The sequence below is a fragment of the Achromobacter sp. HZ01 genome (genome assembly GCF_003267925.1).
Classification (GTDB): Bacteria; Pseudomonadota; Gammaproteobacteria; order Burkholderiales; family Burkholderiaceae_B; genus Achromobacter; species Achromobacter pulmonis_A.
The window spans coordinates 1-110,734 of record NZ_LWKV01000006.1 but is presented as its reverse complement, the minus strand read 5'-3'; the positions used below and the strand labels follow the sequence as shown (position 1 = coordinate 110,734).

The following is a 110,734-nucleotide window of genomic DNA, read 5'->3' as shown; positions in this document are numbered from 1 at the left end:
AAGGGGACGGATCTTCATGACTCTATCTCCTGAAGTCTTGATCATCAAAAAGTGAATGCCGGCGCACTGCAGCGACATGGCGAGGCGGCGTGCGCCGTACAGCCCGTGATGGGTGCGGAAAAAAATTATGGGCGCCGCCAAGCCGCTTCAAGAGCGGAAAATGATTCAAAATGAAACTTAACGAATCAAAATGCCATTTCCCCGTCCCAGGCGGTACACGACCTTTCGACGCAGCTCGCGTCCGTCCGGCAGCAGCGCAACGGGACAAGGCGCGGAACGTCCGCCATCGGCATCCAGCGTGCGGTCGTCGCCGTCCATTTGACTCCACAGGCCACCCTTGCGAGGCCGGAACAGCCAGCGGACGTAGCCGCGGCGAGCGGCAAGGTCGAGCAGGGCCTGCTGGTCCGGAGCCTCGACGACGACCGCCCCGTTCGCCTCGCGCGCGTCGGAATAATCCGCGAACGCCCTACGGCAGGCGAGCGCTTCGGACACCGGCGCATTGAGGCGCCACCATCCGGGACTCGCCACACGCTCCACATCCCAGGCGCCGAGTCTCCATGCCGCCTCCAGCATTGCGCGGTCGATGACGGCATAGTCGCGCCAGCGCAGGTTGATCTGCAGCGCAGAACCCGCGACGGAGTGCAAAGCGCCGGCCGCCCTTTCATCACGGTGGAATCCGTGCCAGTGCAGGACCAGGATGATCGGCGTGTCCGATTTCTGTGTAGCGGTCGCGCTGACGGCGTACAGCGGAAGCCTCAGCGCAGCTATGTGCGAAGTGATGGTCTCGAGGATATCCATTCGCTGACTCCAACGACTTGCAGCCCTTTCTCACAGGCCAAAGCGACAATATCGTTTCGCCGAATTTATCGCAGGTGCTTTGCCCGGGCAACGTCAGTTGGGGTACAAGTAGCGCCAACCCCGCGCTTTCGCCCGGGCCACAAGCCATGAAGAACCGCTTTATGACGCAGCCCCGCTCTCTTGCCGGCCAACCGCGGCGTTTCCAGACGCCCGACTTCGAGGCGCTGATCGAAGCCGCAGGCGATCTCATCTACACCCTGGACTTCGAAGGACGCTTCACCTACATGAACCGGGCGTTCGAACAGGTGCTGGGCTATGAGCCCTGCGCCCTGCTGGGCCGTCACTTTACGGAGATCCTGACCGAGGAGTCCGCAAAAGTGGCGACGCGCCATTACCAGCAAGGCCTGCTCGGCCAGGAACGGACGCCCTTCTTCGAAGTGGAGGCGCGCCGGCCCGACGGCGGCGTCGTGCACTTGGAAGTGCGCGCCGGCGCGCTGATCCGCGATGGCGAGATGGTGGGCAGGCAGGGCATCGCCCGGGACATCAATGCGATCAAGGCGCTGCAGACGCTGGTGACGGAGAAGTCGCAGCGCGTGACGCTGCTGGAAGAGCGCACGCGCATCGCGATGGCGATGTACGCGCGCATCGCCGAACTCGTCTACGCCGACCCCGGCGCTGGGTCGGCGGGCGGCGAGATGCTGCAGGAAGTGCAGCATGCGTTCGACCGGCTCGCCGCCCAGAAGCACGGCCTTTCCGTGGCCGACCTGCGCATCCTGGGACTGCTGGCGCAAGGGCATTCGAACGGCGAGATCGCGGACATCATCTGCCGCAGCCCGCATACGGTCAAGGACAGCGTCAAGAAGATCATGCAGCGGCTGAACGCAAGGCGGCGTGCCGAGGCGGTCGCCTGCGCCATCAAGCTCGGCCTGATCGCGCCGCCCTCCTGAACGGCGCGGAACTTGTGATTCCCGCTTTCGGGGGGGCAATACCCCTCCTTGGAGGTCTGCCCCCGACAGCCGGCGGCGGGAATAATCGGCTTGTGCGCCCTCGACGGCGCGCCAGCGAAAACAACACGAGACAACGGAGACACGCATGCTCTACGCACCAGGGCAGCCTTGGCGCCTGCGCCGCGCGGCGGGCGCGGCCTTGTTGATTGCCGGCCTGACGGCCTGCGCCGCACGTCAGGAATCCCGCGCGCCGGCGGGCGCGCTGCCGCCGCAAGCGGCGGTCGAGGTGGACCGGACGCAGTTTTATCCGGAAGCCCGTCTGCGCGCATGGCAGGAAGACCTGGACCGTCGCGGGCTGCGCGACACGGGCTCGCCCGCGCATGAGGCCTACGTCGACGCGCTGTACGAACGCCTGCGCGAGGCCGGCGTGGCGGATCTGTACTTCGAACCGGTGGCCATGACCCGGTGGGCGGCGCGGCGCTGGTCGCTGGAGCTGGCCGACGGCGCCGACCGGATTCCGACGGCTGGCTATATCCCCTACTCCGGCAGCACCGGCGCGCAGGGGCTGGTGGCGCCGATACGCTATCTGCCGGTCGGCCGGCGACCGGACCGCAGCGTGGCGGGCAGCATCGTGGTGGTGGAACTGCCCAGGCCGTCGCTGACCAGCGATTTCTTCCATGCCATGGCGCTGTACAAACACGATCCCGACAACACGCTGCCACCGGGCGCGCCCTATGCGCGTCCTTACCAGATAATCGACGCGCTGGTGCAGACACTGGAAGCGCTGCAGGCCGCGGGCGCCGCCGGCGTGGTCGCGGTCCTGGACGAACCCGCCGATATCGCCGCGGGCCTGTACGCCCCGTACGACCGCCAACTGCGCAAACTGCCAGGCGTTTACGTGGACCGGGCGGCCGGCGCCCGCCTGAAGGCGCTGGCGCGCGCCGGCGCCCGGCTGCGCCTGGTGCTGGATGCCGATACCGAGGCTGTCGTCACGCGCAACCTGATCGGCATCATTCCCGGCGCCAGCAGCGAGCTGACCGTCATCAACAGCCATACCGACGGCACCAACGGCATCGAGGACAACGGTCCCAACGCCATCGTCGACATCGCCCAGTACCTGGCGCGCCTGCCACGCGAGGCGCTGCCGCGCAGCATCATGATCATGCTCTCCAGCGGCCATTTCGCCGGCGGCGTGGGCATACAGGACTTTCTGGCGCGGCATCGCCAGGACGGCCTGCGCGGCCGCATCGCCAGCATCGTCACGATAGAACACCTGGGCGCCACGGAATGGCTGCCCGGACCCGACGGCCGCCTGGCGCCGACGGGCCGCGACGAGCCCGCCGCGATCTTCCTGCCGCGCGTCCCGGCATTGGTGCGCGCCGCGTCGGCCATGCTGCGCAATGCACAGGCTGCGCCCGCGTTCGTCATGCCTCCGCTCAATCCGGACGGCGACGGCGGCCCCAACACGGCCACGTGGCCGGGCGAGGGCCAGTATTTCTGGGGTGGAGCCCGCCTGCCCACGCTCAACTACATCACTGGGCCGGACTACCTGCTGAATTACGACGTCACCACTGCCGACAAGGTGGACTACGGCCGCATGCGACGGGAGACGGCCGCGATCACGCAAATGCTGCTGGACCTCTCGCGCGAGCCCTACGAGGCGCTGCGCGCCGAACAGCCGCCCCCTCCCTGAAAGCGCGGCCCCGCCGCGTCCGCCCTCCTTTGCTAAGCCGGCGCCGGCCCGGATGCCGCCGGCCCAGGCGCGCCTGCGCGCCGCCTCACGATATGGAGCTCTAGATGACCCGGAATCCCCCGCCCGCGCTCGCCGGCCTGATGATGCGCCAGCCTCTGCTCGTCTCCCAATTGCTACGCCACGCCGCCCGCCACTTCGGCACGGTCGAAATCGTGTCGCGCCGCGTCGAGGGAGACGTGCACCGCTACACCTACGCCGACTGCCATCGGCGCAGCCAGCGCCTGGCCCGCGCGCTCGCGGCGCTGGAGGTGCGCCCGGGCCAGCGTGTGGCCACCCTGGCCTGGAACGGCTACCGGCATCTGGAGCTCTATTACGCCGTGTCCGGCGCCGGTTCCGTGATCCATACCGTCAACCCCAGGCTGCACGCCGACCAGGTGGCCTACCTGCTCAACCACGCGGACGACCAGTACGTGTTCTTCGACGTGGGCTTTCTGCCGCTCCTAGAATCGGTGGCGGCGCGATGCCCCGGCGTGCGGGGCTATGTCGCCCTTTGCAGCCGGGAATACATGCCTTCGTCCGCCGCCCTGCCGGGGCTGCTGTGCTACGAGGACCTGCTGGCGGCCCAGCCCGAAAGCTACGACTGGCCCGAACTGAACGAGGAATCGGCCTGCGGACTGTGCTACACGTCCGGCACCACGGGCCAGCCCAAGGGCGTGCTGTACTCGCACCGGTCCACGGTACTGCACGCCTATGCGGTCGCGCTGCCCGACGCGCTCAACCTTTCTTCGCGCACGGCGGTGCTGCCTGCAGTGCCCATGTTTCACGTCAATGCCTGGGGCATTCCCTATGCCGCCCCGCTCGCCGGCTGCAAGCTGGTGCTGCCCGGTCCCGCGCTGGACGGCGCCTCGCTGCATGCGCTGATAAAGGACGAAGGCGTAACGTCGGCGGCCGGCGTGCCGACCGTGTGGCTGGGGCTGCTGGGCCATGCGGAACGCAACGGCCTGAGCCTGTCGGGCCTGCGCCACGCGGTCATCGGCGGCGCCGCCTGCCCGCCTGCGCTGTTGCGCAGCCTGCGCGACGGCTACGGCGTCGAAGTGCTGCACGCGTGGGGCATGACGGAACTGTCGCCGCTGGGCACGACCGCCGTGCTGCAGCGCCGGCACCTCGCGCTGTCGGAGGACGAACGGCTGGCCGTTCTGGGCAAGCAGGGGCACACCGTCTTCGGCGTGGACATGAAGATCGTGGACGGCGGCGGCGGCGAACTGCCCTGGGACGGCAAGAGCCGGGGCGAGCTGCTGGTGCGAGGTCCGTGGGTGATGGAGCGCTACTTCGGCGACGACGACAGCGCCGCCGCGACCGGGGCGGACTGGTTCGCCACCGGCGACGTAGCCACGATCGACGCCGACGGCTACATGCAGATCGTCGATCGCAGCAAGGACGTGATCAAGTCCGGAGGGGAGTGGATCAGCTCGGTCGAGATCGAGCACGCCGCCATGGAACACCCTGGCGTGCAGCAGGCCGCATGCATCGCCATCGCGCATCCCAAATGGGACGAACGTCCCCTGCTTCTGGTGGTGCCGCGCGAAGGCGCCGACGTCGGCAAGCAGGAACTGCTGCGCTTCATCGAAGGGCGCATCGCCCAGTGGTGGATGCCCGATGACGTGCTGTTCCTGCCCTCTCTGCCGCTGGGCGCGACAGGCAAGGTGCTCAAGAAGCAGTTGCGCGAACAGTACGGCGGCTACCGGCCCGCGGCGGCCTGATGCCGGCCGCCAGCAAAACGGGCGCCAGGCCATGAAACGGCGCGTCCTGAGAATCGCGGCGCTCGCCTTCGCAGCCGCCGGCGCGGCCAGCCATGCGGAACCCGGGCTGGCCTTGTACGGCGTCGTGGACGCGGGCCTGAACCTGATCGACAACGGATCGGCGAGGTCCGCCTCCATGAAGTCCGGCATCATCAGCGGATCGCAGTTCGGCCTGCGCGGCACGGAACATCTGGGCGGTTCGCTACGCGCGGTGTTCCAGCTCGAGGCCAGCTTCGAATCCAATTCCGGCGCCTACAAGCCCTACTTCGGCGATCCGTCGAGCGCCACTGCGCAAGCGCCCAATGGCGCACCCGGCAAGGGATTCAACCGCCGCGCGTTCGTCGGCCTGGAAGGCCGCTACGGCATGCTGCAACTGGGCCGCGACTACACGCCGCTGTACTGGGCGGTGCTGGATAGCGACCCGCTGAAGCTCGGGTCCTACGGCAACATGCAGCAGATCGTGCTTTTGTCCGGCACGGGCTCGGACCGGTTCGGGCGCGCCAGCAACGCCGTCTTCTACACCTCGCCCCGCGTCGCCGGACTGCGGGGCCGGCTGATGGCGAGCCTGGGCCCCGCTGCCGCGCGCAGCGCGTCGGACGGCCCGCCCCGCAGCGCGAGCCGCATGATCGGCGCATCCGTGGACTACACGCAGGATGGGCTGACGCTCAACGGCGCCTATCAGCTGCTGCGCCTGCCCGAGATCGCGGGCTCGCCGGCCGCCTACACCGGCGCCACGGGACTGCGCCGCGACATGCTGGTCGGGCTCAAGTACGCCAGCGGCGACTACACCGTGGCGGGTGGCTACTTCCGGGTGCGCCATCCGGGGCGCCGCGGCGACGGCAGCGACATCTGGGCAGGCGCGTCCTTGCGGTTGGGAGCGGGCGTGCTGGCGTTCAACGTCCAGCGCATGCGGCAGGACGTGCCAGGAAGAAGCCGGCCTGGCGAGGCCACAGTGCTGGGCCTGAGCTATATCCACGCGCTTTCGCGGCGCTTTTCCCTGTACGCGTCCTACGGCATGGTCAACAACGGCGCAAACGCCGCCTTCTCGCTGCTGTCGAGCGATACCGCGGTCGCGCCGGCGGCGCGCGGCGATGACATCCGGGCGCTCGGGGTTGGCATGCGCTACGTGTTCTGAGCCGGACCGCGGTCTTGCCCGCCATATGCTTCAAGCCTAAAATACCGTCACGTCATCGACGGCAAGGCGCCGCCCGGCAGTTCCACGGCGCGCCGCTCTCCTTCTGCCGCAAGACCGCCAGCCAGAGGGCCGTCCGCACAGGCCGGCCCCATCGTCCCGCCGCGTGGCCGCAAGGCCTGCGCGGGTTTCTGCACGTTCTTGACCACGAGGAAAACCATGGCCTTCGATTCTCGTCCGGCGCCTGCGCGCGCCAATTTTCCCGGCGGCGACGCCTACGCCGCGGAAGTATTCGAGCGCTCCCGCCGCGCCGCCGCGGACCGCGGTCTGCACTACCACCCCGACATCCCCTACGACGACGCCACAGGCTGCCGCCTGGATCTCTACGCGCCGGCGCGCGCGCCGGCAGACCTGCCCTGCCTGATCTTCGTGCACGGCGGCGCGTTTTCGCTGGGCTGCAAGGAATGGATGGGATTCATGGCGCCGGCCGTGACGGCGACGCCGGCCTTGTTCATCTCGGTGTCGTACCGGCTGGCGCCCGGCCATGTCTATCCTGCCGCGGTGCGCGATGTCGCCGCCGCCGTGGACTGGGCCTGGCGCAATGTCGGCGCATACGGCGGCGATCCCGCGCGCCTGTTCCTGGGCGGCCACTCGGCGGGCGGCCACCTGGCCAGCCTGGTGGCGCTGGACCGCCGCTGGCTGGATGAACGCGGCCTGCCCGCGCGCGTCATCAGGGGCGCGCTGCCGATCAGCGGCCTGTACGATCTGGACTACGACGGCGGCGACGCGGTGGGCGCCGCGGCGCTCGCCATACGCCGGCGCTTCATACCGGACGACTCCCACGTGCCGGCGGCCAGTCCGATGCATCATGTCGGACCGCAGGCGCCGCCGTTCTATCTCGGAGCGGGCGAACACGACCTGGGCAGGCTCGCGGCCGAGGCGCTGGCCATGCGGGACCTGCTGAGCCAGGCCGGCGTGCCGGCGGCGGCGGAGATCTACCCGGATCACGATCACTACGCCGCCAGCAGCCGCTGCGTGGACGACGGGCACCCGTGGATCACCCGGGCGCGCGCCTTCCTGCGCAGCGGCAGTCCGATATAACGGCGCGCCCGCTCAGGCCGGCGCCGCGCCCTCCTGGCGACCGATCATCTGCGCGGCCGCCGAACAGAGGACCTGTCGCACCAGGTCGGCCTGCCGACGCGCGCCGGCCTTGCCCAGCACCTGGTTCAACTGGTAGCGCGCGGTGCCCACCGTAATGCCGCGGCCGCGCGCGTATTCCTCGACCGTCCAGCCCGCCACCAACGCGCTCGCGAGCCTCGCCTCGGCCTCGGTGAGGCCGAACAGCGCGCGCAGGGCCGCCACGGGGAAGCGGGCGCCAGCCTGCGACTCTTGCACCAGCGACACCAGCACCAGGGCGCCGCCGTGCGGCTGAGAGGCTTGCAGCCGCTGCAGCGCCAGCTGCGTGCGGCCCTGTCCGTTTTCCAGGGTCAGGAATACCGGCTCGGCCTCCAGCGACGCCTGCGCCAGCGCGTGCGCGAACCGGGACTGACCAGCGGCGTCGGCGCAGATCCGGCCGCTGCGCAATCGCAGGCCCGCGCGGCCGTCCAGCCCTTCCCGGGCGCGGCGGTTCGACCAGACGAGTCCGCCAGACTCGTCGCACAACGCCAGCGCGCAGGGCCAGGCTTCCAGGTAGCGGTCGACCAGCGCGGACACGCTGCGGTCGAGCCCCACGGATTGCGCCAGCGTAGCCGCCTGCAGCAGATGCGGCGTGAGCTTGCGCAGCCGCTCCAGGCGGCGCGGAGAAAAACCGCCGTCATCGCGCGGATCCTGGTGCACCGCGATGGCCACCCAGCGCGTGCCGCCCATGGGCGCCATGGCCCCCATGAAGCGCCCCAGGCCGGCGCGGCGCAACTGCAGATGGAGTCGGTCGCGTAACGGCGCCTCTTCCGGCAGAAAGAGTTCTCCGTCGGTGGCCATGCGGCCCGGCCGTCGCGCGACCCGCTGCAGGCGCCAGGCTTCCAGTCGGGGATTGCGGGCGTCGGACACCTCCGCCCGATAGGCCTCCATGTCGATGCGCGTGTCGTACGCCGCCCAATAGGGAACGGCGCGCGCGCCCTCCAGATCCAGGCACTGCAGCACAGCTGAATGCGCGCCGACATCGCTGCACAGGCGGTCCAGCACGCCGGCCCAGCGGCTCGGGTCCGTGCAACAGGCATACAGGTCCAGCAGGAAAGAATCAGATGCTGCGCCGAGAGCCATGAAGACACCCACACTATCTGAACGAAAAGCGCTCATCGTCCGGCAAGCCCGCCGGCGCGGCAACTGGGGTTTGCCATGAAACGGGTCCGGCATCTCCCATTTGAGAGATGACGGCCGCGCGGGGGAAATCCCATACTGCCTCGCGTGCTCATCCGGCGCACTGCTGCCGCGCCGGATTCCGCGCCGCTCGAGGAGGAGCGGGCGGCGCGGAAAGCACGCCCACTCACCGCCCTTCGCAGGCAGAACAGGAACCGCCATGAAAGACAACACGGACACGCCGATAGTCGCCGCATTCGCGATGACGCACACGCCGGGGCTGGGCAACCAGACCGGACTTGCGCAGCCGGAAACGCTGCGCCGCCTCCTGGACGGCTTCGACGTGGTGCGCCGCCAGATCGAAACCGCCCGGCCCGACGTAATCGTCGCCTTCGTCAACGACCATTTCGACATGTATACGCTGCATGCCATGCCGGGCATGGCCATCGCGCTCGGCGACACGCACTGGGGGCCGACCGAGGCGACGCAGGACTGGATCGGCATGCCGCGCGCGCCCCGCCCCGGCCACGCGGCGCTGGCCGGGGACATCTACCGCAGCGTCATGGAAGACGGCTTCGAGCTGTTCCGCAGCGAGTCGGCCGAACTCGTGCACAACGTGCTGATGCCGGCCAAGTACCTGTGGCCCAGCGCCAGCATTCCAGTCGTGCCGATCTTCCTCAACTGCTTCGCGCCGCCGCTGCCGACGTGGCGCCGCGCGTACGAACTGGGCGTCAGCGTGCGCAAAGTCCTGGACCGGCGGCCCGAGCGCATCGCGCTCATGGCCAGCGGCGGCCTGTCGCACTGGCCGCCCATCACCATCGACGAGGACGCGGCGGACGATCCGCTGATGCAGCGCGTGCAGCGCTGGCAGATCCTCGGCGCGGCCGCGCTGCGCGAGGACCCGGAGCTGCCACTGGCCATCCTGCGGCGCGAAGCCGAAATGGCCGCGTCCGGCCGCTACTTGGTCAATGCCGAATGGGACCACCGCATCCTGCAGAAACTGGCCGCCGGCGACCGCGAGTTCATGTTGTCGCTCACCCACGAGACGGTCAGGGCCCAGGCGGGTCCGGGCGGCGCGGAAATGCTGATGTGGACCGCGCTCATGGGCGCGATGCGCGACGCGCCGGCCGACATCGTCGCCTACGAAGCCGTGCCCGAGTGGATGGGCGGCGTCGGTGTGCTGAGCTACGCGCGCAGCCTGGGCCGCGCCTGAACGCGGCCGCGAGCCATGCGCAAAGAACCAGGGGAGTGGACACCATGAACATGCAAGCCATCATCAGCGGCGGCGGGATCGGCGGACTGGCCGCGGCGGCGGCGCTTGCCCGGCGCGGCTGGGACGTGACCGTCTATGAAAGCAGGCCCGAGCTGCGCGTCTCGGGCTCAGGCATCTATCTGTGGTCGAACGGGCTGGCGGTGCTATCGGAGATAGGCGCCTATGAACGCGCCATGCGCAATGCCTTCCTGCCCGAGGGCATCGAACAGCGCGACCATGCCGGGCAGGTACTGGTTCCCGCGCTGCTGCCCCCGGGATTGCGGGTGGTCGCGATCGCGCGCAGCGAGCTGCACGCAGGCCTGGAGGCGGCCGCGCGCGCCGCCGGCGCTCGCATCGTCACAGGCGCGGAGGTCGTCGACGCCGGCACCGACGGCACCCTGACATTCGCCAACGGCGATCGCGCGAAAGCCGATCTCGCCATCGGCTGCGACGGCGTCTGGTCGCCCGTGCGCCGCGCCCTGGGCCTTGAACAGGTGCACCAGCGGGCCGAGGAAGGCGCGCTGCGGACCATCGTGCAGGCGACCCAGGAGGAACTGCCCGCCGCCGCGCGCGGCAAGTGCATCGAAATCTGGAACGGTACGCGGCGCCTGCTGATCACCCCCATCAACGCCCGCGAAATCTACCTGGCGCTGACCTGCCGCGAGGACGACGATTCGGCGCGAGATACGCGCGTGCTGCCATGCTGGCGGGAAGCCTTTCCTGAATGGGCGTTCCTGCTCGACCGGATCGCGCATGGCAGCGTGCTCTGGAACGTCTACACCGTGGTGCGCTGCAAGCGCTGGTCCGCAGGCCATGCCTGCGTGCTCGGCGACGCCGCCCATGCCCAGCCGCCCAACCTGGGCCAGGGCGGCGGCATGGCCATGCAGAACGGCCTGGCGCTGGCCGCCTACATGGAGCGGGTGAGGGACCGGCGGGACATACCCGAGGCGCTGGGCGCATGGGAAGCCGCGACACGTCCGCTGACCGAGGAATGCCAGCGCTGGTCCTGTCTCTGGGGCGAACTCGCCAACATACCCGACGAGGTGCGTCCGCGCATCGTGCGGGGCGTGTTCAGCGAGCCCTGGGTGTTGTCCAAAGTGACGGTCGCGTCCGCGTCCGCTCCCATCCGCGCCACGGACTGGCGACCGGCCGCCGCCCGCTGAAACCCGCTCCCGCGTCGGGCCCTGCCTATTCCAGCCCGGGCGGCGCCATGTACGCCGTCCGGGCACAAGGGGAATTCCATGAACATCCGCAATGCAATGCCGGCTGTCGCGGCGCCGCTGGTCCTGGCTGCCCTCGGTCTGGCCGGAAACGCGGCCGCCACCGAGAACGGCATACCCACCACGGTCAACGGCTTCTATGACTTCGGCGCCGGCATGTCGCCGCCGCCGACGCCGTTCGGGACGATCTCGCTGCGTTCCTCGTACAACCATGCCACCGTTCGGAAGAACCAGTATGGCGAGACGCTGGACGACGACTTTTCTCTCAGCGTCTTCACCGTGAGCGCGGCCTATCTGCGCATGACCCGCGCCACGCTGCTGGGGGCAAGCTACGGCTTCGGCATCGTGCAGCCGTTCTTCAGGATGGACGCGGCCTTCGACGTGCCGACGGCCGCTGGGCCGCTGCGGCTGCGCGGCGAAACGTTCCGGATCGCCGACACCCTGCTGCTGCCTCTGATCCTGCAATGGAACCCGTCGCCCAACCTGCATCTGAATGCGCAGTTCCAGGTGCTGGCTCCCACGGGGGACTATGACAAGCGGCGGCTCGTGAACCCGGGACTGAATCACTGGGCGTTCTCTCCCATCTTCAATTTCACCTACATCACCGACGGCGGCTTCGAGGTGTCCTCGAGCTTTGAGGTCGACATCAGCACGCGCAACCACGCCACCGGCTACCGCAATGGCATCGAATACCGCCACGAGTTCGCGCTGGGCCAGCACGTGGGACCGTGGACCCTGGGAGTGGGCGGCTACTACAGCCGCCAGTTCACCGACGACGACGCGCCCGGCCTGCAAGGCGGCAACCGTTCCCGGGTGATCGCCCTGGGGCCGGCCGTCCATTTCTACAAACCGGGCCTGCCGCCCGTCTGGCTGCACGTCTACAAGGAATTCGGCGCGCGCAACCGCGCCGAAGGCTACACGGCCGCGCTGCGCCTCGCGGCCAGCTTCTGACCAACCAGGCGGCGCGGCCAGAACAGTATTGTCGTCACATCACCCGCACGCCCAGCGATTCGATCAACTGTCCCGCCTGTTCGGCAGAAATCACCGCCCCCTTCAGCGAGCCGGTCAGGTCGTACACCGTGATGCCGCCGAGCTCGGCCGCCCGCAGATCCGCGCCCTGGAACCTCGCCCCTTTCAGGCTGGCGCCGCGCAGGCTGCCGCCGTTGAACACCGCGTCGCGGAAATCGCAGCCGCCCAGGTCGGCGTCAGAGAAATCCAGCTGGTCCAGCACCTGCTTTCTGAACGACATGCCGCGCAGTTGGGCGCCCACCAGGCGGCAGCTGCGCAGGCTCAGGCCCAGGGCGTGGACTTCGGAGAAACCGGCCCCGTTCAGTTTCGAATCGGAAATCGTCGCCGACGATAGCCGGGAACGCGCCCACTTGGTCATGTGGAGATCGCAGGCCGTGAAGCTGGCGTCCGTCAGGTCCGCCAGCTCGAAGTCGCCCAGGCCGATCCTGCACCGCTCCCATATCGTTTCGCTCAAGGTCGCGCGCGCCAGCCGGGCCTCGGCCAGCGAGCAGGCCGTAAAGCGGATGTTCCGGAGATCCAGCGAACCCAGGTCCTGCCCGTCGAAGGAGCAGCGATCGAACCGGGTGACGGGTTGGGGTTGCGCGAGAAGCCGGACCAGATCCGCACGCGTGAGGGTACTGTCGCTGACGATGTTCATTTATCGGTGTCCATGCAAAAAACGGGCACGCCCGGATGATATGATAAATCCATATATATGGATTGTTTATGAACATACGACGAGCAAAGCAACCCGCCGCCGTGCGGGTCCAGATTCTCGAAGCCGCAAGACAGGTCCTGGCCGATGAGGGCGCGGGCGCGCTCACCTTCGACAGCGTGCTTGCAAGGACCGACCTGTCCAAAGGCGGCATCCAGTACCACTTCCGCACCAAGCAGGCCTTGATGGACGGCCTGTTCGATCACCTCATGCAGGAGTTTTCCGACAATTTGCATGAGGCGCTGGCGGCCGAGCCGGCCGGCGCGGATCAACGCATCCGCACCTACATCCGGGTCGTGAGCCTGGCCGCCGAATCGGCGCTGGCGGCGCGCGAAGCCATGGCCCTGTTGATGGCCGATCCGAAGTACCAGGCCATACACACCGCATTGGTGGACGACTTCTGCCGCCCCGACGAAGTCGCGGCCGACCTGTCATTGACCTGCCGGTTCGCGGTCGAGGGACTCTGGCAGGCGCAGGTGCTGTTGCGCGCGCCGCAGCCGGAAACGGTCGCCAGCGTGCGGGACTGCCTGCTGGGGCTGCTGGACCGGACCGCGAAGCCGGCCATCGTCCCGGGCGGCAAGCGCGCCCTGCCCCGTAGAAAGGAGAAGCCCGATGGCCATTGAACTGGAAAAGCAGGTTCGAGCCGCCGCGATCGCGTCGATACAGCGGTACTTCGATGAACACATGGAAGAGCCCATCGGCAATATCGCGGCGGCCGCGCTGCTGGGATTCTTCCTGGAGGAAATCGGGCCGGTCGTATACAACCAGGCCGTCGCCGACGCGCAGGAGCGGCTGCAGCTGCGCGTCTCCGAACTGGACCTGGAGGTTCGCGAGGACGAGTTCGGCTATTGGCGCAAGCATGCGGCCGGGCAAAGAAACCGGCGCACGTGACGCGGCTCGGCCCCGGGCCGCCGGCAGGGATCCACGCGTCGGGCACGGCGCTTGCCGAACTGCTCCGGCACCAAGAACCGGGAGCCGTCCATGGACCCTGCCTCTATCCCTGACCCGTCCGGGCGCCACATGCGCCGCGCCGGCGGCCTGCTGGGTTTTGCGATGGGCGGCTTTTTCGACGGCATCCTGTTGCACCAGATTCTGCAGTGGCACCACCTGCTGTCGGCCATCCAGACCGGCATTCTGGGAGATCTGCGCATGCAGGTGGCGGTGGACGGCCTGTTCCATGCGCTCATGTACATCCTGGCCGCGGCGGGCCTGTGGACGCTGTACCGGGCGCGCGCCGCCGCGCCGGCGGGCTCGACGCGGCCGTTGTGGCCGGCGTTCTGGATGGGGTTCGGCGCCTGGCATATCGTCGACGCGCTGTTCTCGCACTGGATCACCGGCATCCACCGCATCCGCATGGATGCGGACGTGCCGTTGTTCTGGGACCTGGCATGGCTGGCGGTCTTCGGGCTGCTGCCGTTTTTCCTCGGCTGGCGCGGGCGCTCGGCTGGCGGCGGTCCGCCGATGCCGCGACGCAATATCGCCGCCGGCCTGCTGGTCCTGGCGCTGGGCGGCGCGACGTTGGCCAACCTGTTTCCGCTGCGCGGCGATACCGGCACGACGGTGGTGGCGATGCGTCCCGACGCGCCCGCCGGGGAGCTGCTGCGCGCGCTGGACGGCACCGATGCCCGCATCATCTGGACCGATCGCGCCGGCGGCGTCTGGGTGGTGCAGAATCTGTCATGGCAGGACGGGCTTGCGCTCTACGGATCGGGCGCGCTCTATGTCAGCGGCACGACCTCGCCGGCGGGCTGCGCGGCCTGGATGCAATCGGCGCGATAACCGGGAGAACAGAATGACACCAGCCATGCAGGCGGAAATCGAAGCGCGCCGGGCCGCAATCGCCCGCGGCCTGGGGGTTCGCCCGGACTGCGATATCGACGAAGAGCTGGAACGCAGAATTGTTTTTCTCGCCGACTATCTGCTTGCCGCGCGCATGGACGCCTACGTGATCGGCATCAGCGGAGGCGTGGATTCCCTGGTCGCGGGGCGTATCGCGCAACTTGCGGTATCGCGGCTGCGCTCCTCGGGCCACGTCTGCGCGCTGGTGGCGGCGCGCCTGCCCTACGGGACGCAGAGCGACGAGCAGGACGCGCGGCGCGCGATGGATTTCGTGGCGCCGGACAAGCGCATGACGCTCAATATCCAGCCCGCCGTGGACGCGCAACGCGTTGCGCTGGAGGCGGCCGGCATCGACTATGCGGACGCGCATGCCGAGGACTTCATCGCCGGCAACATCAAGGCGCGCCAGCGCATGATCGCGCTCTACGCGATCGCCGGCGCCCATAAGGGCCTGGTGGTGGGCACCGATAACGCCGCGGAAGCGCTGACGGGCTTTTTCACCAAGCATGGCGACGGCGCGGCCGACGTCATGCCGCTCAGCGGACTGACCAAGCGTTGCGTTCGGGAAATCGGCGCGGCGCTGGGCGCGCCGCCGGACCTCGTCGCCAAGGTTCCGACCGCGGACCTGGAGACGCTGCGTCCGCAGCATCCTGATGAAGCGGCGCTGGGCTTTACTTATCGAGAGATCGACGATTTCCTCGAAGGCCGGCCCGTGCCCCCGGAAGTCGCCCAGCGCCTGGTCTCCCGCTACGACGCCACGGAACACAAGCGCCGTCCGGCCGCGACGCCGCCGTACCTGCGCCATTAGGCCAGGGGGCCGCTTATTCCTGCGCCGGCGGGCGGCTTTCGTAGTAGCGGGACAACTGGCCGATTTCCTCGGGGGTCAGGCGCTGCGCGAAGGCGCGCATGGCGCCCACGTCGTCGTTCTGCCGCTGGCCGGAGCGAAACGCATTCATCTGGTCCACGAAGTACGGCGCGGGCTGCCCCGCCAGCCGGGGCAGCAGCGCGCCCTCGCCGCGGCCTTGCAGGCCATGGCAATTGGCGCAGGCCGGCAGCGCGCGCGGACCGTCGCCCACCGTGTCCAGGCGGATGGCGGCCTCGTGCCCGCCCGTGTCCTTGCCGGCCGCCGGGGCGCCGGGCGGCAGGCCGCCGTAATAGCGCGCCAGATGCGCGATTTCTTCATCCGACAGCCCCTTGGCGATCCCGCTCATGACCGGATGCTGGCGGCTGCCGTCGCGGAAGTCCCACAACTGCTTGGCGAGGTAGTCCTGGGTCAGTCCCGCCAGATTGGGAAAGGCCCCGCCCAGCGGCGTGACGCCCGCCTGCCCGTGGCAGGCCACGCAGGCCTGCACTCCCGCCTTGCCCGCCTGCGCCAGTTGCTTGCCGGCGTCGACGTCGGCGCGCTGCAATGCGGCTTCCCAGGCGGGACGATAGGCCGCGAAGTCCATGGCGCTGCGGCCCGGGACCGGCGCGGCCGGGCGGGGTTGCGCCACCTCGGGCAAGGCCGCGCCCGGCGCCGCAGCGGGAGCTGCGGCTGCGCGCGGCGCCGCAGCGGGCGCGGCGGGCTGCGCGACGATGGACGGCGCGATCGGGCCGTCGCCGCCCTTGCCATACATCTGATAGAAGGCCGCGGCCAGCGTGATCAGCGGCGCGGCCGCGATCAGGCCCAAGGCCACATAGCTGCGTAAAGGCATGCCCATGATGTCACCCCGGCTGCGTCGCTCACGTCACCAGGGGGCCTGGCGACTTCAGGTAATCGGACTTGATCTTTTCCACGATCCAATAGGCCGTGGCGCCGACCGTGCCCGTGGGGTTGTAGCCGGAGTTCTGCGGAAACAGCGCCGCGCCCGTCACGAACACGTTGGGCACGTCCCATACCTGGCCGTAACGGTTCACCACGCTGGTGCGGGGATCGGCGCCCATGGCCGCCCCGCCGGTGAGATGCGTGGACTGGTACGCCGCGGCCGTGAAGGGCCGCTTGCGCGGTCCCGGCTCGGTGCGCTGCACGCCTTTCATGGCGCGGCCGATTTCGTCGCCCCGTTCGGTCAGGAAGGCCGACATGCGGATATCGTTGTCGGGCAGGTCGTAGGTGATGCGCAGCAGCGGCAGGCCCCAGGCGTCCTTGTAGGTAGGGTCCAGGCTCAGGTAGCCGCCGCGCGTGGGTTGCGCCGCGCCGGTGATGGTGATCGAGGCCGAGTGGTTGTAGTAGCGCCGCAGCGCCTGTTTCCAGGCGCTGCCCCAGGCGGCCGTGCCCTTGGGCACCGGGTGATAGCCTATCGGCGCGCCGCTGACCACCTGGATCTGCAGATAGCCGCCGCCCACGAATCCCAGCGGCCCATGATCGAAATTGTCGGCACTGAAGTCGTCCATGGTCACCGCCACCGCGCCCGCGCCCATGAAGGGATTGATATTGAAGGATTCGTCGAAGAAGAGATTGACGCCCGATGTGGTCTGGTGCGTGTAGTTGCGCCCCACCACGCCGGTGTTGCGTACCGGGTCGTAAGGCTCGCCGATGCCGGAAAGCAGCAGCAGGCGCACGTTGTTGATGCCGAACGCGCACAGCACCACCGCCTCGGCCGGCTGGAACACCTCGGCGCCCGCGCCGTCCACGTAGGTCACGCCGCGCGCCCGCCTGCGGTCCGCGGTCAGCTCCACCCGCAGCACGTGGGCGCCGGTGCGCAGCTCGAAGTTCTCCAGCTTCAGCGCCACCGGCAGCACGCAGACCTGCGGCGAGGCCTTGGCGTAGTGCTCGCAGCCGAAGTTGGAACAGAATCCGCAGTACACGCAGGCGCTCATCTGCAGCCCCTCGCTGTTCACGTAGGGCCGCGTACACAGCGCGGACGGCTGCACATAAGGGTGGTAGCCCAGGCCGCGCGCCGCCTCGCCGAACAGGGCCGGCGCGTACGGCACTTTCATGGGGGGATTGGGATAGGGACGCGAGCGCCACGGCTCGAAGGGATTGCCGCCCTCTTGCTTGCGGCCCTTGATGTTGCCCGCCTGGCCCGAGGCGCCTATCAGGTAGTCGAAGCGGTCGAAGTACGGTTCCAGCTCTTCGTAGCTCAGCGGCCAGTCCTGGCAGGTCAGGTCCTCGTCGAAGATGCCGGCGCCGTAGCGCTCGGTGTAGTGGCTGCGCATGTTGAAGTCGGTCGGATCGAAGCGGTAGTACGCCCCCGACCAATGATTGCCCGCGCCGCCCAGGTGCGTTCCGGGATAGGCGAACTGCCAGCGCCGCATGGGCAGGGCGATCTGCCCGCCGTGGTTGCGGAAGGTGAACGTTTCGCTGGCGGTGTTCTGGTGCAGCGCATGCCTGCGCGTGTACTTGAGCTCGTCGTGGACGTTGGGCCCCTGGAAATCCGGCGACGGCCAGCGCGGCTCGCCGCGCTCCAGCACCACCACCCGCTGGCCGGCCGCGGCCAGCTCCTTGCCGATGATGGAGCCAGTCCAGCCGGCCCCGATGATGGCCACGTCCACCGCCGGCATGGTCTTAGCCATGGCCGCCTCCCGGTTTGTGTGGGGTTTCGCCGGCCGGCGCGGCATGGTGCCCGCGGGCCTGCGCAATGGAAACCGGCGTGCCGCGCCAGGCCACGCCATGCCGCTCGATGTCGTTGGAGAAACTTGCGTACGCGCCCGGAAAACCCACCAGCTTCCAGCCGATCATGTTCCTGTTGCCGCCATAAAGCGGGTCGCTGAAGAAGCCCTCCGTCGTGCCTTCCAGCAAAGCCTGGAAGAACACCTGCGCCGGCAGCGGATCGAAATCGAGTTCGCCTTTCTGCATGGCCGCGAGCCAGGCGTCCTGCCGCTCGGCGCCGAGCTCGTCGTAGCCCTTGCCCTCCTTTTTGCGCACCGCGGCGTCGAACGCGGCGAGGCCGCGGCGGTACATCTCGGCGGGCGTGAAGGAAAGCTGATAGCCCTGCTCCGGCGTGCCTTCCTGGAACGGCCCCTGCCGGTACAAATGATCGCCCGCGCCCCACGCGCCGGCCAATTGGCCGTCCAGGAATACGGTTACGCCCGCCTCCTTGGCGCCCGGGCCCAGGTCGTCGGCCGGAATCAGGCGGGCGGCGATGGCGTCCATGAGCGCTGCTTCCTGCGCGTTGAAAAACCGCAGGGGCGCCGGCTGCGCGGCGTCGGCCGCCTGCGCGGGCTGCGCCGCCTGCGCGACGGTCTGCGCCCCCGACACGGCCAGCGCGCCGGGCACCCCCAGCGCAAGCGCCTTCAGGACGCTGCGGCGTCCCGGCGCGGCGGGATTGTCGTCGGCGGCTACGCCGGCGGAAGGAACGACAGGCTGATCACCGTTCATACCGTGCTCCTGCTTGGACTCGCGACGGCTACAGCAAGCGTCGGGCCCGGCACGGCATTTGCACTGGCAACACGCAATACCCGCGCAGGAGATCCCATGTCAGCCAGATCCGCCACCTTATTCGCGACAGCCATGCTCGTGCTGGGAGGATCGGCCGCGCTGGCCGCCCCCGCGGGCCCCCCGCCGAAGGAACGGCCGCCCTCCTCCGCCGACGGCGATACCGGCAAGCGCCAGCGCGGCGAAGGGAAAACCGAGCAGGAACGGAAAAAATTACCTCCCGCGCAATCCTCCGAGCAATCCACGCGCGGGCGCGACCGCGCCGAGCAAGGCGGCACGGACGCGCGCGGCAGCCAGGGTTCCTCCGGCGCGACCACGGGTTCGACCGGCCAGGGCGGCTCGCCCGGCTCCGGCGCATCCTCGGGCTCGGGCGGCACGGCGGACCAGCGTTGAGCGCCGCCAGCCGCCGGCCGGGTACGTCGATTGCTATCGGCGTGCGCGTCGCCCTCTCAGTCAGGGCAACCAACAAAAAAGGGGCATTGCATGCGTCCGATCAGAAAAGCCGTATTCCCTGTTGCGGGGCTGGGCACCCGTTTTCTACCCGCCACCAAAGCCATGCCGAAAGAGATGCTGCCCATCGTGGACCGGCCTCTCATCCAGTACGCGGTCGAAGAAGCGATCGCGTCCGGCATCAATGAACTGATCTTCGTCACCGGCCGCAACAAGCGCGCCATCGAGGACCATTTCGACCGCGTGCCCGAACTGGAACGCGACCTGGAACTGAAAAACAAGAATGCCTTGCTCCAAAGCGTGCGCAACGTCGTCCCCGACAGCGTCAAATGCGTCTATACACGCCAGCCCGCCGCCCTGGGCCTGGGCCACGCCGTGCTCTGCGCGGCGTCGCTGGTGGGCGCGGAGCCGTTCGCGGTGCTGCTGGCCGACGACATGATCGACGCCGACGCCCCCGTCATCGGCGAAATGACGAAGGTGGCGCGGGAATACGGCGGCAGCGTCGTGGCGGTCCAGCAGATCCCCAAGGCCAATTCGGCCCAGTACGGAATCGTGTCCGGCAGCCCGAAAGCGCAGGGCGTGATGCGGCTGAGCGGCATCGTCGAAAAACCCAGGCCCGAAGACGCCCCGACCGACCTGGCGGTGGTCGGGCGCTACATTCTCGAGCCCGAGATCTTCGGCATTCTCGAAGCCACGCAGGCCGGCGTCGGCGGCGAGATCCAGCTCACGGACGCCATCGCCGCGCTGCTGCGGTCGCGCAAGGTCTTCGGCTACGAATACGAGGGTACGCGCTACGACTGCGGCAGCAAGGAGGGCTTTTATCGGGCCACCATGGAGATCGGGCGCAAGTACCACGGGCTGGGCTGACGCCGCGGACGGCGGCCGGGTGGAAGAGCAGGCCCAAGCGAGGCTACGTCTTGAACATGTCCATCATCTGGCGCAATACGAGCCTGGCATCTCCCAGCAGGGCGAAGTCCAGCGGGTAGTCCTTGTCGAAGCGCGTTCCGCAAGATTTTGGGCGCATAGTCCAGTAGACTCTCTAGCAGACTCGGAAAATACACACTGGCTTGCCCGACAATGGCGGCGAATCCCGCACCACGCAAATCTCCCCGCAAAAAACCCTCCCCCGCACGCCAGCCTGGCGTTGCACGGGCAAACGCCCGGCGCGACGGCGATGAGACGCGCGAGCGCATGCTGGACGCAGCGGAAGCACTGTTTGCCGCCCATGGCTTCCACGGGACGTCCATGCGCGATGTGGCCGTGGCCATGGGCTGCGGGATTGCGCTGGTGACCTACCACTTCGGCACCAAGGACGTGCTGTTCAGCACAGTCATCAAGCGGCGCGCGGCCTATATGGCGCAAGAACGCATCCAGGCCCTGGACGCGGCCCGGGCCCGAGCCGCGGCCCGGGGCAAGCCGGTGCCCGTGGAAGACATCGTCTCGGGCTATGTGTGGCCGTTCGTGGAGCGCAGCGCGGCGGGCGGCAAGGGCTGGAAGAACTATTCGCTGTTCATCGCACGGCACGCGAACTCGCCGGAGTTCGCCCAAGTCATCGACCAGCACTACGACCCGGTCGCGCGGCAGTACCTGGACGAGCTGGAGCGCACCTTCCCCACCATGCCGCAGAAGGACCTTTACTACGCGTTCAGCCTCATGGTGGGCGGCATGGTCTCCATCGTCGCGGAACCGGGCCGCGTGGAGAACCTGTCGGCCGGCCTGATCAAGGCCAGCGACGTAGAGGCCGCGTTCAAGAGAATGCTGCCTTTCTTCAGCGCGGGGTTCAAGGCGCTGGTTCCACCTTCGCCCTGACCGGCCTCGACGGTCGCTTGAGGCCGGGCTACGCCAGGCCGGCCGCCCGTTGCGCGCAACGGATGACGGCCGCGTAGTCCGCGTCCGCATCTCCATGCGCCGCCGCCGACTGCAGGGACTGCAACGTCATCGCGGTCTGCGGCAGCGCCACCTGCAGGCGCTCGGCCTCGGCCAGGATCAACTTTACGTCCTTGGCCATCTGGGACACGGTGAAGGTGGGGCTGTAGTCCCGCGTCACCAATTGGGCGGACTTCGCCTTGAGAATGGGAGACGCCACCGCGCTGTGGGTCAGCACTTCCCACATGTCTTCCCAGCGCAGGCCGCCCTTGGCGCCCAGGGCGAGCGACTCGGCCAGCATGGCGCTGGTCTGCGCGATCATCAGGTTGACCACCAGCTTCATGAGCCGCGCCTCTTCGGCCTCTCCCAGCCAGTATTGGCCCGGGCCGAACAGCTTGAAGAGCGGCAGCATGCGCTCGTAGGCGTCCCGCGGGCCCGACACCAGCAGCGTCAACTGCGCAGCCTCGGCCATGACGTTGTTGCCGGACACGGCGGCGCGCAAATAGACGATCTGGCTTTCGCGCAGCAGCCCGGCCACGCGGGCGGACATCTCGGGCGAGACCGTGCTGGTGTCGATGTATAGGGCTCCCGGCCGGGCATGGCGCGCCACGTCCTGCGCCACCTGCCACAAGGCGCCGTCATGCGGCAGCGATGACAGCAGCACCTCGGCCCCCGCCATCGCCGCCGCCCCCTGCGCCGCCGTCATGCCCAGCGCGACGGCCGCTTGCAGTCGGCTGGCGTCCAGGTCCTCGACGCTCAGGGCATGGCCCGCCGCCGCCAGATGTTTGCCCATCGGCAGGCCCATTTTGCCGGCCCCGATCAGATGAATCCTCATGGCGCGCGTCTCCCTCACTCGGCTTCGATGCCCAGCTCGGGCAGCACCTTGCGGAAGCGCGCGACGTCGGCTTCCAGGGCCTTGGCGAACTGCTCCGGCGTCATCAGCACCAGTTGGGCCTGGCTCAGCTTGAGGTAGTCCTGGAACACGGGCAGTCTGGCCGCTTCGGAAAATTGCTTGTACAGGGCCTGCGCCTGCTCGGGCGGCATGCCGCGCGGGGCCAGCACGCCGGACCATGCCGGCACGTCCACGTCCTCGTAGCCCAGTTCGCGGAAGGTGGGAACCCCGGGGAAGTTGGGGTCCGGCGCTTCCGACGAGATCGCCAGGGCGCGCGCGCGCCCATCCTTGATCAGGGGCAGCGCCGTGGACGCGCCCATGAAGACCATGTTCACGTGACCGCCCAGGAAGTCGGATACGGGCGATTTGTACGGCACATGCAACAGCTTCAGATCGGCCGCGCGGGCGAACAGCGCGCCGATCACATGGGTAGTGTTGCCTATGCCGAACGAGCCGTAGCTGATCTGGTTGGGCCGCGCCTTGGCCGCGGCGATCAGGTCCTGGACGGTCTTGTAAGGCGAGTCCGCCTGAACCAGCAGGACGAAGCCGGACGACTTGCTCACGATGGTGATGGGCGTGAAGTCCTTGACCGGGTCGTACGGCAGGTTCTTGTACAGGCCCGCGTTGGTGGCATGGCCGGCCGTGGTGAACAGCAGGGTCGCGCCGTCCGGCGCGGCGCGGGCCACTTCGGTGGTGGCGATGCGTCCGCCGGCGCCGGCCTTGTTCTCGACGATCACGCTCTTGCCGCTGACCTTGGCCATGCCTTCGGCCAGCGCGCGGGCCGACGAATCGAATGGATTACCCGCGCCCACCGGCACGATGATCCGGGTGAGATTGGACTCGGCGTGCGCCGCTGCGGGCAGTATCGCTGCGGCCAGCGCCGCCAGCGCGAACATGCGGGAAATGATTTTCAACATGGTGGGTCTCCTCTCATCGATCACGGATTTATTTCAGGACGCGGGCAATCCAGTCGGCCATGGCGTTCGTCGCCAGGCTCATGTTGCCGATGCTGCAATGCTGTTCGCCGCCCTCTTCGGCCGAGAAAATGCGCAGTTCGCGCTCGGGCGCGTTCACGCACTCGTCGTAGGTCCGGGTGGCGTCGGCCACGGGAATCTGGCGGTCGTCGGCGCCGTGGGTGATGTAGACGGGCACGCGGACCCGGTCCAGCACGCCTTCCAATGTGAAGCGGTCGGTGATAGCCAGGCAGTCCTCGATGCGCTGCTGTCCCAGCACCCACTTCACGTGTTCGAAGTAGTGCGGCACCGACTTCTGCGCCGAGTACGTGCCCTCGATACGGGCACGAAAGCGCTTGCCCCAGTCGTAATTCGCACCCCAGGCCACGCAGCATGCGAAGCGCGGCTCGAACGCGGCGGCGCGCGGAGCGTGGTAGCCGCCCAGGCTCAAGGCCATCATGCCGATGCGGCGCTTGTCCACGTCGGGCCGGGTTTCCAGGAAGTCGACGCAGGCGCCGGCGGGCAGCTCGGCCTCCGGCGCGTTGTACAGCCTGTTCTTGCGCAGCGCCTCGCCCACCCCGGGGTTGTCGACCAGCAGGATGGACACGCCGCGCTGCGCCAGCATGGCGGGCAGGCCGCACAGATACAGGTACTCTTTTACGCCGTCCAGGCCGTTGAAATGCACGATGCACGGCGCCGGCGACCGGTCGCTTCCCACCGAGACCATCAGGGCGGGAAGGAAGGAATCGCCGTAGGGCACCTTGACTTTCTCGCACGTGACGCCTGCGCACTCGATGTACTTGGCGAACGTGCGCAGCAGTTCGTCGTAGGCCGCCAGGCGCGGGGCGTAGTCATGGGCGGGGATGCGTTCGCCCGTGATGTACATGACGCAGGCGCGACGGTACTTTTCTCCCGCCGACAGCAGGTTGCCCGCCGCTTCGTCTGCGGCCGCCGCGCGCGCCAGCTTCGCGCCGCCATCGGCCCAGGCCTGGAAGAAGTCGTTGGCGTGCTGCTGATCGTCATCGACGTGCCGCAATGCGCGGCAGGCGCGATCGACCTCGTCCATGTTCGCGCCCGCATCGAGCGCCATGGAGAGCGCCAGATTCCACGAGTAAACCTTGAAGTATTCGAGCATTGGAAAGTCCTTATGAATGAATCGCGGACGGCGCATGGGCCGCCTCTTCCAGCCCGATGCGCTCGGCGGCCATTTCGGCCAGCATCAGCGTGGGCAGGTTGGTGTTGGCGCTGGGGATGCGGGGCATGACCGAGGCATCGGCGACGTAAAGATTGCCAATCCCGTGCACGCGGAAGTTCGAATCCACGACCGCCATCGGGTCCGTCTCCCTTCCCATGGCGCAAGTGCCGACGGGATGCCCCATCGGAGAGATGGACGACAGGATCTCGGCGTCCGCGATCCGGCGTCCGCCGCCGGCATAAGCCACCGGCGCGCCGCTGCCGAATGCCCTGCTGAAGATCATGCGCCGCAACGGCCCGGGCGCGCTGGCCGCCGCTTGCGCCGCCAGCGACAACGCGCGGCCGGCCAGCCCCGGACGGTTGAACTGCTTCACGGCCAGGGCCCCGGGCAGCAGGAATGCTTCGTGGTAGTGCGCGGCGACTTCGGGCGCGCGCAGCAAACGTTCGGCCCGGCGCGCGGCCTGCACCAGGCGCGGAGGATCGGCCGGATCGGACAGAAAACGGAAGTTCACGTCGGGCTGCGCAAGCGGATCGGCGCTCTTGAGCCGGACGAATCCGCGCGACCGCGGCCCGTACAGCGCGCTGCCCACCAACGCGAAACCGGGCCCGAACGCCGCGCCGCTGACCCGCCCGATCACGAAGTTGAAAAGGTCGCCGCCGTCCACGCCCGGCATGCCGGACGACGCGCGCAGCCCGGCGACGGCGAAGCGCCTGACGTCCGCCGCCATGCGCTTGCCCCTGGGCAGGCTCAGCGCGAAGAACAAGTATGGGTGGTTCTGCAGATTGCGCCCGACGCCCGGACGATCCAGCGCCACCGGCACGCCCAGGCGCTCCAGCTCGGCCGCCGGTCCAATCCCCGAGCGCAACAGGATCGCCGGCGCATGGATGCCTCCCGCAGCCACGATCACCTTGCGCGCCGTCAGTTCCAACGGCTGGCCGCCATGCCGCGCATCCACGCCGGTCACCTGCCCCTGGCTCAGGCGCAACCTGGCCACCTGCGTGTCCGGCATGATCTTCAGGTTGGGCCGGGCGCGTACCGCCTCGGACAGATAGCAGCCGGCCACACCGACCCGCTCCTCCCGATCGATGGCGTTCGGCATGGCGAAGAAGCCGTCGCCCGGCTGCGCATTGATGTCGGAGACGAAGGGCAAGCCCTCGCCTTGCGCGGCCTGCGCCATGGCGCGGGCGAACGCCGGCCACTTCGTCATGGGAGTACGCTCGATGGCGTGCGGGCCGCATTGCGGGCCCGGACGGTCGCGGTCGTTTTCAATACGGCGGAAATAAGGCAGCACCGCGTCCCAGGAAAAATCACCCGCGCCGGCCCGCGCCCAGTGCGCGTAGTCCGAAGGCACGCCGCGCAGCGCGAACATGCCGTTGATGCTGGAGCCGCCGCCCAGCACGCGGGCCTGCGGGTAGGGCGCGGCGGGTCCGTCCTGCGTGTTCGCCGCGTTCAGGCCGGCCCAGAAGTAATCCGGATTGAGCGTGGCGGTCGGAAACGGGTCTCGAATATCGTCCGGAACCCGCCCCGGCGCGACATCGGGCCCGGCCTCGACCAGCAGCACTCGATGCCGGGGGTTTTCCGACAAGCGCGCGGCCAGGACCGCCCCCGCCGAACCGCCTCCGACGATCAGGAAGTCGTAGTCCATATCTGCGCTCGCCATGGTTTTCAGGCCGGGGGAAAGCCCGTCTTCTGCGGCCACAGGTTGACGAAGGGCAGCACCGACGCCGTCGCATACAGACCGGCCTTGGTGAACGGTTCTTCGGCCATCCAGCGCTCGGCCGCGGCCCGGTCCTCGAAGTCGATCACGAGCAGGCTGCCCAGCATGGTCTGGCCATCGTCTTTGGTCAGGGGGCCGGCAAACGCGATCCGGTCGGCCACCGCCGCCAGATAGGTCTTGTGTTCGGGACGCACGCGCTGGCGCAGTTCGGCGGAGCCGGGGCGGTCGATCAAGTGGAATGCGAAGATCAAGAAGCTCTCCTGGTTTGGGTGGATGTCCGCGGCGGCGCGTTCACGCGGCCGGCGCCGGATTCAGCACAAAGCGGAAATCCAGCGTGTAGAACGGCACTTCGCTACGCGAACCGTCCGGCGCCGGGCCGGGCGGGTGTTCGATCCAGTCCGCGATGAGCGAGGACCGCACGCCGAAGACGGCATCCGAGTCCAGGTAACGGTCGCCATTGCGGAACACATGGGTGATCAGCCGTTCGTAGCCGGGCGCGGTGATCATGAAATGCAGGTGCGCCGGCCGCCACGGGTGGCGTCCCAGCGCCTCCAGCAACCTGCCCACCGGGCCGTCGTGCGGGATCGGATAGGCCTCGGCGCGGATGGTCTTGAAGTGAAATCCCCCCTGCTCGTCCGCCTGCAACGTGGCGCGGGCGCGCTGCGGCGCGCCGTCTCCGTACTGCACGTCGTAAAAGCCGGCCTCGTCGGCCTGCCAGACTTGCAACTCGGCGTTCGGCACCGGACGGCCATCCAGGCCCACGACCGTGCCGCGCACGTAACAGGGCTCGCCAGGCGCGCCATTGGCCACGTCGCCGCCAAGCTCGACGCGCGGGGAATCCTCGACATGGAAAGGACCGAACACGGTCGCCTCGGTGCAGCCCTTGGGCTTCTTGTTGTTCAGCGCGGTCACCAGCATGGACAGGCCCAGCGTGTCCGACAACAGGATGAACTCCTGACGCGTCCCGTTGGTGATATGGCCGACTTCGGTCAGAAAGCGGATACCCTCGAACCATTCGTCTTCGGTCAGCGCCACGTCGCGGGCGAAGGCATGCAGGTGCTGCACGAGGCCGGTCATGATTTCGCGCAGCCGCGGGTTGGCCGCGTCGGCGTGCATGCCGATGACTGCCCGCGTGATGTTGTCTTCGTCGAGATTTCTCACTCTCGTCTCCGTTGAGTCCTGGCGTCAATTTTGTACACTTGACCAAATTAACGCAATCGAATTGCCGTAAATGCGTTTTCCGCTCACCGGAAAAATCAGGGTTTCCCCTAGGGCACGCATCAGCAACGCCGCCATACGAGCGGCGACTTGGAGACGCTAATGGATCGTTGGACTGAAATGGAACTGCTGGTGCAGGCCTCCGAACGTGGCAGCCTGTCGCGCGCCGCGGAATCGTTGAACATGTCGAACGCGGCGGCAAGCCGGCACCTGGCGTCGCTGGAGGCCAGAATCGGCGCCCGGCTGATGCGGCGCGGCACGCGCGGTCTCTGCCTGACGGAGGCCGGCGAACGCTTCTACCAAAGCTGCAAGAGCGTGCTGGCCGACATCAAGGACGCCGAGGCGGCGGCCAGCGCCACGGTGCTCAACCCCACGGGCACTTTGCGCGTCACGGCCTCGCTATCGTTTTCGGTGCAGCACATCGCGCCGCTGCTCAAGGAGTACACCGCCCGCTATCCGAACGTGCGGGTGGTCGTCGAAGTGTCCAACCGGTACCACGACCTGATCGACAACAACATCGACGTCGCGATCCGCACCCGCGAGTTCGAACGCGATTCCAGCGTCACCATCCGGCGTCTGGCGGCCACGCGCCGCATTCTTGCGGCGTCGCCCGGGTACCTCGACGCCCACGGCGCGCCCGGAACTATCGAGGATCTGGCGAGCCGCCCGCTCCTGCTCTACACCTATGCCAACAGCCCTAACGAGCTCAACTTTCGCCGGGGCGAGGAAACGCGCAGCCTGCGCGTGCAAGGCCTGCTTGAATCGAACGACGGCCAGGTGCTGCGCGCCGCGGCGCTCAGCGGCATGGGCATCCTGGTGCAACCCAAGTACATCCTCTACGAGGACCTGGTGGCGGGGCGGCTTGTCTCGGTGCTGGACGATTGGGATCTGCCGCAGCTGGCCGTCAACATCGCGTTCCAGAGCCGGCGGCACATGTCAGCCAAGGTGCGGACCTTTATCGACTTCCTGGTCGCCCACTTCGAGCGCATGGACTACCAGCGCAAGTGGACGGCGTTCGACCACGGCGCGGGGACCCGCCGACCGATCCTGCCCGAATCTATCTGCGGCAAGCTCCAGTAAACCTGCCTGACCCCCAAGCCCGATGAACCATTGCCTGCAGCCAGCTATTTCCGTATCGCCTGCAGCACGTCCGGCGACGCCCTGTCCACCGGGTTCACATGCAGCATCGGCGCGCGATACGTCAGCTTGTCCAGCACACCGTCCAGCTTGGGCATTTTGAAGCTTGCGGCGCTTGGCGCCTGGCGGAAATCATCCAGACTGGCGCGCAGTCGCTCGACCGTGATCGATTGCATCGGGCATCTGACCTGCCCCCCTCCCGACTCGCACATTTCCTCGATCAGAACCGTTTGACCGTCTATCGGAATGAAGCCATCGGTCAGCACCACCTCGCCTGCTCTCAATCTGATCGAGGCGATCGGCTCAAACGTCAGGTCCACATCCACGCCCGCCACCGAATCCCGCTCGGCCGCGCCAGCGGCGACAGCGCGTTTCGCACCGAGCTGCCAGCGGAATTCGCGAGCGGCTTCATCGCAGCCTCCGCCCAGCCGCAACACCACCTGGCAGCCTTCGCCCAGGCCATCGTCGGTTGCGTTCCTGGGCTGAGGCCACGGGCCCGTCTTCTTGAAGACGTCATCATGGCGGTGCCGCATCGTCGAAATACCGATCGGCCTCGGTATCGCCGTTGTATTCGACTGCTGTTTCAAGCGCAGTATCGTCATGTCGGGCACGTGGTAAGTGATCCGGTCCAGCCGGTAGTCACCCGGCCAGACGGGCATGACCTGGTAGATGAGCCTGCCATGCGCGGTCTGGAACACGGGCCCAATATCACGGATGTCAATCTTGTGCTCGCCATGGCCAACGGTGATCGCCACGCCGCGATCGGTCCTGTGGTTCCAGCGCGTCAACATGCTTTGCTGGCGCAGGAATTTCTCGCGCGTGGTCCGATCGTCGAAATCCCGCTTTGGGCCGGCATCCAGGTTCAGGGTCGGGATCACCAGCAAGGCCATGCCTTCCTGCACCGATGCGGCCAAGCCGCTGTCACGGCTTTCTCGCTCCCGCGCGATCACAGCCTCATACTCGGCGGCCAGCTCCGCGTCGGACAAAGTCTCATACTTGGTGGTCGGCTCCGCGTCGGATAAAGGCTGCGCAAAAGCAAGGGTGGGCACCAGCAATCCAATAAGGCCAAGGCGGACGTGAACTGGCAAAAGCGGCATCGTTTCTTGTTCCTGTTCCGGGTCGAGCGATGGTCCTGCGGTTCGTGCAACACGTGCGACGCTACGCCAAGGGCCCGCTCAATATACGCTCATAGTGACGAAGGTCTTCCTGCGAAAAGCAGCAGAACACGACCTCCTGTATGGACGAATCCCGTGCCAGGCTATCACGGACGCTCTGGACGGCGATCTCCGACGCCGGCTCGATGGGATAGCCGTATACGCCGGTGCTGATGCAGGGAAACGCGATCGAAGCGATGGCGCGTGCCTGCGCCAGTTCGATGCAGCGGCGATAGCAGCTGGCCAGCAATGCCGGTTCCCCGCCATCTCCGCCTCGCCATACCGGGCCGACCGTGTGAATGATGCATCGCGCGGGAAGGCGATAGGCTTGGGTGACCTTCGCATCGCCGGTCTTGCAACCGCCGAGCTTTCTGCACTCCTCCAGCAAATCCGGCCCCGCGGCGCGATGTATCGCGCCATCGACCCCGCCGCCGCCGAGCAATGAAGTGTTGGCGGCGTTGACGATGGCTTCCACGTGGAGCTTCGTAATATCCGCCAGGATGGCACGCAGGCTTGTGCTCATGTGCTTGCTCCTGATCCGATACGCGGGGCCTGGACCGCGGGGCCCTTCAGCTCGATTTGATTCCCGTCGGGATCGAGGCAATAGATCGAAAGCCCGTCTCCTTCCGCGCCGTATCGCATCACCGCCTTGTCCGCGGCGATTCCGAAAGCGTGCAGATGCGCCAGGATGGCGGTTTCGTCGAACGGATCGACCCGCAGGCAGAAGTGGTCGACATTGCGTCCTTCTTTCCCCGGGGCGGCGCCGCCGGCGGCGCCCAGGGGGCCTTGCGCGTCGACCAGATCGATCATGGACCCGCCGGCGCCCAGATGGATCATGGCGTATTTATCGTTCCTCTTCTTGATGGAACAGCCCAGCACCTTCGTATAGAAGTCCACACTGCGCGCCAGGTCCCGAACCCTGAGAACGACGTGGTCCAGGCGCTTGATCTGAAATACCGGCATGATTGTTCTCCTGGGGCAACGCACCCCAGGAATGAAAATACCATCCGGGACAGATGACCGGCGCAAGCGACGCTACGGGGCTTCCTGCGACAAGGCCTTTTCCTCGGCCGTCATGATTTCCAGAACGGCCGGGCGTCCCGTGTCGGCCACTCTCGCCGCCTCCCTGAGCGTTTCGATCAGAGTGGCCGGGTCTTCGATGCGCGCCGTCCAGGCGCCCAGGCCCCGCGCGATCATTTCGTAGTCGCCTGACAGGTAGCGGGTGCGGTGCGTCTCGCTCGAAAGCGGCATGTGCTTGTCATAACCGCCCATGCAGCCGTTGTTCATGAGCAGCGTCACCGTGCCGATCCGGTTGCGCACGGCCGTTTCCAGGTCCATGGCGCATTCGCCGAAGGCGGCGTCGCCCAGCAGGTGCGCCACCAGCGCGTCGGGCCGCGCCATCTTGGCCCCGAGCGCAAGCGGCAGGCTGTAGCCCAGGTGGGTCGAGCGCCCCCAGCCCATGTATTCTCCCGGCCGGCGGCTGCGGTAGAACGGACTCAGCTGGTCGCGCGGGCTGCCCGCGTCGTGGGTGATGATGACGTCGCGCTCGGCCCACGCGATCTGAAGGTCGTGCACCACGCGGTACGGATTGATCGGCGTCGAGTCCGAGGTCAGCTTGTCATGCCAGTTCCGCAGCCATGCCTGCCGGACGGCCTCGAGCTCGGCGCCTATCCTGGCCGTCCGGTCCGTGTCCGGCCGCACGCCGAACTCGGTCTTGAGCATGTCTATCATCTGGCGCAATACGAGCCTGGCATCTCCGAGCAGGGCGCAGTCCAGCGGATAGTCTTTGTTCAGGTCGGACTCGTCGATCGCCAGCTGGATGGCCCGCCTTCCCGCCGGCAGTGGCGCCGCGAAAACCGATTTGGTCAGGCTCGCGCCGATGCCAAAAAGCAGGTCCGCGTGGCGCAGCGCATGCGTGACCGTCGCCGGCCAGGCCATGCCGCCGCTGCCCAGCGCCAGGGGATGAGTCTCCGGAAAGCCGCTTTTGCCGGACAGCGTCGTCATCGTGGGAATCGACAGCAGTTCGGCCAGTTCCACGAGTTCGGGCGTGGCCTGCGATTGCAGCACGCCGGCGCCCGCATGCAGCACCGGCCGTTCGGCGGCCAGCAGCTGGCGGCAGGCCTCGCGCACCAGATTCGGGTCGCACAGCGTGCGTACGGCCCGGACCGGCGCATGCCGCGACGCCGACGCGCCGATGGGCTGTTCCATCACGTCCATGGGCAACTCCAGCGCCACCGGGCCGCGCCGGCCGTTGCGCAGGCCGGTATAGGCGCGCCGCAGCATTTCGCCCACGCGGTCCGGACGGTTGACGCGCGCCACCCACTTGGTGATGTTCTGGTAGTGCTTGACCGTTTCGAAATTGGGGCGCACGTCCGTGCGCGCCTCGTTCACCCCGCCCGGCAGCATCAGCACCGGCGATGAGTCGGAATAGGCCTGAGCCATCGCGCCGAAGGCGTTTTCGCATCCCGGCCCGTACTGCACCGCGCACACCCCCACCCGCTCGCCCAGGCTGGCCCGGGCGTATCCGTCAGCCATGCCGACCACGGCGCGCTCGGTCCGCGCGACGACCGGGCGTATGCCCGCCGCGGCGGCGGCGTCGATGAGCGAATTGATCGGAAAGCAGAACAGCAGTTCGGTGTTTTCCGCCTTCAGTATGCGGGCCACCTCATCGACTGCCTTGCGGTCGGAAGGAGGACGGGTATCGGTCGTCTGGGATGCCGCTGCGGGCAGGGAAGCGTTCATGTTGTCTCTGTCTCTTGTTGAAATGCCCGGCAGTAGTCCAGGAATCGGAATGCCAGGATGGAAAGCGGCTGAGAGCTCGAATACAGCGCCCCAACCTCGACGATGACCTCCGGATGGAAAGGCCGAATAACGACGTTCGCGTCGCGCACCGCCCCCAGGGTGAAGGCATCGACTACGAAAGCCCCGGCGCCGGCCTCCACCAGCGCCATGGCGGCGAGCATGGTGCCCGCCTCCACGCGCACCCGCGGCCGCACCCCATGGGCGTCCAGGATGCGCGTGATCCGGTCGTGCACCCGCGTGATGCGATCGTTGAAGCGCTTGCGCGGCACATTGATGAAATCGACCCCCTGCAAGTCGGCCGGCCCTATCGTGTCCAGCGCCGCCAGCGGATGGCCGGCCGGCAGCAGGCACACCGCCGGGGTGCGCGCGATCGGCAACGACTCGATGTCCGGATGGTCCACCGGCAGCGTCGCGAAACCGATTTCGGCGCTGCCGCGCGATACCGCATACACCACGTCGTAATGCCGCTGCACGTCGAACATCACCGTAATGTCCGGATACTCGCGCATGAACGCCGTGACCAGTTTGGGCAAGGCGCCCTGCTGCAGCGAGTTCATGACGCAGATCTTCAAGGTGCCGCTGCCGATCTGCGCGATGCGCTGCGCTGCGAGCTGGATGTCCTTCAATCCGATGAACGAACGCATGGCCTCGACGTGCAGCGCCCGGGCTTCGGCCGTCGGCACCATCACGCCCTGGCGCCGGTCGAACAACTGGAATCCGACCTCCCGCTCAAGGCGGGCGAGCAGCCGGCTCACGGCCGACTGCGTCACGTACATGGACTCGGCCGCGCGCGTGACCGTGCCCAGGTCGACTACCGCCAGAAACGCTTCGATCTGCCTGAGATTCATTTTGTCTTTCTCCTCCTGTAGGTAGAGAAAGCTCTATCAGAGGCTCAGGCCTTATACAAGTTGAAATGCACGGCGGGATGGTGCTGCACCGCATCAAGCAGGCCCACTTCCCATCCCAGGTAGGCGCGCATCGCGGCCTCGCGGTCCTTGGCCTCGAACGGCTTCACGAACGCGTCGTCGGGTTCATGCAAGGGACGGCCCTCGCCCTCTTCCAGCGGCAGGCCCTCCATCCGCCAACGCTTCATGCCGCCCTGCAGCACATGGACGTCCCGGTCGGTCTGGCCGGCCACGTCGGCATAGCCGAGCTCCGCCAGCACCCCGTCCGGCGATACCAGCAGCAGCGGGCGGCCCGGCGGCAGCGGCCGCAAGGCATCGGCCAGCCTGGAGCGGGTCAGCCAGCGCGCGCCCGGCAGATGCCCGGCCCGGTAATCCCGGTAGCTGCCCAGGTCGATGATCTCGTATTCACCCAGGCCGCGCGCCGCCTCGGCGGGTGTCAGCCAGCGAGGCTGGACGCCGTCCAGCCCCACGACGATCTGCGCCTGCGGACCGCTGATCAGGCCTGCGGCGTCCACCGTGTCGGCGCGCAGGGTGAGCACATCGTCGTGCCCCATCTGGCGCAGCCAGGACGCCGTCATCACGTCGCGCACGCCGTGGGGGTCGTACAGCACGATGCGGGCGTTGCGCACCGCCACATAGGTGTCGGTTGCCTGCACCAGCTGGCCGCCGGGCGCATGGACCGCCTGCGGCAGATGCCCGGTCTCGAATTCTTCCTGCGACCGCACGTCGAACAGGTAGACGGACCGCTGGCCGCCGTCGCGCTGACGCTGGTAGGCAGCCGCGTCGATCTCGCCGATGCGAAAGCGCTCGCGTATGGCCGCGGCCCGCCGGCGCGCCACGTCCAGCGTTCCGGCGCCCGGCTCCGGCGCACGGCGCGACGATTGCGTCTCGACCTGATGGCCGGCCAGCGACCAGCCCATCGTGCCGTTGCGCAGGGCGTAAACCGGATTGGGCACGCCCGCGTTGATCAGCGACTGCGCGCCGATGATGCTGCGCGTGCGGCCGGCGCAATTGACCACCAGCGTCGTCTCCGTGTCCTGCGCCAGTTCCGCGTAGCGCAGCACCAGCTCCGCGCCCGGCGTGCTCACCGAACCCGGTATGGTGGCGCGCCGGTGCTCGGCGGGCGTGCGGCTGTCCATGATCACCACCCGGCGCCCGGCCGCCAGCATGGCGCGCAGCTCGTCGGCCGAAATCGACGGCGTGCCGCAGCCATGCTCGACATACTCGCCGAACGCCTTGCTGGCCGTGTTGAAGCCGGTGAACAGCGGCAGCCCCAATTCGCCCCAGGCCGGCGAGCCGCCTTCGAGCAACACCGCGCCCGTATAGCCGAGCTCGCGCAGCCGTCGCTGCGCGCGCCGGTCCAGCTCGTCGCCGCCGCCGGCCACGACGATGGGCACGTCGCGGCGGGGGAACAACCTGGGCGCGCGCAGTTCCAGCTGCGACAGCGGAAGATTCACCGCGTGGAACAAATGCGGCGACACCGAATGCGCCCCCTCCTCTCTCGGATCGATCACGGCGCACTCCGCGCCACTCTCCAGGCACTGCTTCAGCCACGCAGCGCTGACGGATTCCTCAACCATTCCATTCCCCTTGCCCACTTGTCTCGTTGACGGCCGGCGGTCAGTCGATCGACGCGCCGGCCCGCTTCACCAGATCCGCCCAGAACGCCACCTGTTCGCGCACGAAGGGATCGAACTTCCCCTCCGACTTCGGATCGGCCGGCTGGTATCCCGCCTGCTCCAGTTGCTCGCGGATGCGGGCGGAGGCCAGGGTGCGGACCGACGCCTGCTCCAGCACCTGCACCGCGTCCTTGGGCGTGCTGGACGGAACCACCAGCCCGAACCACACCTCGGTGCGTTCGAAGCCGGGCAGTCCCTGCTCGGCCAGCGGCTGCGCATCGGGCAGGCTGGAAGGCGCCTTGAGCGACGTGCAACCCAGCACCCGCAGCCGCCCCGCCTTGATCTGGGCCAGGGCCGAAGGCAGCGACGCCATCGAAAAATCGACCTCGCCCGAGACCACCGCCATCACGGATTCCGCCGGGCCGCGGTAAGGGATGTGCTCCGTGGCGAGCTTGGCCTCGCTGCTGAACATCACGCCGGCCAGATGCTGGGTCGTGCCGTTGCCGGGCGAACTGAACATCAGCGATTTGCCGCCGCGCGACTTCAGGTCCTTCACCGTCTTTACCGGGCTGGCGGCGGGAACCACCAGCACGTTCGGCGTGGAAGCGAACTTCACCACCGACTCGAAGTCGCGCAGCGGGTCATAGGGCAGATTCTTGTAGAGCGCGCGGTTGATCGCCATGGTGGCGGTCGATCCCAGTCCGAGCGTGTAGCCGTCGGGCCGGGCCTGGGCCACCGCCGCCATGCCTATGCTGCCCCCCGCGCCCGGCTTGTTGTCCACGATGATGCTCTGCCCGAGCTGCTGGCCGAGCTCCGGGGCCAGAATCCGCACCAGGATGTCGTTGGCCGAGCCCGGCGTGTACGCCACGATGTAGGTGAGCGCCTTCGCGGGGAAACGACGCTGGGCTAGCAAGATCCCCGGCAGGCCGGCGCAGCCTAATGCAATCGCGGATTTACCACAGAGACTCAAGAGTTCACGTCGTTTCATTTTTTGTCCCCTTCCAGCGGTTTTTATTGTCAGGTCGGCTTCACGTTCGGATTCGGCGGGAAGATCTGCCGTTTTCCGGTGCTGGGATCGAACTGCTCCCGGTCCACCTGGTCTTCCAGCGGGCGCTCGTAAAAGCGCAGTTGCCATACCGGCTCGTCGCCCACGCCCTGCACGTGGATGCTGTGAATGTCCTCGCCCATCAGGGCGACGCCCACGCCCGGCCCCACCATGATGGATTCCTTTTGCCGGAACCCGCCGGAACCGTCGACTTCATACAGCCGGTTTTCTTCGGCGCCCACCATGCCGGCCAGCACCGCCCAGTTCTTGTGGTTATGCGGAGGGCTGGATTTTCCGGGCAGCGCCAGCGACAGATACAAGGCGCGGCCGCTGCCGTTTTCCTCGTTCAGGCGGTAGGCGACAAAATCCTTGAACGTGCCGCGCTTGGCGGGCTTGAACTCCGTGGTCACGAAGACGTCGCTTTCCTTGGCCAGCGAAATCAATTCGTTCTTGATTGCCTCCAGCGCCTGGCGCGTCTGTCCATGTTCCTTTTCTATGGCGTTGACGCGGGCCATGGTTTCTGCGACCAGTTTGCGGCGGCGCGCCACCAATTCGGGCGTGGGTTCACGCATGGTTGTCTCCTTTGGGAGCAGTGAAAAATCAATGCATTACGAAAACTCCATGGATTGAAGATTGATATTGCACAGGTATTCTGTCAATTTCCGATTTGCTTAAGCACTATTCCGGTAAGTCATACTATTCAAAACAATTCAGACGGGCCATGCGCAATTGAAAGCGGGATTCGATGCGGCCTCGGGCACGGCGCTTGCCGGACTGATCCGGCCAAAAGAACCTGGAGCGATCCATGGACACTGCCCATACCCCGAACGCATCCGCGCGCCGCATGCGCCGCGCCGGCGGTCTGCTGGCGCTGGCGCTGGGCGGCGCGGCCCTGGCCAATCTGTTCACCCTGCGCGATGACGCCGGCGCGACGGCTGCGGCGATGCTGCCCGATGCGCCGGCCGGCGGCCCGCTGCGCGCGCTGGACGGCACCGACGCCCGCATCATCTGGACGGACCGCGCCGGCGGCGTCTGGGTCGTGCAGAATCTGTCGTGGCGAGAAGGTCCGGTCCTCAGCGGATCGGGCGCGTGGGAACGGCCTCGCCTGCGGACAGCGAGGCCTGAGCGCCAGCCCTGACTGTGTTCTCCGTCCACCCTCCCCCCAGCGCCTTGTACAGGTCGATGAGATTGGTCAGCCGCGTCAGGCGCGTGCGCACCAGGACCTGCTGGGCGCCGTACAGGGTGCGGTGGATTTCGAGCAGGGCCAGATAGTCGTCCTGGCCCTCCCTGAAACGTTGCTCGGCCAGTGCGTAGGCGTCGCGGCTGGCGGCCACCGACAGCTGTTCCGAGCGGATCTGCTCGTCCAGCGTGCGCTTGCCCGCAAGCGCGTCGGCTACTTCCCGGAAGGCCGCCTGGATGGCTTTTTCGTAGTTGGCGATCTCGATGCGCTTCTGCACGTGCGCCACGTCGAGGTTGGCCAGCAGCGCGCCGCCGCGGAAGATGGGCAGCGTGATGCGCGGCAGGAAGCTCCAGGCGCGCGTGCCCGAATCGAACAGGCCGTCCAGTGTGGCGCTGGCCGTGCCAGCCGAACCGGTCAGGCTGATGGCCGGCAGGAAAGCGGCGCGCGCCGCGCCGATATTGGCGTTGGCGCCGCGCAGCATCTGCTCGGCGGCGCGGATGTCGGGCCGGCGCGTCAGCAGCGCCGACGGCAGCCCGGCCGGCAGGTCGGTGGGCACGATGCCGTCGGGCAGCGCGGCGGCCTCGTCCAGCTGGCGCGACAGCTCGGGCGTCAGGGGCTGGCCCAGCAGCAGCACCAGGGCGTTGCGGTCACGGGCGGCCTGGCGGGTGTAGGCGGCGTGGTTGGCCTCGGCGTTGCGCAGGGCGATCTCCGCCATGCGCAGGTCGAGCCGGGTGGAGTTGCCGGCCTCCACCAGTTGCGCGGTCAGGTCGAAGGAGCGCTGCTGCGTGGCCAGGGTATCGTTGGTCAGGCGCAGCAGTTCCTGGTCGGCGCGCAGCGTGAGGTAGGCGCTGGCGACTTCGGACACCAGGCTCATCTGGGTGGCGATGCGCGTTTCGTCCAGCGCCAGGTAGGTGGCCAGGGCCTGGTCGCTGAGGCTGCGGATACGGCCCCACAGGTCGATTTCCCAGGCGGCCGTGACGCCGGCCACGTCGTAGCGCCGGGACACGTAGGCGGAATCGGTGGCGCTGAGTCCGGCCGGCACGCGCTCCGAAGCGCCGCTGGCGGCGGCGTCCACGCCGGGCAGCATTTCGGCGCGCTGGATGCGGTAGAGGGCCTGCGCCGCCTCGACGTTGAGGGCCGCGCGCCGCAGGTCGCGGTTGTTGTCCAGCGAGATCTCGATCAGCCGGTGCAGCAGCGGGTCGCGGAAGAAATCGCGCCAGCCCATGTCGGCGACGGCCGCATCGAAGGGCTGTCCGGCCTCGGGCGCGGGATGCGCGGGGTCCGACGGATAGGCCGTGCCAATGGGCGCGGCCGGGCGTTCGTAGCGCGGCGCGAGGGTGCAGCCGGCCAGCGCCGCCGCCAGCGTCAGCGAGGCCAGCATGCGGGCCGGGCGCAAAGGGGCGAAAGTCGTGTTCATGGTTCGTATGTCCTGGTGACCGTTATGCATGCTGGCTTGCGGCGGCGGCGCGGCGCGCTTCGCGGCGCAGCGCCAGCTTGCGCACGACGACGTAGAACACCGGCGTGAGCAGCAGGCCGAACAGCGTCACGCCCAGCATGCCGGCGAATACCGCGATGCCCATGGCGTGGCGCATTTCGGCGCCGGCGCCGCTGGCCAGCACCAGCGGCACCACGCCGGCGATGAAGGCCAGCGAGGTCATCAGGATGGGACGCAGGCGCAGCCGCGCGGCTTCCAGCACCGCGGCCAGCGGGTCGGCGCCCGCTTCTTCCTGCGTGCGCGCGAACTCCACGATCAGGATGGCGTTCTTGGCGGCCAGGCCCACCAGCACCACGAAGCCGATCTGGGTGAAGATGTTGTTGTCTGCGCCCGAGATCCACACGCCGCCGATGGCCGACAGCAGCGCCATCGGCGCGATCAGCAGCACGGCGAAAGGCAGCGACCAGCTGTTGTACTGGGCCGCCAGGATCAGGAAGGCCAGCAGCACCGCCAGCGGGAAGATGTACAGCGCCGAATTGCCGGCCTGCTTCTCCTGGTAGACCAGGTCGGTCCACTCGTAGATCATCCCTTCGGGCAGGGTCTCGCGCACGATGCGTTCGATCGCGTCGGTGGCCTGGCCCGAGGAGTAGCCCGGCGCCGGCCCGCCGCTGATGTCGGCCGACGGAAAGCCGTTGTAGCGAATGACGCGGTCCGGCCCGGAGCCGCGCGTCAGCGTCACGAAGGCGCTGAGCGGGATCATGTCGCCGGCGGCGTTGCGCACCTTGAGCAGGCCGATGTCGTCGGCCTGCATCCGGAACGGCGCGTCGGCCTGCGCCATGACGCGGTAGGTCCGCCCGAAACGGTTGAAGTCGTTGACGTAGAGCGAACCCAGGTTGATCTGCAGGGTTTCGAACACGTCGGTCAGCGATACGCCCAGGGACTTGGCCTTGACCCGGTCGATGTCCACCTGCAGCTGCGGCGCGTTGGTCTGGAAGCTGGCCAGCATGTTGGCAAGCTCGGGCGTCTGCATGGCCTTGGCCATGATCTCGCCCTGCGCCTTCACCAGCGCCTCGAAGCCCAGGCCGGCGCGGTCCTCGATCTGCAGCTTGAAGCCGCCCATCGCGCCCAGTCCCGGCACCGGCGGCGGCGGGAAGATGCCGACGAAGCCGTCGGGGATCTGGCTGAACTTGCCCATCAGCTTGCCGGCGATGGCATTGGCCGACAGCGACGCGTCCGTGCGCTCGTCGAAGGGCTTGAGCATGGCGAACATCAGCGCGGAGTTGGGCACGTTGACCGGGCCGTTGACCGACAGGCCCGGGAACGCCACCACGCTTTCCACGCCGGGCTCGGCCAGCGCGATCTCCGACATCTGCCTGACCACGGCCTCGGTGCGGTCCAGCGAGGCGCCGCTGGGCAACTGGGCGATGCCGACCAGGAAGTACTTGTCCTGGGCCGGCACGAAGCCGTTGGGCACCTGGTGAAAGCCCAGCCAGGTCAGGCCGACGAAGCCGCCGTACAGCATCAGCACGATGGCGCTGCCGCGCACCGCCCGGCGCACGGCGCCGACGTAGCCGTTGGACGCGCGGTCGAAAAAGCGGTTGAAGCGCCGGAAAAAGCCGCCCAGCAGCCGGTCCATGACGCGCGTGAGCGCGTCGGACCGGGCCGCCTCGTGGTGCGGCTTGAGCAGGATGGCGGCCAGCGCCGGCGACAGCGTCAGCGAATTGATGGCCGACAGGATGGTGGAAATGGCGATGGTCAGCGCGAACTGGCGGTAGAACTCGCCTTGCAGCCCCGACAGGAAGGCCGAGGGAATGAACACCGCCGCCAGCACCGAGGTGATGGCGATGATCGGGCCGGTGACCTCGTCCATGGCCTTGATCGCGGCCTGCCTGGGCGGCTCGCCCAGGGCCATGTGACGCTCCACGTTCTCGACCACCACGATGGCGTCGTCCACCACGATGCCTATGGACAGCACCAGGCCGAACAGCGACAGCGTGTTCAGCGAGAAGCCGAAGAGGTGCATCAGCGCGAAGGTGCCCACCAGCGACACCGGCACCGCCACCAGCGGAATGATGGACGCGCGCCAGGTCTGCAGGAACAGCACCACCACCACCACGACCAGGACGATGGCTTCCAGCAGCGTGATGGCCACCGATTGCAGCGAGGCCCGCACGAACACCGTGGGGTCGTAGGCGATGCGGTATTCCACGTCCTGCGGAAAGCCCTGCTGCAGCTCCTGCATCTTGGCGCGCACCGCGTTGGAGACGTCGATGGCGTTGGCGCCGGGACTCTGGATGATCTGCAATGCCGGGGCCGATTCGCCGTTGAGCAGGCTGCGCAGCGTGTAGGCGTCGGCGCCCAGCGATACGCGGGCCACGTCGCGCAGGCGGGTGACCTGGCCGTCGGCGCCGGTCTTGACCACGATGTCGCCGAACTGTTCGGCGCTGGCCAGCCGGCCCAGCGTGTTGACGGTGACCTGGAAGGCGGACGAGGTGTCGGGCTGCTGCCCCACCGAACCGGCCGCCACCTGCACGTTCTGTTCGCGCAGCGCCGCGACCACGTCGCTGGCGGTCAGCCCGCGCGTGGCGACGCGCGACGGGTCCAGCCAGACGCGCATGGAATATTCCCCGGCGCCCCAGACCAGCACGTCGTTCACGCCGGGCAGGCGCGCCAGTTCGTCGCGCACCTGGCGGATGGCGAAGTTCGACAGATAGAGCGAGTCGTAGCGCTTTTCCGGCGAGACCAGGTGCACCACCATCAGCACGTCGGGCGAGGTCTTTTGCGTCACCACGCCGATGCGCTGCACTTCCTCCGGCAGGCGCGGCAAGGCGCGCGAGACCCGGTTCTGCACCTGGATCTGCGCCATGTCGGGGTCGGTGCCCTGCTTGAACGCGATGGTCAGCACCATCTGGCCGTCGGTCGCCATCTGCGAGTTCATGTACAGCATGCCCTCGACCCCGTTGATCACCTGCTCCAGCGGGGCGGCGACGGTGTCGGCGATCACCTGCGGATTGGCGCCGGGATAGCTGGCCGTGACCTGCACCGTGGGCGGCGTGACCGCCGGGTATTCGCTCAGCGGCAATTGCCAGAAGGCGATGGCGCCGGCCAGCAGCATGAGCAGCGACAGGACGATGGCGAAGATCGGCCTTGCGATGAAGAAGTGGGGAAACTTCATGGACGCGCCTCCGCGACGGCGACCGTCTGCATCGGCACCAGGCGCGGCGTGACGGTCATGCCGGGACGCACCAGTCCTTTGATGATGATTTTTTCGCCTGCCTGCAAGCCGGTCTCGATGACGCGCAGACCGTCCACCACGCGGCCCAACTCGACCGCGCGGTACTGCGCCTGGTTGTTCTCGCCCACGACGAGCACGTAGTTCTTGCCCTGGTCGGTGCCCACGGCCAGATCGTCGACCAGGATGGCCGGCCGCTCCTCGCCGGTGGCCAGCCGCGCACGCGCGAACAGGCCCGGCGCCAGCTGGCCGTCCGGGTTCGGCACCACGGCGCGCGCGCGTATCGTGCCGGTGCCGCGGTCGACCTGGTTGCCCACGAAGTCGAGCATGCCCTGGTAGGGGAAGCCCTTGTCCGTGGTCAGGCCGACAGCGACGGGCAGCGTAGGCTTGCCGCCGGCGGCGTCGGGCCGGGCCTGCCTGACGGCGGTGAGATAGGTCGCCTCGTCGATGTCGAAATACACGTGCACCGGGTCGATCGACACGATGGTGGTCAACAGCGTGGCGCCGCCGGCCCCGCCGCCGCTGACCAGGTTGCCCGCGGTCACCAGCACCCGGTCTATGCGCCCGGAAATCGGCGCGGTGATGTGCGCGTAGGACAGGTCGAGCCGCGCCGCGGCGACGGCGGCCTTGGCCACCTGCACCTGGGCCAGCCGGGCGCTGCGCGCCGAGACGGCGTCGTCATAGGTCTTGCGCGACACCGCGCCGGTGGACACCAGGCGCTGGGCGCGGTCCAGATCGGCCTTGGCCTGCGTGGCCAGCACCTCGGCCTGGCGCAATTGCGCGGTGGCGGTATCCAGCGCGACCTGGAACGGACGCGGGTCGATCTGGAACAGCATCTGGCCCTTGCGCACCATGCTGCCTTCGGGGACGCTCACCGCCTCCACCGTGCCGCCCACGCGCGAACGTAGTTCGACCGTCTCGGGCGCGGCCAGGAATCCGGTGAACTCGGTCGAGGGCGTAATGATGCGCTCGATGACCTCGGCCACCGGCACCTGCGGGCCCGCGGGCGCGGCGGCCGGCGGCGTTTCGCCGGAAACGTCGCGAGCCGCGAACGCGGCGGCCCCGGCCGCGGCGATCACGCCCGCCATCACAGCAATCTTGAATTTTCGACGCATGGAATGCCCCTTCTATGCAGCAGGGCTTCGGCCCTTCCGAAGCAGCTCTGCAAAAAATTTGAGGCAAGGCTAGGCATTACAACGACGGGAAGGTCAAGCCTGGCCCCTACGAACCGAAGGGGCTTGTTTGACCTTGCGATCGTTGGAAGGAATAGATTGGGCCGCACCATACGACACCAACCCGAAGCACAGGGAGCAGCCCGGGCATGAGCATCAAGACCATAGATATCCGGCAGGCGCGCATCCGCCTGCCGGCCCAGGAAGGACAGACCATACTCGAGGCCGCCTTGCAGCATGGCGTGTGCTATCCGCACGGCTGCCGCTCGGGCCGCTGCGGCAGTTGCAAGACCCGCCTGATCGAAGGCGAGGTCGACATGCTGCAGCACACGCGCTTTGCGCTGACCGACGAGGAACGGGCCGGCGGCTTCATCCTGGCGTGCCGGGCAGTGCCGAGGACCGACGTGGCCGTGGCCTGGCTCGGAGACGATGACGAGGCCGCGGCCGCGCCGGCGCAGGCGTTCGAGGCGACCATCGTCGCGCTCGACGACCTGACGCACGACATCAAGCGACTGCGCGTGCGGCCCGACGGCGCCGCGCCCGATTTCGCCGCCGGGCAATATGCCGACATCCGGTTCGGGCAACTGCCCGCGCGCAGCTATTCGATGGCCAACCGGCCGGGCGAGCCGGAGCTGGAATTCCACATACGCCGGGTCCCCGGCGGCGTGGTATCGAGCCACCTGCATACCGCCGTCAGGGCCGGCGACCGCGTCGCGCTCCAGGCGCCGCGTGGCGCGTCGCATCTGCGCGCCTGCCATCGCGGCCCGATGCTGTGCATCGCCGGCGGTTCGGGGCTGGCGCCCATCAAGTCCATCGTCGAGACCGCGCTGGCGCACGGCATGCAGCAGGCCATCCACGTCTACTTCGGCGCGCGCGCGCAACAGGACCTTTACCTGCTGGACCACTTCGAGGCGCTGGTTCGCCGGCACCGCAACCTGGTCTTCATCCCCGTGCTGTCCGAGGCGCGCTCGGACACGCACCGCGTCGGTTTCGTGACCCGGGCCGTGGCCGACGACCTGCCGGACCTGCGCGGCTGGAAAGCCTATGTGGCCGGTCCGCCGACGATGGTGGAGGCGGCGATGCAGATGGCCTGCTCGCGCGGGCTGGGCGCGCAGGACATGCACGCCGACGTGTTCTACACGCCCGAAACCTCGGCGGCTTGACCTTCCCACAATGGCAAGCCTTAGGCTGGGTCCACCTTACACAGATCGAGGAAGACAGCCATGAATATCGGCGCAGCATCCAAGGCATCCAAGGTGTCGGCCAAGATGATCCGCTATTACGAGCAGATCGGCCTGATCCCCGCGGTGGGCCGGACCGACTCCGGCTACCGCGCCTATACCCCGGCCGACGTCGACCGGCTGCACTTCATCCGCCGCGCCCGCGACCTGGGCTTCTCGGTGGCGGAAACCAGCAACCTGCTGGACCTGTGGCACGACCAGTCGCGCCAGAGCGCCGATGTCAAGCGCCTGGCCCAGCAGCACCTGGCCGAACTGGACCGGCGCATCGAGAGCATGCGGCAGATCGCCGAAACGCTGAAGGCGCTGATCCGCTGCTGCGCCGGCGACGAGCGGCCCAACTGCCCCATCCTGCACACTCTCCAGCAACCCGACGACAAAGAGCGCGAGCCCGAGGCGCGCACCGGCGCCGTGCGGCGCCGCGTCGGCGGCAATGCGCCGGCCAGGCGCGCATCCTAGTACCGAGCTTCCCGGAACACGATATGCCCAAGATCACCGTTCTACCCCATGCCGACCTGGCGCCCGAGGGCGCCGTGCTGGAGGCGCCGGCCGGCACTTCGGTCTGCGAGGCCCTGCTGGCGAACGGCATAGAAATAGAACATGCCTGCGACATGAGCTGCGCCTGCACGACCTGCCACTGCATCGTGCGCAAAGGCTACGACACCCTCAACGAGGTCGAGGATTGCGAGGACGACCTGCTCGACCGCGCCTGGGGGCTGGAGGCGCACTCGCGCCTGAGCTGCCAGGCCATCCTGGCCCATGAGGACCTGACCGTGGAAATCCCCAAGTACACGATCAACCACGCCAAGGAGAACCACTGACGCGCGGGCACGGCGCTTGCTGAGCGCGACGGATCGGCCCCGAGCGCCGCCAGCCCCGAGGTGTCATCATGCCCAACGCCGCCCCCCGTCCCCTTCCCCGCTTTGCGCGCGCCAGCGGCCGCGCCCAGGACCATGAGGTGCCGGACGAGGACATCGAACCCGCCGACGCCACCGACGAGGACACGGGCGCGGGGCGCGCATCGCCGCGCCTGCTGCGCCGCCTCAAGGAGATCGACGACGCCCGCCACGGCCTGCCCGGCGAGCACCTTGCCGTGCTGACCCTGGGCGCATGGCTGATGCTGGCCGGCATGCGCGGGCGCACGCCGCTGCGCCGCGTGCTGTACACGCTGGCCGGCACCGCGCTGGTGGGCCGCGCGGCCAGCGGCACCGGCGGCATCGCGCGCGTGGCGCGCATCCTCAAGCGCCTGGGATAGCGCGGCGCGCCAGACCATGCCGTGCGCCGACCCCGGCAGCGACATACCCGCGCGGCTCGACCGCCTGCCGTGGTCGCGCTGGCACTGGCGCATGGTCGGCGCGCTCGGCGCGGCCTGGGTGTTCGACGGCCTGGAGGTCACGCTGGCCGGCTCGCTGGGGGCCGTGCTGACGCGGCCCGGCACGCTGGGCCTCACCGCCGCGCAGATCGGCGCGGCGGGTTCGCTCTACGTCGCCGGCGCCGTGCTGGGCGCGCTGCTGTTCGGGCGCATGGCGGACCGCCTGGGACGCAAGCGCCTGTTCCTCGCGACGCTGGCCATCTACATGACGGCCACGCTGGCGACGGCCTTCTCGCCCAACTTCATTTACTTCGCGACCTGCCGATGGGCCACCGGCCTGGGCATCGGCGGCGAGTACGCGGCCATCAATTCCGCCATCGACGAACTGGTGCCGGCGCGCGTGCGCGGCCGCGTCAATCTCGCGGTCAACGGCTGCTTCTGGCTGGGCGCCGCGCTGGGCGCGGGGCTGAGCCTGCCGTTACTGGACGAGCGGCTGCTGCCGCCCGACCTGGGCTGGCGGCTGGCGTTCGGGGCCGGCGCCGTCCTGGCCCTGGCGATCCTGCGGGTGCGCCGCGACGTGCCGGAAAGCCCGCGCTGGCTGCTGGCGCGAGGCCGCGCGGCGCAGGCCGAGCGCATCGTGCAGGACATCGAGGCGCAGGTGCGGCGCGAACGCGGCAGCCTGCCGCCCGCCGCCGCCGGGCGCATCGCCTACCGCAGCGCGCGAACGCCGGGCTTGCGCGAGGTGGCCCACGTGCTGGTGCGCACCTACCCGGCGCGCAGCGGCGTCTGCCTGGCGCTGATGCTGGCGCAGGCGTTTTTCTACAACGCCATCTTCTTCACCTACGCCCTGGTGCTGACGCGCTTCTACGGCGTGCCGGACGCAGAAGCGGGCTGGTACATCCTGCCCTTCGCGCTCGGCAACGTGCTGGGGCCCTGGCTGCTGGGGCCGCTGTTCGACCTGGTGGGACGGCGCAAGATGATCTGCGCGACCTATCTGTCGGCCGGCATCGGGCTGGCGCTGACGGCCGCGGCGTTCCAGGCCGGCTGGCTGGACGCGCGCACGCAGACCCTGTGCTGGTCCGCCATATTCTTCGTGGCCTCGGCGGCCGCCAGCTCGGCCTATCTGACGGTCAGCGAAGTGTTTCCGATCGAGATGCGCGGGGTGGCCATCGCGCTGTTCTACGCGGCCGGCACCGGCATCGGCGGCTTCGCCGGCCCGGCGCTGTATGGCTGGCTGATAGACAGCGGCCAGCGCGACGGGCTGGCGCTGGGCTATGCGCTGGCCGCCGCGCTCATGGCCGGCGCGGGGCTGGTGGCGCTGCGCCTGCCGGTCAACGCCGAGCGGCGCGCCTTGGAAGCGGTGGCGCCGCCGCTCAACGCGGACGGACGGTAAGGCGCTGGCCGGACGCCGCCGCGCTGCGGCAGGCGCGCGCCCCCAGTGCCAGGCCCAGTCCGAACGCCGCATAGACCAGCAGCAGCGCGCCGCGCGAAAGCCGGTGTTCGAAACCGGGCCTGAAGCGCTCGGGCGTGAGCCGATAGTCCGCGAAACAGGCCACGCCGGCGGTGCACAGCCCTTCGGCCAGCGCCCGCCCGATCGGCCGCGGCCCTTGGCCGACGCCGGTCGCACGGGCGTGCAGCGTGGCCCAGAATATCGACGCGGCATGGTGGATCAGATAGCCGTTGGCGGTATGGCGCCATGTCGGGCTGTTCTTGCGCAGGGCCCGCGCTCCCCATATCCAGTGGCTGATGGCGTTGATGGGCGGCGCCGCACGGCCGTGCTCGATCCGGCCCGCCGCCGTCAGTATCGCGACCGAGAACAGGCTGGCCAGCGTGCCGCTGCGCAGTCCTTCGAAAAATGCGTCGCGCCAAACCCGCATGGTGCATGCCTCCTGTGCTGGGGCCTCCGGCGGCATGAGGCTTGCTGCGCTGACGCCGCCCCGCCCGCGGCGGAATGTGGAGAACGAGTCGTGAAAATCCTGCTCACCGGCGCCCACGGTTTCATCGGAAGCCGGCTGCTCGCGGCCCTGCTGGACGCCGGCCACGAATTGGTCTGCCCGGTGCGCGCCGTCACCCCGCGCGACCTGGGCATGCGCGGCGCAAGATTCGTGCCCGCGGACTTCCGCCGCATGGACCGCAGCGCCGACTGGGCGCCGCTGCTCGACGGCATGCAGGCCGCGATCAACACGGTCGGCGTATTCCATGACAGCGCGGACAACGGCTATGCCGCCGTGCACGGGGCCGCGCCCGTCGCGCTGTTCAATGCGGCTTGCCAGCGCGGCGTGCGCGTCATCCATTTCTCGGCGCTGGGCGCGGACGCCGGCGCCGCCTCGGAATTCCACCGCAGCAAGCGCGCCGCCGACGATGCGCTGCGCGCGCTGGACATGCCCGCTCACATCGTGCAGCCCTCGCTGGTGTACGGCCCCGGTGGCGCAAGCGCCGCGCTGTTCGACCGGCTCGCGCTCTGGCCGCTGCTGCCGCTGCCCGGCGGCGGCCGGCAACAGATCCAGCCGGTCCATGTCCAGGATGTGGTGGCGGGCGTTTCGGCATTACTGGCCTCGCCGCCGGACCGGGTCGTGACGATCGCCTTCTGCGGCCCGCAGGCGCTGAGCCTGCGCGACTATCTGGCCGCGCTGCGGCGCGGTCTGGGCGTGGACGCACGCCAGCGCGTCATTGCGCTGCCCGGCGGCCTGGCGCGCGCGGCCGCGCGCATCGGGCGGCATCTGCCGGGCAGCCTGTTCAACCCGGAAAGCCTGTCCATGCTGGAGCGCGGCAACACCGCGGACCCGTCCGCGTTCAGCGCGGCGCTGGGCCGCGCGCCGCGGCCGCCGCAGGACTTCGTGGACGCCGACCTGCGCCAGGCCTTGTGGAGCCGGGCCGCGCTGGACAATATGCTGCCGCTGCTGCGCCTGAGCCTGGCCGCCGTCTGGCTGTGGACCGCCGCGGTGTCGATATTCGGCTATCCCGTGCGCGACAGCCTGGCCCTGCTGGAACGGGCCGGCGTGCCGGCCGCGCTGGCGCCGGCCGCGCTGTATGGCGCCGCGGCGCTGGACCTGGTCCTCGGCCTTCTCACGCTGGCCTGGCGGCGCGTCGATGCGGTGTTGCTGTGGCGGGCCCAGATCGGCCTGATCCTGGCCTACACGGCCATCATCAGCTGGCGACTGCCCGAGCAATGGCTGCATCCATTCGGCCCGATATCGAAAAATCTTCCCATGCTGGCCGTGCTGGCGCTGCTCGCCCTCGCCGCCCGCAGCAAAGCGAGGCGCTGATGGACTATCTGCTGGTGAAACTGCTGCACATACTGTCGTCGTCCCTGCTGTTCGGGACCGGCATCGGTTCGGCCTTCTATCTGCTGTGCGTGGTGCTGCAGCGCGAACCGCGCACGGTCGCCGCCGTGGCCCGCATCGTGGTCGTCGCCGACTGGCTGTTCACCGCGACCACGGCCGTCGCCCAGCCGCTGACCGGCCTGTATCTGATCCACCTGATGCAACTGCCGCTGACGACGCCGTGGGTGGCGTGGTCACTGAGCCTGTATGCGCTGGCCATCGCATGCTGGCTGCCGGTGGTCTGGCTGCAGATCCGGATGCGCGACAGCGCGTCCCGCTGCGCCGCCGCGGGACAGCCGCTCTCGCCAAGCTTCATGCGCTATTTCCGCGCCTGGTTCATATTGGGATTTCCGGCGCTGGCGGCCTTTCTCGCCATCTTCTGGCTCATGGTGTTCAAGCCCGCCTGAGCGCCGTCCGCGCCTCAACGCCGGCCGCGCGCCAGCCACAGGGCCGCGCCGCCGGCCAGCGCCACCGTCGTCAGCAGCGTGGCGCGCTGGTGCATCGCCACATGGGTATAGACGCTATGCCTGCGCCCGGTCCGCTGCACCGCCGGATGCTCGCCGCCCGCTTCGTAAAGCGAGTCCGTGCCCTGTTGCGTGCGGGCCGGGCCGCGCTGGCGCCGGAACAGCCACCCGGCCATGCGGTCGGCCAGCCCCGGCATGTTCTGGCCCAGCGCCCCGATGGCGCGGGAAGCGCTGCCCACGTACAGGTCGCGCACCGGATGGCAGGCCGCGTGCAGGATGGCTTCGGCGACCATCTCCGGCGCGTATACGGGCGGCGGAAGGTCGGGCTGCGCGTCCATATAGTTGCGGGCATGGACGGTAAAACCGGTCGAGATCGAAGCCGGCTTGATCAGGGTGACCGAAATCGGCGCGCCCTGCTGCCTCAGTTCCATCCGCAGCGCGTCGGTATATCCCTTGACCGCGTGCTTGGCCGCCGAATAGGCGCCTTGCAGGGGCACGGCGCGATCGGACACTTCGCTGCCCACGTTGATGATCGCGCCGCCGGACGATTTCATGTGCCGCACCGCCGTCAAGGAGCCGTACACCACGCCCCAGTAGTCGGTCTCGAACAGCTTGCGCTGGTCCTCGATGGGCACTTCCTCCAGGGTTCCGTAGATCGACACCCCGGCATTGTTCACCCAGGTGTCGACACGGCCGAAGCGTTCCACGGCCTGGGCCAGAATACGTTCGTGATCGTCCTGCACGCCCACGTCCGCGGCCACGCATATGGCGGTTCCGCCATCCTGCCCGATTTCTTGGGCCACCTGCTGCAGCGCCTCTTCCTGGCGTCCGGCCAGCACCACTCTGGCGCCCCGGCTCGCTGCCATGCGCGCGGTAGCGGCGCCGATGCCGCTGCCGGCGCCCGTGATGACGATGACCTGGTCGCGCAACGGTTTCAGATTCGGTTTCATTGAAGCCTCCTGGTTCCAACGCTCGATTGCGTAAGATCCGGAGGCCAGCAAGCCACATTCCCGCGCGGCTCAGGCCCGGTCGCGGCGGCCGATGCGCCGCGCCGCCGCGCCCAGCACCACGACCGCAAGCGCCAGCGGCGCGAACGACACCCACAGCACCGTGTCCCAGTCGTACGCGGCCAGCAGCCCGCCCGAGGCGAACGAGCCCACCGCCATGGTGCCGAACACCACGAAATCGTTGAGCGACTGCACCCGCGTCTTTTCTTCCGGGCGATGGCATTCCAGCACCAGCGCGGACGCGCCCACGAAGCCGAAGTTCCAGCCCACCCCCAGCAGGATCAGCGTGAGCCAGAAGTGGGCCACGTCGATGCCGTTCAGGCCGGCGGCCGCGGCCAGCCCGGTCAGCAGCAGGCCCGCCGCCACCACGCGCCCGGCGCCGAAGCGCACGATCAGCCGGCCGGTGAAGAAGCTGGGCGCGTACATCGCGATGACGTGCCATTGCAGGCCGAGGTTGGCGTTCTCCTGGCTGTGGCCGCACAGGTGCATGGCCAGCGGGGCAGCCGTCATGAGGAAGTTCATCAGCATGTAGGACACCGCGCCGCAGATCACGGCCGTGATGAAGAGCGGCTGGCGCGCGATGACCGACAGCGACCGTCCCTGCGCCACTTCCGCCGCGCTCGGCGTCGGCAGCCGCACGCCCAGCAGCACCAGCGCCGACAGCGCCGCGACCGCGGCCTGCACCAGGAAGGTGGCGGCGAACATATGCGGCTGCCACAGGTACATGGTGTGGGTGACCAGCTGCGGCCCCACCACGCCCGCCACCACGCCGCCGCCCATCACGAAGGACAGCGCGCGCGGCCGCAGCGCGGGCGAGACGCCGTCGGCCGCCGCGAAGCGGAACGACAGCACCACGGCGGCGTACGCGCCGCCGAAGAAAGTCGCCAGGCAGAACAGCCAGAACGAACTCAGCACGATGGCCGCGGCCGCCAGCAGGCCCACCAGCATCCCGCAGCCGGTGCCGGCCAGGAACGCGGCCCGCCGGCCGTGACGCCGCGCGATGGCGCCGGCGGGCATGATGCAGGCCGCCATGCCCACCACGAAAACGGAAATCGGCAAGGTGGCCAGCGACTTGTCCGGCGCGAGCATGTCGCCGACGATGGCCCCGGTGGCGTAGACCACGACGGAGTTCGCGCCGGCCAGCGCCTGGGCGACGGTCAGTCTTGCGATGTTGCCGCGCTGCTCGCGCGGCGAGAGTTCATAGGAGGTGCTGCTGGGAGCGACGGCTGCGGTGGCGGACAAAATCTTCCTCGGTTATATGCAAATAATCGTACGTTATAACGCCATACGATAACCGCTGCCTCGCGCCCCTCAGTTTCCGGGGATGCCGAACGCCTCCAGTTCTTCGGCATCCAGCCAGTCCTTCAAGGCCGCCGGGTCCGGGGGCTGCGGCGCGGTGGGCCGGGCGCTGGGCGTCCTGCTGAAGCGCGGCGCCGGCGCCGGCTGCGTGATGCCGTCGATCTCCACCAGCGTGCCGCGCGCCCGCACCTGCGGGTGCTGCGCCGCGTCGCGCAGCGTCTGCACCGGCGCCACGCAGACATCCAGCAGCGCCAGCCGGGCGCACCAGTCGTCGCGGTCGCGTTGGGCGAACGCCTCGCGCAGCACCGCGCGCAGGCGCGGCCAGGTGTCCCGGTCCTGGTGGTCGCCAAGTTCGCGGATCGCCTCGTCGTCCAGGCCCAGCTCGCGCAGCAGCAGTTCGTGAAAGCGCTTTTCTATCGGGCCGACCGACAGCCACAGGCCGTCGGCGCACTGGTAGACGTCGTAGAACGGCGCGCCGGAATCCAGGATGTTGGCGCCGCGCTCGGGCCGCCACGCGCCGGACGCGGCCAGGCCGAAGAACGCGGTGGCCATCGAGGCCGCGCCGTCCATCACGGCGGCGTCCACCACCTGCCCCTGCCCGGACTGGCGCGCCTCGATGATGGCGGCCAGGACGCCCAGCGCCAGGTACGGGCCGCCGCCGCCGAAATCGCCCACCAGCGCCAGCGGCGGCGTGGGCGGCTGGCCGGCGCGGCCGATGGCGTCGAGCACGCCGGTGACGGCGATGTAGTTGATGTCGTGCCCGGCCACCTGCGCCAGCGGCCCGTCCTGGCCCCAGCCGGTGATGCGGCCATAGACCAGCCGGGGATTCTCGGCCAGGCAGGCCTGCGGCCCCAGGCCCAGGCGTTCGGTCACGCCGGGCCGGAATCCCTCGATCAGCGCGTCGGCCTTGCGCAGCAGCCGCAGCACCAGCGCGACGGCGCGCGGGTCTTTCAGGTCCAGCGCGATGGCGCGCCGGTTGCGCAGCAGCAGGTTGTACTTGAGCTCGCGCTTCACGCCCAGGTCGGCCGGCTCCTTGCGCTCGATCCGCAGCACGGTGGCGCCCATGTCGGCCAGCAGCATGGCCGCCATGGGCCCGGGGCCGATCCCGGCCAGTTCGATGATGCGGATTCCAGCCAGAGGTCCCATGTGTGCGTCTCCGTTGCGATGGCGGCGCGCCGCCGGATCAAAGCGTTTCGATGGCGATGGCTGTGGCCTCGCCGCCGCCCAGGCACAGGCAGGCCACACCGCGGCGCAGTCCGCGCCGCTGCAGCGAATGCAGCAGCGTGACGATGATGCGCGCGCCGGTCGCGCCCACCGGATGGCCCAGCGCACAGGCGCCGCCTTCGACGTTGACGCGTTCGGCCGCCAGGCCCAGTTCGCGCAGCGCGATCAGCGTGACCACGGCGAAGGCCTCGTTGATTTCGTACAGGTCGACCGAGTCGCGGCTCCAGCCGACGCGGTCGAGCAGACGCGAGATCGCGTGCACCGGCGCCGCCGGAAACTGCCCCGGCGGCAAGGCCGCCGCCGCATGGCCGACGATGCGCGCGCGCGGCGTCAGGCCCAGCGTCTGCGCGTGGCTCTGGCGGGTCAGCACCAGCGCGGCCGCGCCGTCCGATATGGACGAAGCGTTGCCGGCCGTGACCGTGCCGTCGGCGGTGAACACGGGCTTGAGGCTGCCCAGCCGCGACACGTCGCACTGGCCCGGGGTTTCGTCCTCGGCCACCGGTTCGCCCTGCGGCGCCCCGCGGCGCGGGCGCGCCGCCATCGGCGCGATCTCGGCGGCGAACGCGCCATGCGCGACGCTGTGCTGGGCGCGCAGCACGCTACGCTCGGCATAGGCGTCCTGCTCGGCGCGGGTGAAGCCGTGCTCGCGCGCGGCCAGGTCGGCGTAATAGCCCATCAGGTGGCCTTCGTAGGCGTCCTGCAGTCCGTCGCGGTACATGTGGTCCAGCAGTTGCCCGTCGCCCAGGCGGTATCCCTGGCGCGCGCGCGGTATCAGGTGCGGCGCGTTGCTCATCGATTCCATGCCGCCGGCCAGCACCAGCTCGGCCGAACCGGCGCAAAGCATGTCATGGGCCAGCGTCACGGCCTTCATGCCCGAGCCGCACATCTTGCTGAGCGTGGTGGCCTGCACGGTGGTCGGCAGCCCCGCGCCCAGCACGGCCTGGCGCGCCGGCGCCTGGCCCAGGCCGGCGAACAGGCAGCAGCCCATCAGCGCCTCCTGGGCCGCATCCGCGGCCAGCCCGGCCTGGCGCATCGCGGCGGCCAGCGCATGGGCGCCGAGCTGGGGCGCGGTGTAGTGCGACAGCGCGCCCTGGAATGCGCCGATGGGAGTGCGCTGCGCGGCGACGATGACGACGTGATCAGGATGGGACATGGATGGGAACCTCGGTGTTGAAAGAATCAGGCGGCGATCGCGGCCATCATGCCGCGCACGAATTCCAGCAGGGTCCGGCTGTCGCTGGCCATCAGCCGGCGGCCGACCAGCTCGGCGCAATCGTCTTCGCTCATGCCGGCGGCGCGCCATTCGTGCAAGCGGGTGGTGTAGAGCCCCAGCGCGAGCTCTTCGGTGATGCCGATGGCGCCATGTACGGCGTGGGCGATGGCGCAGGCGACGGGAATCGCTTCGCATGCCCGCAGCCGGGCGCTGGCCGCGAGCGCGGCGTCAGGCAGCATGGCGCCGCTGGCGCAGGCCATGCGCGCCGCCATGGCGGCCGCGGCCGCCTGTTCGGCCAGCACGCTGATTTCCTGCTGTATGGCCTGGAAGCGTCCCAAAGGCCGGCCGAACTGCTGGCGCTCGCCCACGAAGGCGACGCAGCGGTCCAGCACCGCCCGCAGCGCGCCGGCGATGCCGGCCGCGTCGGCGGCGTTGCGCCAGGCCTGCACCGCCTCGTCCGGCAAGGCCACGCGGCCCAGGACGGCCGGCGACTCGCTCCAGGCGGGCGCGGCGCTGGCGCGCGGACGAAACAGTCCGGGCGCGGACACCGCCGGCGCGGCCACCAGCAGCAGTCCGCCGTCGCGCTGCACCAGCACGCTGCGCGCCAGCCCGGCGCCCGGCGTCTGGGCGCAGCGCAGGCCGCTGGGACCGGGCAGCGCCCGGGCCAGCGCGATCGGCCCTTCGGGCACGCGCTGGCCGGCGCTGCGCAACAGGGCGCGCGCCAGCATGGTGTCGGACAGCGGGTACGGCAGCGCCGCCGCGCCCGCCGCCCGCCACAGGCCCTCGGCGTCGGCCAGCGACAGTCCCGCCCCGCCCAGGTCGGCCGGCGTCAGCGCGTCCACGTAGCCGAGCGCGTCGATCTCGCGCCAGGTGCGCGCGGCCACGCCTTGCGGGTCTGCCGCGTCGGCTGCGGCCTCGATCTCGCGCACGCGCTCCAGCGGGCACAGCCCGGCCAGTGCGCGCGAGAATTCGTCATACAGGTCTTGCTGGAGGGATTGCGGCATGCCATGTCCTCAGGGTCCGGGGCGGCGCGCTAGCGCAGGCCGAGTTCGCGCGCGATGATGCCGCGCAGGATGTGGCGGGTGCCGCCGCGCAACGAAAACGTCGGGTTGATGACCGTCAGGTAGGCCAGCGTGCGCGCCAGCACCTCGTCCGGCGCCGGACCGGCGCGCAGGGCCTGCCCTATCCATTCGGGCACGGCCTGCTCGAAGCCGGTGCCCAGGTCCTTGACCAGCACCGCCGCCAGGCCGGCGTCGGCGCCTTCGTTCAGGCGCCGCGTCACGGCCAGCGACATGGCGCGCAGCACCGCCAGGTTGGCGGCCAGGCGGCCCGCCAGGCGCACCTGCGCGGGCTCGGGCGCGCCGTTCGCGCGCAGGTGGGCGAGCCAGCCGTCTATCAGCACCATGCTGGAGTAAATGCGTTCGGGGCCGCTGCGCTCCAGCGCCAGTTCCGCCGTGACCTGCGCCCAGCCGCTGCCTTCCTCGCCCACCAGCGCATCGGCCGGCAGGCGCACGTTGTCGAACAGGACTTCGCAGAAATGCGTGTCGCCGGTGATGTCGCGGATCGGGCGGATCTCGATGCCGGGCAGCGTCAGGTCGAAGATCATCTGCGACAGCCCGCGATGGCGGTCTTCGGGCGCGCCCGAGGTGCGCACCAGCGCGCACATGTAGTGCGAGCGATGGGCGTTGGTGGTCCAGATCTTGCGCCCGTTCAGCAGCCAGCCGCCGCCCTGCGGCGTGGCGCGGGTGCGCACGCTGGCCAGGTCCGAGCCGGTGTCGGGTTCGCTCATGCCGATGGCGAAAAAGGCTTCGCCCCGGATGATGCGCGGCAGATAGAAATCGCGCTGCGCCTGCGAGCCGTAGCGCAGGATCAGCGGCGCCGTCTGGCGGTCGGCGATCCAGTGCGCCGATACCGGCGCGCCGACCGCCAGCAGTTCCTCGCTCAGCACGAAGCGCGCGTAGTTGCTGCGTTCGCCGCCGCCGTATGCGGCCGGCAGCGTCAGGCCCAGCCAGCCCTGGCGCGCCAGCGCGCGGCTGAACTCGGCGTCGTAGCCCATCCACGAGCGCGCGCGGCGGTCGGCCGGCATGTCGTGCAGCGCCTCGCGCAGGAAGGCGCGCACGCTGGCGCGCAGGGCCTCGTCCTGCGCGGGTATCGCGGCCAGTTGCAGTGCTTCGTCGATAGCGCCCAATGTGGTCCCCGCAGCGCGCGCCGCACGGCGCCGGCGCGCGCATTACCGTGATCGTAAAGTGCCGTGCAAGCCCGCTGCGCGCGGGCTTCATGGCAATCTACACGGGGCCTGCATCCCGGTCTAATATTAGATGTGGACCGGGCAATACATCATAAATATCGCGAGCCCGGCGCATCAGGAGACGCCCGTGGAGCTACGCCAGCTCAAGCAGTTGCTGGTCCTGTCCGAGACCCTCAATTTCCATCGCGCCGCCGAGCGCCTGCACATGGCGCAGCCGCCGCTGTCGACCGCCATCAAGAAGCTGGAGCAGGAACTCGGCGTGCAATTGTTCGAAAGGCTGCCGGCCGGCCTGCGGCCCACGCCGGCCGCCGAGGTCGTGCTGCGCTACGCGCGCACCACGCTCTACTACGCCGAGGAGATCCGGCGCGCGGCCAAGGAAGGCGCGAGCGGCGAACAGGGCGTGCTCAAGGTGGGCTTCGTCGGCTCGTCCACCTATTCGCTGATGCCGCAGCTGCTGTCGGCGTTCCGCAAGGAATTCCCGCGCGTGGACCTGATCATCGAGGAGTCCACCACCATCGATCTGCTGCGCCGGCTGGACGCGCACACGCTGGACGTGGCGCTGGTGCGCTTTCCGGTGCTCGAACCCACCGCGGCCCGCATCACGCTCTTGCAGCCGGACCATCTGATGCTGGCCGTGCCGGCCGACAGCCGCCATGCCGCCAGCGAGGACGTGGCGCTGCGCGACCTGGCCGACGAGCCCTTCATCGGCTATTCGCGCACGCACGTGCCCGGCATGCACGCGCTGGTCATGTATGCGTTCCAGCAGGCCGGCGTGGTGCCGCGCATCGCCCAGGAGGCGATCCAGGTGCAGACCATACTGAGCCTAGTGGAAAGCGGGCTGGGCGTGGCCATCGTGCCGGCGGTGGCCCGCCGCCAGGCCGGCAGCAAGGTGCGGCTGGTGCCGGTTTCGCAACTGGCCGACACCATCAAGGTGGGCATCGCGCTGGCCGTGCACCCGGACAACGCCACCGCGACCAGCGCCAATTTCGTGGACATGGCCTGCCGGCTGATGCGTGCCGGGCCGCCCGCCGCGGCGGCGGCCTGAGCCGGTCCGGCTATTCCTGCTGGATGTTGGCCAGCTTGGCGATGCGCCGCATGGATTCGAGTTCTTCCTTCTGGAAGCTCGCCAGCGTCTCGGGGCCGCCGACGAACGACTCGCCGCCCAGACCGGCCATGAAGGCCCGGCCCGCGTCGCTGCGCACCAGCGCCTGGACCGCCTCGGACATGCGCGCGACGATGGCGGGATCGACCTTGGCGGGAAAGAACACGGCCGTCCAGGCGTAGGCTTCGTAGCCCTTGGTGCCGGCCTCCTGCATGGTGGGCACGTCGGGCAGGTCCTTGATGCGCTGCGCGCTGGTCACGGCCAGCGGCCTGAGCTTGCCGCCGCGGATCAGCGGCAGGGCCGCGCTGACGTCGGCAAGGCTGTACTGCACCACGCCGCCGGCCAGGTCGGCCAGCGCGGCGGAGGTGCCCTTGTACGGCACGTGCGTGGCCTTGATGCCGTTCTGCTCGTGGAAAAGTTCCAGCACCACCTGATAGGTGGCGGTGCCGCTGGCGAAGTTGAGCTGCCCCGGCGCCTTCCTGGCGGCGGCCACCAGTTCGGCCACGCTGCGGTACGGCGAATTGGCCGGCACCACCAGCACCATCGGAAAGCGCGCGATCGGCGCCACCGGCGAGAAGTCCTTGATCGCGTCGTACGGCAGGCTCTTGAATACGGCCGCGTTGGTCGTCATGGGCGAGTTGCTGGCCACGAACATGGTGTAGCCGTCGGGAGCCGCGCCCGCCACCGCCTGGGCGGCGATGAAACTGTTGGCGCCCGGCCGGTTCTCGACGATGAAGGGCTGGCCGAACTTGTCGGCCAGATGCTTGGACAGGAAGCGCGCGGTGGTGTCGGCGCCGCTGCCCGGCGGCAGCGAGACGACGATCTTCACCGGATGCGAGGGGTAATCGGCTGCGGCGCGGGCGTTGCCGCCCAGCGCCAGCGCGGCGCCGAGCAATCCCGAAATGGCCAGGGTCCTGATGTTCATGCTTGTCTCCGCAAGGCTGTTCCATTGGCGAGCCCGGCGCGCGCCGGGCCGACATATTCATTCGGGCTGTATGCCCGCCATCCTGACCGCGTCGCCCCAGCGCCGCACCTCCTGCCCCAGATACGCCTGGAACTCGGCCGGCGAGGAACTGCGCAGGTCCACGCCCTGGGCCGTGAACGGGCCGGCGATGGCGGGGTCGCGCACGGCCTCGGCCAGCGCCTGGTTCAGGCGCAGGATCGCGGGCTGCGGCGTGGCGGCCGGCGCCAGCACGCCCTGCCAGGTGTTCATGGTCAGGTCCTTCAGGCCCGCTTCCCGCAGCGTCGGCACTTGCGGCAGCGCCGCCGAGCGCTGCGCGCCGGTCACGGCCAGCGCCTTGACGCGGCCGTCGCGGATATAGGGCAGCGCCGAGCTTATCGCGTCCACCATGAACTGCACCTGCCCGCCCAGCATCGCCACCATGGCCGGATTGGTGCCCTTGAACGGAATTCCGACGGCGCGCGTGCCGGTGGCGTGCAGGAACAGCGCCACGCTCAGATGGGTGATGTTGCCGACCCCGCCCGTGCCATAGCTGAGCGCATCCGGCCTGGCCTTGAGGTAGGCGATGAACTCGGCCGTATTCGCCGCAGGCAGATCCCGCGTCGTCATCAGCACCAGGGGGATCGAGGCCGTCAGCCCTACGGGCGCGAAATCGCGCAGCGGATCGTAGGGCAGCTGGCGGTACAGCGCCGGGCTGATCGCCAGGCCGGACGAGTGGTACAGCAAGGTGTAGCCGTCGGGCCTGGCGCGCGCCACGCTTTCGCCGGCGATATTGCCGCTGGCCCCGGTCTTGTTCTCCACGATCACGGGCTGGCCGAGCTGGCGCGCCACGTGCTGCGCGACCGCCCGGGCCAGCACGTCGGTCGGTCCGCCCGCGGCGTAAGGCAGGATCAGGCGCAGCGGCTGCGCCGGCCAGGACGAATCGGCGGCCCGGACGGCGCGCGCCAGCGGCAGGCCGGCCAGCGCGCCCATGGCCGCCAGCAGTCTTCTTCTCCTCGTGTGCATCGGTTTTCTCCTTGTCTCCTGGTTGTCGTCATCGGCTTCAGGCGCGCGCCTTGTCCAGGTATCCGTCCAACGCGCGCGCATGCTCCTGCGTATGGTGGGCCAGCGCCTGGAAGCCGGCCGACAATTCCAGCAGCGTATCCAGCCGCGTGTGCTGCCCCTCGCGCAACAGCCGCTTGGTCAGCCGCAGCGCGTGGCCCGAGTGCTGCGCGATCTCCTGCGCCAGCGCCATCGCGGCCGGCAGCAGCGCTTCCCCGGCCAGCACTTGCGACACCAGCCCCATCTGCAAAGCCTGCGCGGCGTCGACGCTGCGGCCGGTGAAGGCCATTTCGCAGGCGCGCGACATGCCGACGGCGCGCGGCAGCAGCCACGCCCCGCCGTCGCCCGGCGTCAGGCCGAGCTTGACGAAGCTCTCGGCGAAGCGCGCCTGCTCCGCGGCCAGGCGGATATCGCACATGCAGGCCAGGTCGCAGCCGGCGCCGATGGCCGGCCCGTTGACCGCCGCGATGGTCGGCACTTCCAGGTTGCACAGCGCCAGCGGCACGCGCTGTATGCCGTCGCGGTAGGCCTGGCGGCTGCGCACCGGCTCGCCCAGGCCGGCGCCGACCGTGGCGTCCAGGGTCTTGAGATTGCCGCCCGAGGAAAACACGCCGTGCGATCCGGTAAGCACCACGGCGCGCACCGACATGTCGGCGTTGACCTCGGCGCACACATCCACCAGCGCGTCCACCGCGTCGGCGTCGGACAGCGCGTTGCGCGTGGCCTGCCGGTCCATGGTCAGCAGCAGCACCGCGCCGTGCCGTTCGCGTTTCAGGAAATCACTCATGTTCCGCTCCCGCCTCCACGGTCACGCCGTCGCGCAGCAGCGCGTCTATGTCTTCGTCCCGGTAGCCCGCCTCCTTCAGCACTTCCACGCTGTGCTCGCCCAGCCGCGGCGCCGGCCGCGACGGATCGGGCGGCGTGCCGGACCAGCGCGAGGGCACCGCCATCATGCGCAGCTTGCCCTCGCTGGGATGGTCGACCGTGTTGAAGAAGCCGATCGCCTCCAGCTGCGGATCGCGCAGCAGCGACTCCACGCTGTGCATGGGCATGGCCGGAATATCCGCGGCCTCGAACGCCGCCAGCCAGTCCGCGGTGCTGCGGGTGGCGATCGCGTCCGCCACCAGCCGGTAGAGTTCGTGGATGTGCTGGGTGCGGGCGCCGATGTCGCGCAGCCGCGGATCGGTCTCCATGCGGCCCGGCTGGCCGATCAGCTCGAAGAAGGCCGCCCACTGCTTGTCGGCGTACAGCAGCACGCAGATGTGGCCGTCCAGCGTGGCGTAGGGCCGGCGTTCGGCGTTCAGTATCCGCGGATAGCCTGGCGGCCCCAGCGGCGGCTCGAAGGAATGGCCCGCCATGTGGTCGCCCAGGATCAGCTGCGCCATGGTTTCGAACATGGGCACGTCGATGGCCTGGCCGCGCCCGGTGCGCGCGCGATGGTAGAGCCCGGCGCTTACCGCGTTGGCCGCGCTGATGCCGACGATGCGGTCGGCGATAGCGCTGGGCGCGTAGCGCGGCGTTTCGCTGCCGGCCTGCACCGACAGCGCGGGTATGCCCACCGCGCCCTGGATCAAATCGTCGTAGGCGCCGCGCGCCGCGTACGGGCCGCGCTGGTCGTAGCCGTAGACGCCCACGTACAGGATGGCGGGATTGGCGCGCGCCACCGCTTCGTACGACAGCCCGAGGCGCGCCATGGCCTGCGGCCGCACGTTGTAGATCAGCACGTCGCAGGTCGCCGCCAGCCTGAGCAGCGCTTCGCGGCCCGCCGGGCGCTTGAGATCCAGCACGATGCTGCGCTTGCTGCGGTTGGCGTGCAGGAAAATCCCGCCCATGCCGCGGTGGCGCGCCGGGCCGATGCCGCGCACGCTGTCGCCGCCCGGCGCCTCGACCTTGATCACGTCCGCGCCCAGGTCCCCCAGTATCTGCGTGGCGTAAGGCCCCATCAGCACCGCGGTGACGTCGAGGATGCGGACTCCTTGCAGCGGCCCGTTCATGCGCCGCTCCCGCGGCGCCCTGGCGCCCGGCCCATCCCTGCTACCCACATGGCCCCTCCCTTTTCAGAATGCCTTGCCGGACATCCTAGGGAAGAACCACACACGCCGGAAATACTATATTTGGGTCGGCCGATACATCGAAGATATTGGCTGCGCGCTCACCGCGGCACGGCGCCGATCTGGCGCGCCAGATCGGCGTAGCGCACGCCCTCGGCGCGGATCAGCTCGGCGAAGGCCTTGCTGCCCGTGCCCACCACCTCGCCGCCGCTTTGCTGCGCCAGCTGCGCGCGCAGCGCCGGGTCGTCCATCACCCGCAGCATCATGTCCTCCAGCTTGCTGGCCACGGGCGCCGGCGTGCCGGCGCGGATCGCGAAACCGATGAACACATAGAGCGAATAGCCCGGATAGCCGGCTTCCTGCACGGTGGCCACGTCCGGCAGCAATGGATGGCGCCGGTCGCCGGCCACCGCCAGCGCCCGTATCTTGCCCGAGGCCACCAGCGGCGCGGCCCCGGCGATGTCTATCAGCGCCAGGTCCACCGAACCGCCCACCACGTCGGCCACCGCCTGCGCCGCGCCCTTGTACGGCACCTGGTTGAAGTCCACCCCGGCCCGCCTGGCGAGGTCCAGCGCGCCCAGGCGATAGGTGTTGCCGTAGGTGCCCAGACTGACGCCGCCCTTGTCGCGTTTGGCCGCCTCGACCACGTCGCCCAGCGTCTTGTACGGCGAAGCCGCCGACGCCACCAGCACGGCGACGTGGCGGGTCACGTTGAGCACGGGATACAGGTCCTGCGGACGATACGGCAGGTCTTTCACGAACAGCGGATTGATCACCGTGGCGCTGGGGCTGATCAGCACCACGGTATAGCCGTCGGCGGGCTCGTTGAGCGCCACCTGGGTTCCCAGCGACAGTTCCGCGCCGGGCCGGTTCTCGACCAGGATGGCCTGGCCCGCGGTCTTGCGCAGGTATTCGGCGAAGGTGCGCGTCATGGTGTCGCCGCTGCTGCCGGGACCGATCGGCACGATGAAGCGGACCGGACGCGACGGATAGGCGTCCGCCTCGGCCGCGGCGGCGGGCGTCGAAGCAAACAGCGCGAGGCAGGCGAGCACGGCGGCGCGCCACGCGGTTCTGGCAACGGACATGGTTGGGTCTCCTCGGGTTCTTGGAGCCTGTCACGATAGCCACAAGAATCCCGCCGTGCCATGCCGGAACCGGGGATCAGCTATGCATGGTCTGAACAGCCGTCTGCCAGGCCGCGGCCCAGCGCGCCTCGCGCCGCTGCGCGGCCTGCTGCAGCCGCACGAAGTGTTCTTCCAGCACCGTCACCAGGCAGCGCTCGACCGCCAGGCTGGCGCGGTTGATGCGGTGCTTGGCGCCGGTGGCGCAGAAGGTGTGCAGCGTCAGCGCCGGCTCGACGATGCGCGAGATGGCGAGGTCGCCCTCGTCCAGATAGTCCTCGATGCGATGCACCTGCGTGATGGCGTAGCGGTGGCAGCGGCGCACCACCTCGCGGATCATGGCGCCCGAGTTGATCTCCAGTTCGGCGCTGAGATCCAGCTGCATGTCGCGGGTGCGTTCGCGCACCACCGCCTCGACGGGATTGGGCGAAGGCGGCATCACGATGGACAGCCCGTTCAGCGCGGCCAGCGGCACGGTGGGCGCGCGCAGCAGCGGAGAATCGCGCCGGCCCAGCAGCACCAGGTCGGACGAGAACAGGCGCCGCGCCTGTCCGGGCGGCTCGGCGTGGGCGCTGTTGAAGACGCCGATGTCCAGCTTGCCGGCGGCCAGCCGGTCCATCACGTCGCGGCTGTAGCTTTCGTGTATGACCAGATGGATGCGCGGGTACTGCGTGGATATCCGATTGACCAGCATCGACACCGGGCCTTCGGCGGCCCAGCGCGGCAGCGCGATCTCGACGGTGCCGGAGGGCTGCTCGTTGGTGGAGGCCGCCAGTTCCAGGAAACCGGTGGCGCCGTCCAGCAGTTCCTGCGCCACCGGCAGCAGGGCCACGCCCAGTTCGGTCAGCAGCACGCCTCGGCCGGTGCGGTTGAACAGGCGCGCGCCCAGTTGCTCCTCCAGCTCCAGCACCCGGCGGCTGAGCATGGACTGCGAGCAGCCCCGCAACACCGCCGCCTGCGAAAAGCTGCCCGACTCCGCGGTGGCCACGAAAGCGGACACGTTCTCGATCTTCAGCTCATCGGCTGCACGGACTACCAGCTTCACTTTCTGTCTCCTGTACGGACGGAAAAGCCTGCGTCGTGATTTTTTTTCCGATCATATCAGGGCGTATCCGGCGCGCCGCGCCTGCTGCGTTGCGGCATGCGCGCGGCCACGGCGGCGCGCGGCTATGGCGGATCGGGGTCAACCCGCAGGGCTGCGCAATCCCCGCTTGCTGCCGCGCAGCACGGCCGCGCGGGCCGAGCATTGCCGATCCTGCATACCTGCCATCCGCTGCGCGTGGTTACCCGGCCGCCATGCCGTGCCTACAGTTCTCGCATCCCGTTTCTGCTTGAACGGTTCAATCTGCCGAGGAGACAAAATGGCTGGAGTACTTGAAGGAAAAGTCGTGCTGGTGACCGGCGCCGGTCGCGGCGTGGGCCGGGAGATCGCCTTGCTGGCGGCGCGCCAGGGCGCCGCGGTGGTGGTCAACGATCTGGGCGGCAGCCCCAATGGCGACGGCGAGGGCACGCTCGACCCGGCCGCCGAAGTGGTGGCGGCGATCCGCGAGCAGGGCGGACGCGCCGTGGCCAACGGCGAAAGCGTGTCCGATCCGGACGCCGCGCAGCGCATGGTGCAGGCGGCCATCGACAACTTCGGCAGGCTCGACGGCGTGGTCAACAACGCCGGCATCCTGCGCGACCGCATGTTCCACAAGATGAGCCACGTCGACTGGCAGCAGGTGCTGGACGTGCACCTGCAGGGCACCTACAACGTCAGCCGCGCGGCGGCCGCGATGTTCCGCGAACAGCAGTCCGGCGCCTATGTGCACATGACCTCGGCCGCCGGCCTGGTGGGCAATATCGGACAGGCCAATTACTCGGCGGCCAAGCTGGGCATCGTCGGCATCTCGCGCTCGATCGCGCTGGAGATGGCGCGCTGCAACGTGCGCTCGAACTGCGTGTCGCCGTGGGCCTGGAGCCGGCTGATCGGCACCCTGCCCAACGAGACCGAAGAACAGAAGCGGCGGCTGGAGCGCTTCAAGCAGATGACCGCCGACAAGATCGCGCCCATGGTCGTCTACCTGCTGTCGGACCTTGCCAAGGACGTGAGCGGCCAGATCTTCGGCGTGCGCAAGAACGAAATCATGCTGTTCAGCCAGCCGCGTCCGCTGCGCAGCGTGCATCGCTCCGAAGGCTGGACGGTGGAGGCCATCGCCGAGCATGCGATTCCCGCCATGCAGACCAGCCTGGTGCCGCTGGAAAGCGCGCGCGAGGCGTTCGCCTGGACTCCGGTATGAGGCCCGCCATGACATTCGATCCCGACAAGCTGCTGCATCGCCATTTCGAACCGGTGCGGCAGACCTATACCTCCAAGGACTCGATCCTGTACGCGCTGGGCCTGGGCCTGGGGCGCGACCCGCTGGACGCACGCGAACTGCCTTTCGTCTATGAAGAGCGGCAGCTCGCCGTGCCGACGCAGGCCGCGGTGCTGGGCTATCCCGGCTTCTGGATGAAGGAGCCCGACACCGGCATCGACTGGCGCAAGGTGCTGCACGCCAGCCAGTCGGTGCAGCTGCACCGCCCGCTGGCGCCGGCCGGCACCGTCATCGGCCGCACCCGGGTCCGGAACATTCTGGACAAGGGGCCGGACGTGGGCGCGCTGTTCTTCGTCGAGCGCACCCTGGAGACGCCGGACGGCGAGCTGCTGGCCACCGTGGAACAGGCGGTGATGGCGCGCGGCAACGGCGGCTTCGGCGGCCAGAGCGGGCCCTCGCCGGCCGCGGTCCGGCTGCCCGACGGCGCGCCCGACCATGTCTGCGAGCTGCCCACGCTGGCCGGGCAGGCCTTGCTGTACCGCCTGTCGGGCGATCTGAATCCGCTGCATGCGGACCCCGAGGTGGCGCGCAGCGGCGGCTTCGACCGTCCCATCCTGCACGGCCTGTGCACCTACGGCATCGCCTGCCATGCGCTGTTGCGCATGCTGTGCGGCTACGACCCGGCGCGGCTCAAGCGCATCGACGTGCGCTTCAGCGCGCCGGTCTATCCCGGCGAGACCATTCGCGTCGAGGCCTGGGGAAGCAGCGGCGAGGTGCGCTTCCGGGCCATCGCGCTGGAGCGCGAAAAAGTGGTGCTCAACAACGGACTGGCCGTGATCGACGCGGCCGGGGGGGCCGGCGCATGAGAGGCATACTTTCCTTCGGCGCCTATGTCCCGCGGCTGCGCCTGCAGCGCGCGGCCATCGTGCGCAGCCACGCCTGGTACGACGCCTCGCTGGCGGCGCATCGCGACGGCGCCCGGGCCATGTGCAATTTCGACGAGGACGCCGTCACCATGGCGGTGGAAGCCGCGCGCGACTGCCTGGCGGGACTGGGCACGCGCTCGGTGGACGACCTGATGCTGGCCTCGACCTCGCTGCCCTACGCCAGCCGGCTGAACGCCAGCATCGTCGCGCAGGCCTTGAACCTGGACGAGGACATCGGCGCCGTCGACATCGCCGCTTCGCAGCGCGGCGCCACCTCGGCCCTGATGCAGGCGCTGCGCGGCGGCGCCGGACGGCGCACGCTGGTGACGGCGAGCGACCGCCGCAAGTCCAAGGCGGCCAGCGCGCAGGAGCTGCTGTACGGCGACGCCGCGGGCGCGGTGCTGGTGGGCGAAGGCGAGGTCGTCGCCGAACCGCTGGCGCTGGTGAGCCGCACCGTTGACATGGCCGACCACTACCGCGGCGCCGGCTCGGCCACCGACACCTATTGGGAAGAACGCTGGATACGCGAGCAGGGCCACGCCGCGCAGATTCCGCAGGCGATCTCCGCGGCGCTGCGCCAGGCCGGGCTCGAACCCGGCCAGGTCGACAAGCTGTGCGTGGCCCTGCCGCAGAAAGGCGCGGCGCAGCGCATCGCCAGGCAGGCGGGCATCGCCGCCGAACGCGTGCACGACACGCTGGGCGCGACCGTCGGCAACGCCGGCTGCGCCCACCCGCTGCTGATGCTGGCGCATGCGCTGGGCGCGGCCGAGCCCGGACAGGTGCTGGTGCTGGCGGCGTTCGGACAGGGGGTGGACGTGCTGGTGCTGCGCACCACCGCCGCGCTCGCGGCCCTGCCCCCGCGCCTAGGCGCGCAGGGCTGGCTGGCGCGCGGCAAGGCCGAGGACAACTACATGAAGTTCCTGGTCTTCAACGACCTGCTGACGCTGGAGCGCGGCATGCGCGCCGAGCAGGACAAGCTGACGCCGCTGTCCGTCGAATACCGCAACCGCAAGGCCGTGCACGGCTTTCTGGGCGGGCGCTGCGCAGCCTGCGGCACGGCGCAGTGGCCGCGTTCGGAGGTCTGCGTCAATCCGGCCTGCGGCGCGACCGGCGCACAGCAGGAACTGCCGTTCGCCGACACGCCGGCCCGCATCATGAGCTATACGGCGGACCGCCTGGCCTACACGCCCAATCCCCCGGCCTGCTACGGCATGGTGCAGTTCGAAGGCGGCGGCCGCCTGATGATGGACTTCACCGACGTGGACGAAGACGAACTGGCCGTCGGCCTGCCGATGCGCATGAGCTTTCGCATCAAGGCCTGCGACGCCGCGCGCGGCTACACCCGCTATTTCTGGAAGGCGACGCTCGCCGCTCCGATGGAGAACATGCATGGCAACGGGAATTCGTGACAAGGTGGTGATCCTGGGCATGGGCTGCTCGCGCTTCGGCGAGCGCTGGGACTGCGGCGCCGAGGACCTGGCGGTGGAGGCCTTCGGCGAATGCCTGCGGGACGCCGGCATCGACAAGTCGCAGATCCAGGCCGCATGGCTGGGAACCGGCATCGAGACCCAGCATCTGGGCAACGGCGGCGTGCCGCTGGGCGTGGCGCTGCGCCTGCCCAACATACCCGTGTCGCGGGTGGAGAATTTCTGCGCCTCGGGCTCGGAAGCGCTGCGCGGCGCCGCCTACGCGGTGGCCTCGGGCGCCTGCGATTTTGCTTTGGCCTTCGGCGTGGAGAAACTGAAGGACACCGGCTACGGCGGCCTGCCGCAGCGTCCGCGCGGCCCGCTCAACGACATCGTCTGGCCCAACATCAGCGCGCCCGGTTCCTTCGCTCAACTGGCCAGCGCCTACCGCGCCAAGCACGGCATCGACGCGCGCGACCTCAAGCGCGCCATCGCCCACGTGTCGGTCAAGAGCCATGCCAACGCCGGCCGAAATCCCAAGGCGCACCTGCGCAATCCGATCAGCATGGACGACGTGATCAACGCGCCGATGATCGCCGAGCCGCTGGGCCTGTACGACTGCTGCGGCGTCTCCGACGGCGCCGCCTGCGCCATCCTGACCACGCCCGACATCGCGCGCGGCCTGGGCAAGCGCGACCTGGTCGCCATCAAGGCCCTGCAGCTGGCGGTGTCCAGCGGCAGCGAGGCCGGCCACGACAGTTGGGACGGCAGTTACTTCCAGACCACGCGGGTGGCCTCGGCGCGCGCCTATGAAGAGGCCGGCATCGCGCGGCCGCGCGAGCAGATCGACCTGCTGGAGGTGCACGACTGCTTTTCCATCACCGAGCTGGTGACGATGGAGGACATGCACATCTCGCCCGAGGGCCGCGGCCCGCACGACGTGCTGGACGGCTTCTACGACGCCGACGGCGTCATTCCCTGCCAGATAGACGGCGGCCTGAAGTGCTTCGGCCACCCCATCGGCGCGACCGGGCTGCGCATGGCCTACGAGATGTACCTGCAGATGCAGGGACGCGCCGGCGAGCGCCAGCGCGCCGACGACCCCGCCATCGGCGTGATCCACAACCTGGGCGGCTTTCCGTGGCAGAACGTGTGCAGCGTTTCCGTGCTGGGCAGGTACGGCGCCTGAACCGCGCCCCCAAACGAGTCGGAGAGGAGAAAACAACGTGTTGATGGATGAATACCAATCGCCGTGGCGCACGCACGAGGTCGCGCAGTTCCAGGAGACCGCGCGCCGCTACTGGAACGCCGAACTGCTGCCGCGCGTGCCGGCCTGGGAAGCGCAGGGCCATGTCGACCGCGAGGTCTGGAACCGCCTGGGAGAGATGGGCTTCCTGCTGGCCGACCTGCCGTCGGAATACGGCGGCGGCGACGGCGACTACGCGCACCTGGCGGCGCTGGTGGAGGTCAGCGCCGAATGCGGTTTCGGCCCCGGCTTCGGGCCGCACTACATCGTCGGCCACTATCTGCATCATTACGGCAGCGAAGAGCAGAAGCGCCGCTGGCTGCCAGGCATGGCCAGCGGCGAGATCGTCGCCTCCATCGGCATGACCGAACCCGGCGCCGGCTCCGACCTGCAGGGCATCAAGACGCGCGCGCGGCGCGACGGCGACAGCTACGTGGTCAATGGTTCCAAGACTTTCAACACCAACGGCCATCATGCCGACCTGGTGATGCTGGCGGCCAAGACCGACGCCAGCCTGGGCGCCAAGGGGGTGTCGCTGCTGATGGTGGAGACGCGCGGCCTGGCGGGCTTTCGCCGCGGCGAACCGCTGGACAAGGTCGGGCTCAAGGCGCAGGACACGGTGGAACTGTTCTTCGACGAGGTCCGGGTGCCCGCGGCCAATCTGCTGGGCGCCGGCGAGGGCCAGGGCTTCGCGCAGATGATGGCGCAGCTGCCTTACGAACGCCTGCTCATCGGCATACGCGCGGTCGGCAGCATCGAACGCGCGCTGCGCCTGACGCTGGAGCACGTGCAGCAGCGCCAGGCCTTCGGCCAGCCGCTGTTCAAGCTGCAGAACACCCGCTTCGAGCTGGCGGAGATGAAGACCGAGGCGGCGCTGGCGCGCGTGTTCATCGACCAGTGCATCGCCTGGCAGCAGGAGGGACGGCTGGACGCCGCCACCGCCGCCATGGCGAAATGGTGGGGCACGCAGAAGGAATGCGAGACGGTCGACCGCTGCCTGCAGCTTTTCGGCGGCTACGGCTTCATGCGCGAATACCCGATCGCGCGCATGTACATGGATTCGCGCGGCCAGAAGATCTACGGCGGCGCCAACGAGGTGATGAAGGAAATCATCGCCCGCCAGCTGGCCCCGAGATGAGGGAGGACACCGCCATGACAGGTCCCCTGGCCGGGCTCAAGGTGCTGGACATCGCCACCGTCCTCGCCGGCCCTTTCGCCGCCACGCTGCTGGCCGATTACGGCGCCGACGTGCTCAAGCTGGAACTGCCGCGCAAGGGCGACGGCATGCGCGCGTTTCCGCCGTTCAAGGACGGCAGGAGCATCTGGTGGAAAACCGCCCAGCGCGGCAAGCGCTTCGGCACGCTGGACTTGCGCGTGCCCGACGGCGTGGCGCTGTTCAAGCAGCTGCTGCCGCAGTTCGACGTGCTGATCGAGAATTTCCGCCCCGGCACGCTGGACCGCTGGGGCCTGACCAAGGAAGTGCTGTGGTCGCTCAGGCCCAACCTGGTCATCCTGCGCGTGACCGGCTTCGGCCAGTCCGGCCCCTACTCGGAGCGCCCCGGCTTCGCCCGGATCTTCGAGGCCATGGGCGGCCTGACCACCGTGACCGGGCATCCCGAGGACGAGCCCATGCACGCGGGCGTGCCGCTGGGCGACTCCATCGGCGGGCTGTTCGGCGCCATCGGCATACTGACCGCGCTGTGGCCGCGCGCGCGCGATCCCGGCCGCCCGGGCGAGGAGATCGACCTCTCGCTCACCGAATGCATCACGCGGCTGCTGGACTTCATGCCCGGCGTGTACCAGCAGCTGGGCACGGTGCCGACCCGCAACGGCAACCGCAGCCCCTACTCCGCGCCCTCGGCCGTCTACCGCACGCGCGACGGCCACTGGGTGTCGATGGCGGGTTCCATCGACTCCATGTTCGCCAACAACTGCCGCGCCATCGGCCGCCCCGAACTGGCGCTGGACCCGCGCTTCGCCGACAACGCCAGCCGGGTGGTGCACGAACAGGAACTCAACCGCGTCTTCATCGAATGGTGCGCGGCCCACGACCTGCAGGACGTGCTGGCCGCCTTCGACCGGGCCAACGGCACGCTGGCGCCGATCTACACCATAGACCAGGTCGTCAAGGACCCCCACGTGGTGGCGCGCCGCTCCATCGTGGAAGTGCCGGACCGCGACTTCGGCATGCTGCAGATGCCCAACGTGGTGCCGCGCTTCACACGCGATCCGACCGAGCCCACGCACGCCGGCGCGGGGCTGGGGCAGGACAACGACGCCATCTACGGCGAGCTGCTGGGCCTGGCGCCGGACCGCATCGCGCAGCTGCGCACCGACGGCGTGATCTGAACGCGCGCCGCGCACAAGGAGACATGACATGCATCATGCAATCCGCCACACCGCGTTGACGATGGCCGCCGCGGCGGCGCTGGGCCTTGCCGGCGCCGCCGCGGCCGGCGCCTATCCCGAACAGCCGGTGCGGCTGATCGTGGCCTACCCCGCGGGCGGCGCGGTGGACGGCGCCGCCCGCATCCTGGCCGAACGGCTGGGCGCCGTGTGGGACCAGCCCGTCATCGTGGAGAACCGGCCCGGCGCGTCCGGGCGCATCGGCGTGGCGCTGGCCGCCAAAAGCCCGCCCAGCTACACGCTGGTGGCCGTCACCAACTCCACCATCAACGAACAGCTGGGCCGCGAGACGGCCGGCGCGCCGTCGTCGGCGGCCGGCCTGCTGCCGGTCTCCACGCTATTCACCACGCCGGTGGCGCTGCTGGTCAACCGCCAGGCGGTCCCGGCCGACACGCTGGCGCAGTACGTCGCGATGGCGCGCGACAAGCCGGGCGCGATCAGCTTCGGCTCCAGCGGGGAAGGCACCACCACGCATTTCTTCGGCGAACTGCTCAAGCGCGACAAGCAGATCGACATCACCCACGTGCCCTTCGCCGGCGAGGGCCCGAACCTCACCGGGCTGCTGGGCGGCCACGTGGGCAGCGCCTTTCTCAGCGCCTCGGGCGCCACCAAGGCTGCCCAGACCGGCAAGACGCAGGTGCTGGCCGTGACCACGCCGGGCGGCTCGCCGCTGCTGCCCGGCGTGCCCAGTTTCGCGCAGCTGGGCGTCGCCGGGCTGGACCGCGACACCTGGGTCGGCCTGTATGCGCCCGCGGGCACGCCGCAGCCGGTGCTGGACCGCGTCGCCCAGGCGGTATCGGACGCGCTGTCCTCGCCGGCGGTGCGCGAGCGCTATGCGCAGCTGGGCCTGATCGCGGAAGGCGGCAGTCCGCAGGACCTCGCGCGGCGCATGGAAGATGACCGCCAGTACTGGACGCAGGCGGTGCAGCGCACGGGGATCACCTTGCGCTAGTCTCTGAATCGCGTAGTGGAAGTGGTACTCTGGACACAGCCGGCCGGGCGCCGCGCCGCCCGCCCCCCGGAGCAACCAGGAGGAATCCGCCATGGCCTCCCCGATCCAGAGCCTGATCTGCGCAACACGCAGGCTGTGCGGCCTCGCCGCGCTGCTGGCGGCGGCCGTGCTCGGCGCCACGGCCGCGATCGCCGCGCCCCCCGCCGACTCGCGCAGCGCCGTGGTGCTGACCCTGGACGGCATCGTCGGCCCCGCCACGGCGGACTACCTGGTCCGCGGACTGGCCGCCGCGCGCGAACAGAACGCGGCCGCGGTAGTGCTGCGCATCGACACCCCCGGCGGGCTGGACGCCTCGATGCGCGACATCATCCGCGCGATCCTGGCCTCGCCGGTTCCCGTGATCGCCTACGTGGCGCCCAACGGCGCGCGCGCCGCCAGCGCCGGCACCTACATTCTTTACGCCAGCCATCTGGCGGCGATGGCGCCGGCCACCAACCTGGGCGCGGCCACGCCGATCTCGCTGGGCGGCAGCCCGCCGCGTCCGGCCGAGCCGCCCGCCGGCAAGCCTGAGGCGGGCGCCGACAAGGCCCCGCCCCAGCCCGCCCGTGACGCCAGCGAATCCAAGGCCATCAATGACGCCGTGGCCTACATACGCGCGCTGGCCGCGCTGCGAGGACGCAATGCCGACTGGGCCGAGCAGGCGGTGCGTTCGGCCGCCAGCCTGTCGGCCGGCGAGGCCCGCGCGCAGAACGTGGTGGACCTGATCGCCGACGACCTGCCCGACCTGCTGGACAAGGCCGACGGGCGCAGCGTGCGGGTCGGCAACAACGAAGTCACGCTGCACACCCGCGGGCTGGCGCTGCAGGAGCGCGAACCCGACTGGCGCACCCGGATACTGAGCGCGATCACCAATCCCAACCTGGCGCTGATGCTGTTGATGGTGGGCGTCTACGGGCTGATCTTCGAATTCATGAGCCCGGGCGCGCTCTACCCCGGCGTGGTCGGCGCGATCTGCCTGCTGGTGGGCCTGTACGCGCTGTCGGCGCTGCCGCTGAGCTACGCCGGCGCGGCCCTGGCGCTGCTGGGCATCGTGCTGATGGTGGCCGAGATCTTCACGCCCTCGCTGGGCGCGCTCGGCATCGGCGGCGCGGTCTCGTTCGTGCTGGGCGCGCTGCTGCTGGTCGACACCGATACGCCGGCCTACGAGGTCTCGCTGCCGCTGGTGGCCGGCGTGGCCGTCGCCAGCCTGGGCATGACCTTTCTGATCGGCCGGCTGGCGCTGCGCTCGCGCCGCGCGCCGGTGGTCAGCGGCGTGGACGCGCTGATCGGCCGGCGCGTGCAGGTCCTGAGCTGGAACGGCGCGCAGGGCTATGTCATGGCCGAGGGCGAACGCTGGCGCGCGCAGGGGCCCGCCGGCCTGGCCGCCGGCGATCCGGTGGTGATCGAATCCGCGCAGGGGCTGACCCTGCGCGTGCGGGCCGATGCCGGCGCGCCGCATTGACGACAGGAGTCTGCCATGTTGATGAACCTTGCTTTCTACGGTCCCATTCTGGTGCTGGCGCTGGCGCTGTTCGCTGCGTCCGTGCGCATCCTGCGCGAGTACGAGCGCGGCGTGATCTTCACGCTGGGCCGCTTCACCGGCGTCAAAGGGCCCGGGCTGATCCTGATGATCCCCGTGGTCCAGCAGATGGTGCGGGTGGACCAGCGCGTGGCGGTGTTCGACGTGCCCACCCAGGACGTGATCTCGCGCGACAACGTCTCGGTCAAGGTCAACGCCGTCATCTACTTCCGCGTCATCGATCCGGAGCGCTCCGTGATCCAGGTGGAGAACTTCCGCCAGGCCACCAGCGAACTGGCGCAGACCACGCTGCGCTCGGTGCTGGGCAAGCACGACCTGGACGAAATGCTGTCCGAGCGCGACAAGCTCAACAACGACGTACAGGAAATCCTGGATTCGCAGACCGACGCCTGGGGCATCAAGGTGGCCAACGTGGAGATCAAGCACATCGACCTGAACGAAGGCATGGTGCGGGTCATCGCGCGCCAGGCCGAAGCCGAGCGCGAGCGGCGCGCCAAGGTCATCCACGCCGAGGGCGAGGAGCAGGCCGCGCAGATGCTGCTCAACGCCGCGCGCACGCTGGCGCAGCAGCCGGAGGCCATGCAGCTGCGCTACCTGAGCACGCTGGCCATGATAGGTGCGCAGAACAATTCGACCATCGTGTTTCCCTTCCCCACCGAGCTGGGGCAGGCGCTCAAGGGCCTGGTCCAACAGGCGCAGGATCGGCAGCCGCCCGCCTGAATCGGCTAGCATCGGGGCGGCCGGCCGCCCGCGCCGGCCAACTTCCACCCAACCAGGAGACCTTCGATGACACGCCGCGCATTTTCCAGTGACCGCACACCGCCGCCGGCCGGCACCTACAGCGTCGCCGTCCAGGCCCAGGGCCTGGTCTTTCTTTCGGGCCAGACCCCGCGCGACGTCCACAACGTGCGCCACGGCGACAAGCCCTTCGCCGAGCAGGCGCGCATGGCGCTGGACAATCTCCAGGCGGCGGCCGAGGCGGCCGGCCTGTCGCTGCACGACGCGGTCAAGGTCAACGTGTTCCTGAAGAACCCGGCCGACGCCAAGGAATTCGACGCGATCTACGCCGGCTACGTCGGCGATCCTGCGCCGGCCCGCACGCTGACCCAGTCCAACTTCGCCGGCTTCGACATCGAGGTCGACGCCATCCTGGCGGCCCGCCAGGGCTGACCCGCGCCCGCCGCCTCAGGCGGCGAGCGCCAGCATGCTGTCGCGCAGCCGCAGCACGGCGGCGCACGAGGTGTCTCGGTGCGTCACCAGCGACAGCGACAGCGCGCCGCGCGCATCGGCATCGGCCAGCGGCACGAAGGCCACGTGCGGCGTGGAATACGCCCGCGTCACCCCGGGCACCAGCGCCAGGCCCAGGCCGCTGGCCACCAGGCTGACCAGCGTCTGCACCTGGATCGCCACCTGGCTGACGCGCGGCGAAAAGCCGGCCTTGCGGCACAGCGCCAGCGCCACGCCGTGCAGGCCAGGCACCTTGAGCGGCGAATACAGTACGAAGTTTTCGGCGCGCGCCCGCTCCAGGCGCACCGGCCCGCCGGCGGCCAACGGATGCCCGGCGGGCACCGCCAGGATCAGGTCGTCGCGCTCCACCACCCACGAGTCCAGCGACTCGTCCTCCTCCAGCGGCCCGCGCACCAGGCCGGCGTCGATGTCGTTGGCGCGCAGCATGCCCACCAGCCCGATAGTGCTGTCCTCGCGCAGGTCCAGCTGCAGGTCCGGATACTGGGCGCGGAACTGCGGCAGGCAGCGCGGCAGCAGCATGTAGGTGGCCGATCCCACGAAACCCAGCCGCAGCAGGCCCCATTCGCCCAGCGCCACGCGGCGCGCAGCCTGGCGCGCCTGTTCGGAGTGGAACAGCGCCCGGCGCGCGTCGGCCATCAGGGCCTGGCCGGCCGGCGTCGGGGTCACGCCCTTGGCGCCGCGCACCAGCAGCGGCACGCCCACCGCGTGTTCCAGCTTCTGGATCGAGACCGACAGCGCCGGCTGCGCGATGTGCAGCACGTCGGCGGCGCGCCGGTAGCTGCCCAGCTCCGCGATGGTCACGAACTGCCGCAGCTGGCGTAGATCGATAGCCATAACAAATTCCATATCACCCAATACCTAAGCCATATTAGACGCGTATGCGCGGGGCCGATAGCATTTCCCCCATGACTGCTACCCCTCTCTCCCAAACCCGCGCGCTGGGCGGCGTGCGCGTCCTGGACCTCAGCTCCGTGGTGTTCGGCCCCTATGCCTCGCAGATACTGGCCGACTACGGCGCCGACGTGGTCAAGGTCGAGGCCCCGGCCGGCGACTCCACGCGCCGCACCGGCCCGGCGCAGGAGCCGGGACTGGCCGCCATCTTCCTGGGCCTGAACCGCAACAAGCGCAGCATCGTGCTGGACCTGAAGCAGCCGTCGGCGCGCGAGGCGCTGCTGGCGCTGGCGGACCAGGCCGACGTGCTGATGCACAGCATGCGTCCCGCCAAGATGGAGGCGCTGGGGCTGGGCCCCGAAACCTTGTGCGCGCGCAACCCGCGGCTGGTGTATGCGGGGCTGTACGGCTTCGGCGCGGGCGGCGCCTACGACGGGCGCCCGGCGTATGACGACATTATCCAGGGGCTGTCGGGCCTGGCCGACCTGGTCGACCGCCAGACCGGCACGCCGCGCTACCTGCCCACGGTGGCGGCCGACAAGACCTGCGGCCTGGTCGCCGCGCACGCCATCCTGGCCGCCCTTTTCCAACGCGAGCGCACCGGCCGGGGCCAGCAGCTGGAAGTGCCCATGTTCGAAAGCATGGCCTCGTTCGCGCTGGTCGAGCACTACTACGGCAGGCATCTGCGCGACGAGCCCGGCGAGGCCGGCTATCCGCGCGCGCTGACGCCCAACCGCCGGCCCTGCCGCACGGCCGACGGCCATATCTGCCTGATGCCCTACACCGACGCGCACTGGCGCGGCTTCTTCATCGCCGCCGGCCGCCCGGACCTGGCCGAAGACCCGCGCTTCGCCGACATCTCGGCCCGCACCCGGAACATCGAGGCGCTGTACGAACTGCAGGCCGGGATCGTGGCCGCGCACGACACGGCCTACTGGCTGGCGCTGTGCGAGCGCCTGGAGATCCCGGCCGCACGCATCAACCGGCTGCAGGACCTGGAGAACGATCCGCACCTGCAAAGCGTGGATTTCTTCGTGCCGCTGGAAAGCGCCTGCGGCAGCCGCTACCGCTTTGTGCGCAATCCCGTGCGCATGCAGCATTCCCAGGTGCCGCCGGCGATGCCGCCGCGCCTGGGCGAACACACGCGCGAGGTGCTGCGCCAGGCCGGCCTGGACGACGCCCGCATCGACGCGCTCCTGGAAACCGGCGCTGCCCGCGACGCGCTTTCCGCAACCCTCGACGACAGCAAGGAACCCGCATGACCGCTGACCAAAACCGCGCCGCCCCCGCGCAGCTCGGACTGGGCTATTACTGGCAGGACCTGGCCGTGGGCCAGCGCTTCCATACCTTCCGCCGCACGGTGACCGAAACCGACATCGTGAACTTCATCAGCGCGACCGGCATGCTGGAAACCATCTTCATCGACGCGACCTACGCGCAGGGCGCCATCCAGGGCCGCCCCGCCCCCGGCGCGCTGACCTACGCCCTGATCGAAGGGCTGATCCTGCAGGGCATGGTGCAGGGCACCGGGCTGGCGCTGCTGGAAGTGCACAAGAAAATGCTGGCCCCCGTGGTGGCGGGCGACACCATCTGGGCGGAGGTCGAAGTGACCGAGGTGCGGCCCACGTCCAAGCACAACCGCGCCATCGTCACGTCCGCCATCGAGGTCCGCAACCAGCACGGCAAGCCGGTCATGAGCTACACCGCCACCCGCATGCTGGCGGGCCGGCCCGCCGCCTGATCCCCCGTAATCCACAGCGCCCCGCAGAGGGCGCGGCCCGGCGCCATTCTCATAAGCACAAGGAGACAAGACATGAAAAAAGCATTGCTGGCGGGCGGCTTCGCCCTGTTGGCGCTGACCGGCGCGGGCAGCGCCCAGGCCGCCTGGCCCGAGCGGCCCGTCACCATGGTGGTGCCCTTCCCGCCCGGCGGCCCCACCGACCTGGTCGCGCGCGTGCTGGCCAAGCAGCTCACCGACCAGCTGGGCCAGACCGTCGTGGTCGAGAACAAGGGCGGCGCCAACGGCAATATCGGCATGCAGTACGCGGCCGCCGCCAAGCCCGACGGCTATACGGTGCTGTACAACACCTCGTCCATCGCGCTCAGCCCCAACCTCTACCGCTCGCTGGCCTTCGACCCGATCAAGGACTTCACGCCGGTCTCGTCCACCGCGGTCATCCCGCTGGTGCTGCTGGTGCATCCCTCGGTGCCGGTGAAGAACACGCAGGACTTCGTGCAATACGCGCGCCAGCATCCGGGCAAGCTGTCTTACGGCTCGGCGGGCGCGGGCAACGTGACCCACCTGGGCGCGCTGTTGCTGCTGCGTTCGCTGGACATCGACGCGGTGCACGTGCCCTACCGCGGCAGCGCGCCGGCCATGACCGATCTGGTCGGCGGGCAGGTGCAGTTGATGACGAATACGCTGAACGATTCGCTGGGCTTCGTCCGCGAGGGCAAGCTGCGCGCCCTGGCCGTGACCAGCAGCGCACGCAGCGACCAGCTGCCGGACGTGCCCACCGTGGCGGAGACGGTGGCGCCGGGATTCTCGATGGGCGCCTGGCAGGGCGTGGTGGTGCCGGCCGGCACGCCGGCGCCGGTGGTGGAAAAGCTGAACGCCGAAATCCGCCGCGCGCTGCAATCGCCCGAAATGCAGAAGCAGCTCAAGGCGCAAGGCGCGCAGACGCTGGGCTCCACGCCCGAGGAATATGCCGCTTACATCAAAAGCGAGATCGCGCGGTGGGGCGAGGTGGTCAAGGCGGCCAACGTGAAGCTGGATTGACGGGGATCAGAAAGTACGCCCCGCCGCCGGGCCGCCCCAAGGCGGGGCAGCCCCCCCTTACCGGCCTGCAGCTTTGGCGCTGATGCCGTTGGCGACGCCCATGTCGACCTTCGGCACATCGCGGATCACCACGCGCACCTCGTCGCCCGACATGTCCACGGTCGAGCAGACTGCCTGGTTCAGCGCGGCCATCAGGGCGGCCTTCTTGGCCTCGTCGCGGCCCTCGATCATGTCCACGTCCACGCGCGCCATGCGCTTGCCGATCTCGCCGGCCACGATCACGTGTTCCGCGGGCACTTCCTGCAGCACGATGCGCACGCTGGTCTCGGGCGCGGCCAGGCTTTCGGCGACGGCGCGCGACGCGGCCTTCAGCAGCGCGGTTTTCTGGGAGGCCGAATGGCCTTGCATGATCTGGACATTCAAAAAGGGCATGATGGTTTCCGAAGTTCCGAATGAGGACGGGCCGGAAAATCCGGCCCGTCGCTCATGATATCCGGACTTTGCCCGCGCCGCGGCCGCGATCCGGATACGGGTCTACCCTGATTCAGGCGGCCTGGTCGCGGCGCTCCGGCTCGGGTTCGGCCTGCGGTGCCGCCTCGGCGTCGGCCGGCGCCGGCGTATCGGCCAGGGCCGGCGTGACCAGCTCCACGACCTTCTTGCGCGACAGCATGCCGATGAACTCGTCGTCCTCGCCGGTCACGGCCACGGGCTGGTCGCTGTGGACCAGCTGGGCCAGCACTTCGCCCAGGCCCGCGGTGGCGGGCACGGAGGCCAGGTCCTCGACGTAGCGCGAGACGTCGCGCACGCCGTCGGCGATGGCGCGCTCGGCGGCCTCGGCCGTCAGCACGCCCGCCAGGCGCTTGCCGTCCAGCACCGGCGCGTACTCGTAGTCCAGCGCGCGCATGCGGTCCATGGCGTGCGCGGGGCGCGAACGCATGGTCAGGGTCAGGCGCGCCGGGTTCACGGCGTGCGTGGCGTTCAGCACCTTGGTGCGGTTCACGTCCTGCAGGAACGACTGCACGTAATCGTTGGCCGGGTTCAGCAGAATGTCCTCGGGCGTGCCTTCCTGCACCAGCTCGCCGTCCTTGAGGATGGCGATGCGGTTGCCCAGGCGCAGGGCCTCGTCCAGGTCGTGCGTGATGAACACGATGGTCTTGTTGAGCTTGGCCTGCAACTGCAAGAGCTGGTCCTGCATCTCGCGGCGGATCAGCGGGTCCAGCGCCGAGAAGGCTTCGTCCATCAGTAGGATTTCGGCGTCGGTGGCCAGCGCCCGGGCCAGGCCCACGCGCTGCTGCATGCCGCCGGACAGCTGGTGCGGATACTGGTTCTCGAAGCCCGACAGGCCCACCTGGTCCAGCCATTCGCGGGCGCGCTGCTCGCGCTCGGCGCGGCCCACGCCCTGCACGGTCAGGCCGTAGGCGGCGTTGTCCAGCACGGTGCGGTGCGGGAACAGGCCGAAGCGCTGGAACACCATGCTCATCTTCTTCTGGCGGAAGACTTCAAGGTCGCGCTTGTTCAGGCTCACCACGTCCACGCCGTCGACCAGGATGTGGCCGGCGCTGGGCTCGATCAGGCGGTTGAAGTGGCGGATCAGCGTGGACTTGCCGGAACCCGACAGGCCCATGATGACGTAGATGCTGCCTTCTTCGATGGACAGGCTGATGTCGCGCAGGCCCAGCGTATGGCCGCTTTCGGCCAGCAGCTGTTCCTTGCTCATGCCGTTCTGGGCGGCCTGCAGCCATTTCTTCGGGTGCGGCCCGAAAATCTTGTAGATGTTCTTGACCTCGATCTTGCTCATCGCTGGCCTCCCTTGCGCATGCGCTGTCCATACGATTGCGTGATCCGGTCGAACAGCACGGCCAGCACCACGATGCCCAGGCCCGCGAGCAGGCCGCGGCCCACTTCCAGGCGGTTGATCCCGAGCAGCACTTCATAACCCAGGCCGCGCGCGCCGATCATCGAGGCGATCACCACCATGGACAGCGCCATCATCGTCGTCTGGTTGATGCCCGCCATGATGTTGGGCAGCGCCAGCGGCAATTGCACGCCGAACAGCTGCTGGCGCGGATTGGCGCCGAAGGCGCGCGAGGCCTCCAGCACTTCGCGGTCGACCAGGCGGATGCCCAGGTCGGTCAGGCGGATCAGCGGCGGCACGGCGTAGATGACGGTGGCGATGATGGCGGGGATCTTGCCCAGGCCGAACAGCATCACCACGGGAATAAGGTACACGAAGCTGGGCATGGTCTGCATCACGTCCAGCACCGGCAGCATGCCGGAACGCAGCCAGTTGACGCGCGCCATCAGCACGCCCAGCGGGATGCCGATAAGCACGGACAGGCCGGCGGCCATGATCATCAGCGCCAGCGTCTGCATGCCGGCGTCCCACAGGCCCAGCACGCCGATCACGCACAGCAGCAGGCCCATCGCCAGGCTCAGGCCGATGCGGCGGCTCACGCCCCAGGCGATGGCCACGGTGACCAAGGCCACGGCCCACCACGGCGAGCTGCGCAGCAGCTGCTCCAGCCACACCAGCGCGTGCAGGACGGGCTGGGACATTTTTTCCAGCGTATCCGCGTAGTTGGTGACCAAATGATCGACGAAACCGTCGATCGCCCCCCGGACCTGCCGGGCGGGAATAATTTCAGGAAACATTCGTTCTACTCCATTCTGGCGCGCTCGCCGCCCGCATCGAAGCCGCGCATGGCGGCGGCAGACGGGGCGAAGACACCAAGAGGCCCGCGGGGCGGGAGCCGTCCGCCAGGCCGGCGGCACGGCAGACCGGCCCGGGAGCGGGCCGGTGCGCGCCTCGGCGGCGCGCAGCCAGGGTGTTTACAGCGCGCTTTGGACGCGCCCGGCAACGTCGGCAGGCACCCATTTGGTCCAGACGTCGGGCTTGTTCTTCAGGAACCACTTGGCCACGGCGCCGGACTCGTCGCCGGACTCTTCCATGTGGGCCAGGGTCTCGTTGATCACGGGCAGCGGCACCGACACCTTGGACAGGAATTCGGTGAGCTTGGGGGCCTCCTCCGAGAACTTGGTGTTTACGGCCGTGAAAACGGGATTGTCGGGATAGGCGCTGGGCTGGGGATTGGCGCACTTGGGCGCGGTCAGGCACTTGTGCTTTTCCGCGTCATAAGGCGGCAGCTCCAGTTTGACCAGGTCCATGGAGCCGACCAGCGGCGTGGGCGACCAGTAGTAGAAAACGACGTTCTGCTTGCGCTTGTAGGCCGACATCAGGGCCGCCTTCTGCGCCGCGCCCGTGCCGGGCGAATACAAGGTGTAGGTGTCGTCCAGCTTGAGCGCATGGAACAGGTTGGTGCTGGTCACTTCGCAGCCCCAGCCCGCCGGGCAGCCGTAGAAGCGACCCTTGCCGGGCTCTTCCGGGTCCTTGAACTCGTCCTTGAACTTCGGCAGGTCGGCCGCGGACTTCAGTTCCGGCAGGCGCTCGGCCGTGTAGCGCGGGATGTACCAGCCTTCGGCGCCCATGTAGAGCTCGCCGACGCGCTTGACCTTGCCGGTCTTCTCGGCGCGCTCCCAGGGAGCGGCCACGCTGTTCAGCCAGATTTCGGTGTTGATGTCCAGGTCGCCGCGCTCGAGCGCGGCCAGGGCGGGCAGGGTCTCGGTGGGCAGGGTTTCGGTCTTGCAACCGTAGCCCTTTTCCATAATGAATCGTTCGACGTCGACCAGGACCAGGTTGGATTCCCAGTTCATGGCGCCGAAGTTGACGGGGCGCTTGAGTTCGCACTGAGGCGCGTCGGCGGCCTGGGCCGAACCGGCGAATGCAAAGAACACGGCCGCGGCGACCAGAGTCTTGACAGGGGTGAAACGCATTGGCTTTTGCCTCCATAGGTTCAGGGACACACGCCGGGCCAGGCCCGTGGGTGCCATGGAGCTAAGGGGGTTGTGCGGAAGACGGGCAGAACCGCCAATACAAACCGACACTAGCAACAAGACCGTCCGCGAGGGTGCGGGATCTTGCAAGACAGGAGCTTCAAAAACGCGGTTTTTGAAAACCCACAGAAAGTGAACAAACTGAACGAAGAAGCGAGCATCTTAAACGAAATTGCCGCTCAACCCAAGCCCCGCCCCGAACAAAACAGATACATTTCAGGAAAAACGCCCCCGGGATAACCCGGAGTCCGCAGGGGTAAGCCGCCGGTTTTCCCTGGGAAATTCTGTCCGAAGTGTAAGGTTTCATTTAGTAAAGAATATATTCCTATTAATACATTCATGCCTTTTCCGGAGCGACCAAAACGCCGTTTGCGCGCCGCTCAACGTTCCTGGTACATGTAATCGCGGCGCCACGGATAGGCCAGGTCGGCCGGATCGTCGAGTTCGTCGGCGCGTCCGCCGGCCGGCGGCTGGGCCAGCACCTGGTGCAGCGCGATCCAGCCGTGCTCGAAGCCCATGGCGCAGCCCGCCAGGTAGAGCCGGTAGGCCCGCAGCGAGCGTTCGCCCTGCGGCCCCGACAGTATCTGCGCGGCTTCGGGCAGGCGCGCCTCCAGTGCGTCGCTCCAGGCCCACAGGGTGCGCGCGTAGTGCGGGCGCAGGTTTTCGACGTCCACCTCTTCCAGCCCGCCGTTGGTCAGGGTTTCCAGCACCACGCTGATGTGGGTCAGCTCGCCGCCGGGGAAGATGTACTTCTCGATGAATTCGCCCATGCCGTTGCCGAGTTCGGCGTTGTAGACCCCGGCCGCGGTGATGCCGTGGTTCATGATCAGCCCGCCGGGCTTGAGCAGGCGGCGCAGCTTGGCGAAATAGGACTCCAGTTGCGCCCGGCCGACGTGCTCGAACATGCCGACCGACGCGATCTTGTCGTAGGGGACGGATTCGTCCAGCTTGCGGTAGTCGAGCAGCTCCATGCGCACCCGCCCGCCCAGGCCTTTTTCCTCGATCAGGCGGCTGACATGGGCGTGCTGGTTGCGCGACAGCGTGATGCCGGTGGCGTCCACGCCATAGTTTTCGGCGGCCCACAACAGCAGGCCGCCCCAGCCCGCGCCCACGTCCAGGAAACGCTCGCCCGGCCGCAGGCGCAGCTTGCGGCAGATATGGTCGAGCTTGGCTTCCTGGGCCTGGGCCAGCGTCATGTCGGGACGGCGGTAATAGGCGCAGGAATACACCCGGCGCGGGTCCAGCCACAGCGCGTAGAACTCGTCGGACAGGTCGTAGTGGAATTCGATCTGCTTGGCGTCGCGCTCCACCGAGTGGCGCCACACCGACATGACCTTGCGCACCAGCTCGGTCAGCCAGCCGCCGCGGGCCGCGTCCACCGGCGACCCCGGCAGCAGCGCCGCGGCCGCGGCCATGACGTCGCGCATATTGCCTTCGATGTCGATGCGGCCTTCGACGTAGTCCTGTCCAAGAATGCCGACGGCGCCTTCGGCCAGGTGGGCCAGCGCCGCCTTGTCGTGGGCCACGAAACGGACCCGCGGCTCGGGGGCCCCCAGCACGGCGCCGTCGGGCAACACCAGCTGGACGGTCACGGGCAAGGCCTGCAGCTTGCGTTCCACTACAGACAACAAAGGATTCACGGCTACTCCCCTGGATGCGTACGGACCTCGACGACTTTATCGGAAAAAAGCTGACACTTGAGTGTAAGGTGGCCCGTGATACAGTCTGTGATTTGGTCCAAAACGCGCAACAAACCGCATCGGTGCCCTCTCCCGCGCGTAGAAGTGATCCCCCATGCCCCCATCTGACTCTTTCCGCAGCGGCCTGCCCGGCTGGCTAATCCTCATGGGCGCGCTGACGGCCATCGGCCCGTTCGCCATCGACATGTACCTGCCCGCGTTCCCCACGATCGCGGCCAACCTGGGCGTGCCCCGCGGCGACGTCGAGCGCACGCTGGCGGCCTACCTGATCGGACTGGCGATGGCCCAGGTCTTCTACGGCCCGATGGCCGACCGCTACGGCCGCAAGCCGCCGCTGCTGGTGGGCCTGGCGCTGTTCATGGTGGCCTCGCTGGGCTGCGCGCTGTCCGGGTCGGTCGAGGCGCTGACCGGCTGGCGCGTGGTGCAGGCCATGGGCGGCGCCGCCGGCATCGTGATCCCGCGCGCGGTCATCCGCGACCACTACGACACCCATGAGGCCGCCCGCGCGCTGTCGCTGCTGATGCTCATCATGGGCCTGGCCCCCATACTGGCGCCGCTGGTCGGCGGCCAGCTGCTGGCCATCGCCAGCTGGCGCAGCCTGTTCTGGGTGATGCTGGCCGGCGGGGCCATGCTGATGTTCGCGGTCCTCAAGATCATGAAGGAATCGCTGGCGCCCGAACGCGCCGTGCCGCTGCGCTGGAGCACCATCCTGCGCAATTACCGCGACCTGTTCGCGCATCGCGGCTTCATGGCCCACAGCCTGGCCGGCGGCTTCGGCCAGGCCGGCATGTTCGCCTACATCATCGGCTCGCCGCGCGTGTTCATCGAACTCTACGGCGTGCCGCCCCAGTACTACGGCCTGCTGTTCGGCACCAACGCGCTCTCGCTCATCGTCTGCTCGCAGATCAGCGCCCGCCTGCTGCGCAGCTACACGCCGCGGCAGCTGCAGCGCCGCGCCCTGACCTCGCTGGCCTGCGCCAGCCTGGCGGCGGTGGCGCTGACGCTGGCCGGCTGGATGACGCTGCCGCTGCTGATGCTGTGCCTGATCACCTATATGGGCAGCCAGGGCTTCGTCAATCCCAATTCGGCCGCGCTGGCGCTGGCCGACCAGGGCAAGCGCCTGGGCGCCGCCTCGGCGATGCTGGGCACGCTGCAATTGTCCTGCGGCGCGCTGGCCGGCTTCGCGGTCAGCGCCTGGCAGGCCGACAGCGCCCTGCCCCTGACCGCCACGCTGGCGGCCTGCGCCTGCCTGTCCTGGTTGTCCGGCCGCGTGGCGCAAATGCACACCCGCTAAGCTGGCTGCTTGATTTATTTGGGTTTTTCGTATTAGAATCTTTGTCTTCATACGAAGTTTCCCGTGCAGGACTACTATGCTTTGTAGTTCAGCACTCTGACCCCAACCGCGTAGCGCCAGACTGGAATTTGGAAAACCCCGAAATCCAGTCTCCGCGGGTGGCAGGCAGCGGGTATAAGCACAGGGCCAGGCCGCAAGGCTGGCTCTCATCCACTAAGACTGGGTGGCCGGCAATTCAGCCCGGCGGCGAAACCCACGTCAGCCTCCCTCGAGCGATACGCGCCAAGAACGACACTAAGAGGTGCATCCATGGCACGCGTATGCCAAGTGACCGGCAAAGGCCCGATGGTGGGCAACAATGTTTCGCACGCGAACAACAAGACCAAGCGTCGCTTCCTGCCCAACCTGCAATCGCGCCGGTTCTGGGTTGAAAGCGAAAACCGCTGGGTCCGCCTGCGTGTTTCGGCCAAGGCCATCCGCACGATCGACAAGAACGGCATCGACGCCGTCCTGGCCGAAATGCGTGCCCGCGGCGAAATCGCCTAATCGGCCCTCCCGCCAATCTACATACTAGGAGCACGACATGGCCAAAGGTATCCGCGAAAAGATCAAGCTCGAGTCGACCGCCGGCACGGGTCATTTCTACACGACCACCAAGAACAAGCGCAACATGCCCGAGAAGATGCTGATCAAGAAGTTCGATCCCGTCGCTCGCAAGCACGTCGACTACAAGGAAACCAAGCTGAAGTAATTCAGCCGGTATCCCGGAAGACCCCGAAAGGCCCTGCAATGCAGGGCCTTTTTTTCCATCCGGCGACCGCGTTGTTGCGGCACGGCGAAAACACATGCTTCAATTGGGCCGCCGCCCCCGCCCGCGGGGTCCGATCCCTCGAACGCGATATCTGCCATGCTCCGTCCCTGCCTTACCCTGTTGCGCCGCGCGCTGGCGCCGGCCCTGCTGGCCCTGGCGCTGACCCCGATCGCCAGCGCCAAAGACAAGGAGCCCCCGATCCGCATCGGCGAGATCAACAGCTACAAGGCGATCCCGGCTTTCCTCGGCCCCTACAAGAAAGGCTGGCAGCTGGCGCTGGAGCAGGTCAATGCCGGCGGCGGCGTGCTGGGCCGCAAGCTGGAAGTCATCTCGCGCGACGACAACGGCAATCCCGGCGATTCGGTGCGCGCCGCGCAGGAACTGCTGGCGCGAGAGAAGGTGGAGCTGCTGTTCGGCGGCTTCCTGTCCAACACCGGCCTGGCGCTGACCGACTTCGCCAAGCAGCGCCAGGTGTTCTTCCTGGCGGCCGAGCCGCTCACCGACAAGATCACCTGGCAGGACGGCAACCGCTACACCTACCGGCTGCGCCCCTCCACGTGGATGCACGTGGCGGCGCTGGCCCCCAAGGCGCTGGCGCTGCGCAAGAAGCGCTGGGCCATCGTCTATCCCAACTATGAATACGGGCAGTCGGCCGTGGCCACGTTCAAGGCCATGATGAAGGCCTTCCAGTCCGACGTGGAATTCGTGGCCGAGCAGGCCGTGCCGCTGGGCAAGGTCGACGCCGGCGCCGTGGTGCAGGCGCTGGCCGACGCCAAGCCGGACGCGATCTTCAACGTGCTGTTCGCGGCCGACCTCACCCGCTTCGTGCGCGAAGGCAATACGCGCGGCCTGTTCGAGAACCGCGCCGTGGTGTCGGTGCTGTCGGGCGAGCCCGAGTACCTGGAGCCGCTGGGCGCCGACGCCCCGACCGGCTGGATCGTCACCGGCTATCCCTGGTATGCCATCGACACCCCGGCCAACACGGCCTTCGTCGAGGCCTACAAGAAGCGCTACAACGAAACGCCCAAGGTGGGCTCGGTCGTGGGTTACGCCTCGCTGATGTCCATCGCCGAAGGCCTGAAGGCCGCCGGCAGCGTGGACACCGAAAAGCTCGTGGACGCGTTCGCCGGCCTCAAGGTCGACACGCCCTACGGCCAGATCCACTACCGCAAGATCGACCATCAATCGACCATGGGCGTCTACGTGGGCACGACCGCGGTGGAGGACGGCAAGGGCGTCATGAAGGACTTCTCCTACATCGACGGCGCCCGCCTGCAGCCGCCCGACGAGCAGGTCCGCAAGATGCGCCCGGCGCCCTGATGAGCCTTTCCGGGCTGCTGCTGCAGCTGCTCAACGGCCTGGCCGACGCCAGCGCGCTGTTCCTGGTGGCGGCCGGGCTGTCGCTGATCTTCGGCGTGACCCGGGTGGTGAATTTCGCCCACGGCTCGTTCTACATGCTGGGCATCTACCTGGCCTGGACCTTCACCGGCTATTTCGGCGACGGCGCCGGCTACTGGGCCGGCCTGCTGCTGGCCGCGCTGGCCACGGGCCTGATCGGCGCGGCCGCCGAATGGCTGGTGCTCAAGCGCCTGTACCAGGCCCCCGAACTGTTCCAGCTGCTGGCCACCTTCGCGCTGGTGCTCATCATCGGCGACGCCGCGCTGGCGATCTGGGGCCCGGAGGATCTGTTCTCGGCCCGCGCGCCGGGCCTGTCCGGCGCGGTGCAGATCCTGGGGCGCCGCTATCCCGAATACGACCTGCTGCTGATCGCCGCCGGCCCGGTGGTACTGGGCCTGCTGTGGCTGCTGCTGATGCGCACGCGCTGGGGCCGGCTGCTGCGCGCGGCGGCGGAAAACCGCCGCATGCTGGCCGCGCTGGGGGTGAACCAGGCGTGGCTGTTCACCTCGGCCTTCACGCTGGGCGCCTTCCTGGCCGGCCTGGGCGGCGCGCTGGCCGCGCCGCGCGTGCCCGCCACGCTGGGGCTGGACCTGGAGATCATCGCCAGCGCCTTCGTGGTCGTGGTGGTGGGCGGCCTGGGTTCGATACCCGGCGCCTTCCTGGCGGCGCTGCTGATCTGTTCGGTCAAGGCCGTGTTCGTGTTCCTGGGCCAGGTGCAGATCGGCCCGTGGGTCTTCAACCTGTCCAAGCTCACGCTGCTGGCCGAGTTCGCCGTGATGGCGGTGGTGCTGGTGGCGCGACCCTGGGGCCTGCTGGGCCAGCCGCCCGCGCCCTCGTCGCAGGCCGTCGCCCCCGAGCGCCCGATCGCGCCGGCCGGCCGCCGGCTGCGGCGGGCCTACGGCCTGCTGCTGGTCCTGCTGGCGCTGGCGCCGGTGGCCGCCCTGCAATGGCCGTACTTCGGCATCCTGCTGACCGAAATCCTGATCGCCGCGCTATTCGCCGCCAGCCTGCATTTCCTGACGGGGCTGGCCGGCATGACGTCCTTCGGCCACGCGGCCTGGTTCGGCCTGGGCGCCTACGGCGCGGCGCTGCTGCTGAAGCTGGCGGCCGTGCCGATGGAGGCGGCGCTGCTGCTCGGCCCCTTCGCCGCGGCCTTCGGCGCGCTGCTGTTCGGCTGGTTCTGCGTGCGCCTGTCGGGCGTGTACCTGGCGATGCTGACGCTGGCGGTGGCGCAGATCCTGTGGGCGCTGGCCTATCAATGGGACGACGTGACCGGCGGCAGCAACGGGCTGATCGGCCTGTGGCCGTCGGCCTGGCTGTCGCAGGGCCCGTGGTTCTATTACCTGACGCTGGCGCTGTGCGCCGGCGGCATCTGGTGGCTACGCCGGCTGGCGTTCTCGCCGCTGGGCTATGCGCTGCGCGGCGTGCGCGATTCGTCGCTGCGCGCCGAGGCGCTCGGCATGGACGCGCGGCGCCTGCAATGGGCGGGCTTCGTGGCGGCCTCGCTCGCCGCCGGCATGGCCGGCTCGCTCTATGCGTTTTCCAAGGGCAGCATCGCCCCCGACGTGCTGGCCGTGAGCCGTTCGGTGGACGGCCTGGTGATGGTGCTGCTGGGCGGCCTGCACACGCTGGCCGGCCCCCTGGTGGGCGCGGCGTCCTACACCTGGCTGCAGGACGCCGCCGCGCGCAGCACCGAGTACTGGCACGCGGTGCTGGGCCTGGCCATCCTGGTCCTGGTGCTGGCCTTCCCCGAAGGCCTGGCGGGCGCGGCGACGCGCCTGCGCGGGAGGCGCGCATGAGTTCGGCTCCGCTGCTCCAGGTGCGCGGGCTGCGCAAATCGTTCGGCGGCATCGAGGCGCTGGCGGACGTGTCCTTCACGCTGGAAGCCGGCCGCATGCTGGCCCTGATCGGCCCCAACGGCGCCGGCAAGTCCACCTGCTTCAACGTGCTGGGCGGCCAGTTGCGGCCGGACGCCGGCTCGGTCCTGCTCGACGGCCGCGAGCTGGTGGGCCTGTCGGCCCGCCGGATCTGCCGGCTGGGCGTGGGCCGCAGCTTCCAGACGGCCGAGACCTTCCGCTCCATGACCGTGCTGGAAAACGTGCAGACGGCGCTGCTGTCGCGCGACCGGCTGCTCTTCAACCCCTGGCGCCGCGCCGGCCGCCACGCGGTCGACGAAGCCCTGACGCTGCTGTCGCAGGTACAGATGGCCGACAAGGCGGCCGCGCCCTGCGGCACGCTGGCCTATGGCGAGGTCAAGCGGGTCGAGCTGGCGATGGCGCTGGCGCACCGGCCGCGCCTGCTGCTGATGGACGAGCCCACCGCCGGCATGGCCGCCAACGAGCGCCACGCGCTGATGCGCCTGACCCGCCAGCTGGCCGACACCCGGCGCATCGCGGTGCTGTTCACCGAGCACAGCCTGGACGTGGTGTTCAAGCATGCCGACCGCATCGCCGTGCTGGTGCGCGGCGGCCTGCTGGCCGAAGGCGCGCCGGCCGATATCGCGGCCGACGAACGGGTCAAGGCCGCGTATCTTGGGACGGAGGCGCCCCAGCCGGGCTAGCGTCGGGCTGCTGGCATTCCCAGAAGATCCGGGCCTTGCAGCCGGCGCAGACGGAACGGTCGAGCCTGGCGTAGATGCTGCTCAGCGCCGTGGCCTTGTCGGGAAACACGTGGTCCTCGCCCAGGCGCTCCAGAAAGCCGGTGCGCCGCCACATGGCCAGCACCTCGGGCCGCGGCCGGTGGAAATACAGGTCGCCCCCCATCGCCCGGCGCGCGGCCAGCTCGTCTTCCCAGACCTGGGCGCCGGCCATGTCGATGAAGTTCATGCTCTTGGCCATCACCAGCAGGTGGCGCGGCGCGTCGGGCGCGGCGCGCAGCTCGTGCAGGCGCTGCGCCACGTGCGTGGCCGCGCCGAAGTACACCGAGCCCTCCATGCGCAGCAGCTTGAGCTGCGGGCATTCGGGCAGCGCGTCCTCGGCATGTTCCAGCACCACGAAGCGGCGCTGCGGCCCGCGCGAGTCGAAGCCCATGGAACGCATCGCCGGGCGCGAGGTGCGGTGCAGGTAGACCATCAGCGACAGCACCGTGCCCAGCAGGATCGCCACTTCCATGCGGATGGTGATGGTGGCCGCCAGGGTCGCGGCGGCGATGATGCATTCATTGCGCTGCGTGCGGATCAGCAGGCGCCAGCGCGGGATGTCCAGCAGGGTCCAGGCCACCAGCAGCAGCAGCCCCGAAATGGCCGCATGGGGGATGCGGGCCAGCAGCGGCGCCGACACGGCCACCAGCGCCATCAGCAGCAGCGCCGAGAACACCGAGGCCAGCGGCGTCTTGGCGCCGGCCTCGTAGTTGGGCACCGAACGGTTCAGGGAACCGCAGGACAAATAGCAGGAAAAGAATCCGCCCGCGATGTTGGAAAGCCCCTGCCCCACGAATTCGCGGTTCGCGTCGATGCGCTGGCCCGAGCGCGTAGCCACGGCCTTGGCGATGGAGATCGATTGCGCCAGGGCCACGATGGTCAGCGCGAAGGCCAGGCTCAGCAGGTCGGGCAGCACGCGCCAGTCCACGCTGGGCACGTGAAACGGCGGCCAGGGCTGGGCGATGGCGCCCAGCACGGATACCGGCTGGCCTTCGGTCAGCGCATTGAACGCCGCGGCCGCCAGCGTGCCCGCCGCCAGGCCGGCCAGCATGAAGGGCTTGCGCTTATCCAGCTTGCGCACCAGCATGGCCACCGCCAGCGTCACCAGCGTCACCAGCACCGCGCCCACATGCGCCTGTCCGATATTGGCGCCCAGGCTGGCCAGCAGCGCGCCGGTGCCGTGCGAATCGGGCGCGGGCAGCCCCAGCGCGTCTTTCAGCGCGTGCACCGCGATCAGCAAGGCCGCGCCGCTGGTGAAGCCGAACAGCGCCGACGGCGAAATGAAGTGCGCCAGCGACCCCAGCCTTAGCGTGCCCACCAGCCACTGCATCACGCCGACCAGCACCGTCACGGCCAGCGCCAGTTCGATGTAGCCCGGACTGCCGGCCGCGGCCAGCGGCGTCAGCACCGCGAACAGCGCCAGCGAATTGGCGTTGGTGGGACCGGACATGACGTGGCGGCTGGAACCGAAGAGCGCGGCCACGATACAGGGCACGATGGCCGAATACAGGCCGTATTCGGGAGGCAGGCCGGCCAGCATGGCGAACGCCACGCCCTGCGGCAGCACCAGCAGCGCGCCCAGCAGGCCCGCCGCCGCATCCGCGCGCAAGGTTTGCGCGTCCACCTCATCCACCCACGAACCGAACAACCGGCGCGCGGCTTGCTTGCCCCCCTGCATCATTCTTTGTCTACCCTCGGACATCGTTCTTTGCCCCGGCCGATCATGCGTCTCCCCCCGAGGCAGGGGCGTCTAGCGTAAACCCTCGCGCCGGCTTGCGCAACGCAACATCGGAGGCAGCGCGACCGGCGCCTATTTCAGGTAGCGGCGTTCCAGCTCTCGCATGGCGGCGTCGCCCTGCAGGGCGATGATTTCCTTGACCGACGGCAGGCCGGCGTCGACCTCGTGGATGCCGCCGTCGCGCCGGATGCGGGCGAAAACCTCGCGCATCGCGCCCACCGCGGCGCGGATGGCATGGTTGCCGTAGATCACCAGCCCCACCTTGCCCAGCGCCTGGATGTCGGATTCGCGCAATTGCGGATAAGACGTGGGCACCAGCACCAGCGGCGCGCGCCCCTGCCACGCGGCCACGAAAGACAGGATTTCGTCGGGCGCGCTTTGCTTGGAATGGATCAGGATGGCGTCGGCGCCGGCGGCCTCGTAGGCCGCGGCCCGGGCCAGCGCCTCGCGCTCGCCCGCCCCCGCGATCAGGGCCTCGGTGCGGGCGATCACGCAGAAATCCGCGTCGCGGCGCGCCGCGCAGGCGGCTTCGACCTTGCCCTGGAATTCCTCGATGCGCACCAGTTCCTGGCGGCCGCCGGCGCGCAGGCTGGTGTCCTTGGGAAAGGTCTTGTCTTCCATCACCACGGCCGAACAGCCGGCCGCCTCGTACTGCGGCACGATGTAGGACACGTTGATGGCGTTGCCGAAGCCGGTGTCGATGTCGGCGATGACCGGCACGTCCACCGCGGCGGCGATCGCGCGCATCATGTCCAGGTGCTGCGACGGCGAAAGAATGTTGGCGTCCGGCACCGCGTGGCTGGCCGAGAGCTCGAAGCCGCTGCCCCATATGGCGTCGAATCCGGCCTGCTCGGCGAGCCGGGCCGACAGCGGGTTGTGCGCCGACATGGCGTGCGCCAGGGCCGGGGCCTGCAGTTTCTGGCGGAAACAGGCGTTGCGCTTCATGGTTCAGCCCGCCTCGCCGCCGCGCCGCGATTTCATGGCCTGGCCGATGGCGGCCAGCGCGTCGTCGGCGATCAGCCGCGCGGCCATGGGCAGCAGTTCTTCTTCCTCACGGCGGATGTGCGCGGCGTAGGCCTCGGTGAACGCCTGGACCTCGCCGGCCGGGAGCTCGGCGCGCCGGCCCTGGGAAATGTCGGCCAGCGCCTGGCGCAGCGGCTCCCAGCGCCGGGCCAGCTGCCGGTGTTCGGCGACCAGGCCGTCGACCAGCTCATGCAGGCACACCGCGTCGGAGCCGGCCATGGAATCGATCAGGGCGGGGAACAGGTCTTCTTCCTCGTCCTCGTGGTGATGGACGGCCGCGGTCTCGAAGTAGCGCAGCACGCTGGCCGCGGCGGTCTGGGCCGCCGCGTCGCTGCCATGCGCCGGCAGGTGCGCGGCCAGCCGTCCCAGCGTGGCGCACTGGCGGGCGATGCGCCCGTGGCAGGCCGACAGCAGGGCCAGCGGATCGTCCGCCGTCGGCGCGGGCGCCGGACCTCCAGGAAAACTCACCGCCATTTCACACCTCCGTTTATCCCGCCTGGCCGCGCCACCACAAGCGGATGGAATCCCATGCCCTGCCCGCGAAACCCGCCTCGGCCACCGGCTCCAGCGCCACCACGGGGAACTGCAGGGCGGGCTTGCCGTCGACCAGCACGCGCATCTCGCCCACCGTGGCCTGCGACGCGATCGGCGCGATCAGCGGCTCCTGCGGCGTCCAGACCCGCTCCACCTTGGCGCCGGCCGGCACGGTGACGTAGGCGTCGCGCGCGAATCCAGCCTTCAGGCTGTCGCTCGCGCCCTTCCAGACCTCGGGCGTGGCCACCGACTCGCCGCGCGCGTAAAGCTTGATGGTATTGAACCCCCGAAAGCCCCACTCCAGCAACTCGCGGCTTTCCTGCGTGCGCAGCTTATCGGACGCGGTCCCCACGACCACCGTGATCAGCCGCCGCTCGTCGGCGCCGTTGGGCCGCTTGGCGCTGGCCACGATGCAGTAGCCGGCCGACTCCGTATGCCCGGTTTTCAGGCCGTCGACGCTGGGGTCCAGCCACAGCAGCCGGTTGCGGTTGGGCTGCGTGATCTTGTTGTAGGTGAACTGCTTGGCCGAATCGTAGGTCCGGTAAAGCGCGGGATAGTCGCGGATGAAGCGCGTGGCCAGCACCGACAGGTCGCTCGCGGTCGAGTAGGTGCCCGGGTCCGGCAGGCCGTGCGGGCTGGCGAAATGCGTGGCGTGCAGGCCCATTTTCACGGCGGTGTCGTTCATCCGCGCCACGAAGGCCTCGACGCTGCCCGAGACCGCCTCGGCCAGCGCGATGGCCGCGTCGTTGCCGGACTGGATCATCAGGCCGCGCAGCAGGTCGTCCACCGAGACCTTGGAGCCCGGCTCCAGGAACATCTTGGAGCTGCCCGCCGGCACTTTCCACGCGCGCGTGGACACGGTGACCATCTGGCCGGCCGACAATTCCTTCTTGCTCAGGGCCTCGAACACGACATAGGCCGTCATGATCTTGGTCAGCGACGCGGGCTCGATCCGCTCGCTCGCGGCATGCGAGGCGATCACCTGGCCGCTGGTCTCATCCAGCAAAAGCCAGGCCTTGGCCGTCAGGGCCGGCGCGGCCATGGACTGCGCCGCTGCGCCCGAAACGCACGCGGCCGCGACGATCAGGCTCGCCGCCAACTTCTTCATCAACATATCGCTGCTTCACTTCCATGCATGGTTTTTCTTGCGCGGCGAAACCGCGCGCCCGCCATTGGAACATGCGCAGCGCCATTGGTTCATCGGCCGCGGCATCGCGCCGGAGCCCTTGTAGAAGGCACTTTCTGCGCCGAAAACAACAAACAGCGGCAGAAAACCCGCTGGAAAACCGCATCAAGCGGCGCTCTTCCGCTATCATCGGGCGCGTGGCGTCTATTGCCGATACCCGGCACGCGCTGCTCCATGTCCTCAACAAACGGATTTTGACCATGGCCACGAAAGCAAAAGCTCCTGCCAAGAAAGTCACCAAACCCGCCGCCAAGGCGCCCGCCAAAAAGGCTACGGCCGCCAAGACCGCTGTGAAACCCGCAGCCAAGAAGGCCGCTCCCGCCAAGAAGGTCGTCGCCGCCAAGAAGGTCGCCGCCGCCCCCAAGGCCATCAAGGCTGCCCTGAACAAGACCCAGCTCATCGCCTACATCGTTGAGCAATCCGGCGTCGAAGCCAAGTCCGTCAAGGCCGTGCTGGCCAGCCTGGAAACCTCGGTGCTGGGCTCCGTGGACAAGAAGGGCGCCGGCGAATTCACGCTGCCGGGCCTGTTCAAGGTCTCCGTGCAGAAGGTTCCGGCCAAGGCCAAGCGCTTCGGCAAGGACCCGTTCACCGGCGAAGAGCGCTGGTTCCCCGCCAAGCCGGCTTCGGTCAAGGTGAAGGTTCGCCCGCTCAAGAAGCTGAAGGACGCCGCGCAGTAATTCCGCGCTAATCCGGTCAAGCCGGAAGGGCCCGCCTCGCAAGAGGCGGGCCCTTCTTTTTTGCCGCCGCGATTGCGCGCCGCGCGGCCGGCCTGCTAGAATTTATCTTCACGTAAAGATACTTTACTTCAAAACAAATGCAAGCCACGACCGATTTCGTCGACCGGATCATCGCGCAATGGAGCCGGGAATGCCCGGGCCAGGACTTCGCGCCCATGGCCGTGATCACCCGGCTGTTCCGCCTCAACGCGCTGGCCACGCGCAACGTCAACCACGGCTTTCGCCGCCATACCCTGCACCAGGGCGAGTTCGACGTGCTGGCCACGCTGTACCGCAGCGGCGCGCCCTACGCGCTCAATCCGCAGAAGCTGGTCGAGGCCCTGCTGCTGACCTCCGGCGCGATGACCAACCGCCTCGACCGCCTGGAAGAGGCCGGGCTGCTGGCGCGCAGCCCGAATCCCGAGGACCGCCGCGGCGTGATCGTCTCGCTCACTTCGGAAGGCCTGCGCCTGATCAAGGCGGTGTTGAAGGACTACCTGAAAGACATGAACGAACTGCTGGAGCCGCTGTCGGCCGCGGAACGCAAGCAGCTGGCCGGCCTGCTCAGGAAAATGCTGATCCGGCTCGACCAGGAAACCCCCGGCGGCATAGACGCCTGAGCGCCAGACCCATGAATTCCGCATCACGCTCCCCCCAGACCCCGGCGCTGACCGCGCCCATCATCCTGCTGATGTCCGTGGCCACCGGCCTGGCGGTCGCCAGCAACTATTACGCGCAGCCGCTGCTGCACACCATCGGCGAGCAGTTCTCGCTGTCGACCGCCGCGGCCGGCGCCATCGTCACCACGGCGCAGCTGAGCTACGCGGTGGGCCTGATGCTGCTGGTGCCGCTGGGCGACATGTTCGAGCGCCGCAGCCTGATCGTGCTGATGAGCCTGCTGTCCTCGGCTACCCTGCTGATCTCGGCCTTCGCCCCCAGCATCACGGTGCTGATCGTCGGCACGGCGCTGACCGGCATGCTGTCGGTGGTGGCGCAGATCCTGGTACCGTTCGCCGCCACGCTGGCCGCGCCCCATGAACGCGGCAAGGCCGTGGGCACGGTCATGAGCGGCCTGCTGCTGGGCATCCTGCTGGCCCGCACTGTCGCCGGCGCCCTGGCCGACCTGGGCAGCTGGCGCACGGTGTACTGGGTGGCCGCCATCCTGATGCTGGCCATGTCGGCCGCGCTGTGGCGCCTGCTGCCCCGCTACCAGAGCCCGGCCGGCCTGAGCTACCCGCGCCTGCTGGCCTCCATCCTGAAGATGTTCGCCGAAGAGCCGCTGTTTCGCGCCCGCTCGCTGCTGGGCGGGCTGCTGTTCGCCTCGTTCAGCATGCTCTGGACGCCCCTGACCTTTCTGCTGGCCAGCCCGCCCTATGAATACAACAACACCACGATCGGCCTGTTCGGGCTGGCCGGCGCGGCCGGCGCCTACGCCGCCAACCGCTTCGGCCGCCTGGCCGACCGCGGCCTGGGCAACCTGGCCACCCGGGCCGGCCTGCTGCTGCTGCTCGGTTCGTGGGGACCGATCGCATTCGGCCAGGCGTCCGTGATCGCCCTGCTGGTCGGGATTCTGATCCAGGACCTGGCGATACAGGGCGTACATGTCACCAATAGCAGCGCCCTCTACCGGCTGCGCCCCGAGGCCCGCAGCCGCCTGACCGCCGGCTACATGACCAGCTACTTCATCGGCGGAGCCAGCGGTTCGCTGGTATCGTCCTGGCTGTACGCCCATTTTGGCTGGCCCGGCGTGGTCACGGCGGGCGCCGTTCTCGGGGGGATTACGCTGGTGTACGGCGCCCTGTCGCCCAGCGCGCGCATCCCGGAAACGGCCTCGCGCCCAGCCCGCGCCTAGCACCTCCTATAATCAGGGGTTTTGGCCGCCTCCGCGCTCCGCGCGGCCGGGCGGCTCACCCTTTTTTGCCATCGTGCACGAGCCCATGCAGGAACGTTACCTCCCCAATACCGTCGAAGCAGCCGCCCACCAAGACTGGCAGGCCCGCGACGCTTACCTGGTCCACGAACACGCGACGAACGCGGACGGCTCCGAAAAGCCGAAGTTCTACGCCTGCTCGATGCTGCCCTACCCCAGCGGCAAGCTGCACATGGGCCACGTGCGCAACTACACCATCAACGACATGATGGCGCGCCAGCTGCGCATGCGCGGCTATAACGTCCTGATGCCCATGGGCTGGGACGCCTTCGGCATGCCGGCCGAGAACGCCGCCATCAAGTCCAAGGTGCCGCCGGCCAAGTGGACCTACGACAACATCGCCTACATGAAGAAGCAGATGAAGGCGATGGGCCTGGCGATCGACTGGTCGCGCGAGATGTGCGCCTGCGATCCGGAGTATTACAAGTGGAACCAGTGGCTGTTCCTCAAGATGCTGGAAAAGGGCGTGGCCTACCGCAAGACCCAGGTGGTCAACTGGGACCCGGTGGACCAGACCGTGCTGGCCAACGAGCAGGTCATCGACGGACGCGGCTGGCGTTCGGGCGCGCTGGTCGAAAAGCGCGAGATCCCGGGCTACTACCTGCGCATCACCGATTACGCCGACGAGCTGCTGGGCGCCGTCCAGAACGACCTGCCCGGCTGGCCCGAGCGCGTGCGCCTGATGCAGGAAAACTGGATCGGCAAGTCCGAGGGCCTGCGCTTCGCCTTCCCCCACAAGATCGCCGGCCCGGACGGCCAGCTGATCCAGGACGGCAAGCTGTACGTCTTCACCACCCGCGCCGACACCATCATGGGCGTGACCTTCTGCGCCGTGGCGCCGGAGCACCCCCTGGCCACGCAGGCCGCGCTGTCCAACCCGCAGCTGGCGGCGTTCGTCGAGCAATGCAAGCTGGGCGGCACGACCGAGGCCGAAATGGCCACGCGCGAAAAGGAAGGCATGCCCACGGGCCTGTACGTCACGCACCCGATCACCGGCGCCGACGTCGAAGTCTGGGTCGGCAACTACGTGCTCATGAGCTACGGCGACGGCGCCGTCATGGGCGTGCCGGCGCACGACGAGCGTGACTTCGCCTTCGCCCGGAAATACGGGCTGCCGATCAAGCAGGTCGTGGACGTGGCCGGCAAGCAGTACTCCGCCGACGCCTGGCAGGAATGGTACGGCGACAAGCAGGCCGGCCGCACCATCAACTCCGGCAAGTACGACGGCCTCTCGCACAAGGAAGCGGTCGACGCCATCGCCGCCGACCTGGGCGCCCAGGGCCTGGGCGAAAAGCAGACCACCTGGCGCCTGCGCGACTGGGGCATTTCGCGCCAGCGCTACTGGGGCACCCCGATCCCCATCATCCATTGCGCCGATTGCGGCCCGGTCCCGGTTCCCGAAAAAGACCTGCCGGTGGTGCTGCCCGACGACCTCATCCCCGACGGCAGCGGCAACCCGCTGGCCAAGAACGAGGCCTTCCTGTCCTGCGCCTGCCCCAAGTGCGGCAAGCCGGCGCGCCGCGAAACCGACACCATGGACACCTTCGTGGACTCGTCCTGGTACTTCATGCGCTATACCTCGCCGGGCAACGACAACGCCATGGTCGACGCGCGCAACGATTACTGGATGCCGATGGACCAGTACATCGGCGGCATCGAGCACGCGGTGCTGCACCTGCTGTACGCGCGCTTCTGGACCAAGGTCATGCGCGACATGGGCCTGCTCAATTTCGACGAGCCCTTCACCAAGCTGCTGTGCCAGGGCATGGTGCTCAACCATATCTATTCGCGCAAGACGCCCCAGGGCGGCATCGAATACTTCTGGCCGGAAGACGTCGAGAACGTCTATGACGCGCGCGGCGCGATCGTGGGCGCCAAGCTCAAGGCCGACGGCTCCGAGATCAGCTACGGCGGCGTGGGCACGATGTCCAAGTCCAAGAACAACGGCGTCGATCCGCAATCCCTGATCGACACCATGGGCGCCGACACGGCCCGCCTGTTCGTCATGTTCGCCAGCCCGCCCGAGCAGACCCTCGAATGGTCCGACTCCGGCGTCGAAGGCTCCAACCGCTTCCTGCGCCGCCTCTGGTCGATCAGCTACGCCAGGCGCGAGGCCGTGGCCCGCGGCCTGGCCCACGGCGCCGACTGGGCCCAGGCGCCGGCCCCCGTGAAGGACCTGCGCCGCGAAGTCTATGCGCTGCTCAAGCAGGCCGACTACGATTACCAGCGCATCCAGTACAACACCGTCGTGTCGGCCTGCATGAAGATGCTGAACGCCATCGACGACGCCAAGCTGCCCGAGGGCGCCCACGCGGACGCCGCCTACGCCGAAACGCTGGGCGTGCTGCTGCGCGTGCTGTACCCGGTGGTGCCGCACATCACCTGGCACCTGTGGCGCGACCTGGGCTACGCGCAAGAGCTGGGCGACCTGCTCGACGCGCCGTGGCCGCACGTCGACGAGGCGGCGCTGGTGGCCGACGAGATCGAACTGATGCTCCAGGTCAACGGCAAGCTGCGCGGCTCGATCCGCGTGGCCGCCAAGGCGCCCAAGGAAGACATCGAGAAGCTCGCTGCCGCCCAGGAAGAGGTCGCCCGCTTCCTGGAAGGCCGCCCGCCCAAGCGCGTCATCGTGGTTCCGGGCAAACTGGTCAACGTCGTAGGCTGATGAGGTCAAGCATGCACTTCGCCGGGCAACAAACGCACTCCCCCCGCCTACCCTGGCTGCTGCGCGGCGCCTGCCTGGCGCTGTTCATGCTGCTCTCCGCCTGCGGTTTCGCGTTGCGGGGAGTCACCCCCATGCCGTTCGAGACGCTGTACGTCGGCATCCCCGACAACACGCAGTTCGGCGCCGACGTGCGCCGCTCGCTGCGCGCGGCCTCGCCCGACACCAAGCTGGTCGCCACGCCCAAGGAGGCCCAGGCCATCCTGCAGCAGGTCTCGGATTCGCGCACGCTGCGCGAGGTGTCGCTCAACGCGCAGGGCCGCGTCGAGGAATACGAACTCGGCATCAACTACACGTTCCGCCTGATCGACGCCAAGGGCCGCGCGCTGATTCCCGACACCACGCTGTCGATCTACCGCGAAATGCCCTACGACGACCAGGTCGTGCAGGCCAAGCAGGGCCAGATCGAAACGCTGTACAAGTCCATGCAGCGCGATCTCGTTTCGCGGCTGCTGCGCCGCATGACGGCCCCGGACGTGCGCGAGGCCTTCGAGAACGCCGAGCGGCGCGGCGAGAGCGGCGAAACCCCGTTGTACGACCCGACCGCGCCGCAGCCGCAGCGTACGCCCACGCCCTGGCAGACGCCGTCCACCACCGATCCGGCCAACGTGCGCTGATGGCACAGCCCCTGGACGCGGACCGCCTGGCCGAACAGCTGCAACGGCCGGGCAACCGGCTGGCGCCGCTGTACACGGTGTCGGGCGACGAGCCGCTGCTGGTGACCGAGGCGGTGGACGCGCTGCGCGCCGCGGCGCGCGGCGCCGGCTATACCGAGCGGCTGTCCATGGTGATGGACGCGCGCAGCGACTGGAGCGCGGTCATCGCCGCCACGCAAAGCGTGTCGCTGTTCGGCGACCGCCGCATCCTCGAACTCAAGATCCCCACGGGCAAGCCCGGCAAGCCCGGCGCCGACACGCTGGCGCGGCTGGCCGAGCAGGCCGAGAAACAGCCCGACGCCGACACGCTGGTCCTGATCTCCCTGCCGCGCCTGGACAAGGCCACCCGCGAAAGCCGCTGGATGCAGGCGCTGGCCCGCGGCGGCGCGATGGTCGATATCGCCAGCATCGAGCGCGGCCGCCTGCCGGCCTGGATCGGCCAGCGCCTGGCGCGCCAGAACCAGCGCGCCGACAACGCCACGCTGCAGTGGATGGCCGACAAGGTGGAAGGCAACCTGCTGGCCGCCCACCAGGAAATCCAGAAGCTGGGCCTGCTCTACCCCGAAGGCCAGCTGGCCGCCGAGGACGTCGAACGCGCGGTGCTGAACGTGGCGCGCTACGACGTTTTCGGGCTGCGCGACGCCATGCTGGCCGGCGACACCGCCCGCACCATCCGCATGCTCGACGGCCTGCGCGCCGAAGGCGAGGCGCTGCCCCTGGTGCTGTGGGCCGTGGGCGAGGAAATCCGCCTGCTGGCCCGCGTGGCCCAGGCCCGCGCCCTGGGGCAGGACGTCAACGGCCTGATGCGCCGCCTGCGCATTTTCGGCGCGCACGAACGCCTGGCGCTGCAGGCCCTGAGCCGGGTGCAGCCCGGCGTCTGGCCGGCCGCCGTGCAGCACGCGCACGAGGTCGACCGCCTGATCAAGGGCCTGTCCGTGCCGGGCCGCCTGTCCGACCCCTGGGAAGAAATGACCCGTCTCGCGCTGCGCGTGGCCGCCGCCGGCGCGCGACCGTGAAGGCGGCATCGCCGCCACGCCCGCCCGGCCCGACGGCCGGATATACACTGATTCTTCGAGCGGTTTCCATGCCGCCCCATACTTCATGATCGACGCCGCCATGTCCTCGTCCTCCATCGAACAAGCCATGCTCACCCTGGGCGAAAACGCCCGCCGCGCCTCGCGCGCCATGATGCGCGCCAGCGGCGCCGCCAAGAACCAGGCGCTCCTGGCCATGGCCGACGCGCTCGCCGCCAGCCACGAAGAACTCAAGGCCGCCAACGAGAAAGACGTGGCCGCCGCGCGCGCCAACGGGCTGGAGCCGGCGCTGCTGGACCGCCTGAGCCTGTCGGACAAGACGCTGGCGCACATGGCCGAAGGCCTGCGCCAGATCGCCGCCCTGCCCGACCCGATCGGCAGCATCACCGCCACCACCGTGCGCCCCAACGGCATGCGCGTGGCCCAGATGCGCGTGCCGCTGGGCGTGATCGGCATCATTTACGAATCCCGGCCCAACGTGACGATCGACGCCGCGGCGCTGTGCCTGAAGTCGGGCAACGCCGCCATCCTGCGCGGCGGCAGCGAAGCGCTGCATTCCAACATCGCGCTCGGCCGCATCGTGCAGAAGGGCCTGGCCGCCGCCGGCCTGCCGCAGGACGCGGTGCAGGTGGTGGCCACCGCCGACCGCGCCGCGGTGGGCAAGCTCATCACCATGACCGAGCACATCGACGTCATCGTGCCGCGCGGCGGCAAGGGCCTGATCGCGCGCCTGTCGCAAGAGGCCCGCGTGCCGCTGATCAAGCACCTGGACGGCAACTGCCACGTCTATATCGACGCGGCCGCCGACCCGGACAAGGCGCACGCCATCGCGGTCAACGCCAAGACCTACCGCTACGGCATCTGCGGCGCCATGGAGACGCTGCTGATCGACGCGGTGGCCGCCGTCTCCATCCTGCCCAGCCTGGCCGCCGACCTCGGCGAACGCGGCGTCGAACTGCGCGGCTGCCCGCGCACACTGGCCCTGCTGCCGCACGCCAAGCCCGCCACCGACGAGGACTGGGCCACCGAATACCTGGGCCCCATCCTGGCGGTGCGTATCGTCGACTCGCTGGACGACGCGATCGAGCACATCGCGCGCTGGGGTTCCGGCCACACCGACGCCATCGTCACCGAAGACCTGTCGGCCGCGCAGCGCTTCCAGCGCGAAGTCGATTCCAGCTCGGTCTACGTCAACCTGCCCACCTGCTTCGCCGATGGGTTCGAGTACGGCCTGGGCGCCGAGATCGGCATCTCGACCAACCGCCTGCACGCGCGCGGCCCGGTCGGCCTGGAAGGCCTGACCACGCTGAAGTGGGTGCTCAACGGCGAAGGCCAGGTGCGCGGCTGACCCGCGCGCCACGGCTGACGCGGCCCTGAACACGGGGCCGCGCCAGGGCTTCTACAATACGGCTCCAGGCAATCCACCCGCTTTTCATCATCCAGACGCGGCCTACCGCGCAACGCAGAGACTCCCCATGCATTCAGCCGCCATCTCCATGGCCTTCAGCCTCTTCGTGCTGTGTTTCATCACCTGCTCCATCAGCGGAATCGTCCTGTTCTTCGTCAAGAGCAAACAGATCAACGCCGCGCTCAAGCACCCCTACCTGCAGCACCGCACGTTCGCCCAGTATCCGCTGGCGGTGCGGGCGGCGATCACGCTCGATTATTTCTTCCGCCTGATGTTCCCCGGCACGCGGTTCTGGCTGGTCGGCAACGCCAACGATCTGCTCGGCCACGTCGAGCCCAAGAAGATTCCGCTTTCGCTGAAATGGCCGATCGTCGGCTTCTGGGGCTCGTGCTGGCTGGGCCTGATCGCCATGGTCGCGCTGTGGATCATGATTTACCTGGGAGTCTGACCATGCAAATCGGCATCGAAGACTATCCCGGCTGCCTGGAGGCGGCGCGCCTGCTCATCGCCGCGCGCGAATCCGGCGTCGCCGGCCCGCGCCTGCCCGCCGGCTGCCGCCCGCAATCGCTGGACCAGGCCTTCGCCGTGCAGCAGCGCACCGCGCAATTGCTGCGCGAGGAGCGCCACGACGACGTCGCCGCCTGGAAGAGCGCGCTGCCCTCGCCCGAAAAAGCCGTGGTCGCGCCCATCTACGCGTCCACCGTGGCCCACGCCGAGGCCGGCCCGATCGCCGCCCGCACCGACGTGCTGCGCATCGAACCGGAAATCGCCTTCGAGCTCGCGCAGGACCTGCCGGCCCGCGCCGAGCCCTATACCGAAGCCGAGATCGACGCCGCCATCGGCGGCGCGCGCCTGGCCCTGGAAATCCTGGGCTGCCGCTACGCCAGCCCCGAGCACGCCAGCGTGCCGGAGCTGCTGGCCGACCACATGTTCAACCTGGGGCTGGTGCTGGGTCCGCGCATCGCCTCGCCGCACACCGTGCCCGCCAGCATGGCCATCACGCTGTCCATGGACGGCGTGCAGGCCGAGCAGCACGCGGGCGTACATCCGAACGACCGCCCCAAGGCCGGGCTGTACTGGCTGGCCAATTTCCTGCGCGGCCAGGGCCTGGGCCTGCGTGCCGGCCAGCACGTGATCACCGGCTCGTACGCCGGTTTCCTGGACGTGCCCGCCGGCCGCGGCCTGGAACTGGCCTACGGCGATCTCGGCGTGCTGCGGCTGCGTTTCGCCGGGCCGGCGACGCAACCGTCCGCCTAGGCGCGGACCGCGGGTTCGGCGATGCCCACGGCCTCGCCGCCCGCCTCGATGATTTCACCGACCGCCAGGCACAGGTCTTCGCGGTAGCGGCCCGCCACCACCTGCACCCCGACCGGACTCGGGCCGGCCTCGCTCATGGCGCTGCCCATGGCGACCGACAGGCCCGGCAGGCCCATGAACGGCACCCCGATCTGCGTCATCTGGGCGCGCCACACGCGGGCGTAGGCCGCGTCGCCCTGCAGGTCGAGCCTATCCGGAAACGGCAGCTCGGCCGACACCGGCAGCAGCAGCGCCGAATACTCGGCGAAAAACAGCGCCCACAGCCGCGTCAGCGTGGCGCGGCGCGTCAGCACCGCGGAAAACCCCGCTAGGTCGATGCCGGCCGCTTTCTCGCGCTGGCCCGCCAGCGCCGCCAGCGCGCCGGGGTCGCCTTCTTTCTCGGCCGCCGCCACCATGGCGTCGTAGCCGTCGGCCAGCCACATGCGGATCTGCAGGTCGGCCGCCTCCTGCATGGGCGGCAGGCTGTCCAGCGTGTCCACCGTCCAGCCCGCCTCGCTCAGGCGGTGCGCCGCCTCCTGCAGCGCCTTGACCACCGCCGGCGCGGTGTCCATGCCGTCGGGGTTCAGGCATAGCGCCGCCCTGCGCGGCGCCTCGGGGCCCTGCAAGGGCGCCGGCACCCACCACGGATCGCGCGGGTCCGGCGCGGCCAGCGCCGCCAGCCCCAGCCGCAGGTCCGCGATGCTGCGCCCCAGCGGCCCCGACACCGCCGTCAGCTGCCCGCCGATGGAGCGTTCCGGCAGCGCCGCGTTGTACGCCGCCACGCGCCCCAGCGTCGGCCGCAGGCCGTGCACGCCGCAGGCATAGGCCGGATAGCGGATCGAACCGGCGATGTCGGTGCCGTGCGCCAGCTGGCCGATGCCGGCCGCCACCGCCGAGGCCGCGCCGCCCGAAGAGCCTCCCGGCGTCAGCGCCGGATTGCGCGGGTTCAGCGTATCGCCGTGCAGCCGGTTGCCGGTGAACCAGCGCAGCGAGAACGCCGGCGTGTTGGTGCGGCCCAGGATGACCGCGCCCGCGCGCCGCAGATTGTCCACCACCGGGCTGTTCTCGGCGGCGATCAGATCCTTCTGCAGGCCCACCCCGTTGGTGGTGGCGAAGCCCGCCTGGTCCACATTGACCTTGACGGTGACGGGCACGCCCGCCAGCGGGCCCGGTGCCTCGCCGCGCGCCAGCGCCGCGTCGACCTCGGCCGCCTGTTCCAGCACCGACTCGGGACGATGGTCGACCACGGCATTGATGGCGGGATTGACGGCTTCCAGCCGCCCCAGCGCGCTCAGCGCGGCTTCGCGGGCGGACACTTCACGCTTGCGGATGCGGGCGGCAAGCTCAACTGCGGACAAACGCCAAAGATCAGACACGCGCGACTCCTGATAGGTGGTTGTGCAAGGCCCGTCCACCTTAGCGCCTGGCGCCGGCGCCCACAAGCCGCGCGGGCGGCGCGGCGCCGCTACCCGTCCTGTTCGAAAACCTCGACGATGGCGTCGGCCACCGCGCGCACGCGGGCGGTGCGGTTCAGATCGCCATGCATCACCAGCCACAGATCGTAGGACTCGCTGCGGTGCGGCCAGATCCGGACCAGGTCCGGATAGTCCGGCGCCATGTGCGTGGGCAGCTCGCCTATGCCCAGGCCGGCCGCCACGGCCTCGATGATCATCAGCCCCGAATTCAGCTCCAGGCCGATGCGGCCGTTGCCCGTGGGTTCGCCGCAGAACGTGTCGGACCAGCCCGGCAGCACCGACTGCTGGTAGGTCACCAGCGTGTGCCCGGCGAACGCCGTGCCCGGGCGCGGCTCGCCATGCGCGGCCAGGTACGAGCGCGACGCGTACAGCCCGACCTCCTTGCGCGCCAGGTGGCGGTGGATCAGGTCGGGGTTGTCCGGCCTGAGATTGCGTATCGCCAGGTCCGCCTCGCGGCGCGTCAGGTTGCTCAGCTGGATCGCCGTGGACAGCGTCACCCGGATGTCGGGATGCTGGGCGTGCACGCGCCGCACGGCCTCCATGACGAAGTACCGGGCCACGGTTTCCGAGGTCGCCACGCGCACCACGCCGGACAGCCTGTGGTCCATGCCCTGCATCTGGCGCTGCAGCTGGTCGGCGGCCTGCTCCATGCGCTCGGCCGCGGCGAACGCCAGCTCGCCGGCGGCCGTCGGCACATAGCCGCCCGGCGTGCGCAGGAACAGCCGCGCGTCCAGCGACGATTCCAGCGCAGCCAGCCGCCGCCCGGCCGTGGCCTGGTCGATCTGCAGCAGCGCGGCGGCCCCGCGCAGCGTGCCTATGCGGTAGATGGCCAGGAAAATCCTGGCGTTGTCCCAATCCATGCTTCACCTGACAGATGCATTTCTGCATCACTATAAAGCAGTTATACGGCTTTTTTGCATCAATGAAAGCGCCTACGCTTCTCTCCTCCAAAGCCGTCGAACCTCGCGCCATCATGAATTCCGCCTGCCCCCACGCCAGCGCCCTGGACGCCAAACCCGCCGCCGCCGGACTGCTGCCGCTCGTCACGCTGGCGATCGGCTTCGTCATGGCCATGCTCGACGTCACCGTCGTCAACGTCGCCCTGCCCAGCATCGCGCTGCAATTCACCGTGCCGCTGACCGACCTGGTCTGGATCGTCGACGGCTACACGCTCACCTTCGCGGCCCTGCTGCTGGTGGCCGGCGCGCTGGCCGACCGCTACGGGGCCAAGACCATCTATCTGGCCGGGCTGGGCGTCTTCACCCTGGCCTCGCTGCTGTGCGGGCTGGCCTCCGGCGCCGATATGCTGATCCTGGCGCGCATGCTGCAAGGCCTGGGCGCGGCCCTGTTCATGCCCAGCTCGCTCAGCCTGCTGACCCACGCCTATGACGACGAGCAGACGCGCAACCGCATGCTGGCCGCCTGGTCGGCGATCGTGGCGGTCGCCGGCGCCGCCGGCCCCTTGATGGGCGGCGTGCTGATCCACCAGTTCGGCTGGCGCGGAATCTTCCTCATCAACATCCCGCTGGGACTCGCGGGCCTGTGGCTGGCGCGCCGGCGCATCCAGCCCGCGCCGCGCCGGCCGCGCGCGCTCAATCCGCTCAGCCACCTGCTCGGCGTGACCGCGCTGTCCTCGCTGTGCTTCGCGCTGATCCAGGGCAACGCCTATGGCTGGACGTCCGCGCGCATCGCGCTGGCCGCCGCCCTGTTCCTGGGCAGCGCGGCGCTGCTGCTGCGGCGCGAACGCCGCCACGCCGAGCCCATCGTCCCGCGCGCGCTGTTCGCCACGCCGCAGTTCGCGGCGGCCAACGGCATCGGCTTCCTGATCAACCTGGCGTCCTACGGACAGCTCTTTCTGCTCAGCCTGTTCCTGCAGCAGGCGCGCGGCGCCGACGCCTTGCAGACCGGCATCGAGCTGGTGCCGATGCTGGCGGTGTTCTCCATCGGCAACCTGATCTCGGCGCGGATCTCGGCGCGCTGGAACGTATCGGCCTCGCTGCTGGGCGGCATGGCGCTGGCCGCGGCGCTGAGCAGCGTCGCGATCTACGCCGTCACGCCCGGCCTCGCCTACTGGCCGTTCGCCGCCATCGTCGCGCTGGCCAACCTGGGCGTGGGCATCGCCGTGCCCGCGATGACCAGCGTGGTCATGCAGGTATCCGGCAAAAGCCATGCGAACAGCGCGGCCGCGGCGTTGAACGCCAACCGGCAATCGGGCGCGCTGGTCGGCGTCGCCCTGATGGGCACCATCCTGCATCTGCTGCCGCAATGGCGCGACGCGCTGCCCGTGGCCTACGGCGTGATCGCCGCGAGCTACCTGCTGGCCGTGGCGCTCGGCTGGCGTTATCTGCGCCGCGCCCGCAACGCCTGACCGCGTGGCAAGGGTCCGGCGTTTGCTTCACAATGCTCCTATCCGTCCCAACAGGAGCCTTGCATGCCGGAAGCCCTTACGCCCCGTTCGTCCACGCCTCTTCCCGCCATCCGCAGAGTCGCCATCGTGGGCGCCGGCACCATCGGCGCCAGCTGGGCCGCGCTGTTCCTGGCCCGCGGCCTGGAGGTCGTGGTCAGCGATCCAGCCCCCGACGCCGAAGCGCAGACGCGCGCCCGCGTGCAGGCCGCCTGGCCGGTGCTGACCGAACTGGGCCGCGTGGTCCCGGGCGCCACGGCCGAGGCGCTCAGCTTCGAGCCGGACCTGGAGCGCGCCCTGGCCGGCGTGGACTTCGTCCAGGAAAACGGCCCCGAACGCGAAGACTTCAAGACCGAGCTCTTCGCGCGCATGGACGCGCTGCTGCCGCCCCACGTCATCGTCGCCTCCAGTTCCTCCGGTCTCATCATGAGCCGGCTGCAATCGCGCTGCCGCCATGCCTCGCGCTTCGTGATCGGCCACCCCTTCAATCCGCCGCATCTGATCCCGCTGGTCGAGGTGGTGGGCGGCGAGCAGACCTCGGCCGACACCATGGACCGCAGCATCGCGTTCTACCGCAGCATGGGCAAGTACCCGATCCGGCTGAACAAGGAAGTGCCCGGCCACATCGCCAACCGCCTGCAGGCCGCGCTCTGGCGCGAGGCCATCCACCTGGCGGCGGAGAACGTCGCCAGCGTCGCCGACATCGACGCCGCCGTGTCCCAGGGTCCCGGCCTGCGCTGGGCGCTGTTCGGCCCGCACATGACCTTCAATCTCGGCGGCGGCCCGGGCGGCCTGGCGAATTTCATGCACCATCTGCTCGGCCCGGTGCAGACCTGGTGGGACGATCTCGGCACGCCCGAGATGACGCCCGAGCTGCAGCAGCGCCTGATCGAAGGCGTCCAGGCCGAGGCCGGCGCGCGCAGCATGGCGGATCTGGTGCAGGCCCGCGACGCCGATCTCACCGCGCTGCTCAAGGCCCTGCAGCGCTGAACCGCTCACCCGAACCCAGGAACCATACGCATGATTTCCGTGACGCAAGACACCGAACGCTCCCGCTACACCGCCACCGTCGACGGCGTGCTGTGCGTGCTCGACTACCACCTGCAAGACCACGTCATGACCATCACCCACACCGGCGTGCCCAGCCAGGTCGGCGGACGCGGCATCGCCGCCGAACTGACCCGCCACGCGCTGGAGGCGGCGCGCGCCCAAGGCTGGAAAGTGCGGCCTTCGTGTTCGTACGCGGACGCCTATATGCGCCGCCATCCCGAATACGCGGACCTTCGGGCCTGAGCGCGGCGCAAGCATCGTGGCGAAACCCTCGCGCAACACGGCCGCGGCCTGCCCCTGCGGCAGTTCCCAGGCCTATCCCGAATGCTGCGGCCGCTGGCACGACGGCCCGCTCGCCCTGCAGGCGCCCAGCGCCGAAGCGCTGATGCGCTCGCGCTACAGCGCCTTCGTGCTCGACAAGCTGCCGTACCTGCTGGCCACCTGGCATCCCAGCACCCGACCCGCCGCGCTGGAACCGAATCCGCCGGATCTCAAATGGCTGGGCCTGACGGTCAAGCAGGCGCGCGACCAGGGCGCCGACCACGCCACCGTGGAGTTCGTCGCGCGCAGCCGCCAGGCCGGCCGCGCCCATCGCCTGCACGAGCTGAGCCGCTTCGTGCGCGAAGACGGCAAGTGGTATTACGTGGACGGCGACCTGAGCTGATCGTGACGGACACGCACCCTCAACCTCCCCCGAAAAGGCAGCCATGAACCACGACCCCCGCTACGCCGATACGCTCTTTCACGCCGAACCCGTCGCCGCGCTGCGCGCCGACCTGGCGCTCGCGCTGCGGGCGGCCGCCTTCCACGGGCTGGGCGAAGGCGTGTGCAACCATTTCAGCGTCGCGCTGCCCGGCGATCCCGACCATTTCCTGCTCAACCCGCGCGGCCTGATGTGGAACGAGGTCCAGGCCGAGGACATCGTCCTGGTCGACGCCCACGGCAACAAGCTGGCCGGCCGCCATGAGGTCGAGCCGACCGCCATGTTCATCCATGCCGCCATCCACCGTATCGCCGGCAAGGCCTGCGTCCTGCATACGCACATGCCCTACGCCACCGCGCTGACGCTCACCGCCGACCGCGCGCTCGACACCACGCTGTCGCAGAACGCCATGCGCTTCCACGGGCGCCTGGCCATCGACGCGGACTACAACGGCCTGGCGCTGGACGTCGGCGAAGGCGAGCGCATCGCCCGCGCCATGCAGGGCGCGGACGTGGTCTTCCTGGGCAACCACGGCGTGGTCGTCTGCGGCGAACGCATCGACTACGCCTACGACGATCTTTTCTTCCTTGAGCGCGCCTGTACGGCCCAGGTGCTGGCGCAATCCACCGGGCGGGCGCTGATGCCGGTCGATCCCGGACTCTCCGCCAAGGTGGCCGCCCAGGTGCAGGGCGAACGCCTGCAATCCGAACTGTTCTTCGAGGCGCTGCGCCGCCAGTTGCCCTAGCCCGTCGGCAAAAAACGTTGCGCC

The 110,734-nt window shown here is 69.1% G+C and carries 109 protein-coding genes (1 of these 109 cut by a window edge); 59 read left to right on the top strand and 50 right to left on the bottom strand.

The window, feature by feature from the left end:
- Positions 1-18, bottom strand: partial view of a co-chaperone GroES gene (locus A6B37_RS24330; protein ID WP_111827145.1) — the 5' portion only. Its footprint begins 300 nt before the window's first position; the window shows 18 of its 318 coding nt (coding positions 1-18); it begins with the start codon at positions 16-18; its stop codon lies off the left edge, out of view.
- Between the two features lie 159 nt (positions 19-177).
- Positions 178-798, bottom strand: a complete 621-nt coding sequence (locus A6B37_RS24325; protein WP_111827144.1) for a diguanylate cyclase — start codon at positions 796-798, stop codon at positions 178-180.
- A 161-nt stretch (positions 799-959) separates the two neighbouring features.
- Between A6B37_RS24325 and A6B37_RS24320 the strand changes: the two genes are divergently transcribed.
- The 4 genes from A6B37_RS24320 (at position 960) to A6B37_RS24305 (ending at position 6,372) form a co-directional block, all read left to right on the top strand.
- Positions 960-1,745: a PAS domain S-box protein gene (locus A6B37_RS24320; protein ID WP_168202324.1), complete on the top strand. Its 786-nt coding sequence runs from the start codon at positions 960-962 to the stop codon at positions 1,743-1,745.
- 145 nt (positions 1,746-1,890) lie between these two features.
- Positions 1,891-3,438 (top strand): PA domain protein, encoded by a 1,548-nt coding sequence (locus A6B37_RS24315; RefSeq protein WP_102772714.1) that lies wholly within the window; start codon positions 1,891-1,893, stop codon positions 3,436-3,438.
- A gap of 104 nt (positions 3,439-3,542) precedes the next feature.
- Positions 3,543-5,198, top strand: coding sequence for a 3-(methylthio)propionyl-CoA ligase (locus tag A6B37_RS24310; RefSeq protein ID WP_111827143.1), 1,656 nt, complete (start codon positions 3,543-3,545; stop codon positions 5,196-5,198).
- Between the two features lie 31 nt (positions 5,199-5,229).
- Positions 5,230-6,372, top strand: coding sequence for a porin (locus A6B37_RS24305; RefSeq protein WP_168202323.1), 1,143 nt, complete (start codon positions 5,230-5,232; stop codon positions 6,370-6,372).
- Positions 6,373-6,419: 47 nt separating this feature from the next.
- On the opposite strand, the gene A6B37_RS26130 is transcribed toward A6B37_RS24305, so the two are convergent.
- Positions 6,420-6,590: a hypothetical protein gene (locus A6B37_RS26130; RefSeq protein ID WP_168202322.1), complete on the bottom strand. Its 171-nt coding sequence runs from the start codon at positions 6,588-6,590 to the stop codon at positions 6,420-6,422.
- Here A6B37_RS26130 and A6B37_RS24300 point away from each other — a divergent pair.
- Complete coding sequence (locus A6B37_RS24300; protein WP_102772717.1) at positions 6,589-7,470, top strand: alpha/beta hydrolase; 882 nt, start codon at positions 6,589-6,591, stop codon at positions 7,468-7,470. The two genes, A6B37_RS26130 and A6B37_RS24300, sit on opposite strands and share 2 nt — an antisense overlap.
- Positions 7,471-7,482: 12 nt before the next feature.
- Here A6B37_RS24300 and A6B37_RS24295 read toward each other — a convergent pair whose 3' ends face one another.
- Positions 7,483-8,628: a helix-turn-helix transcriptional regulator gene (locus A6B37_RS24295; protein ID WP_146748020.1), complete on the bottom strand. Its 1,146-nt coding sequence runs from the start codon at positions 8,626-8,628 to the stop codon at positions 7,483-7,485.
- A 256-nt stretch (positions 8,629-8,884) separates the two neighbouring features.
- Between A6B37_RS24295 and A6B37_RS24290 the strand changes: the two genes are divergently transcribed.
- The 3 genes from A6B37_RS24290 to A6B37_RS24280 all read left to right on the top strand — a co-directional run bounded on the left by A6B37_RS24290 (position 8,885) and on the right by A6B37_RS24280 (position 12,087).
- Entirely contained in the window at positions 8,885-9,877 is a 993-nt protein-coding gene (locus A6B37_RS24290) for a hypothetical protein (RefSeq protein ID WP_111827141.1), read from the top strand.
- Between the two features lie 44 nt (positions 9,878-9,921).
- Complete coding sequence (locus A6B37_RS24285) at positions 9,922-11,079, top strand: NAD(P)/FAD-dependent oxidoreductase (RefSeq protein WP_246842565.1); 1,158 nt, start codon at positions 9,922-9,924, stop codon at positions 11,077-11,079.
- 78 nt (positions 11,080-11,157) lie between these two features.
- Positions 11,158-12,087: a transporter gene (locus A6B37_RS24280; protein ID WP_168202321.1), complete on the top strand. Its 930-nt coding sequence runs from the start codon at positions 11,158-11,160 to the stop codon at positions 12,085-12,087.
- 34 nt (positions 12,088-12,121) lie between these two features.
- On the opposite strand, the gene A6B37_RS24275 is transcribed toward A6B37_RS24280, so the two are convergent.
- Positions 12,122-12,802 (bottom strand): pentapeptide repeat-containing protein, encoded by a 681-nt coding sequence (locus A6B37_RS24275; protein WP_111827140.1) that lies wholly within the window; start codon positions 12,800-12,802, stop codon positions 12,122-12,124.
- Between the two features lie 68 nt (positions 12,803-12,870).
- Between A6B37_RS24275 and A6B37_RS24270 the strand changes: the two genes are divergently transcribed.
- The 4 genes from A6B37_RS24270 to nadE all read left to right on the top strand — a co-directional run bounded on the left by A6B37_RS24270 (position 12,871) and on the right by nadE (position 15,506).
- Positions 12,871-13,482 carry a TetR/AcrR family transcriptional regulator gene (locus A6B37_RS24270; protein ID WP_111827139.1) on the top strand — a complete coding sequence of 204 codons (612 nt, stop codon included), beginning with the start codon at positions 12,871-12,873 and terminating at the stop codon, positions 13,480-13,482.
- Entirely contained in the window at positions 13,472-13,750 is a 279-nt protein-coding gene (locus A6B37_RS24265) for a DUF2164 domain-containing protein (RefSeq protein WP_102772723.1), read from the top strand. Before A6B37_RS24270 ends, A6B37_RS24265 begins: the two co-directional genes overlap by 11 nt.
- 90 nt (positions 13,751-13,840) lie before the next feature.
- On the top strand, positions 13,841-14,638 hold the full coding sequence (locus A6B37_RS24260; RefSeq protein ID WP_111827138.1) for a DUF2243 domain-containing protein: 798 nt from the start codon (positions 13,841-13,843) through the stop codon (positions 14,636-14,638).
- A 13-nt stretch (positions 14,639-14,651) separates the two neighbouring features.
- Positions 14,652-15,506, top strand: coding sequence for an ammonia-dependent NAD(+) synthetase (nadE, locus tag A6B37_RS24255; RefSeq protein WP_246842564.1), 855 nt, complete (start codon positions 14,652-14,654; stop codon positions 15,504-15,506).
- Positions 15,507-15,519: 13 nt separating this feature from the next.
- Here nadE and A6B37_RS24250 read toward each other — a convergent pair whose 3' ends face one another.
- Genes A6B37_RS24250 through A6B37_RS24240 form a run of 3 tightly spaced genes read right to left on the bottom strand, consistent with a single transcriptional unit; the run spans position 15,520 to position 18,995 of the window.
- On the bottom strand, positions 15,520-16,398 hold the full coding sequence (locus A6B37_RS24250) for a c-type cytochrome (protein ID WP_111827136.1): 879 nt from the start codon (positions 16,396-16,398) through the stop codon (positions 15,520-15,522).
- A gap of 22 nt (positions 16,399-16,420) precedes the next feature.
- Complete coding sequence (locus A6B37_RS24245; RefSeq protein ID WP_111827135.1) at positions 16,421-18,190, bottom strand: GMC family oxidoreductase; 1,770 nt, start codon at positions 18,188-18,190, stop codon at positions 16,421-16,423.
- Positions 18,183-18,995: a gluconate 2-dehydrogenase subunit 3 family protein gene (locus tag A6B37_RS24240; protein WP_102772728.1), complete on the bottom strand. Its 813-nt coding sequence runs from the start codon at positions 18,993-18,995 to the stop codon at positions 18,183-18,185. The genes A6B37_RS24245 and A6B37_RS24240 overlap by 8 nt, the downstream gene beginning before the upstream one ends.
- Positions 18,996-19,091: 96 nt before the next feature.
- Between A6B37_RS24240 and A6B37_RS24235 the strand changes: the two genes are divergently transcribed.
- The 3 genes from A6B37_RS24235 (at position 19,092) to A6B37_RS24225 (ending at position 21,311) form a co-directional block, all read left to right on the top strand.
- Positions 19,092-19,445: a hypothetical protein gene (locus tag A6B37_RS24235; RefSeq protein WP_146196891.1), complete on the top strand. Its 354-nt coding sequence runs from the start codon at positions 19,092-19,094 to the stop codon at positions 19,443-19,445.
- Between the two features lie 90 nt (positions 19,446-19,535).
- A complete protein-coding gene (gene galU / locus A6B37_RS24230; protein ID WP_111827134.1) occupies positions 19,536-20,369 on the top strand; it encodes a UTP--glucose-1-phosphate uridylyltransferase GalU in 834 nt (277 codons plus the stop codon).
- A gap of 324 nt (positions 20,370-20,693) precedes the next feature.
- Positions 20,694-21,311 carry a TetR/AcrR family transcriptional regulator gene (locus tag A6B37_RS24225; protein WP_168202320.1) on the top strand — a complete coding sequence of 206 codons (618 nt, stop codon included), beginning with the start codon at positions 20,694-20,696 and terminating at the stop codon, positions 21,309-21,311.
- A 28-nt stretch (positions 21,312-21,339) separates the two neighbouring features.
- Here the strand turns inward: A6B37_RS24225 and A6B37_RS24220 are convergent, their stop codons facing one another.
- The 6 genes from A6B37_RS24220 to A6B37_RS24195 are packed head-to-tail and all read right to left on the bottom strand — an operon-like array spanning position 21,340 to position 27,286.
- Positions 21,340-22,203, bottom strand: a complete 864-nt coding sequence (locus A6B37_RS24220; RefSeq protein ID WP_111827133.1) for an NAD(P)-dependent oxidoreductase — start codon at positions 22,201-22,203, stop codon at positions 21,340-21,342.
- Positions 22,204-22,217: 14 nt separating this feature from the next.
- Positions 22,218-23,177 carry a tripartite tricarboxylate transporter substrate binding protein gene (locus tag A6B37_RS24215; protein WP_111827132.1) on the bottom strand — a complete coding sequence of 320 codons (960 nt, stop codon included), beginning with the start codon at positions 23,175-23,177 and terminating at the stop codon, positions 22,218-22,220.
- 28 nt (positions 23,178-23,205) lie between these two features.
- On the bottom strand, positions 23,206-24,348 hold the full coding sequence (locus A6B37_RS24210) for an alpha/beta hydrolase (RefSeq protein ID WP_168202319.1): 1,143 nt from the start codon (positions 24,346-24,348) through the stop codon (positions 23,206-23,208).
- A 10-nt stretch (positions 24,349-24,358) separates the two neighbouring features.
- Positions 24,359-26,068, bottom strand: coding sequence for a GMC family oxidoreductase N-terminal domain-containing protein (locus A6B37_RS24205; RefSeq protein WP_210405817.1), 1,710 nt, complete (start codon positions 26,066-26,068; stop codon positions 24,359-24,361).
- A 5-nt stretch (positions 26,069-26,073) separates the two neighbouring features.
- Complete coding sequence (locus A6B37_RS24200; RefSeq protein ID WP_102772736.1) at positions 26,074-26,376, bottom strand: YciI family protein; 303 nt, start codon at positions 26,374-26,376, stop codon at positions 26,074-26,076.
- A 40-nt stretch (positions 26,377-26,416) separates the two neighbouring features.
- Positions 26,417-27,286, bottom strand: a complete 870-nt coding sequence (locus tag A6B37_RS24195) for an intradiol ring-cleavage dioxygenase (RefSeq protein WP_102772737.1) — start codon at positions 27,284-27,286, stop codon at positions 26,417-26,419.
- 159 nt (positions 27,287-27,445) lie between these two features.
- Here A6B37_RS24195 and A6B37_RS24190 point away from each other — a divergent pair, with 159 nt between their 5' ends.
- The gene (locus A6B37_RS24190; RefSeq protein WP_111827129.1) at positions 27,446-28,423 is read left to right on the top strand and encodes a LysR family transcriptional regulator; all 978 of its coding nucleotides are present in this window, start codon (positions 27,446-27,448) and stop codon (positions 28,421-28,423) included.
- A 44-nt stretch (positions 28,424-28,467) separates the two neighbouring features.
- Here the strand turns inward: A6B37_RS24190 and A6B37_RS24185 are convergent, their stop codons facing one another.
- The 8 genes from A6B37_RS24185 to A6B37_RS24150 all read right to left on the bottom strand — a co-directional run bounded on the left by A6B37_RS24185 (position 28,468) and on the right by A6B37_RS24150 (position 36,577).
- Positions 28,468-29,577 (bottom strand): hypothetical protein, encoded by a 1,110-nt coding sequence (locus A6B37_RS24185; protein WP_111827128.1) that lies wholly within the window; start codon positions 29,575-29,577, stop codon positions 28,468-28,470.
- Positions 29,578-29,638: 61 nt separating this feature from the next.
- A complete protein-coding gene (locus A6B37_RS24180; protein WP_102772739.1) occupies positions 29,639-30,157 on the bottom strand; it encodes an O-acetyl-ADP-ribose deacetylase in 519 nt (172 codons plus the stop codon).
- The gene (locus A6B37_RS24175) at positions 30,154-30,597 is read right to left on the bottom strand and encodes a VOC family protein (protein ID WP_111827127.1); all 444 of its coding nucleotides are present in this window, start codon (positions 30,595-30,597) and stop codon (positions 30,154-30,156) included. Before A6B37_RS24175 ends, A6B37_RS24180 begins: the two co-directional genes overlap by 4 nt.
- A 72-nt stretch (positions 30,598-30,669) precedes the next feature.
- A complete protein-coding gene (locus tag A6B37_RS24170; RefSeq protein ID WP_111827126.1) occupies positions 30,670-32,376 on the bottom strand; it encodes a thiamine pyrophosphate-requiring protein in 1,707 nt (568 codons plus the stop codon).
- Positions 32,373-33,284, bottom strand: a complete 912-nt coding sequence (locus A6B37_RS24165; RefSeq protein WP_111827125.1) for a LysR substrate-binding domain-containing protein — start codon at positions 33,282-33,284, stop codon at positions 32,373-32,375. Before A6B37_RS24165 ends, A6B37_RS24170 begins: the two co-directional genes overlap by 4 nt.
- Positions 33,285-33,328: 44 nt before the next feature.
- Positions 33,329-34,921, bottom strand: coding sequence for a rhodanese-like domain-containing protein (locus tag A6B37_RS24160; protein WP_111827124.1), 1,593 nt, complete (start codon positions 34,919-34,921; stop codon positions 33,329-33,331).
- A gap of 40 nt (positions 34,922-34,961) precedes the next feature.
- Complete coding sequence (locus tag A6B37_RS24155; protein WP_111827123.1) at positions 34,962-35,948, bottom strand: tripartite tricarboxylate transporter substrate binding protein; 987 nt, start codon at positions 35,946-35,948, stop codon at positions 34,962-34,964.
- Positions 35,949-35,977: 29 nt separating this feature from the next.
- Positions 35,978-36,577: a hypothetical protein gene (locus A6B37_RS24150; RefSeq protein ID WP_102772745.1), complete on the bottom strand. Its 600-nt coding sequence runs from the start codon at positions 36,575-36,577 to the stop codon at positions 35,978-35,980.
- A gap of 233 nt (positions 36,578-36,810) precedes the next feature.
- Between A6B37_RS24150 and A6B37_RS24145 the strand changes: the two genes are divergently transcribed.
- Positions 36,811-37,143 carry a hypothetical protein gene (locus A6B37_RS24145; protein ID WP_111827122.1) on the top strand — a complete coding sequence of 111 codons (333 nt, stop codon included), beginning with the start codon at positions 36,811-36,813 and terminating at the stop codon, positions 37,141-37,143.
- Here A6B37_RS24145 and A6B37_RS24140 read toward each other — a convergent pair.
- The 3 genes from A6B37_RS24140 to A6B37_RS24130 are packed head-to-tail and all read right to left on the bottom strand — an operon-like array spanning position 37,079 to position 42,967.
- Entirely contained in the window at positions 37,079-38,602 is a 1,524-nt protein-coding gene (locus tag A6B37_RS24140) for an efflux transporter outer membrane subunit (RefSeq protein WP_111827121.1), read from the bottom strand. The two genes, A6B37_RS24145 and A6B37_RS24140, sit on opposite strands and share 65 nt — an antisense overlap.
- Positions 38,603-38,624: 22 nt before the next feature.
- Positions 38,625-41,795 carry an efflux RND transporter permease subunit gene (locus A6B37_RS24135; protein WP_111827120.1) on the bottom strand — a complete coding sequence of 1,057 codons (3,171 nt, stop codon included), beginning with the start codon at positions 41,793-41,795 and terminating at the stop codon, positions 38,625-38,627.
- Complete coding sequence (locus A6B37_RS24130) at positions 41,792-42,967, bottom strand: efflux RND transporter periplasmic adaptor subunit (protein WP_102772749.1); 1,176 nt, start codon at positions 42,965-42,967, stop codon at positions 41,792-41,794. Before A6B37_RS24130 ends, A6B37_RS24135 begins: the two co-directional genes overlap by 4 nt.
- A 206-nt stretch (positions 42,968-43,173) precedes the next feature.
- Here A6B37_RS24130 and A6B37_RS24125 point away from each other — a divergent pair, with 206 nt between their 5' ends.
- The 5 genes from A6B37_RS24125 (at position 43,174) to A6B37_RS24105 (ending at position 46,967) form a co-directional block, all read left to right on the top strand.
- Positions 43,174-44,187: a 2Fe-2S iron-sulfur cluster-binding protein gene (locus A6B37_RS24125; protein ID WP_111827119.1), complete on the top strand. Its 1,014-nt coding sequence runs from the start codon at positions 43,174-43,176 to the stop codon at positions 44,185-44,187.
- A 60-nt stretch (positions 44,188-44,247) separates the two neighbouring features.
- Positions 44,248-44,721 carry a Cu(I)-responsive transcriptional regulator gene (cueR, locus tag A6B37_RS24120; protein WP_102772751.1) on the top strand — a complete coding sequence of 158 codons (474 nt, stop codon included), beginning with the start codon at positions 44,248-44,250 and terminating at the stop codon, positions 44,719-44,721.
- A gap of 23 nt (positions 44,722-44,744) precedes the next feature.
- The gene (gene fdx / locus A6B37_RS24115; RefSeq protein WP_102772752.1) at positions 44,745-45,083 is read left to right on the top strand and encodes an ISC system 2Fe-2S type ferredoxin; all 339 of its coding nucleotides are present in this window, start codon (positions 44,745-44,747) and stop codon (positions 45,081-45,083) included.
- 68 nt (positions 45,084-45,151) lie between these two features.
- On the top strand, positions 45,152-45,517 hold the full coding sequence (locus A6B37_RS26255) for a hypothetical protein (RefSeq protein ID WP_246842560.1): 366 nt from the start codon (positions 45,152-45,154) through the stop codon (positions 45,515-45,517).
- A 16-nt stretch (positions 45,518-45,533) separates the two neighbouring features.
- On the top strand, positions 45,534-46,967 hold the full coding sequence (locus A6B37_RS24105; RefSeq protein ID WP_111827118.1) for an MFS transporter: 1,434 nt from the start codon (positions 45,534-45,536) through the stop codon (positions 46,965-46,967).
- Here A6B37_RS24105 and A6B37_RS24100 read toward each other — a convergent pair.
- The gene (locus A6B37_RS24100; protein WP_102772754.1) at positions 46,948-47,451 is read right to left on the bottom strand and encodes a hypothetical protein; all 504 of its coding nucleotides are present in this window, start codon (positions 47,449-47,451) and stop codon (positions 46,948-46,950) included. The genes A6B37_RS24105 and A6B37_RS24100 overlap by 20 nt on opposite strands.
- A 90-nt stretch (positions 47,452-47,541) precedes the next feature.
- Between A6B37_RS24100 and A6B37_RS24095 the strand changes: the two genes are divergently transcribed.
- Together A6B37_RS24095 and A6B37_RS24090 are read left to right on the top strand one after the other, a co-directional pair.
- Positions 47,542-48,840, top strand: coding sequence for an SDR family oxidoreductase (locus A6B37_RS24095; protein ID WP_111827117.1), 1,299 nt, complete (start codon positions 47,542-47,544; stop codon positions 48,838-48,840).
- Positions 48,840-49,304, top strand: coding sequence for a DUF2269 domain-containing protein (locus A6B37_RS24090; RefSeq protein WP_111827116.1), 465 nt, complete (start codon positions 48,840-48,842; stop codon positions 49,302-49,304). The genes A6B37_RS24095 and A6B37_RS24090 overlap by 1 nt, the downstream gene beginning before the upstream one ends.
- Positions 49,305-49,318: 14 nt before the next feature.
- Here the strand turns inward: A6B37_RS24090 and A6B37_RS24085 are convergent, their stop codons facing one another.
- The 6 genes from A6B37_RS24085 to A6B37_RS24060 all read right to left on the bottom strand — a co-directional run bounded on the left by A6B37_RS24085 (position 49,319) and on the right by A6B37_RS24060 (position 56,292).
- On the bottom strand, positions 49,319-50,311 hold the full coding sequence (locus A6B37_RS24085; protein ID WP_102772757.1) for an SDR family oxidoreductase: 993 nt from the start codon (positions 50,309-50,311) through the stop codon (positions 49,319-49,321).
- Positions 50,312-50,380: 69 nt separating this feature from the next.
- A complete protein-coding gene (locus A6B37_RS24080) occupies positions 50,381-51,610 on the bottom strand; it encodes an MFS transporter (protein ID WP_111827115.1) in 1,230 nt (409 codons plus the stop codon).
- Positions 51,611-51,679: 69 nt separating this feature from the next.
- Entirely contained in the window at positions 51,680-52,813 is a 1,134-nt protein-coding gene (locus A6B37_RS24075) for a CaiB/BaiF CoA-transferase family protein (RefSeq protein WP_102772759.1), read from the bottom strand.
- 37 nt (positions 52,814-52,850) lie between these two features.
- Positions 52,851-54,044 (bottom strand): thiolase family protein, encoded by a 1,194-nt coding sequence (locus A6B37_RS24070; RefSeq protein ID WP_111827114.1) that lies wholly within the window; start codon positions 54,042-54,044, stop codon positions 52,851-52,853.
- Between the two features lie 26 nt (positions 54,045-54,070).
- Complete coding sequence (locus A6B37_RS24065) at positions 54,071-55,108, bottom strand: acyl-CoA dehydrogenase family protein (protein WP_111827113.1); 1,038 nt, start codon at positions 55,106-55,108, stop codon at positions 54,071-54,073.
- A 29-nt stretch (positions 55,109-55,137) separates the two neighbouring features.
- On the bottom strand, positions 55,138-56,292 hold the full coding sequence (locus tag A6B37_RS24060) for an acyl-CoA dehydrogenase family protein (protein WP_111827112.1): 1,155 nt from the start codon (positions 56,290-56,292) through the stop codon (positions 55,138-55,140).
- Positions 56,293-56,479: 187 nt separating this feature from the next.
- Here A6B37_RS24060 and A6B37_RS24055 point away from each other — a divergent pair, with 187 nt between their 5' ends.
- Positions 56,480-57,397 (top strand): LysR family transcriptional regulator, encoded by a 918-nt coding sequence (locus A6B37_RS24055; RefSeq protein ID WP_348639093.1) that lies wholly within the window; start codon positions 56,480-56,482, stop codon positions 57,395-57,397.
- Positions 57,398-57,407: 10 nt separating this feature from the next.
- Here the strand turns inward: A6B37_RS24055 and A6B37_RS24050 are convergent, their stop codons facing one another.
- The 6 genes from A6B37_RS24050 to A6B37_RS24025 form a co-directional block, all read right to left on the bottom strand.
- Entirely contained in the window at positions 57,408-58,379 is a 972-nt protein-coding gene (locus A6B37_RS24050) for a tripartite tricarboxylate transporter substrate binding protein (RefSeq protein ID WP_102772764.1), read from the bottom strand.
- Between the two features lie 57 nt (positions 58,380-58,436).
- A complete protein-coding gene (locus tag A6B37_RS24045) occupies positions 58,437-59,420 on the bottom strand; it encodes a tripartite tricarboxylate transporter substrate binding protein (RefSeq protein ID WP_111827111.1) in 984 nt (327 codons plus the stop codon).
- Between the two features lie 37 nt (positions 59,421-59,457).
- Positions 59,458-60,243 (bottom strand): crotonase/enoyl-CoA hydratase family protein, encoded by a 786-nt coding sequence (locus A6B37_RS24040; RefSeq protein ID WP_102772766.1) that lies wholly within the window; start codon positions 60,241-60,243, stop codon positions 59,458-59,460.
- Positions 60,236-61,450: a CoA transferase gene (locus A6B37_RS24035; RefSeq protein ID WP_102772767.1), complete on the bottom strand. Its 1,215-nt coding sequence runs from the start codon at positions 61,448-61,450 to the stop codon at positions 60,236-60,238. The genes A6B37_RS24040 and A6B37_RS24035 overlap by 8 nt, the downstream gene beginning before the upstream one ends.
- Positions 61,451-61,608: 158 nt before the next feature.
- Positions 61,609-62,592 carry a tripartite tricarboxylate transporter substrate binding protein gene (locus A6B37_RS24030; protein ID WP_111827110.1) on the bottom strand — a complete coding sequence of 328 codons (984 nt, stop codon included), beginning with the start codon at positions 62,590-62,592 and terminating at the stop codon, positions 61,609-61,611.
- A gap of 76 nt (positions 62,593-62,668) precedes the next feature.
- Positions 62,669-63,673, bottom strand: a complete 1,005-nt coding sequence (locus tag A6B37_RS24025; RefSeq protein ID WP_111827109.1) for a LysR family transcriptional regulator — start codon at positions 63,671-63,673, stop codon at positions 62,669-62,671.
- Positions 63,674-63,989: 316 nt separating this feature from the next.
- Here A6B37_RS24025 and A6B37_RS24020 point away from each other — a divergent pair, with 316 nt between their 5' ends.
- From A6B37_RS24020 to A6B37_RS23975, 10 genes are all read left to right on the top strand, one after another.
- A complete protein-coding gene (locus A6B37_RS24020) occupies positions 63,990-64,907 on the top strand; it encodes an SDR family NAD(P)-dependent oxidoreductase (RefSeq protein ID WP_111827108.1) in 918 nt (305 codons plus the stop codon).
- Positions 64,908-64,915: 8 nt separating this feature from the next.
- On the top strand, positions 64,916-65,791 hold the full coding sequence (locus tag A6B37_RS24015) for a MaoC family dehydratase (protein WP_102772875.1): 876 nt from the start codon (positions 64,916-64,918) through the stop codon (positions 65,789-65,791).
- Positions 65,788-67,260 carry an OB-fold domain-containing protein gene (locus tag A6B37_RS24010; protein WP_111827107.1) on the top strand — a complete coding sequence of 491 codons (1,473 nt, stop codon included), beginning with the start codon at positions 65,788-65,790 and terminating at the stop codon, positions 67,258-67,260. Before A6B37_RS24015 ends, A6B37_RS24010 begins: the two co-directional genes overlap by 4 nt.
- Entirely contained in the window at positions 67,241-68,446 is a 1,206-nt protein-coding gene (locus A6B37_RS24005; protein ID WP_102772772.1) for an acetyl-CoA acetyltransferase, read from the top strand. Before A6B37_RS24010 ends, A6B37_RS24005 begins: the two co-directional genes overlap by 20 nt.
- A gap of 43 nt (positions 68,447-68,489) precedes the next feature.
- On the top strand, positions 68,490-69,641 hold the full coding sequence (locus A6B37_RS24000) for an acyl-CoA dehydrogenase family protein (RefSeq protein WP_168202318.1): 1,152 nt from the start codon (positions 68,490-68,492) through the stop codon (positions 69,639-69,641).
- A 14-nt stretch (positions 69,642-69,655) separates the two neighbouring features.
- Positions 69,656-70,852, top strand: coding sequence for a CaiB/BaiF CoA-transferase family protein (locus A6B37_RS23995; RefSeq protein ID WP_102772876.1), 1,197 nt, complete (start codon positions 69,656-69,658; stop codon positions 70,850-70,852).
- A gap of 28 nt (positions 70,853-70,880) precedes the next feature.
- Positions 70,881-71,861, top strand: coding sequence for a tripartite tricarboxylate transporter substrate binding protein (locus tag A6B37_RS23990; protein WP_111827105.1), 981 nt, complete (start codon positions 70,881-70,883; stop codon positions 71,859-71,861).
- 91 nt (positions 71,862-71,952) lie between these two features.
- Entirely contained in the window at positions 71,953-73,362 is a 1,410-nt protein-coding gene (locus A6B37_RS23985) for a nodulation protein NfeD (protein WP_111827104.1), read from the top strand.
- Between the two features lie 15 nt (positions 73,363-73,377).
- Positions 73,378-74,160, top strand: a complete 783-nt coding sequence (locus A6B37_RS23980) for a slipin family protein (RefSeq protein WP_111827103.1) — start codon at positions 73,378-73,380, stop codon at positions 74,158-74,160.
- Between the two features lie 66 nt (positions 74,161-74,226).
- Complete coding sequence (locus tag A6B37_RS23975; protein WP_102772777.1) at positions 74,227-74,610, top strand: RidA family protein; 384 nt, start codon at positions 74,227-74,229, stop codon at positions 74,608-74,610.
- A gap of 15 nt (positions 74,611-74,625) precedes the next feature.
- Here the strand turns inward: A6B37_RS23975 and A6B37_RS23970 are convergent, their stop codons facing one another.
- Complete coding sequence (locus A6B37_RS23970) at positions 74,626-75,522, bottom strand: LysR family transcriptional regulator (RefSeq protein WP_246842558.1); 897 nt, start codon at positions 75,520-75,522, stop codon at positions 74,626-74,628.
- A gap of 71 nt (positions 75,523-75,593) precedes the next feature.
- Here A6B37_RS23970 and A6B37_RS23965 point away from each other — a divergent pair, with 71 nt between their 5' ends.
- The 3 genes from A6B37_RS23965 to A6B37_RS23955 all read left to right on the top strand — a co-directional run bounded on the left by A6B37_RS23965 (position 75,594) and on the right by A6B37_RS23955 (position 78,358).
- Positions 75,594-76,841: a CoA transferase gene (locus A6B37_RS23965; protein WP_111827102.1), complete on the top strand. Its 1,248-nt coding sequence runs from the start codon at positions 75,594-75,596 to the stop codon at positions 76,839-76,841.
- Complete coding sequence (locus A6B37_RS23960) at positions 76,838-77,320, top strand: MaoC family dehydratase (RefSeq protein WP_102772780.1); 483 nt, start codon at positions 76,838-76,840, stop codon at positions 77,318-77,320. Before A6B37_RS23965 ends, A6B37_RS23960 begins: the two co-directional genes overlap by 4 nt.
- Before the next feature lie 72 nt (positions 77,321-77,392).
- On the top strand, positions 77,393-78,358 hold the full coding sequence (locus A6B37_RS23955) for a tripartite tricarboxylate transporter substrate binding protein (protein ID WP_111827101.1): 966 nt from the start codon (positions 77,393-77,395) through the stop codon (positions 78,356-78,358).
- Between the two features lie 57 nt (positions 78,359-78,415).
- Here the strand turns inward: A6B37_RS23955 and A6B37_RS23950 are convergent, their stop codons facing one another.
- The 5 genes from A6B37_RS23950 to A6B37_RS23930 all read right to left on the bottom strand — a co-directional run bounded on the left by A6B37_RS23950 (position 78,416) and on the right by A6B37_RS23930 (position 83,889).
- Positions 78,416-78,790, bottom strand: coding sequence for a tautomerase family protein (locus A6B37_RS23950; protein ID WP_102772781.1), 375 nt, complete (start codon positions 78,788-78,790; stop codon positions 78,416-78,418).
- Positions 78,791-78,902: 112 nt separating this feature from the next.
- Positions 78,903-80,156 (bottom strand): glycine betaine/L-proline ABC transporter ATP-binding protein, encoded by a 1,254-nt coding sequence (locus tag A6B37_RS23945; protein ID WP_111827100.1) that lies wholly within the window; start codon positions 80,154-80,156, stop codon positions 78,903-78,905.
- Positions 80,153-81,010: a proline/glycine betaine ABC transporter permease gene (locus tag A6B37_RS23940; protein ID WP_111827099.1), complete on the bottom strand. Its 858-nt coding sequence runs from the start codon at positions 81,008-81,010 to the stop codon at positions 80,153-80,155. The genes A6B37_RS23945 and A6B37_RS23940 overlap by 4 nt, the downstream gene beginning before the upstream one ends.
- A 177-nt stretch (positions 81,011-81,187) precedes the next feature.
- The gene (locus A6B37_RS23935; RefSeq protein ID WP_102772784.1) at positions 81,188-82,189 is read right to left on the bottom strand and encodes an ABC transporter substrate-binding protein; all 1,002 of its coding nucleotides are present in this window, start codon (positions 82,187-82,189) and stop codon (positions 81,188-81,190) included.
- A gap of 440 nt (positions 82,190-82,629) precedes the next feature.
- Positions 82,630-83,889 (bottom strand): class I SAM-dependent methyltransferase, encoded by a 1,260-nt coding sequence (locus A6B37_RS23930; protein ID WP_102772785.1) that lies wholly within the window; start codon positions 83,887-83,889, stop codon positions 82,630-82,632.
- A gap of 205 nt (positions 83,890-84,094) precedes the next feature.
- On the opposite strand from A6B37_RS23930, the gene A6B37_RS23925 reads away from it, so the two are divergent.
- The 6 genes from A6B37_RS23925 (at position 84,095) to A6B37_RS23900 (ending at position 90,012) form a co-directional block, all read left to right on the top strand.
- Positions 84,095-85,243, top strand: a complete 1,149-nt coding sequence (locus tag A6B37_RS23925; RefSeq protein ID WP_111827098.1) for a Bcr/CflA family multidrug efflux MFS transporter — start codon at positions 84,095-84,097, stop codon at positions 85,241-85,243.
- 309 nt (positions 85,244-85,552) lie between these two features.
- Positions 85,553-85,789: a 50S ribosomal protein L28 gene (gene rpmB / locus A6B37_RS23920; RefSeq protein WP_043541771.1), complete on the top strand. Its 237-nt coding sequence runs from the start codon at positions 85,553-85,555 to the stop codon at positions 85,787-85,789.
- A gap of 37 nt (positions 85,790-85,826) precedes the next feature.
- Positions 85,827-85,994, top strand: a complete 168-nt coding sequence (rpmG, locus tag A6B37_RS23915; protein ID WP_003810296.1) for a 50S ribosomal protein L33 — start codon at positions 85,827-85,829, stop codon at positions 85,992-85,994.
- 156 nt (positions 85,995-86,150) lie between these two features.
- The gene (locus tag A6B37_RS23910) at positions 86,151-87,374 is read left to right on the top strand and encodes an ABC transporter substrate-binding protein (RefSeq protein ID WP_210405816.1); all 1,224 of its coding nucleotides are present in this window, start codon (positions 86,151-86,153) and stop codon (positions 87,372-87,374) included.
- Positions 87,374-89,251: an ABC transporter permease gene (locus tag A6B37_RS23905; protein WP_111827097.1), complete on the top strand. Its 1,878-nt coding sequence runs from the start codon at positions 87,374-87,376 to the stop codon at positions 89,249-89,251. The genes A6B37_RS23910 and A6B37_RS23905 overlap by 1 nt, the downstream gene beginning before the upstream one ends.
- On the top strand, positions 89,248-90,012 hold the full coding sequence (locus A6B37_RS23900) for an ABC transporter ATP-binding protein (protein ID WP_111827096.1): 765 nt from the start codon (positions 89,248-89,250) through the stop codon (positions 90,010-90,012). Before A6B37_RS23905 ends, A6B37_RS23900 begins: the two co-directional genes overlap by 4 nt.
- On the opposite strand, the gene A6B37_RS23895 is transcribed toward A6B37_RS23900, so the two are convergent.
- The 4 genes from A6B37_RS23895 to A6B37_RS23880 all read right to left on the bottom strand — a co-directional run bounded on the left by A6B37_RS23895 (position 89,969) and on the right by A6B37_RS23880 (position 94,499).
- A complete protein-coding gene (locus A6B37_RS23895; RefSeq protein WP_246842556.1) occupies positions 89,969-91,771 on the bottom strand; it encodes a SulP family inorganic anion transporter in 1,803 nt (600 codons plus the stop codon). The two genes, A6B37_RS23900 and A6B37_RS23895, sit on opposite strands and share 44 nt — an antisense overlap.
- 129 nt (positions 91,772-91,900) lie before the next feature.
- Positions 91,901-92,773, bottom strand: a complete 873-nt coding sequence (locus A6B37_RS23890) for a phosphonopyruvate hydrolase (RefSeq protein ID WP_102772790.1) — start codon at positions 92,771-92,773, stop codon at positions 91,901-91,903.
- Between the two features lie 3 nt (positions 92,774-92,776).
- On the bottom strand, positions 92,777-93,325 hold the full coding sequence (locus A6B37_RS23885) for a hemerythrin domain-containing protein (RefSeq protein WP_102772791.1): 549 nt from the start codon (positions 93,323-93,325) through the stop codon (positions 92,777-92,779).
- 13 nt (positions 93,326-93,338) lie between these two features.
- Positions 93,339-94,499, bottom strand: a complete 1,161-nt coding sequence (locus A6B37_RS23880; protein WP_102772792.1) for a D-alanyl-D-alanine carboxypeptidase family protein — start codon at positions 94,497-94,499, stop codon at positions 93,339-93,341.
- Between A6B37_RS23880 and A6B37_RS26125 the strand changes: the two genes are divergently transcribed.
- The 10 genes from A6B37_RS26125 to A6B37_RS23835 all read left to right on the top strand — a co-directional run bounded on the left by A6B37_RS26125 (position 94,426) and on the right by A6B37_RS23835 (position 104,294).
- Positions 94,426-94,617: a hypothetical protein gene (locus A6B37_RS26125; RefSeq protein WP_168202315.1), complete on the top strand. Its 192-nt coding sequence runs from the start codon at positions 94,426-94,428 to the stop codon at positions 94,615-94,617. The two genes, A6B37_RS23880 and A6B37_RS26125, sit on opposite strands and share 74 nt — an antisense overlap.
- A gap of 154 nt (positions 94,618-94,771) precedes the next feature.
- The gene (locus A6B37_RS23875; RefSeq protein ID WP_102772793.1) at positions 94,772-95,248 is read left to right on the top strand and encodes an HU family DNA-binding protein; all 477 of its coding nucleotides are present in this window, start codon (positions 94,772-94,774) and stop codon (positions 95,246-95,248) included.
- Positions 95,249-95,385: 137 nt separating this feature from the next.
- On the top strand, positions 95,386-95,907 hold the full coding sequence (locus A6B37_RS23870) for a MarR family transcriptional regulator (protein WP_102772794.1): 522 nt from the start codon (positions 95,386-95,388) through the stop codon (positions 95,905-95,907).
- A gap of 11 nt (positions 95,908-95,918) precedes the next feature.
- Positions 95,919-97,139, top strand: a complete 1,221-nt coding sequence (locus A6B37_RS23865) for an MFS transporter (RefSeq protein ID WP_111827094.1) — start codon at positions 95,919-95,921, stop codon at positions 97,137-97,139.
- A gap of 85 nt (positions 97,140-97,224) precedes the next feature.
- Positions 97,225-99,882: a leucine--tRNA ligase gene (gene leuS / locus A6B37_RS23860; RefSeq protein WP_111827093.1), complete on the top strand. Its 2,658-nt coding sequence runs from the start codon at positions 97,225-97,227 to the stop codon at positions 99,880-99,882.
- Positions 99,883-99,893: 11 nt separating this feature from the next.
- Complete coding sequence (gene lptE / locus A6B37_RS23855) at positions 99,894-100,556, top strand: LPS assembly lipoprotein LptE (RefSeq protein ID WP_102772797.1); 663 nt, start codon at positions 99,894-99,896, stop codon at positions 100,554-100,556.
- Positions 100,556-101,611 (top strand): DNA polymerase III subunit delta, encoded by a 1,056-nt coding sequence (gene holA, locus A6B37_RS23850; protein ID WP_102772798.1) that lies wholly within the window; start codon positions 100,556-100,558, stop codon positions 101,609-101,611. The genes lptE and holA overlap by 1 nt, the downstream gene beginning before the upstream one ends.
- An 85-nt stretch (positions 101,612-101,696) precedes the next feature.
- On the top strand, positions 101,697-102,977 hold the full coding sequence (locus tag A6B37_RS23845) for a glutamate-5-semialdehyde dehydrogenase (protein WP_111827092.1): 1,281 nt from the start codon (positions 101,697-101,699) through the stop codon (positions 102,975-102,977).
- Positions 102,978-103,104: 127 nt separating this feature from the next.
- Entirely contained in the window at positions 103,105-103,485 is a 381-nt protein-coding gene (locus A6B37_RS23840) for a hypothetical protein (protein ID WP_168202316.1), read from the top strand.
- Positions 103,486-103,487: 2 nt separating this feature from the next.
- Complete coding sequence (locus tag A6B37_RS23835) at positions 103,488-104,294, top strand: fumarylacetoacetate hydrolase family protein (protein ID WP_111827091.1); 807 nt, start codon at positions 103,488-103,490, stop codon at positions 104,292-104,294.
- On the opposite strand, the gene A6B37_RS23830 is transcribed toward A6B37_RS23835, so the two are convergent.
- Both A6B37_RS23830 and A6B37_RS23825 read right to left on the bottom strand, forming a co-directional pair.
- On the bottom strand, positions 104,291-105,709 hold the full coding sequence (locus A6B37_RS23830) for an amidase family protein (RefSeq protein ID WP_111827090.1): 1,419 nt from the start codon (positions 105,707-105,709) through the stop codon (positions 104,291-104,293). The two genes, A6B37_RS23835 and A6B37_RS23830, sit on opposite strands and share 4 nt — an antisense overlap.
- Before the next feature lie 89 nt (positions 105,710-105,798).
- Positions 105,799-106,668: a LysR family transcriptional regulator gene (locus tag A6B37_RS23825; protein ID WP_111827089.1), complete on the bottom strand. Its 870-nt coding sequence runs from the start codon at positions 106,666-106,668 to the stop codon at positions 105,799-105,801.
- 113 nt (positions 106,669-106,781) lie between these two features.
- Here A6B37_RS23825 and A6B37_RS23820 point away from each other — a divergent pair, with 113 nt between their 5' ends.
- The 5 genes from A6B37_RS23820 (at position 106,782) to A6B37_RS23800 (ending at position 110,710) form a co-directional block, all read left to right on the top strand.
- Positions 106,782-108,176, top strand: coding sequence for an MFS transporter (locus tag A6B37_RS23820; RefSeq protein ID WP_111827088.1), 1,395 nt, complete (start codon positions 106,782-106,784; stop codon positions 108,174-108,176).
- Positions 108,177-108,239: 63 nt separating this feature from the next.
- Positions 108,240-109,202, top strand: coding sequence for a 3-hydroxyacyl-CoA dehydrogenase NAD-binding domain-containing protein (locus A6B37_RS23815; RefSeq protein WP_102772804.1), 963 nt, complete (start codon positions 108,240-108,242; stop codon positions 109,200-109,202).
- Between the two features lie 30 nt (positions 109,203-109,232).
- Positions 109,233-109,505 (top strand): GNAT family N-acetyltransferase, encoded by a 273-nt coding sequence (locus tag A6B37_RS23810; protein WP_102772805.1) that lies wholly within the window; start codon positions 109,233-109,235, stop codon positions 109,503-109,505.
- Between the two features lie 16 nt (positions 109,506-109,521).
- Positions 109,522-109,926: a YchJ family metal-binding protein gene (locus A6B37_RS23805; protein WP_111827087.1), complete on the top strand. Its 405-nt coding sequence runs from the start codon at positions 109,522-109,524 to the stop codon at positions 109,924-109,926.
- 43 nt (positions 109,927-109,969) lie between these two features.
- The gene (locus tag A6B37_RS23800; protein ID WP_111827086.1) at positions 109,970-110,710 is read left to right on the top strand and encodes an aldolase; all 741 of its coding nucleotides are present in this window, start codon (positions 109,970-109,972) and stop codon (positions 110,708-110,710) included.
- Positions 110,711-110,734: the final 24 nt, after the last annotated feature.

Bases quoted from the DNA above. Each gene is read 5' to 3' on its own strand.
- A6B37_RS24145 (WP_111827122.1), top strand. From the start codon at position 36,811: ATGGACACTGCCCATACCCCGAACGCATCCGCGCGCCGCATGCGCCGC.
- leuS (WP_111827093.1), top strand. From the start codon at position 97,225: ATGCAGGAACGTTACCTCCCCAATACCGTCGAAGCAGCCGCCCACCAA.
- A6B37_RS24310 (WP_111827143.1), top strand. From the start codon at position 3,543: ATGACCCGGAATCCCCCGCCCGCGCTCGCCGGCCTGATGATGCGCCAG.
- A6B37_RS24005 (WP_102772772.1), top strand. From the start codon at position 67,241: ATGGCAACGGGAATTCGTGACAAGGTGGTGATCCTGGGCATGGGCTGC.
- A6B37_RS23960 (WP_102772780.1), top strand. From the start codon at position 76,838: ATGACCGCTGACCAAAACCGCGCCGCCCCCGCGCAGCTCGGACTGGGC.
- A6B37_RS23910 (WP_210405816.1), top strand. From the start codon at position 86,151: ATGCTCCGTCCCTGCCTTACCCTGTTGCGCCGCGCGCTGGCGCCGGCC.
- A6B37_RS23885 (WP_102772791.1), bottom strand. From the start codon at position 93,325: ATGGCGGTGAGTTTTCCTGGAGGTCCGGCGCCCGCGCCGACGGCGGAC.
- A6B37_RS24125 (WP_111827119.1), top strand. From the start codon at position 43,174: ATGAGCATCAAGACCATAGATATCCGGCAGGCGCGCATCCGCCTGCCG.
- A6B37_RS24295 (WP_146748020.1), bottom strand. From the start codon at position 8,628: ATGGCTCTCGGCGCAGCATCTGATTCTTTCCTGCTGGACCTGTATGCC.
- A6B37_RS24245 (WP_111827135.1), bottom strand. From the start codon at position 18,190: ATGGCTAAGACCATGCCGGCGGTGGACGTGGCCATCATCGGGGCCGGC.
- A6B37_RS23880 (WP_102772792.1), bottom strand. From the start codon at position 94,499: ATGTTGATGAAGAAGTTGGCGGCGAGCCTGATCGTCGCGGCCGCGTGC.
- A6B37_RS26125 (WP_168202315.1), top strand. From the start codon at position 94,426: ATGGACTGCGCCGCTGCGCCCGAAACGCACGCGGCCGCGACGATCAGG.
- A6B37_RS24070 (WP_111827114.1), bottom strand. From the start codon at position 54,044: ATGTCCCATCCTGATCACGTCGTCATCGTCGCCGCGCAGCGCACTCCC.
- A6B37_RS23875 (WP_102772793.1), top strand. From the start codon at position 94,772: ATGGCCACGAAAGCAAAAGCTCCTGCCAAGAAAGTCACCAAACCCGCC.
- A6B37_RS23975 (WP_102772777.1), top strand. From the start codon at position 74,227: ATGACACGCCGCGCATTTTCCAGTGACCGCACACCGCCGCCGGCCGGC.
- A6B37_RS23980 (WP_111827103.1), top strand. From the start codon at position 73,378: ATGTTGATGAACCTTGCTTTCTACGGTCCCATTCTGGTGCTGGCGCTG.
- A6B37_RS24300 (WP_102772717.1), top strand. From the start codon at position 6,589: ATGGCCTTCGATTCTCGTCCGGCGCCTGCGCGCGCCAATTTTCCCGGC.
- galU (WP_111827134.1), top strand. From the start codon at position 19,536: ATGCGTCCGATCAGAAAAGCCGTATTCCCTGTTGCGGGGCTGGGCACC.
- A6B37_RS24000 (WP_168202318.1), top strand. From the start codon at position 68,490: ATGGATGAATACCAATCGCCGTGGCGCACGCACGAGGTCGCGCAGTTC.
- A6B37_RS23845 (WP_111827092.1), top strand. From the start codon at position 101,697: ATGATCGACGCCGCCATGTCCTCGTCCTCCATCGAACAAGCCATGCTC.
- A6B37_RS23800 (WP_111827086.1), top strand. From the start codon at position 109,970: ATGAACCACGACCCCCGCTACGCCGATACGCTCTTTCACGCCGAACCC.
- A6B37_RS23890 (WP_102772790.1), bottom strand. From the start codon at position 92,773: ATGAAGCGCAACGCCTGTTTCCGCCAGAAACTGCAGGCCCCGGCCCTG.
- A6B37_RS24040 (WP_102772766.1), bottom strand. From the start codon at position 60,243: ATGAGTGATTTCCTGAAACGCGAACGGCACGGCGCGGTGCTGCTGCTG.
- A6B37_RS23865 (WP_111827094.1), top strand. From the start codon at position 95,919: ATGAATTCCGCATCACGCTCCCCCCAGACCCCGGCGCTGACCGCGCCC.
- A6B37_RS24105 (WP_111827118.1), top strand. From the start codon at position 45,534: ATGCCGTGCGCCGACCCCGGCAGCGACATACCCGCGCGGCTCGACCGC.
- A6B37_RS23820 (WP_111827088.1), top strand. From the start codon at position 106,782: ATGAATTCCGCCTGCCCCCACGCCAGCGCCCTGGACGCCAAACCCGCC.
- A6B37_RS24065 (WP_111827113.1), bottom strand. From the start codon at position 55,108: ATGCCGCAATCCCTCCAGCAAGACCTGTATGACGAATTCTCGCGCGCA.
- A6B37_RS24165 (WP_111827125.1), bottom strand. From the start codon at position 33,284: ATGAATCTCAGGCAGATCGAAGCGTTTCTGGCGGTAGTCGACCTGGGC.
- A6B37_RS24050 (WP_102772764.1), bottom strand. From the start codon at position 58,379: ATGAACATCAGGACCCTGGCCATTTCGGGATTGCTCGGCGCCGCGCTG.
- A6B37_RS24075 (WP_102772759.1), bottom strand. From the start codon at position 52,813: ATGGGACCTCTGGCTGGAATCCGCATCATCGAACTGGCCGGGATCGGC.
- A6B37_RS24260 (WP_111827138.1), top strand. From the start codon at position 13,841: ATGGACCCTGCCTCTATCCCTGACCCGTCCGGGCGCCACATGCGCCGC.
- A6B37_RS23815 (WP_102772804.1), top strand. From the start codon at position 108,240: ATGCCGGAAGCCCTTACGCCCCGTTCGTCCACGCCTCTTCCCGCCATC.
- A6B37_RS23965 (WP_111827102.1), top strand. From the start codon at position 75,594: ATGACTGCTACCCCTCTCTCCCAAACCCGCGCGCTGGGCGGCGTGCGC.
- A6B37_RS23955 (WP_111827101.1), top strand. From the start codon at position 77,393: ATGAAAAAAGCATTGCTGGCGGGCGGCTTCGCCCTGTTGGCGCTGACC.
- A6B37_RS24205 (WP_210405817.1), bottom strand. From the start codon at position 26,068: ATGGCGAGCGCAGATATGGACTACGACTTCCTGATCGTCGGAGGCGGT.
- A6B37_RS26255 (WP_246842560.1), top strand. From the start codon at position 45,152: ATGCCCAACGCCGCCCCCCGTCCCCTTCCCCGCTTTGCGCGCGCCAGC.
- A6B37_RS24030 (WP_111827110.1), bottom strand. From the start codon at position 62,592: ATGTCCGTTGCCAGAACCGCGTGGCGCGCCGCCGTGCTCGCCTGCCTC.
- A6B37_RS24020 (WP_111827108.1), top strand. From the start codon at position 63,990: ATGGCTGGAGTACTTGAAGGAAAAGTCGTGCTGGTGACCGGCGCCGGT.
- A6B37_RS24225 (WP_168202320.1), top strand. From the start codon at position 20,694: ATGCTGGACGCAGCGGAAGCACTGTTTGCCGCCCATGGCTTCCACGGG.
- A6B37_RS23870 (WP_102772794.1), top strand. From the start codon at position 95,386: ATGCAAGCCACGACCGATTTCGTCGACCGGATCATCGCGCAATGGAGC.
- A6B37_RS24190 (WP_111827129.1), top strand. From the start codon at position 27,446: ATGGATCGTTGGACTGAAATGGAACTGCTGGTGCAGGCCTCCGAACGT.
- A6B37_RS24210 (WP_168202319.1), bottom strand. From the start codon at position 24,348: ATGCTCGAATACTTCAAGGTTTACTCGTGGAATCTGGCGCTCTCCATG.
- A6B37_RS24180 (WP_102772739.1), bottom strand. From the start codon at position 30,157: ATGAGCACAAGCCTGCGTGCCATCCTGGCGGATATTACGAAGCTCCAC.
- A6B37_RS24275 (WP_111827140.1), bottom strand. From the start codon at position 12,802: ATGAACATCGTCAGCGACAGTACCCTCACGCGTGCGGATCTGGTCCGG.
- A6B37_RS24240 (WP_102772728.1), bottom strand. From the start codon at position 18,995: ATGAACGGTGATCAGCCTGTCGTTCCTTCCGCCGGCGTAGCCGCCGAC.
- A6B37_RS26130 (WP_168202322.1), bottom strand. From the start codon at position 6,590: ATGGTTTTCCTCGTGGTCAAGAACGTGCAGAAACCCGCGCAGGCCTTG.
- A6B37_RS23950 (WP_102772781.1), bottom strand. From the start codon at position 78,790: ATGCCCTTTTTGAATGTCCAGATCATGCAAGGCCATTCGGCCTCCCAG.
- A6B37_RS24270 (WP_111827139.1), top strand. From the start codon at position 12,871: ATGAACATACGACGAGCAAAGCAACCCGCCGCCGTGCGGGTCCAGATT.
- rpmG (WP_003810296.1), top strand. From the start codon at position 85,827: ATGGCCAAAGGTATCCGCGAAAAGATCAAGCTCGAGTCGACCGCCGGC.
- A6B37_RS24100 (WP_102772754.1), bottom strand. From the start codon at position 47,451: ATGCGGGTTTGGCGCGACGCATTTTTCGAAGGACTGCGCAGCGGCACG.
- A6B37_RS23810 (WP_102772805.1), top strand. From the start codon at position 109,233: ATGATTTCCGTGACGCAAGACACCGAACGCTCCCGCTACACCGCCACC.
- A6B37_RS23970 (WP_246842558.1), bottom strand. From the start codon at position 75,522: ATGGCTATCGATCTACGCCAGCTGCGGCAGTTCGTGACCATCGCGGAG.
- A6B37_RS24175 (WP_111827127.1), bottom strand. From the start codon at position 30,597: ATGCCGGTATTTCAGATCAAGCGCCTGGACCACGTCGTTCTCAGGGTT.
- A6B37_RS23935 (WP_102772784.1), bottom strand. From the start codon at position 82,189: ATGCGTTTCACCCCTGTCAAGACTCTGGTCGCCGCGGCCGTGTTCTTT.
- A6B37_RS24170 (WP_111827126.1), bottom strand. From the start codon at position 32,376: ATGAACGCTTCCCTGCCCGCAGCGGCATCCCAGACGACCGATACCCGT.
- A6B37_RS24280 (WP_168202321.1), top strand. From the start codon at position 11,158: ATGAACATCCGCAATGCAATGCCGGCTGTCGCGGCGCCGCTGGTCCTG.
- A6B37_RS24220 (WP_111827133.1), bottom strand. From the start codon at position 22,203: ATGAGGATTCATCTGATCGGGGCCGGCAAAATGGGCCTGCCGATGGGC.
- holA (WP_102772798.1), top strand. From the start codon at position 100,556: ATGGCACAGCCCCTGGACGCGGACCGCCTGGCCGAACAGCTGCAACGG.
- A6B37_RS24035 (WP_102772767.1), bottom strand. From the start codon at position 61,450: ATGAACGGGCCGCTGCAAGGAGTCCGCATCCTCGACGTCACCGCGGTG.
- A6B37_RS24045 (WP_111827111.1), bottom strand. From the start codon at position 59,420: ATGCACACGAGGAGAAGAAGACTGCTGGCGGCCATGGGCGCGCTGGCC.
- A6B37_RS24140 (WP_111827121.1), bottom strand. From the start codon at position 38,602: ATGAACACGACTTTCGCCCCTTTGCGCCCGGCCCGCATGCTGGCCTCG.
- A6B37_RS23940 (WP_111827099.1), bottom strand. From the start codon at position 81,010: ATGTTTCCTGAAATTATTCCCGCCCGGCAGGTCCGGGGGGCGATCGAC.
- A6B37_RS24285 (WP_246842565.1), top strand. From the start codon at position 9,922: ATGAACATGCAAGCCATCATCAGCGGCGGCGGGATCGGCGGACTGGCC.
- A6B37_RS24090 (WP_111827116.1), top strand. From the start codon at position 48,840: ATGGACTATCTGCTGGTGAAACTGCTGCACATACTGTCGTCGTCCCTG.
- A6B37_RS23835 (WP_111827091.1), top strand. From the start codon at position 103,488: ATGCAAATCGGCATCGAAGACTATCCCGGCTGCCTGGAGGCGGCGCGC.
- cueR (WP_102772751.1), top strand. From the start codon at position 44,248: ATGAATATCGGCGCAGCATCCAAGGCATCCAAGGTGTCGGCCAAGATG.
- A6B37_RS24290 (WP_111827141.1), top strand. From the start codon at position 8,885: ATGAAAGACAACACGGACACGCCGATAGTCGCCGCATTCGCGATGACG.
- A6B37_RS23995 (WP_102772876.1), top strand. From the start codon at position 69,656: ATGACAGGTCCCCTGGCCGGGCTCAAGGTGCTGGACATCGCCACCGTC.
- A6B37_RS24085 (WP_102772757.1), bottom strand. From the start codon at position 50,311: ATGAAACCGAATCTGAAACCGTTGCGCGACCAGGTCATCGTCATCACG.
- A6B37_RS23840 (WP_168202316.1), top strand. From the start codon at position 103,105: ATGCATTCAGCCGCCATCTCCATGGCCTTCAGCCTCTTCGTGCTGTGT.
- A6B37_RS24160 (WP_111827124.1), bottom strand. From the start codon at position 34,921: ATGGTTGAGGAATCCGTCAGCGCTGCGTGGCTGAAGCAGTGCCTGGAG.
- A6B37_RS24250 (WP_111827136.1), bottom strand. From the start codon at position 16,398: ATGGGCATGCCTTTACGCAGCTATGTGGCCTTGGGCCTGATCGCGGCC.
- A6B37_RS23990 (WP_111827105.1), top strand. From the start codon at position 70,881: ATGCATCATGCAATCCGCCACACCGCGTTGACGATGGCCGCCGCGGCG.
- A6B37_RS24185 (WP_111827128.1), bottom strand. From the start codon at position 29,577: ATGCCGCTTTTGCCAGTTCACGTCCGCCTTGGCCTTATTGGATTGCTG.
- A6B37_RS24010 (WP_111827107.1), top strand. From the start codon at position 65,788: ATGAGAGGCATACTTTCCTTCGGCGCCTATGTCCCGCGGCTGCGCCTG.
- A6B37_RS24135 (WP_111827120.1), bottom strand. From the start codon at position 41,795: ATGAAGTTTCCCCACTTCTTCATCGCAAGGCCGATCTTCGCCATCGTC.
- lptE (WP_102772797.1), top strand. From the start codon at position 99,894: ATGCACTTCGCCGGGCAACAAACGCACTCCCCCCGCCTACCCTGGCTG.
- A6B37_RS24265 (WP_102772723.1), top strand. From the start codon at position 13,472: ATGGCCATTGAACTGGAAAAGCAGGTTCGAGCCGCCGCGATCGCGTCG.
- A6B37_RS23985 (WP_111827104.1), top strand. From the start codon at position 71,953: ATGGCCTCCCCGATCCAGAGCCTGATCTGCGCAACACGCAGGCTGTGC.
- A6B37_RS24325 (WP_111827144.1), bottom strand. From the start codon at position 798: ATGGATATCCTCGAGACCATCACTTCGCACATAGCTGCGCTGAGGCTT.
- A6B37_RS23825 (WP_111827089.1), bottom strand. From the start codon at position 106,668: ATGGATTGGGACAACGCCAGGATTTTCCTGGCCATCTACCGCATAGGC.
- A6B37_RS23900 (WP_111827096.1), top strand. From the start codon at position 89,248: ATGAGTTCGGCTCCGCTGCTCCAGGTGCGCGGGCTGCGCAAATCGTTC.
- A6B37_RS23925 (WP_111827098.1), top strand. From the start codon at position 84,095: ATGGGCGCGCTGACGGCCATCGGCCCGTTCGCCATCGACATGTACCTG.
- A6B37_RS24215 (WP_111827132.1), bottom strand. From the start codon at position 23,177: ATGTTGAAAATCATTTCCCGCATGTTCGCGCTGGCGGCGCTGGCCGCA.
- A6B37_RS24150 (WP_102772745.1), bottom strand. From the start codon at position 36,577: ATGCGTGAACCCACGCCCGAATTGGTGGCGCGCCGCCGCAAACTGGTC.
- rpmB (WP_043541771.1), top strand. From the start codon at position 85,553: ATGGCACGCGTATGCCAAGTGACCGGCAAAGGCCCGATGGTGGGCAAC.
- A6B37_RS24130 (WP_102772749.1), bottom strand. From the start codon at position 42,967: ATGCGTCGAAAATTCAAGATTGCTGTGATGGCGGGCGTGATCGCCGCG.
- A6B37_RS24155 (WP_111827123.1), bottom strand. From the start codon at position 35,948: ATGAAACGACGTGAACTCTTGAGTCTCTGTGGTAAATCCGCGATTGCA.
- A6B37_RS24320 (WP_168202324.1), top strand. From the start codon at position 960: ATGACGCAGCCCCGCTCTCTTGCCGGCCAACCGCGGCGTTTCCAGACG.
- fdx (WP_102772752.1), top strand. From the start codon at position 44,745: ATGCCCAAGATCACCGTTCTACCCCATGCCGACCTGGCGCCCGAGGGC.
- A6B37_RS24305 (WP_168202323.1), top strand. From the start codon at position 5,230: ATGAAACGGCGCGTCCTGAGAATCGCGGCGCTCGCCTTCGCAGCCGCC.
- A6B37_RS23905 (WP_111827097.1), top strand. From the start codon at position 87,374: ATGAGCCTTTCCGGGCTGCTGCTGCAGCTGCTCAACGGCCTGGCCGAC.
- A6B37_RS23945 (WP_111827100.1), bottom strand. From the start codon at position 80,156: ATGAGCAAGATCGAGGTCAAGAACATCTACAAGATTTTCGGGCCGCAC.
- A6B37_RS23895 (WP_246842556.1), bottom strand. From the start codon at position 91,771: ATGATGCAGGGGGGCAAGCAAGCCGCGCGCCGGTTGTTCGGTTCGTGG.
- nadE (WP_246842564.1), top strand. From the start codon at position 14,652: ATGACACCAGCCATGCAGGCGGAAATCGAAGCGCGCCGGGCCGCAATC.
- A6B37_RS24015 (WP_102772875.1), top strand. From the start codon at position 64,916: ATGACATTCGATCCCGACAAGCTGCTGCATCGCCATTTCGAACCGGTG.
- A6B37_RS24235 (WP_146196891.1), top strand. From the start codon at position 19,092: ATGTCAGCCAGATCCGCCACCTTATTCGCGACAGCCATGCTCGTGCTG.
- A6B37_RS24315 (WP_102772714.1), top strand. From the start codon at position 1,891: ATGCTCTACGCACCAGGGCAGCCTTGGCGCCTGCGCCGCGCGGCGGGC.